This is a genomic window from uncultured Maribacter sp., assembly GCF_963977385.1.
GTDB lineage: Bacteria > Bacteroidota > Bacteroidia > Flavobacteriales > Flavobacteriaceae > Maribacter.
Genome location: NZ_CAXBOU010000014.1, coordinates 1 through 115,343 on the forward strand (window position 1 = coordinate 1; position 115,343 = coordinate 115,343).

Genomic DNA, 115,343 nt, shown 5'->3' on the forward strand with positions numbered 1-115,343 from the left:
TATAAAAATTCACCACGTAAAAATCTCTATATAAACAACAATGCAAATCTAAGGGGAGTAGCAAGAGGGTAACACGCTGCGCGATGTTTCGTTTTGATTTTTTTCTCCATCTGCAATGAGAATGGGGGTTTCGGGAGTATTGTCTCTTATGGGAATTTTGGTATTTGAGCCCGATTATCAGAAAAAACGCTTACAGCCCAATAAAAACGGCATAAAATTTCAGAAAAAATGGATGAAGAATTACAAAAAGAGCGATTTGAGAAGCTTGGCATAAAGACTTCGGTTGCAATAAGGTTTCGAGAATTCTGCAAGAAAATGTCAAGATCGCAGTCCATGACCTTAATGCTCATGTTGGACTTTTTTGAAGAAAATGGAATCTCGCCTTCCGAATCCATGGGACCGCGAATGGAAACCTTAGAAATGAGAATGTCCTTACTTATCAAGAAACGGATGAACGGAATGATCGCGATATTAAAGGATATTGAAAAATCCCAGACCAAGCCTACAGCTGCAATGTTGTATTCACTTTTCGAACAATCAGTCCCAGAAAAAAAGCCATTGCTTGTAGAGAAAAAGTATAGCACAGAGAAAAAGCAGGTGCAGTATCGTGAAAAAAAATAGTTATAACGAAATGCCCGAGAACTGATGGAGAAAGTAAATTACATCGCCCACCTAAATGCCGTCTTCGAAAGATTCAACAATGACGAGAGAATCAAACAAGGCCATATCACCTTATACCTAGCGTTCTTCCAGAAATGGAACCGTGAATTCTTCAAAAAGACACTGACCATTAATAGGCAGTTCATTATGGAAAAAGCAAAGTTCAGGTCAAAAACAACCTATCATAATTACTTGAGAGATTTGAACGATTGGGGCTATCTAAACTATTTTCCTTCCTTTCACCCGGCAAGAGGTTCAAAAGTGAACATGTCCATATTCGGGACAACCAGTGGTACAAGCTCTGGGACACCTGCGTATCAAAAAATGGCCAACAGCGTCCCGGAACCTGGCCATAATCTGATACCTTCTTATAAACATAAAACAAAAGAAAACTTAAATAAACTGGCAAGACCAAAAAATGGCCGGGCTGTTTTAATTTTTTTTAGAGAGAATAATTGGCAGGAAACGGAAGGTAGAAAATTCTATGCCTACTATGAATCAAAAAATTGGAAACTGCGAGGAGGTCTAAACATCAAAAACTGGAAAGCGCAGGCTAAAAAGTTTGTCGAGAAGGGTATTGAAAGTAAACAAGAATTGACCACGCCAATTTCTGGCTATCTATCAAACATGAGGAAGAACTATAATGAACCGCTTTGATGACTGAGTAAACCTGATGGGCTTTTGTGCTTATCTGTTAGAAGTAAATGGTAGTAGCTTTTATAAAAATACGGCAATCAATTTGATTATCGCCGTAAAAATTACGGCGTATATTTTGAATAACGGCAAATGTAATTTATATTTGCCGTATAATATTCGGCATTAAAGAATCAAAAATGTATTTACATCATAGCAAAGATTGGCCAAACTTTAAATGGGATACCGATACGCTACTTCCATACGTGAGCAAAGTACGTGATTTGCAGGGTAGACTATTAGGTAGGATGGAGAGTATGGGTTTCGAACTTAGAGAAGAAGCAGTACTTGAAACGTTAACGGAAGATGTTATTAGAACTAGTGAAATCGAAGGAGAGTTATTAAACCCTTTAGAAGTTAGGTCGTCAGTCGCTCGTAGACTTGGTATGGATATATCTGGATTACCAAATGCCAGTAGAGATGTAGAAGGAGTTGTCGAAATGATGCTAGATGCTACTCAAAAATATAAAGAAGATTTAAGCAAGGATAGATTGTGCGGATGGCATGCAGCTCTATTTCCAACTGGGAGAAGTGGCATGCATAAAATTACTGTTGGAGATTGGAGAGGTGATCAAGAAGGCCCTATGCAGATTGTTTCTGGCCCGATGGGAAGAGAAAAAGTTCATTATACTGCTCCAGATGCTTCAAGGCTTGAAGCCGAAATGAATAGATTTATTGACTGGTATAATACAGATACAAGCATGGAACCTGTTATTAAATCAGCCATAGCCCATTTGTGGTTCGTAATTATTCACCCTTTCGATGATGGAAACGGGAGGATTGCCAGAGCCATTGCCGATAATCAATTGGCAAGAGCAGATAGAACAAACCAAAGGTTTTATAGCATGTCGGCGCAACTCTTAAAATCTAAAAATGGATATTACGATATATTGGAGTCCACCCAAAAAGGAAGCATGGATGTAAGTCAATGGCTTGTATGGTATTTTGAACGTTTAACCGAAGCACTTGAAACAACGGAGAAAGCATTATCTAAAATACTGCTTAAGGCAAAATTCTGGGAATTGCATAAAACCACTCAGTTTAATGAGCGCCAAGTAGACATGATAAATAAACTTCAAGCTGATTTTATAGGGAAGTTACATTCGTCCAAATGGGCAAAGATGACTAAAGTACATAGGGATACAGCGCTTCGGGATATTCAAGATTTAGTGGAAAAAGGAGTTTTGTTAGAATCTGGCGAAGGCGGAAGGAGTACGAACTATATTTTGAATCTTTAGACGGCCTAAAAAAGGGAAAACCAAATTGGGATTTGGTAGTTCTATTTGAAACATACGAAGACTCTTTACAAAAAGCGGATTTTGTAAAGAGTTACGTTTTTTAATTTATGTTTTATTGAGTTCAACTGGAAACCTTAGATCATGGCCGAATAAGCGTAATGTAAAGAATTGTGAAAAATTGTAATTATTATCCTTCCTACCTTTCCGACATTTGGAGCTATTCTGATATACTTTTCTAGGCTGTTTTTATTCTAAAGAATCAATTACTATAATTAAAATTACATAATATAGAATTTTTTTAAATCAGAGAATTACTACATTTACTAGCATACCAAAAATTCACTTTATGATCATAAGCAGGCTGTATATTTCAAATTTTACGGGAATAAAAAAGGCTACCCTCTATTTTGAAGGACACACTTTAATGGTAGGTAAGAACAAAATAGGAAAATCTACCATATGCGAAGCCCTTGACCTAGTTGTTGGGTACCTTTGAAAATGTTCCAGACAGAACTTACCGGAAACATACTTCGGGTTTTTGAATAAATGCGATTAAGTTTTAGGTATCGTTTTAATTTTCACATTTTTCAATTCGATGAGTGAGAGTTCTTCCAATTCGCCCTTTTCAAAGGCATTCTCAATTTGATCAAAATTAACACCGTCCATTATTCTAGGTTGCAGGTTACGATAATCCTGTATACGCACTCCATTGATCGTACGCTGGTTAAAAGCCACACGAAACCGCATTCCCCCTTTGCCGGTAAAGTAATTGTAGGCTAGATAGTCCATACTGTAATCCTCGACATCGAACCAATAGAGGAACACATCTTCAAAATCTGTACCACCGCCTTCTTGTTGAAAAGTGACACGGATTTTATAATATTCTTTACTCTTTATTTTACTCTTTCCCATGTCTTTTAGTATGACCGCGGGGTCTTTGAGCCATAACGGAAGAAACGCAAAATACATCACTGAATTGACAGAATTGGTATAGGCATTTTTTCTTTTCTCGGTCAGGTTTACAACGGTATCAGCAACATGGCGGGAAAAGCCTTTGTTGGTGTAGACATCGCGGACTAGACTGCTATCCCTGTTCTTGCCTATTCTTGTGTAGGTAAAATGTCCTGTTTGCCGTTTGTACTCATAGGTGTGCTCACGGAAGGTAAAGGAGGCCTCGGCATTGCGCATTTTTTTCATTCCAGAAACCTCGATTGCCTTATCAACTATGTTCTCTTGTGCGATGGATAAGTTAAACGATAGTATAAATGCGCTTACTGGAATCGAAAAAAGGGATAGTTTGTGATTTATTTGTTTCATGTATTGCTTGATTAGTCCATTTGTTTTTAAGATGTTCATTTTATTCATTGTTTGCAGATGCTTTCTTAATTTACTTCATCAATAGCTTTGGTTTCTGTCTTTAAAAAGTCAGATGCCAAGAGCTGTATCTGTTCCCGTATTTTTTTTGCCTTATCTTCTTTCCCGGCACTGACATACTGAATATAGCGATGATAAAGCGACCCTACTTTTACAAATCGAATTTCATCCATTGGTAGGTTGGAAAGATAGGGGTCTTCTTCAGCCGGAAGATTGCTCCTCAATGCGGTCAACAAGGTATCCAACTCTTTGCCCGTAATATAGGATGCACGACCTGAATTCGCCTGCTGCGATAGAATAGGCGCCCTGAATTCAACAGACCTTCTGTCATCGGTATTCAGTTCAACTCCCGACAACCGATTTCGAATAGCCTCCAAATTACCAAGATAAAAGAGGCCGGCCATATGATTATTTTCCTGGTCAACTTGCTCACCAATCACATGAACGATATTCTGGCGTAGGATATTCTCGTCAAGCTGTGTGTCTTCTTCCTGACCAACGAGCAAGATACTGGCCCTGGTCGTCGAAAAGTCAGCCCGCCAGAGGGTCACTTGTGGATAAACGGCCGCAAATGTAGCGGCAATAGTATTAAAGTTCTCCGAAGTAAGCTGGTATAGCGGTAACCATTGTGCAAAGATCCCGCCAGGCGACAATCGTTTTTTGGCCTGTTCAAAATGTTCAAGGGTATAAAGGCTTCCCGTTCCTGCATGCCATGGGGTGAACAGGTCACCGACAATAACGTCAAATTGCTCATTGGTACCCAGAAGAAAATTTCTAGCATCGTCAGCTACTATGTTTGCCCGTTTATCTTTGAAAAGCCCGTTGGTCCAAGGCGAAAAATAACGTTTTGCCGCGGGAATTACATTGGACACCAGTTCTACGGCTATAACCTTTTCCACCTCATGGTTTAGTGCAGCGCCTGCCGTGACGCCGGTTCCCATGCCCAAAAATACTACCTTTTTTGGTGCTGGATGTATCATAAGCGGAACGTGAGCCTGCATTTGCTCGACCAAAAACGATTTCGAATCCCCGAGTACATAAAAATTATCCAGGCGCATTTCTATATTTTCTGGTAATTGTACTATAGAGACAACCCCGTCGCTTGATTGCCAATAATCCAATACTTTTTCACCATTTTCCAATTTTACAATGGGGGGATTTTCCAAAACCATTATTCCTAAAATTACTACAACAGGCCATAAAAGGAAGAAAATTTTCTTTTTTCTGTAAGAAGGAAAAGCTATTAAAAGAGCCAGGATTCCGTACAAAAGAGCAATGATTTTTATGCTGTTCCAGAGACCTGCTATATCAAGAAGAAAAAAACCTGCTAGTACTGGTCCCACAAAGCCACCTAAAGAATTGTAGAGTACCAATTTGCCGACAATGGATCCTGACGGCATATCGATTTTAGGGGCCGCTTTCAACAGAAAAGGAAATACAGCTCCTAAAATAATAGTTGGAGGCATTATGACCATAAGACTCAGTTTAAAGACGGACCATATATACGTAAACCAAGACGCGTTAATTGCAAGATACTCAAGTCCGTTTGTTGCACTATTGAAAACCGTTGGAGATAACCCAATCAAAACAGCGGCCGTGGACAGCAATAGAATCAGCAGGGTTTTTGAAGGTGCCCCTAGCCTTACAAGTATATGTGATAAAACGCCACCGAGCCCCAAGGCCAAAAGAAACACCACCAATATCGCAGCGAACGAATAGACTGAATTTTGTAAAACTTGAGCGAACATCTTAGTCCATAAAGTTTCTGCCGATAATGCCAATGCTCCGGAAAAAAAAGCGACTATGATAAATTGGTTTTGGCTTAGCTGAAATGCAAAATCAGTCGTTTTTTTACTATTTACAGGATATTTAGATGTTTCGTCAATAATGGGATAAGGAGATTTATACCAGCGATCTAGAACAAGGGCTAGAACGCCTACCAAGACTGCCAAGGCTATGGCAAAGCCGTAGGTTGCCCCAACCCCGTATTTAGAGAGCAAGTAAAACGCGGCAACAAAAGCTCCAAGGGCCGCCCCCAAGGTATTTACGGCATATAAAATAGTTCCACGCCTTGAAAGATTATTTCGATTTTTTCCTATGTACTGCGCTAAAACGGGAAAGGTACCTCCCATCAGAAATGACGGAAAAAAAAGTAGTGAAGTACCAAAAACAAACTTCATACCCAAAAGAATACTCTTGGTATCACCTGAAAAAGATACGATATCAGAATAATATTTTTCATAGAAATCGAGACCAGGAGCCAGCAAGAAGGCCGTTAGCGCAATACCTAGCTCCATAAGTCCATACATGCGAAGTGGCCGTTTAAAACGCGCTGAGGCGTTGCCAAAAAATCGTCCCCCAAGAGCCAATCCAAGAAAAAAAGCGGATAATGTTGCTGCTGTCGCATATGCGGCGTTTCCGAATACCAATCCTAACCGGTACATCCATACCACTTGAAACATCAAGCTGGCGGTACCGGACACAAAAAACAAGGCATAAAGAAAAATAAAGTTTCCCGAACGTTCAGAATTTGTAAAGGCGAACTTGTTTCTCATAAGAAATGGTCATGTATAATGTTGCATCTCACAAACTTAAAAAGAAAAGAGGCTTTTTAGCAGCCTCTTTTTCCTTATTTTGACATTTTTGACGTTTTCAATTTAGACATCCTACATAATTGGGGTTGTTCGATTCTGACTGTGGGACGAGAAATTTGAGGGTAGAACTATATTCGCCTCCCTTGAAATAAGGCCCCCAAGGAAACACACTAGAGGGCATCATACCATAAACATCTACAAGTCTTCTAAGGTCGCCTTGTCGATGACCGGTACTGAACAGCCAAAATGCACGTTCTGAAAAATGGGTCAACAATAGGTCCTCACCGCTAATTCCTGAGAGGTCCAAATCTGACAAACCTATTGCAGCCCTAAGTTCATTATGTATATCTTCCACCGTAGCGGCATCATTTGCATTGGCCGCCGCCTCGGCTTCTATCAATCTTGCTTCTATTCCTGATGCCAGAACTACGGGTACGCTAGATGAATTGTATTTCAGTTGGTTGTAATACAAAGTAATGTCATCCTGTCCAAATTCCGTCCCTCCGTCCCAAGGTGTCCGGGGATCCATAGCGGAGCGGTACATTAAACCATTGCCCCCTTTGCCATCGGCTATAGAAAATTGACGGCGAACAGTACTCATGATGTAAATTCCGTTCTCTTGTCTGAAGCTGTTATCGGATTGCTCAATATTATAAACAAAATCTGACGGAATAGCCGCAACTTCAGCCGCGGCCGCATCAATCTGACCTAGTCCCAAAAGGGAACGTGCCTTGCCAATTCTCGCCAAGTTGTCCAATTTATCGTTGCTGCCAGCGTTGGCGAGAGCTTGGTCGAACCAACTTACCGCTTCATTGAACATTTGTTCGGTAGTCAAAGGTTCGCCATAGATTAAATCACCACCGTCCGCCGGTGATTTGCTAAAGGAAACGCCCCCACAAAAGGTTTCTGCGAACATAATATAAGCATAACCAACGACACTTTGCATCTCACTTTCAATTTCTGGATTGCCCCCGAAATCAACAAGAAGATCTATAGTGGTTTCTGCGCCAGCCCTTGATCTATGAAGGTTACCATAAATTGTATTCATATCAGTATTGATATCCTGAAGGATACGGGTATCGGCTTCTCGTCTAGTAGGGAAGGTTCCCGAATACGTATACTCATCCGCCATAAGGCCGCTCATTACTATTAGGCCCGTAGTAGCACCGTGGCCTGCCGCAGAACCGCTCATGGCCACAGCAAGATCGCCCAAGGAACCCGCACGCAGGGTTTGTAAACCAGCCTCAGTATTAAGGGATCCCGGTGTAACAATATCAGGGTCCGTAACTTCTACCACCGAATCGCAAGATATGCTCAATGATGAAAGTATTATCAGAACAATTACATGAAACAGTAATTTGGAATAGTTGTTTTTTGTTTTTAATAGCTTTTTCATTTTCTTAGATATTTTTGTTAAAACGATAGATTCAGTCTTGCTTTCCAAGAACGGACGGGCGGTTGACTGAGAAATTCTTCAGTAGTAAAATTAGCTTGCCCTTCAGAACTAATTTCAGGATCAAGCCCAGAGTAGTCGGTCCATACGCCTAGATTCTGCCCAGAAAGTGTTAGGCTTATGCGATTAAAACCCAGTTTGCTTGAAAAAGTACTAGGTGCGTTATAGGTCAATGAGATTTCACGAAGCCTCCAAAACGAAGCATCCTCGATATAACCTGCATTTGTTCCCAAAAATTTAGATGCCACGGCTCTTGCCTGATCGGCTAGTGAGGCATCGGGGTCATTTAGTTCTCGGTTATTGCTGTTCCCGTTTCTCCATGCACCGGTGTTATTATAAAGCTTTTGACCACCCCTGTAGTTTAGGAGTCCCCTTAGCACAAATTGATTTTCGAAAAAACTTAGTGTGGGGGTAAAAGAAATGTCGGTAGTTGCAAATGGGGTGCCCAAATACCCTGTTTCTCCGACTTGAACCTCATCTTGCCCTATGAAACCATCGCCATTAGCATCGCTAAAAGTATAGGTTTCATCCCAATAGCCACCAAGCGGATAGCCTTCAACATGGCGTTGCTGACCAAAAATAATTGGTTGAATATCCTGACCCAGTTCTTTTAGTTCATTATCTATGAACGAACCTACAAAATCAATTCCAAAGAAAAATTTATCGGTTTCGATGATTCTAGTATTTAACGCTATCTCAATGCCTGAATTTTTAACAGATCCCAAATTTTCAAAACGTCCTTCACCCACACCAAGCGATAATGGCAATTGCCTGAAAATAAGGGCATCTTCGGTACGTTTATTAAAATAGGTCATTTCAAAACCAATCTTGTCAGATAATAGTTTCGCATCAAAGCCGAATTCGACTTCTGTGGATAGCTCTGGGCTTAAACCGGAATTGCCCACGCTTCCAATGGTAACCCCAGTTACGCTTTGCCCGTCTAGGGTAGCAGCGATAGGATTGAAAAACCTAAGGGCATCATTGGTACCTGGCTGTACACCAGAGGAACCCCATGCACCCCTAAGCCGTAACGAGCTTATTAGAGATTTGTCTGAGTTATTAAAGAATTCTTCTTCAGAAATCAGCCATGAAGCGCTAATTTTGGGGTAAACCACCGAATTGAACGAGGCGCCAAAAGAACTCCCACGATCTACCCGTACGGCACCCGTGACAAACAATTTATCATTAAAGCCGATCTGTTCCTCCAAAAAGACTCCAATGGTACGTGATTCGATGGTTTGTTCATTACTCTGTGTTACTGCGGCCCCTGCAATGGAGTTACTCCCTGCAACCAACTGCAGTCCAGTTGTGAACGTGCCTTGTGACAAATTCTGTAAATATTGGGCCCCCAATGAGGTGCGAGAATTTATACCTTCCCATAAATCCGTTTTGTAAGTGCCTACCATATCCAAGGTATATACAAAATCATTGAACCTATTAGAGAATCTTGCGCCTTCATCATAATTAAGAAAAGCGGGCGCTTCTCCGGTCGGGAAGAACTGGCTGTCCCATCGGGATGTAAAATCAAGCCCGCCAGAAGCCCTGAAGTTCAATTTTTCAGAGGGTTGCCATAGCAATTCAAGACCACTGGTAAAACGATTGATTCGTTGACGGGTATCAATCGTAAACAGTTCGTCGGGCGTAAACTCGCCCCAACCGTTGTTAACATCTATAGTAGATGTACCATTAAGACCCTGACTCATTAGAGCCAAGGCGAAATTATCGTTCAAGGGTAGTTCTAGATTACTGTTGGTGTAGCCCGTGGTTAAATTCACCTTTAAATCATCGGTAATTTTGACTCCGAAATTCCCTCGGAAATTTGTTCTTTTTATATTATTGACAGGCAACACCCCTTCGCCGTCGGTAATATTACCTGAAAGGAAATACGTAAGCACTTCTGAACCTCCGGATACGCTCAACCCACCGCCATAAGATTGTCCCGTTCTAAAAGGTGAGGTGCGTGGGTCGTTCAAGGGCTGAAAAGAATTGACCGTACTGGGGACAAAAGTACCTTCTGCCGCCTCAAAGTTAAAACCAGGATTGCCAGCTGCGTCAAGTGCTTGATAGTTTTTGGGATAGGTCGTTACGTTTTCAACCAACCCGCTCTCCAAAAATGCAGACCATCTTGGTTCTCCTTGTTTTCCCTTTTTAGTGGTAATACGAATTACACCGTTCGCCGCTATAGATCCGTATAATGTTGCCGCAGAAGGGCCCTTAATGATCTCGATAGACTCAATATCCTCGGGGTTGATATCGTTCAAACGTGAAGGGGACTGCCCACCGGTTTCAAAAGAAATGGAATTGGCCTCGTTATTGATCAAAATACCATCGACGTAAATTACGGGTTCGTTGGAAAGGGATGCACTGTTGGAACCCCTCACTCTAATACGGGAACCCATGCCTGTAGCACCTCCACTACTGGAAATTTGAACACCAGTAGCCTGGCCCTGAAGTAAATCTGAAACATTACTAATTGGGCGCTGTTTTACGTCATCAGCAACATTGAGATTGGTAATGGAATTTCCCATCTCTACTTTACGCCTTACACCGGTTGCGGTAACGACCACCTCGTTCAAATCCATCGAACTTGGCTTCATAGTAACGTTAATAACTTTCTCCTGTGTTAGGCTGACCTCACTTGAGGCAAAGCCGATGTATGAGAACACGAGTATATCGCCTTCTGAAGCTTCAATCTCATATTGCCCATCAAAACTGGAGGAAACCCCTTTGGAGGAGCCCTTTATTACCACACTTACCCCTCCCAAGGGAATATTGTCTTGATCGGTAACCGTCCCCGTTACAGTCATGGCTTGTTCCGGAATCTTTGAAGGATTCAACGAAGCCTGGCTTGTTCCGGAATTTAATTTTTTGCCGTTTTCAAGTAGAACGATAAGTTTTCTTCTAATTTCAAAGGATACATTGGTTTCCTTTAAAATAAGTTCCATAAGCTCGTTTATCTTGACTTTATCGACATTTACTGAAATCCGTTTACCAACGTCCAAACTGGAGTTCTTATACAGAATATTGAAATCCGTTGTTTTTTCTATTTCATCAAATACCGATGCTATGGTGGCTTCCTTCATATTCATAGAAATATTGGATTTCTGTGAATAGGTATTGCTTGCCTGAAGTTGAAACAGGGCAAGCAATAAAAACAATGCGGTAATTTTCATTTTCAGGTCTATTTTAATCGTAAAATACCTTTTACATAGTGTGTTTTTCATACTTTTGAGATGGTTTAAAAATTGGTGATTCAGTTTTTAAATTTGTTTAGAATCAAGGGATTGTTACAGCAATCCCTGATTCTTTTAGAGTTCATTTCATATACTTGACTTTTTAGGGTTTATCTTGATGCGTTTTTCATTTATGGTATAATCAAATCCTTTAATCCTTTGAAATGCTTTTAAAATTTCTTCTATGGTCTCTGTTTTAAACCTCCCTGTGTATCTTTCTTTGCTTAACTGAGTATCCTTTATCTCGATCTTTACATCATAATGCCTTTCAAGTTTTTTAGCGATATAATAAAAATCTTCGTTCTTAAAAAGTAGTACTCCATCTTTCCATGCAATGTAGCTACTGACATCCACATTCTCTTTGGATAGTTCTTTGTTGAAATATGAATATGAAACTAGCTGATTCGGTTTCAGCAATAAAGCACTTGGGTTGGAGGTGTTACTCTGACCAACCGACAGACTTCCTTCTACCAAGACCACTTTCATATGTTCGTCGTCTTGGTAACTTGAAATATTAAACTCGGTACCCAAGACTTTTGCATCTATATTTTGGGTGCTGACCGTAAATGGTCTTAATGAATCTGAAGTAACGGTAAAATAAGCCTCCCCTCTTAGAACAACGTTCCTTGGCCCTTGGTCGTAGAATGCCACTGGATACGTTAGTGAAGAGCCCGAATTAAGGTATACTTCGGTACCGTCGGAAAGTACCAACTGAAACTTTTTCCCATAAGGCACATCCATGGTGTTGTAAACCAACTGACGTGTCTCTTTTTGGTTTGACGCAGCTTTTTTATAGGTAATTTTAGTACCTTCCTGATTTACAACATAAGCACCTGAACGAACTACTATCCTTGAAGGTCCACCGTTCAATGTTTTCTTTGTCGAGCCGTCATCCAAAGTAATAGTTACCTCTTTTTCAATTGCAGCAACGCTGTTGCCGGTTTGTAGATAAGTATAAATACCAAGGGTTGCAAAGCCGATAAAAATTGCGGCATATCTCAATAGTAAATTCCTTTTTTTGGCTCTGCCTGCCGCTAGTCTAGCTTGGTCAAAGGCCGCTATCAGGTTATTCTTCAGGTGTTCTGGGCTTTGTCCATCTCCAGCCCCAGTTATTAAATGATGGAGTTCTACTTCTTCTTGAAAGCTAGATTTGTTTTTTTCGACCCATTTGGCCAAAGTAGCAATCTCATCCAGAGTAGCGGTACTATTCAAGAATTTATGTAAGATTATTTCTATTTTCTTATTTTTCATTACTGATTTTTAGGAAAGTCCCAATTCATACTAGTTAAACGACCGAACTTTACAATACCCTCGCTTTTTATTACCAAAAATTTATAATATTGATTTTTTTTTGTTAACATAGTTTATGAATTCAAATTACCGAGATAACAATGTAAAGGTTAAGGCGATCCAAAATGGGGATAGGAGAGCTTTCAAAACGGTCATCGGGTCCTATTACAATGAAATCTATTGGTATGCCAAAAGTTTATGCCGTGATGAAGTTTTGGCAAAAGATCTGGTACAGGAAGCATTTTTCAAATTATGGAAAAAAAGGGCTAAAATAAAGGAGGGAACCATCATAAAGGGATGGCTCTATAAGTCTGTCCGCAATAATTTTTTGGACCATATAAAAAAGTATAAAAAAGAAACCTATTTGTTCGAGACGACCTACGCCGAAACCTTGGGTCATATAATGGAAAGGGAATATGAAGAAGATGTAAAACGCAAGGTATTAATTGTTGAAAAAGAGATCGAACGGCTTCCCAATAAATGTAACCAAGTGTTTAGGTTGAGCAAAAAAGAAGGACTGACCAATATTGAAATCGCTGAACATTTGGGGATTTCCATCAAAACAGTCGAAGGACATCTTACAAAGGCCCTCAGAATGTTAAGGGAAAGGTTAAAGGAAAAAATTCAAGTTCTCTTTTTAATTCTTCATCGAATAAGGTAGCGTGAAAAGTCTCGCTATGTAAGTTTTGATCGGTAACGTTTGGTTTATATGACCATCAGGGCCTTACTTTTTTTTAAAACCCATAGGCGATAGAAAAATTAATCCCAAACGGATGCCCAGGTCTTAGGCCGGCCGGAACCCTTGATACGGCATAGGTAGTGTCAAACAAGTTAATGATGTTAGCAGAAAAGGTAAAATGATCATTATAGAAATAACGTCCAGACAGGTCAACAACAAAATTAGAATCAACTCTTAAATTCGTAGGAATGGTGGCAGTCCCTGCTTGTGTCCTAAATGCATCGATATAACGAGCACCTAAGTCGACAGCGAATTTTTTATGCATTAGTCCAAAATTTAAATTGAATTGATTCTTGGCAATATACGGCATCTCATCACCTGCTGTAACCTCCCCGAATATATCGTTATCACTTTCAAACGAGCTGAGAAACTCGGTATCGGTCAATGTGTAGGTAAATGTTACTGGTAAACGGAACTTTTGCGAAAGATTATTTAAAAGGTTATAGTTCAGCAATACTTCTATTCCGCTGACCCTGACCTCTCCAGCGTTAAATTGGTCCAAGCTACCTGTTCCTCCCGAGGCGGCAAGGTCGCTACCCAATAAGTTTTGATAATCGTTGTAGTAGCCTATCACTTCTCCCTGAATTCCATGATAATTAAAACGTGTGCCCAATTCATAATTTATACTTCTTTCCGCATCTTGTCCTTCGGTATTGCCAGGAGGGGAAAACCCCTTGTGTACCCCACCAAAAATAGAAAGCTTGTCGGTAAAGGTATAATTTGCCCCTATTCCAGGTATCCAAACATCTACTTGGTTCTCACGCTCGGAAAGGTCTGTACCCAATCTTGAGCCATCATTAGTACCGTAATTTATCCTGCCCAATACAATGTTCTCGTACCGAATACCTGGGGTCAATGTAAATCTACCTAAATTTAGTTTGTACAATGTATGTGCAGCAATTGCCTTTGCGTTGCTGATACGGTTTGCATCCGCCCCTTTGATGCCGACCGTTGTGCGTATTAGTTCATTGTTCTGAAAACCATACCTATCTACCCATTGATACCTGTCTTCCTCATCCTCATGGTACCGAATACCCAACTCCAGACTTTGTAACCAATCAGCACCCCAACGCATCCGGGCTATCGACTGTATTCCTTTGGAGGTGTACTTCCTGTTATTTGCTTTTATGCCGAACACATCTTCTGTACTATCCGTGTTTCCCAACAGGGCATTGTATTCCATAGCATAGGTGTCTGGATCTGAGAGTACATTGTTTATTCCGACCCGTTCACCAAGATTTACATCATCCAACTTGTACCAATTGCGCTTAAACTTGTTTACATATCCCGTGGTAGTAATGGCAAAGGCCGGGGAAAATTTAAGGAGGTGCGTTAATTGGTATTGTTGGTGCTCTGAATCCATTAAATCTTCCGAAGAGGCTCTATATCTGCGATAGGGATTTTTATTAAAATCCGTATCGGTCAACCCCAAATAGGTTTCATTGGCCGTCTCTTCAGAAAATTGGATTTTAAAATGAAGGGATTGATAGATTTTGGCACCTTCATCGGTATTTATTCGAAACTTTGCCAAATAGTCCGATTTATCAAAACCGGTATTTCCTCCTCCATCAATATTTTTAAAACCGTCCGAATTGTAGTTATAATACTCGCTTACGAATCCGAAGTTCTTAAAACTATCGCCTACCACGATTTGTGTATTTTTTGAATTGAAGTTACCGGCTGATAAGGTCGCTCTTCCCATAAATTGGTCTGGTATCTGCGTAGAAATCATATTGATAGCCCCACCTGTAGTATTTGGCCCATATTGCACCTGACTACTTCCCTTCAATATTTCCACGGCCTGCATTCTTCCGATTGTAGGGAAATAATATGCGGCAGGAGCACTATAAGGGGCTGGAGCGATAAGTACTCCATCTTCCATAAGATTGATTTTTGCACTACGTTCAGGAGACGTACCCCTCAAACTGATATTGGGCCGTAACCCAAAACCGTCTTCTTCGTAAATGTTGACACCAGGAACACTTCTCAATATTCTGCTAATATCGTTATAGCTGAATTTTTGAAGTTCTTTTTCTGATATATAATTTGCGGATCCCGTTCTGTTTTTAGCTTCAAATTTACTCCCGAGAATTGTATTTCCATTGACTATGACCTCGTTCAATACCTCAGTTTTCAGGGTTATTGAATCTTTGCTATCATTACTTTCTTGTGATATACCAAAATGGGTTCCTAGTAGTAGTATTACAATAGTTGGCAAGAATCTCCTCACGTTATGCTTATTTAGATTTAATAAAAATAAAATGTAAACCTACGAATGATTATATTTAAACCAAAATAATTAAGAAATATTTTTAATTGTTCCTGTTTTATTCTGACGCTCCTTTTTTAATTAATATGGCATTAGTCATATTACAGCTAATATCTTTGAAAATCAAAAACACAAAGTGATTCCAAAGGTTTTTATTACAATCGGTCTATTGACCATATTTAATCACCAACTCCATTCCTAAGTAGGATTGGATGATTATGTTTTGGAATATCAAACCATTTCTAGAGGAATGTTACAGCGAATAGTTGTAAAAATAAGCTTTATGTTTATCAGGAAAGAACTTGAGCAAAGTGATTCCCAAGTCAAAATACAATAGATTGATATCGCCTTCGAAGCATTTTTAAATAATGACATAGAGGAGCATGACCTACGTATGATTTGTCACATCATAAACAATACTTTTGTAGATGAATTGATTGATGTTATAGAAAATGATACTCCGGAAGTAAATCTAAAATATGTTGTTTCAAGCAGTCTATCTGAAAGTCATTTTGTTCCAAAAACAATGCATGGGAGTAGTGGACAATCTTTTTATGAATTTTCTAATTCAGGAAAAAACTCAAGAACGCATGGAAAAAATATGGCAAGATTTAATTTTATCAAAAATAACCGCATAAGAATTTTTGTGAGCCTATTTTATCAAAGTTTAAATAAAGGATAGCGAAAAAACGTCTTTTTTGTGAGGGTATTTAAAAGACATGCACTATCGATAGGTGCTAACAAAATTATAAATGTGTTTATGACCATAGAAACTAGCCAAAACAAAAAGTTTAAATTAAAATACGAGCTTAACCGTTGGCTATAGTTAAAAAATCAAAACAATTATAATAAAACTAGATATGAATAGAATTCTATTTTTTGCTTTTATACTACTTAGATCAAGTTGCTCAAATACGAAAAAAGAGACTTCAAATCCTACTGCTAATAAGTCAAAAATTTCTAAGAGTGTAATTTCAAATTCAGAAAAACCACAATCTAATATTGCAAATTCGAATTTCGAAATACTATTCAACAATACTAAAGTTTCAAAGTATACAATAGTAGATAAGGAATATGGAAATAGCAGTGCTATTGTGCAAAACACTTATGATTATACTGCTGCGCAATTGGAAAGAATGCCCAGGATGAAGAGATTAACTCTATACATTGTGATACCAACGAGTATTACAAAAGAAAATCTGTCAAACACCTTTTGCTCATTTGTATCGGAAAAATATACTGCTGACAATGAACTTGATGAAATAGTAATCTTTGCATTTGATAATAAAACTGACATTGGGAATAATCAGTATACTTTTGGAAAGTCCTATTGGGGTCCCATTGGAAAACCAGGCTCTTTAACTTCTGAAATTATTATAAACAACAATCGAAGTAATTACGCATTTGACATGATAATCAAAGACAAAGTTGGTAACATTCAAAAAAAAGACATGCCAACTCAAAGGGAATTAGAAATCTATACTGAATTGATGCATGAAAAATATATAGATTTACAAGAGGAGAAGTATCACCCACTAATAATGAAAAAATTTAAAATTAAAACCAAAAAAGAACTAGATGCTATTTGGTTGAAAGTTGCTGTATATAAAAATTAACTACAGTCAACAAGAGCTGAGTTAAATCAAAGTTCAAATAAAGGATGCTTTATTAATACAGACTCTTAACAGAACGCACCTTTGGTAAAGAGTTTTCCATGCGCTCTATGCAATTGCCTCCTGCTGGTGCTCATCTGTGACGAGTGACCCCCGCAACTATCAAAAGCCTTTATAGTTTATAAAAAACTTAGGTAACACTAAAATTCAATAACCTATTTTCAACGGACTGATTTTTTATTAAAATAATGAACAAGGAAAAGAAAAATTTCTACACCTATCCTACTTTTCATACATAAACCCCTTACTAACAACCTGATCAAAGTCGTATTTATACAAGTATCTTTATCAAAAATCATAAAATGAAAGATCAAAATTTCAAAAATCACGCAAATCTAGTAACAGGGTTTCACGGCGTGTTATTTGTCGCCTTAGTTGCATTATTAGCTGGATCGGTATATCATCTTTTTAGAACCACATCAGAAAACCTGTATTTAGCATCTTTAATGGTGCTAACTGCCATTATCTTGATTGTCATGGCTTGGTATATAAGAACATTCCCTTTAAAAGCACAAGACAGAGCTATTAGAGCTGAAGAAAATATGAGACATTATGCGATGACGGAAAAACTACTTCCTTCAGATTTAAGAATGTCGCAAATAATTGCCTTACGTTTTGCCAGCGATGATGAGTTTTTACCCTTGATGGAAAAAGCTTTGAAAGAAAAACTCTCTGCCAAAGAAATTAAATCGAGTATCAAAAGTTGGAAAGGAGATTATTATAGGGTTTAATTTAGGCGTTCGAACTAAAAATTTATAGGCTCAGACCCATGCTAGCACTCTCCCGATAGCTATCGAGAGTGACAGGTGACCCACAAAAGTAAGCCAGACACTAGGCAATGACAGATGTAGCAGTAGAGGTAAATTTTAGCCGTGTATCGTTTCTTCTTTTCCGTAGTTTTTAATCACTTCAGCTTCAAAGGCAACAAGTTCTTGCCAGCGTTTGTCTACATCTATACCAGCGCCGTATTTGCGGGCAAAGCCAATAAAAGTAGTGTAATGGCCTGCTTCACTAATCATTAAATCGTGGTAGAACTTAGAAAGTTCTGGGTCTTTAATTTTACTTGGAAAGTAGTTTAAAACGTTCGCAGCTTCGCGCTTCGATCATAGCGGAAAATAAGAGTCTGTCTACCATCGATTGCAGTCTGTTTCCCCCTTTATTCATGAACTTGTAGAGCTCGTTCACGTAGCTGTCTTTGCGCTCTCTGCCTAAGGTGTACCCACGCTTTTTAATAATTTCATGTACCATTTGAAAGTGCTCTAATTCTTCTTGGGGCAAAAAAAGCAAATCGGTAACTAAAGCGGGGTATTCAGAATTAAGTGTAATTATTGTAATCGCATTAGTAGCGGTCTTCTGTTCACACCACGCATGATCTGTTAGTATTTCTTCTAGATTCTTTTCAACAATATTCACCCAACGTGGGTCTGTTGCCAATTTTAAATGAAGCAAGGACGTTTTGTTTTTGTAAAAATAGTCATCAAAAGGTGAAGATATTTATAAATCGTAGCCCTTTAAAATTGACATATTTGATTAAGAATTCGACCTTTTAAATATACTGTAGCCAACTTTAACTATAAACTCTTAACAGTATACGTTTAGTGTAGAGAATATATGCTTTTAAATAATTTACCTCGAGTATATCATTTGAAATGGTCTTTTTTGTTTTCAATTAGCATCTGAGTCATCTTCTAAATGTTAAACTATGTTAAAAGGTGAGCATTGCGGTGAGTCCAAAAAACAACCCCTTGTAAGCCCTATAATACAGGGTGTTTTCAAGAAAAGTTCGAGTCCCGTCCAGACCGCAAAAAGCTCTCAAGAAATTGAGAGCTTTTTTCGTTTACAAATATTATTGATTGTTATCAATCTATGAATTACTCTAACTTTTTAATAAAACAAGCGGGCCAATTTCAGACCCGCTATGCTTAATTAAATATGATATATAAAAGGTGCTTTTCTATAGTATTGAACATCAATAATTTGATTAACAAGAAAATCTGCAATATCCAAAGCACTTATTTTATCTCCTATACAGTCTTCTAAACTGACTCCTGTTTCATATTTTAAATCAGAAAATTCAATTAACGGAACTCTAATTAAAGTCCAATCCAATTCACTTGCTGCTAGTATAGAATAAGATTTTTGTCTATCTGAATGAGTAATCGGAAAATTTGCTTTCATCCATTCAGTACCCATAGTAGTCTTAACGCTTTTCTTATCAAAAGGAGTGTCTACATTCAACCCTGCTAGCGAGATATATCGTTTAATTCCGAACACTGCCATAGCATTTAGAATATTACTTGTTGCATTACTAGCGACCAAAGGCTCATCTTTACGTTGGCCAACCGTACTAATTATAACTTGACAATCATTAACCAATAAATTAATAATGCCAGCGTCAACTGCATCTCCTTTTACTATTTGAATTAAAGGATTTTCTATTGTGAAGTCTTCAGGGTTTCTTAGAAGAAGTTTTAAACTATATCCCTGATTTAATAATTGGGTAACTAAAAACTTACCTGTTCTACCACCGCCGCCTAAAACGGCAATCTTTATATTTTTATTCATAATATTCTTTATAAAATTTTAAAATAGAGTTTTGTCTCGTTTTCTTGATTAAAAAAAACGAGGCAACAAAAGGCTTGACCTTTTGCTTAGCTGATATCTAATATTTTATAAAGAGATAATAATAATTACAAGATAGCTGTTTTATTGAAATTGACTTTCATGAAGCACATCTTTCATAAAAACGAAACAACAAAAGCTTTAATAACTGCCATTAAGATTTCTTGAACAGTTTTTTAAATCCCATAAAAACAATTAATGCTACAAAGCCCACTACTAAGCCGACACCGAACTCTACAAGCATACTTGGCACATTAGGCAGAAGATGGTGAAAAAAATCAATGTTATGAACAAAAATACCACCAGAGACCAGTAGCAAGGCAATTGTTCCGATAACCGAAAGCGCTTTAATAACCTTAGGTAACGCATTAACAAAAAAGTGCCCTACTTTATCTGAGATACTATCATCTTCTTTATTGAGGTTAATTAGTCTAAATCCGAATTCGTCCATTCGTACTATAAGCGCCACAATACCATAGACACCAACCGTTGCCAATAATGCTACGACAGACACTACCCCAATTTGAGTCACCAAAGGTTCTTTAATCACCGCACCCAAAGCAATAATAACTATTTCAATACTCAGAATAAAATCGGTTACTATGGCCGATTTCACCTTTGTCTTTTCCATTTCCAAAATTTCCTCTTTGCTAATTTCTTCCATTTCTGCAATAGCGTGCTCATGCTCATGAGGTACAAAAAATTCGTAAATTTTCTCTGCCCCCTCAAAAGCAAGATAGACTCCGCCCAATACCAATACCACAGTCACAGCCCAGGGTAAAAAGGCACTTAACAAAAAAGCTATAGGAAGAATTATTAATTTATTGAGTAGAGAACCTTTTGTAATAGCCCACAAAACAGGGATTTCTCGCTTAGAAACAAATCCAGAAGCTTTCTCTGCATTCACTGCTAAATCATCGCCAAGTATACCAGCAGTTTTTTTAGTTGCAATTTTACTCATTGCCGCTACATCATCTAATAGTGCTGCTACATCATCTAAAATCGCAAAAAATCCTGAAGCCATCGTTTTAAATTTTACTCAAAAATAATTTAACAAAATCATATATCGGAATTCTATCCGCACAAATGGTAACTCAAGACGAATTTATATAAGTTAGCAGCTTTTGTTGAATCGATAAATATGAAAAACTTAATATAAATTACAAAGTATGAAATCATATTATATGTTATGAATTATGCTTATTTATGTACCTTAATCATTTTATTAAAACAACCACCACCATTCATGAAAAATTTCATTTACCTGATAGGAATTACTACAATTCTACTCTTAGGATGTAACTCTAAAACGGAAGAAATTCTACAAACCAGACCTAATATTGTTTTCATTATGTCTGATGATCATGCTTATCAGGCAATTTCTGCTTATGACAATAGTTTGATCGAAACTCCTAATATTGATCGTATAGCAAAAATGGGAATGTTATTTACCAATGCAAGCGTTACCAATTCAATTTGTGCACCTTCAAGGGCCGTGATTTTGACTGGAAAACATTCACACATTAATGGTAAAATCGATAATCATTTCCCTTTTGACACAACTAATGTTACTTTTCCTCAAATTCTTCAGAAAGCAGGCTATCAAACAGCAATGTTTGGAAAGTTACATTTTGGAAACAATCCTAAGGGATTCGACCAATTTAAAATATTACCAGGACAAGGCGCCTATTACAATCCTGATTTTATAACTAAAAACGAGGGTGAAATCAACGTAAAAGGCTATGTAACAGATATCATTACCGATATGACCTTAGACTGGTTAAAAACCGAGCGTAAACCAGAAGATCCTTTTTTATTAATGTATTTGCATAAAGCACCACACCGATCTTGGTTAATGGCCGAGCGCCATATGGAAGAATTCACCAATAAGACTTTTCCGGAACCGGCAACACTGTTCGATACTTATGAGGGTCGGCCTGCTGCGGCAGAGGCCGAAATGAGTATTTTAAATCATTTAAGCTGGACGAGTGATGACAAAATATACCCTGAAACTATAAATGCCATGAACGCTCAAGAATTAACAATTGACGAAGGAAGGTTCGAAAATTCTGTGGGTAGAATGAATACGGGACAATTGGCAAATTTCAGGGCCCAGTACGATAAAATAAATGCCGACTTTAAAAACAATTATCTCGCTTTGAACGAAGAGGATAAAATGAGGTGGCGCTACCAACGCTATATGCAAGATTATTTGGGCACCATTAAATCTGTTGATGAAAATGTAGGTAGGGTATTAGATTATTTAGAAGAGAATAAACTAATGGAGAATACCATAATAGTTTATACTTCTGACCAAGGGTTCTATTTAGGTGAACACGGTTGGTTTGATAAACGTTTGGTATATGACGAATCTTTTAAAACCCCACTACTTGTTGCATGGCCAGACAAAGTAAAGCCCGGTACAACATCAGATGAAATGGTACAGAACCTTGACTTTGCTCAAACGTTTTTAGATGTAGCCGGCGTAGATCAACCATCAGATATGCAGGGCGAAAGTCTTGTTCCTATTCTAACTGGCAAAATGGAAGATTGGAATAGAGAAGCAGTATATTATCATTATTACGAATATCCTGCAGAGCACATGGTCAATCGGCATTATGCTATTATCACCAAAGAATACAAATTGATTCATTATTATTTCGATTTAGATTATTGGGAATTGATAGACCGATTAAAAGATCCGAAAGAATTAACTAATGAATATGATAACCCAGCTTATGCTTCGATTAAAGAGAAACTGCATAAAGAGTTAGAAGAGGTTAGAAAAAAATATGGGGATAGTGATGAACTTAACCAGAAGTACATAAATACCTTTATGGATGATGTAGAGAAAAATGGCATTTTTGGAGTTAATAAAAAGAAATTAGAGGAAATTATTGAGAAGAGAAAAACGAACAAAAATTGATTTATCTTTTTCAAACCTACAACTCATTTTTTTTGTGATATATGGATATAATTAACTGGGGAATAATTGGCTGTGGCGATGTAGCCGAAGTAAAAAGCGGCCCTGCTTTTCAACAAGTAGAAAATTCGAATTTGATATCGGTCATGCGTCGAAATACCGAAAAAGCAAAGAGTTTTGCTGAGCGACATAATGTTCCTCAGTGGACAAATAATGCAGATGATATTTTAAATAATAATGAAATCAATGCTATTTATGTTGCAACACCACCATCGACCCATTTAGAATATGCCTTGAAGGCTATTAAATCGGGCAAGCATGTGTATCTTGAAAAACCAATGGCTTTAGATGTAACACAAGCCAAACAAATATGTGATGCGATAAAAAAAAGTAATAGTAAACTTACAGTTGCACATTACCGAAGAGAACTACCTGCCTTTTTAAAAGTAAAAGAGCTCTTAGGAGACCTAAAAATTGGAGAGGTTACGCATGTCGACATTCAAATACTTCAACCTAAAAAAACGAGTATTGTCGCAGATACAGAAGAGAGCTGGCGAGTGAATCCTGCCCTTTCTGGTGGCGGTTATTTTTATGATTTGGCACCACATCAAATAGATTTGATGATTCATTATTTTGGTCCCATACAACGTACTGCTGGCTTCTCTCATTCATCACATTCGGACAGTAAAGTTGAAGATGTTGTTAATGGCATTATATCCTTTAAAAATGGAATTCAGTTTCGTGGTCTTTGGAGTTTCACTACCTCTGACTTAAATGAAAAAGACCAATGTATCATTTATGGTACAGAAGGAAACATCGAATTTTCTTTTTTCGGTAACGAGGTTACGCTTACTAATTTAAATGGAAGCGAAACCTTTTCCTTCAATAACCCTAAACATGTTCAAGAACCTATGATAAAGGCTACCGTAGCTTATTTTCTAGGTAAAGAGGAAAACCCTTGCCCTGCAAAAGACGGTTTACTGGTCATGGATACTCTAGAGAAATTGAGTGGACGAACCAGTTAATTATCTTGTGATGACAACAATGCTAATTTTGCATAAAAATCCTCAAACAACAATCGATTATCCAACTGTTGGTAGACTCTAATATTTCGTCCTTCCAAATTGGTTTCATAAACGCCTGCATTATTCACTTTTGGTGCTTGTTTAACTACATAAGTACTTGATGAAGGATCTGGTTCAAATGAAGATTGAATAGCTGTTAATAATACCAAAGGATTATCACCATAAATATATACTTCCCCCATAGGTAAGTTCCATTTATCAAGCTTCACGAAAGCATCTTTCATTACACTGAACAGGTGATTTCCCAACGCACCTTTTCCTTTTACCCGTGTCAAAAGTTCCGCATCAGACATAATTGGTTGTCTATAAACGTTTCTCGGCACTTGCCATAACTTAATGTTCGATGAATTAAAAATAACCTGAGCTGCCTTAATATCAATACCCAAATTATATTCTAACGTGGTAAATCCAGGTGGTGGTAGGGCAATGTCGGTATATTCTGGCCCACCAATCCAAACTAGAGTAATCTTTTCTGCAATTTTAGGCTCGAGTAGATAAGCACTTGCGACATTAGTTAAACCACCACCGCAAACTACATAGAGGGGTAAATCGGTATCTGTTCGCAATGCTTCTTTAATAATTGCTTGAACGGCATCACTGTCTATTGGTGTCTTAACATCAGTCATGCTTTCACTTTTATCAGTGTAGACGTTTATGGAGTTTTCCAATTTTAAAATCTTAATGATTTTCATTGCCTGCTCCTTGGCATATTCCGAAGTTCCGGGACCCCCAAAACCCTGCTCATATAAATGTGAAGCAATAACTCCTCGTATTTCTATGGATGGAGACATTAAATGGTGTGCTAATTGAAAAAGTCCGTCTGGATCACCACCTAAATCATTATCGATAATCACTCGCATACGGGGTTTTACCAATGCGTTTAATTCTGACAAACCATCTTGTTGTGAAAAACTTAAGGTTGAAAAAGTCAAGAAAAAACAAAAGAATATCAATTTCATAAGATTCGAATTAACATCTAAATTTAAGTCTTTTTATAGATAATACGCTCTACTAACGAGCAGATTACCTATATAAAACAAAAGAAGAATACTTGCATTCAAAAAATAATTTCTGAAATATCTTTCGATATATGTTTTTCTAACACGCCATCTCAAGAATGTTTTTAATTAACAGATAGTCAAATAATTAAAATAATAAATGTATTATTGTTACATATTGAGACAATAGAAAATTTATCCAAATGAAAAATCTTCAAATTTTAATATTCACGCTGATTCTATCTAGCAACTTTTCTCCAGCACAAGAGACCAACTCTTTTCCTGTTCAAGTAAAAATTGAACACGGAACTATAGAAGGTAATTATGATACCCATAATGGTATTCAGCGCTATTTCGGAATTCCATTTGCTAAACCACCAGTAGGTGAACTTCGTTGGAAAGCTCCACAACCGCTAGATAATTGGGATGGAATAAAAGAAACCAAATCGTTTGGACCAAGACCCATGCAAACCATGGTTTTTGGTGATATGAACTCTAGGTCAAATGGAGTTAGTGAAGATTGCCTTTATCTAAATGTTTGGACACCAGCGAACATGGATACTAAAGATTTACCAGTACTTGTATACTTTTTCGGAGGTGGTAATGTTGCTGGTGATGCATCAGAACCACGATATGATGGAGAGAGTATGGCCAAAGAAGGTATCGTAGTGGTTACGACTAATTATCGCTTAAATATATTTGGTTTTTTAGCGCATCCAGAATTAAGTGCAGAGGCATCTTATAAAGCATCAGGAAATTATGGTTTATTAGACCAAAATGCAGCATTAAAGTGGGTGAATAAAAACATTGCTGCTTTTGGCGGCAACCCGAATAAGGTGACCATTGCCGGCGAATCGGCTGGGTCAATTGGCGCAAGTCAACAAATGGCTTCACCATTATCAAAAAATTTAATTGCTGGTGCAATAGGGGAAAGTGGCGCCGCAATAAATCCTACAATGTCTCCGGTGACTTTAAAAGAAGCTGAAAAGACCGGTTTAGAATTTGCAAAAAGTATAGGCCTCCCTACACTTTCAGAGTTACGCAAATTGAGTACAAGAGAAGTATATGAACTTTACAATAGATCTAAAAGATTTGGGTTCCCTGCTGTATTAGATGGTTATTTTTTACCTAAGACACTTCCTGAAATATTCGAGAGTAAAGAACAAGCCATGGTTCCTTTATTACTTGGTTGGAATTCGGCCGAGATTCCAGGAATGGCATTTACCCAAGGTCCATACACAGAAGAAAATTATGTAAACAAGGTAAAAGAAGCCTATCCTAAGGAATATGCCAAGGTTTTAGAATTGTATCCACATGGGTCAGAAAAAGAAATTGAATTGTCGGCTACCGCATTAGCTTCTGACCGATTCATATCATATAGTACTTGGAAATGGTTTAATCTTCATAGAAAAAACAGCGACCAACCTGTTTATCGCTATTTATACAGTAAATTAAGACCTGCACTTGTAAACAACAACCTTGCTTCAGGTTTAGCTGGTGGAACAGTAGAAAAAGGTTCGGACACACCACCAATGCCAAAAGCAGTTGGAGCACCACATGCTTGTGAAATTGAATATTGTATGGGAAATTTACACTTGGTAAAAGACTATGCTTGGACAGCAGATGATTTTAAGGTTTCTAAAGTCATGATGACCTATTTCGCTAATTTCATTAAAACTGGTAATCCGAATGGAGAAGGTTTACCAAATTGGGAAGCTGCAGAATCAAAAGACACCAAGCCTCCTGTTATGGTAATTGATACGGAAAGCAAATTAATAGAAGCTGAAAATGATGCACGTTACGAATTTTTAGATAAGACCTATAAAAACAAATAAGAATTATTCTAAAGTTATTGAGCTAATTTTTAGATTAAAAGTAACCACCAAAACCCGTAAATTGGTCTCATGAAAAAACTAATTCAATTTTTTGGTGCCTGGTATGGCGCAAAAAAAATAGGCGGTGGAAAATGTGGATGTATAGGAACCTTTTTTGTGTTTCTTATATTATTTTGGATTTTAGGATACGTGCTTGACGCTTTTTAAGCAAGCTGATTCCCTAATCTATTTTCTTCTTGGTCATTCGTTTTCTTTTGGTCAAAAACCTTGGCGCTGGTTTTCATATCGGCATACCTTGGGTCTTGAACAAAATCTTGCTTTTGTAGTTTGATAACTTCTATGCTTAAAAAGCCGAATTCGCTTACCACCTTACCATAGAATCGGTAAATACCTCTACCTCTAAACATAAATTTCGCAGCTACCGGCGGAAACAATACGGTGTCGAAAACCTGCCCCTGTTGGTCTATTAGGGTAGCAAAATACATCGCCTTATTCGTATGTGTTTTAGTGCGTTTTACAGTAACCAAATAGCCATAGATATCAATATTCTTATTCAAATATTTTTCAAAATCTTTACTACCCGCGCTATTCAATAATGGTTCTGACAAGAGCTCGAACGGACTACATAAACTAAACCCCAACAACTCTAGTTGCGTAAAAGCAACCTCTAAATTGGTACTGTATAATGAAGGAATTTCAAAATGTTGATGCCGTGGTGCAAACAGTTTGGGGTGGTCTATCTTTTTTGTTTTGTTCAAAAACAGATGTGCCTTCCATAACAACTCGTGTTTATTAGCACCAGTAAATCTGAAAGCATCGATACGAATTAAAATACTTACTTGTTCTATAGAAATTATTAACCGATCAAGGAAATCTTCTAGAGAAACAAAGCTTCCGTTAAGAAACCGCTCCTTTAGAATACGTTTCATAACACGTTCTTCTAATTCACGTAAATAGCCTAGTCCTAAATAAAGCTCCTTTACATAAAGACGGTTACCAGCAGTACTTTTGTTTACGCAAGGCGAATGAATTGTAGCGCCCAACATACGGGCTTCGTGCACATAAAATTCGGGTCTGTAAAATCCACCCCCATTATTGAGCACTGCTACCATATACTCTAACGGATAATAGGCACGCAAAAATAAACTCTGATAACTCTCTACTGCATATGAAGCGGAGTGGCCCTTGGCAAAAGCATAGCCGGCAAAACTTGCCACTTGGTCCCAAACCTCTTTTATAAGTTTTTCAGCGTATCCCTTTTTACGGCAATTATCCATAAACTTGTCCTGCACTTTTTGAAACTCTTCCCGAGAGCGAAATTTACCGCTCATTCCACGTCTCAACACATCGGCTTCACCCAAATCAAGATCTGCAAAGTGGTGTGCTACTTTAATCACATCTTCTTGGTATACCATTACTCCGTAAGTTTCTGGCATAATTTCTAACATTACCGGGTGCGCCAACTCCTCTGCCCTGCCCTTGTTCCTGTGCCGCAGAATATACTCTCGCATCATTCCGCTTTTAGAAACTCCGGGGCGGATGATAGAACTTGCCGCCACCAGACCCAAATAGGTATCTACTTCTAATTTCTTCAACAACATACGCATAGCGGGTGATTCCACATAAAAACAGCCCATACACTGCGCCATTTTCACCATATTATTGATTTTAGGGTCTTTTTTAAACGCCTTAATATCATGAATATCAAACTTGGCGAATTCCTCTGGGCGGTCATGCTCCAAAATATCTAATGTCTCCTTTATTTTAGACAATCCACGTTGTGCGAGAATATCGAATTTATAGAGTCCGACATCTTCCGCAATCACCATATCGAACTGCGTAGTAGGAAATCCTTTTGGAGGCATATTGGTCGCCGAAAACCAGTGAATAGGTTTCTCGGTAATTAAAATTCCGCCTGCATGTATGCTCAAGTAATTGGGCAAACCTTGTAGCAACTGTGTGTATTTTAGCACTAAAGCCGAGATAGTATCTAGACGACCCTCTTGAACGTTACCATCGCAAAGCAAATCAATTTCATCTTTTGGAAGACCGAACACTTTACCAAGCTCTCGTATAACGCCACGTGATTGAAAAGTAACATACGTACCTAACAATGCCACATTCTCAAATCGGTTAAAAATGTACTCCGTCATTATAGGCCGATCTCTATGTGAAAAATCAATATCGAAATCTGGTGGATTCACCCGGTATAGATTAATAAATCGCTCAAAATAAAGGTCGAGCTCCATAGGGTCCACATCAGTAATAAATAGCAAATACGCTACAATACTGTTGGCCCCACTACCACGCCCTACATAAAAAAAATTCTGTTTTCGGGCATAGGAGATTATATCCCAATTGATGAGAAAATAGGAGACAAAACCCATTTTTTTAATGAGTCCCAATTCCTTTTCTAAACGATCCAAAACGGGCTGATTTACTTCTGGGTATCGATGCGGCAAACCTTCTTGACACAGTTTTTCAAGAAATACCTCATCTTCTTCCTTTGTTTTTAAATAGGTTTGAAGATTCTGTGGTTTTCGCCCTTCAGAAAAATCAAAATGAATGGAGCAAGAATTCATCAACCGCTGTGTATTCTCTAGAATAAAACTATGTTCAGAAAAATGTGCCGCCAGATTAGGAATTGAATACATATGTTCATCTTCACTCGCCTGTTCTGTAACCGACAACATACTGAGCAAGGTATTATTATCAATGGCACGTAATAATCTGTGCGCATTAAAATCGCGTTTACTTCTAAATGTTACAGGTTGCAGCAATACTATTTTGTCTCGTTGCTCCAATAATTTTGAAAAACGAAGGCGCTTTAATTCGTTAACAGAAACTCCTATAAACTCATTCTCTGCAAAGCTTTTCTTTTCATTTTGAAGTACTTTTTCAAACGGATATATAACATATGCATGTTCAAACTTCGGAGCTATTTCTGGAATTTTTTTTCCCTGATGAATGTGTTCCGATAAAAAATTATTCAGCTCTAGAAAACCTTCGTTATTCTTGGCAATACCGACGAAACAAGGTTCTACTCCGTTTCTAAAATCAATGCCCAAAATGGGCCGTATATCATATTCCGAAGCCTTACGGACAAAATTTAAGCAGGCAGATGTATTGTTTATATCTGTCAATGCCAATTGCGTCACGTGATGCTCCTTTGCCAATTGCAAGAGCTCCAGTTCTGAGAAGGCACCGTAGCGAAGGCTGTAATATGTATGGCAGTTTAGATACAAAATTGTTGTTCGTTGTTGGTTAATGGTTGTTCGTTTTCACTTCGGCTATGCTCAGTGAACCGAAGCCGTCATTGCGAGGTGTTTTCAGCCAAAGCAATCTCCCCTAATAAGTACAAGGGATTACTATTCTAACCTCAATTCAGTAGATCGCTTCGTCGTACCTCTTCGGGAATACGGATACTTTGTGCTGGGCGCTAGGCGTTTTGCGCTTCAAAAACTAAAGCTTCCGGTGTGCGAGCACAACAGGCGGTAGTCCGTTAAAAGGATTATGCATTCGTCCAATCGTTTTGGCTCCCATGCCTGATGCTCTTAGCACACTTTTATCCCCATAGCGTTTACGAATTTCATCCATCGCATTATAAAGACTTAGAATTTCTTCGGTATCATCAAAAAGATTGATTTGATAGTTACCAGTAACCAAATGACTAAAACGTATACCTATCAGCCTTACCAATAACCTACGGTTATATAAATTCTTGAATAGGTCTAAAATCTTGGGAATCAAAATATGGTCGGCACTCGTATAGGGAATGCGCAGTTGTTTTGAATACGTATTAAAATCTGAATATCGAATTTTTACGGAAATACAGGCCGTCAACTTTTCTCCGCGTCGCAATTGGTAGGCCAAATTTTCTGTCATGGCAATGAGAATACCTCGCAGTCTATTGACATCAATTGTATCCTTATCAAACGTACGTTCGGTAGAAATTGATTTTCGCTCACAGAAGGGAATTACGGGTGTATTATCTATACCGTTAGCTCTTTTCCAAATAACACCTCCATTTGCTCCCAATACCCGCTGCATGACCTCCATAGGCATTTCTTGTACGGTACGTACTTGTCGTAACCCAAGGTTTCGTAAAGTTTGATAAGTCTTATCGCCCACCATGGGAATTTTTTTTATAGAAAGTGGCGCTAAAAAAGGTTTCTCCAAACCCTCATCTATTTTCAATTGATTGTTAGGTTTGGCTTCATTTGTTGCTACTTTAGAAACAACCTTGTTTGCCGATAGACCAAAGGAAATAGGGAGTCCGGTTTCTCTGATGATTTTCTTCCGCATTTCAGAAGCATATTGGTAGCAACCAAAAAAACGGTCCATACCAGAGAGGTCTGCATAAAACTCATCGATACTCGATTTTTCAAATACGGGAACATACTCTTTGATGATTTCGGTCACCACATCTGAATGTTTACTGTATTCCCCTGCATTACCACGAATTACGAAAGCTTCGGGGCATAGTTCACGGGCCATTTTCATGGGCATACCAGAATGCACTCCAAATCCGCGGGTTTCATAACTACATGCGGCTACCACACCACGGTCTCCCGTACCGCCTACCAGCAAAGGTTTATTTTGCAACTCACGGTTGTTGAGTCGTTCAACGGATACGTAAAATGTATCTAAATCTATATGAAGTATGGTCTTGCTCATAACTATCCCTCTAAAAAATCGGGATAGCTAAATTATGGATTATTTCCAATAATTAGGATTTATTCCTAATATTAACATTGTTATATTTTAATAGCGAAGTCGATTTTCTTGAGGTATATGCCAAACATCATTATTTAAATCTACCCCACCACCGAGCTCTTCTTGCACTACCCTATCAATAATAAAAATTCCTTTTTCGGCCATATGGTTAAAATTATCGATACCATTGTTTGTAAACCCGATTCTTGTGCGATGAATATTAAACTTATCAGCAAACTTTCTATCAAAAGCCTTTTCAACACCATCCTTGCCCAGCATAAAACCCAATAACCCACCCCATGTTGCTGTAGGATTATCAGAATCCCACCCACACAAGGTTCCAATTTTTATAGTTTCCTTTATATCTCCTTCACCATATAATAAGCTAACAATACTTGCTCCAAAATTGATACCTGCCGCAAAACAACCATTACAAGTCTCATCTTTAGTAGCCCATAAATACCCGTCTTCTTGACGAACTTGATATTTCTCATGCAAAGCATCTCTAGCTTCTTCCCATGTAACTCCAGATTCATATTCCTCTTTTACAAAATCGAACATTTTAGCTGAGTATGAATCATTGGGCAATTGTTCTCGGGCTTCTGCAGCCATCCAATTTAAATTCGCTTTAATAGATTTATCATCATCTGCCAAAGGGGCCAAAGCATACATAACTACATTAAAATTAGAAATCCACTCTGCGTTTTCTCTAGCAACGGTTTGTATAGGCAAATGAGCCATTTTCAGTGCTACATCTGAGCGCGTGGGAGCGAAAAAACCAAATATTTCAGTAGTTAGTTGAGCATCAATCATTTCATAATGCGGATTGTTTTCAGGCAATCCTGTTTCTGGCGGTAGCATACCTTCCTCCATTAAATCAAGCGCTTGCTGATTTGAAACCCATAAATAATTTTCTTCTTCTTTTTTAATATGTTTTAACCATCCAGTCCTAATCATGTCACCTGTTAAGATTGAAGTCTTATTCTTATAAAGTAACTCTTGATAGATGTACTCAATATCGGTATCATCATCTGCACCCCATATACTGTCTTCCTCAGCATATAAAAAATCAATTGTATTAGAATAATTATTTGAACCCCATAAATTGGGTTCATCGGTTTTACCCCAGTTATCACGAGTATAAAAACCTTCTCCTTTACCTTCACTATTGGGAATTCCAATTTTATCCATTTCAGTAATTAAGCCTGTCCAATTGGCAATACATTGGCCCAACCAAAAGCCGTATAATTTATTCTTGTATGCTGATCTCGAGATTGTAATATCAGTACTTTTTGATTGATAGGATTTATACTCCAACAAAGAATCTTGTACTATATCATGTGACATTTTTTCTGTAGAACCCATTTTATTCTTACAGGAAATTAAAGTGGCCATTATCAATAATCCTACAATGTAATGGGTAATTTTTCTTAAAAATCTATTTAAATATAATATCATAGTGGACGATTTCATATATAATAAAGCTAAGTAAATAATATAATCTGATTATAGTTTCTATTAATAAATACCTAGTAAATTGCATTCTACCAAAGCACTATAGGATGTTAAGGTTAAATACTATCTTTGAAACAAGACTTTATATATGCGTCAAAACCATTTTCTGATTTTATGGCTTTTAGTCCTGTTTACCGCAACTTCTTTTGGGCAAGATAATTCAGACAACGATATTTCTGTAATAAACCTTACCAAACCCGGTACAGGTACAAATTGGAATATTCCCGATAAAATATCTTTAGAATGGAACACCGTACATATTGACACGAGTAAAACTATTCGTTTTTTTCTGGTACGAAATGAAATGGTGGTGCAAGAATTAGGGACTTTTAAGAATGATGGCTTTGAAGAAGGTATTGAGCTTGCTAAGAATATTGGCTCAGGCAGTCGATATCAAGTCGTTGCCATAGAATTATTCCCAGACGATAAGTTTAAGATTGCCAAAAGGGTAACTCCTTTCTTTACCATTACCAATGCAGCATCTGATGAGCGAAAGAAAAAACAGCAATTAGCAAATACCAGTACTACCCCAAGTGAGAAGAAATTAAGAAATAAAAAAGTAATAGCTCCTAAAAATAATGAAGTAACTCAAACTGAAAACAAACCAGTTACAAGGGAGAGTTTTGAGGGAAGAAAAATATCATACACTAAAGAATTACAATTCGATTCTGAAAATATAATTATAAAGATTTGGGATCATGGCAGACAAGATGGAGATATTGTTTCTATATACCTCAATGGAGTATCAGTAGTTTCCAAATATTATTTAACGTATTGGAAAAAGGAGTTCAAAGTAAAACTAGACCCTAAAAAATCTAATGACCTATTTCTGTATGCGCACAACTTAGGAGACTCACCTCCAAATACAGTGTCAGTTGAAATTTCAGATGGTAAAAAATCTGAGAATATTGTTCTCAATTCAGACCTTCAAAGTTGTGAGGCCGTATTAATCAGTGTTAAGTAATACCTATTAAACAACGACATATTCAATTCATATACTTCCTCTATATTTATAATTCCCTTAGTAAAACTACACCCTAACCTAAATATTCAAAAAAGCAATTCTTATGCTTTTAAGTTAACAGATCATTAATAATATGTGTATTTTTTAATAAAAACGTAATAAAATAGTTTGATTATTACATAATTTACTTATTTTCATCACTTATTTTACAAAAGTTCGTGTACGTTAACGTAATTTTATATTTATCAATTAAAAAAATAATGTCATTCATTCTAAACAATAGCATATGAGAATTTAACCAGTAAAATTATTCAACTCCCTAAGTTTTACTTACCCCTAAATCTTCTAAAGATCTTAGGTGAAATAAAACTTAATACTTCAAAAAATCAAACAACTTAATTACACTGCACCAATGAAAAAAAAACCCTCTAAAAAATTTAGTTCAACGAAAAAAAATCTACTACTATTTGTAGTATTAGGAATTTTAATTGTCTCACCTATTTTAGGGAATTCCCTAAAAAAAATAAAATTGCCCGAAAGTTTTCAAGTAACCGTAACGGGCACCATTTTAGATGAGAATGAAATGCCTTTACCCGGTGCTAGTGTTGTAGTGAAAGGAACAACAACAGGTGCCGTTGCAGATTTTGATGGCAAATACAGCATTAATGCACCTTCTAATAGCACACTTGTATTCAGCTATGTTGGTTACGCTAAAAATGAAGTATCGGTTGATGGTAGAACCACCATTAATATAAAACTCAACCCAGATGCTTCCATGTTAGATGAAGTCGTTCTGGTAGGTTATGGTACACAAAAAAAGGGTGAAGTTACAGGTGCTATTGAAACCGTTACTGCAGAACAATTAAGCATTGTTCAGGTTTCAAGCACTATTGATGCCATCAAAGGGCAAATTGCCGGTGTGGATGTTCAATCTACAGGAGGTAGGCCAGGTCAAAACCCAACAGTAAGAATACGTGGTAGACGTTCAATTAGTGCGTCTAACGACCCTCTTTATGTAGTTGATGGTATTCCATTAATTGACGGACCTGCATCAATGGCAGATATTAATCCTGATGACATCGCATCAATGCAAGTATTAAAAGATGCTGCAGCAACTGCAGTATATGGATCAAGAGGTGCGAACGGTGTAATTTTAGTTTCGACAAATAGAGGTAGAGTTGGTAAGACCAAAATAACGTATAGTAGTCGGTATGGAATTACTTCTGCTACGCGTTTGGTTGATATGATGAATGGAGAGCAATTTGCAGATTTAAAACGAGAATCAAGACGTGACGGATGGAACGGAGCCATTCCCGCAGAAACTGATGTTTTCTTAGATCCAATTGAGCTTGAATCCCTTGAACAAGGGAGGTCGACAAATTGGTTAGATAAAGTAGTTGGTAATGGTTATCAGACCAATCATCAACTTGGTATAAGTGGTGGATCAGAAAACACCACCTTTAGTTCTTCTATAGGATATTTTAAAGAACAAGGTATTATTTCAAACCAAGATTTTGAGCGAATTTCAGGTCGATTAGCGGTAGATCACAAAATCAATGACATCTTTAAAGTAGGAGCGTCTTTTTTAGTATCTAAAACAGAGCAAAATTATGGCTCTAATGCCACTATGGGTGAAGCATTGGCAAATAACCCATTGGGTATACCATATGACGAGAATGGAAATTTAAAGTTCTTACCCACTAATGATGGTATCCGAACCAACCCCTTAAATGAATTGGTAGAAGGTGCATACATTGACGAACGCCAACAAACGAGAATATTCGCACCCATATATTTAGACATTAATATTGCACAGGGTCTAAAATGGACATCTACGTTTGGTCCTGATATTAGAATTGGTAGAAGAGGTACTTTCGCTGGTAGCTTAACAAATACGAATCGAGGCGGACCAGGTAGAGCGGGTATAGAAAATGTGACTGATTTCGGATATACCCTTGAGAACTTATTGACCTATAATAAAGCGTTAACCGATCGACAAAATATAAAAGTCACCTTACTTCAAAGTATCCAAAAATCTAGAATAGAGAAAAATGAAGGAAATGTAACCGGTATCCCCTATGAATCTCAATCTTTTTACAATTTAGGCTCTGCTACCCAAGGTGGTGTACTTACTTCTGGATTAACAGAATGGGCGTTAGCTTCCTTTATGGGTAGGGTAAATTATGATTTTGATGGCAAATATTTATTTCAAGCCTCATTAAGAGCAGATGGCTCTTCAAGATTAGCTCCAGGTAACCAATGGAAGTACTTCCCTGGTGTTTCTGCTGGTTGGAGAATAGATCAAGAAGAATTTTTAGCAGATACCAGTGTAAATGAATTAAAGTTAAGAGCTTCTTATGGTCAAGTTGGCAATACTTCAGTTAACCCGTACCAAACAGCTGGTAGACTAGGTAGCACAGTCTATGCGTTTGGTGAATCACCAGCACTTGGTTTCGGACTTAACGAAATACCAAATGATGATTTGACTTGGGAAGTGTCTAAAACCTTAGATATAGGTTTAGATTATGGTTTCTTGAATAATCGAGTGGTAGGTTCTTTTGATTTTTTCAGAACTAATACTGTTGACTTATTACTTGCAAGAAGTTTACCATCTACCTCAGGGTATGAAAGTGTTTTACAGAACGTTGGAGCGACTAGGACTACTGGATTCGAATTTACAATAAGTACAGGCATTGTTGATAATGATGGTGATGGTTTCAATTGGGATGTAGATTTGAATATTTCTACCTACAAAGAAGAAATTACAGAACTAGCACTCACAGATGCTGATGGGAATGCTTTAGATGACGTTGGTAACGGATGGTTTATCGGCCAGCCTATTCAAGTTTTCTATGATTATGAGAAAATTGGTATTTGGCAAGCTGACGAAGCTGCTGCTGCTTTGGCTGCTGATAATAAAGTACCAGGTGAAATTAAATTGAACGATCTTGATGGTGATGGGGTCATAACCCCTGAGGATCGTAAAATTTTAGGCGATGGTGTTCCTGATTTTTATGGTGGTCTAAATAGTAAGTTTTCCTATAAAGGAATAGACCTAGGTATTTTCTTTGTTTTCAGACAAGGGCAAACTATTCAGTCACAATTTAATGCTAGTAATAATTCACTATTCGGAAGGTATAATAACTTAAACGTTGACTATTGGACAATTGATAATCCAACAAACGCCAATCCAAGACCGAATGAGAATCAAGAGAGCCCAAGAAATGGATCAACACTTACATATTTTGACGGTAGTTTTGTAAAGCTTCGAAATATATCATTAGGATATAATCTTCCAGAATCAATAACAAGCAAGTTAGGAATGGAAAAATTACGATTTTCAATCTCTGGTCAGAATCTTATTTTCTGGGATGATTTTCCAACCTTCGACCCTGAAATTTCAGAAGAGGAAGATCTTAGCTTGGGTAGTAGTGTGGTTCCAAGTACAAAACAGTTTTCTTTATCATTAAACGCTACATTTTAAGCAAAAAAATAATTGTTAGTTTAAATCGAATAATTTAAATATCATGAACAAAAAAATTTATTTAATATTAGTTTTAGCACTGGCTTTTTTGACAAAGTCTTGTGATAAATTTATAGAAGAGGACTTGGTAACCGATGTATCTGCAGCCTCTTACTATACCACCGAAGCTGGCTTGGAAGATGGAGTACGAGCCACATACGCAACATTTAAGCCTTTTTACGGTCAAGAAATTTCAGCTGCCATGACAACTTTTGGCACCGATATCTGGACTAATGGCTCTGATGGGGGACATAAAGTATTCAATCTTTACGATGGTGGCCTCAATGGTGAGGAAAACTATATTACTGATTCTTGGGATAATTGGTATAAAGGTATTAATCAAGCGAATGGGGTTATCAACCGTTCTGCTGATGTAGATATGGATGAAGCTCAAAAGAACTTGCGAGTAGCCGAAGTACGTTTCCTAAGAGCCTTCTTCTATTTTAATGTGGTAACCACTTTTGGTGATGCACATTTGAGTCTTGAAGAAACCGAAGGTATTGAGATTGAAGCAAACAAAACATCTCAATCAGAAATTTATAGCCAAGCTATTATACCTGACTTGGAATTTGCCATTGCAAATTTACCTAATGAGCAATCTGACTATGGTAGAGCCACCAAACCAGCCGCAGAATTTTTGCTAGGAAAAGTATTGCTTACGCGTAGTTACAAAGGCTTTTCAGAAACGTCAGATGCATTAACAGCAGAAACCCTATTCAGCAAAGTAATCAATGATTATGGTTTTTCCTTATTGCCAAATTTTGCAGATTTATGGGATATTGAAAACCAAGAAAATAGTGAAATGGTTTTCGTGGTTCCAAATTCTAAATCACAGGTAGATAGCGATGTGGATCCATTGGGGCACCGTTGGCATTTATACTTCTTACACGAATATGACGTGCTTAGAGGTATGTCCAGAGACATTGCCAATGGTAGACCTTGGAAAAGACATCGCCCAACTGATTTTATGCTGACTTTATGGGACAGAGATACCGATAGCAGATACGAATCTTCATTTAAACATGTTTGGTTTGCTAATAAGAATGAGCCCGCTACTGATGCCGTTGGTGATGAACCAGCAAGAGCAGCTCTCGTCATAGGGGATACGGCAATTTATATACCAGGTCCAGAAAAAGATATTGACTGGTCACAAACAAGACAAGACAATGTACCTTATTTAGTATTTACTAATGATGAATATACAGAAAGAGTTTTTCCTTCTATGAACAAGTGGATTGATGCAACAAGACCTGATAGACAAAAAGCAAATGGACAGCGCGATTTTATTTTGATGCGTTTGGCTGATGCATGGTTATTAAGAGCAGAGGCAAAACTTAAACAAAATAATCCATCAGGGGCAGCAGACGATATAAATAGGATACGACTGAGAGCGGCTGTGCCTGGTCAAGAGGCAGCATCTCAAATTTCCGCATCAGATGTTGATTTAGATTTTCTACTAGACGAAAGAGCAAGAGAGTTAGTAGGTGAAGGTCACCGTTGGCCAGATCTAACGAGAACAGGAAAGCTAGTAGAACGTACCAGATTGTATAACCCAGAAGCCTCTCCAAATATTCAGGACTATCATGCGATACGACCTATACCACAAAATCAAATAGATAGAGCATTGGGCGGATACCCACAAAACCCCGGATATCCTCAATAAATAATTTTAATTGAGTTAGAGTTAGTTTTAGTTTTATCCTCCCATTATTTTACAATGGGAGGATTTTTTCATTAAAAGTTAAAGGGTAGCAAAGTGCTCTTTCACTATAATTTCAACAGGAATATCAAGATTAAGTTCAGAATCATCTTGCTTTGTTAGGGAGTTAAAAAGATTTTTAATGGCAACATAACCCTGATATTTAGGTTGTTGATTAATTAAGAAGTTTATTTGACCATTCTTCAAGTATTCCAAATTCTTACTATTCAAATCAAAGCCTAATAGAAAAGTATTACTGACTGCATAGGTTGAAAGAATTTTCGGAATCAAATGGGCTCTTGAGTTTGTAACAAAAATACCTTTTGGACTATCACCTTTAAACCAAGATTCCACTTCTTCAGTCACCTTTAAAACATCATTTAAAGGATGGTTGATGACTTTTATAGTGACGTTCTTTCCTATCGATTTAAAGAATGATCTAAACCCATCTTCTCGTTGTTTATTATTTACTTGAATACCTTTATCATTAAGCGTATTTACAATAAAATAAAATCCTTGATCCCCTACTAATCCGTATAATAGTCTACCTGCCACCATACCGGCCTTGTGAGAATTCTGACGAATGAAATTTGTAGAATATTGTAATTGTATTTCGGTATCCAAGAAAACAACTTGAATATTTCTTCTCTTGGTGATTTCTAATAATGTATTACTCTCCTTTTCAAAAAAAGGAACCGTAACAATGGCGTCATAATTTTTTAAAAAAATACGTTCATAATTTTTTTGAAATGAGGCGGATGAGGAACCCGAGAACTTATAGTAATCTGCTTTCACCCCAAATTCCTTTAACTCTTTCAGTGCTTTAGAAATTCCCTTCTTTGGCAAATCCCAATAGTTAGAATTAGAAGTAACTTCTGGTAGCAGAATGGCAAATTTAATTTTCTTTACAGAGGCAAGTTTTAATCTACTCGCCATTGTATTCCTTTGATAACCATTTTCAGATATAATCTTCAGAATCTTATTCTCTGTTTCCTTAGAAACGCCCCCCCGTTTATGTAAAACACGGTCAACTGTACCAATAGAGACATTGGCTAACTCGGCGATTTGTTTTATACCTATACTCAATTATTGAAGATTAAATTTTCAGTGATAAGGTACTATTCTAGATTAACCTTTAAAAATAATCAAGGAAAAAATCTATTTTACAATTCTGCTACAGAAATATTTTTGAATTGTACGGTCATTTCTTTACCAGGGTGTAATTGAATACCAATGGGTCCTGTTAAATTTGCGTTTTCAAGTTGGTAGTTCATCACGACTACTCCGTTTAACCAAACCTTATAGGTGTTACCGATAGCCCTTGCCCTTATGGTATTCCAATCGTTTAATTTCAATAATTCTTTAATCCCCTCTGCCTCAACAGGGTAACCCAAAGAAGGAACGTATGGAGAGCCTGTCATATCTCTTTTCAAAGAACCAGATTCGCCAATCTGTATCTGTACATTTTTACTATCATCACCACGCATATAAATACCTGTATCAACAATACCATCACCAAACTTAAAATCTAACTGAACTTCAAAATCCTTATACTTATGCTTAGTCCATAGAATTGAACCAACTTGGTCTGGATCGCTTTTAGCCCAAAGCACACCCTCATCTATAGACCACCACACATTGTTTTCAGGTATTTCCCATTCAGATAAATCATTTCCATCAAAAATTGTCTTCCACTCTACATCAATAGATTGACTAAAAGATGTTAGTGAACATACTAAGACAAAAAGCAGTATTAGAAAATTTTTCATGAAAATAATATTAAAACAAATTACTGTTGATTGAACTCTGCAAACGATTGGGCTATCACTTCTTTTTTAAGGATGGTGCCATTATGAATAAGAATGCGATATTTAAAAATGGTTGATTCACCTTCTTTCAATTTAAAATTTAAAGTCTCTTTTCCTTCAGAAAAAGCAGCTTGACCAAGAGTGTTGGCGGCAAATAGACCATAACCACGAGCATGCCAATAGGTAGGAAAGCCTACATTATTCTTATTATCAATAATAGTCACAGAAACCGGTTCTCCATTTATATCGCTTTCAAGCTTTACCCATTCGTTTCTTGTGCCCCACACATCATCTCCAGTTAATCCTCCACTGGCGAAATAATTACCGTGAACCCCTTCATTATTTAAAGCCTTAACCGCTGTCACATTCCCTTCTGCATCGGTAAATTCTGCAGGTTTATCAGACGGCATTTCCAATTCACGAGCGACCCTAATGCCTAACATACCTTCTTTGTTATCGTTAAACGAAACATCTTTTAATGCTTTAAGAGTAGTTGTTCTATCAATAATTCGAGTATTATTAACTTCTGAAAAGGCAAATTGAGTCGTTTCTTCTAACAAATCAACCTTAGTAGGAGATTGCCAAATAGCTTTGACTGTAATTGTACCTTTATCTTCATCTATACTTAATAAATCTTCATGGATAATACTACCATATTTTTGCTTTTCGGAATCTGGTATCGCATAGGAATTATTCCAAAAATCCAATCCATTCACATCTCCATAATTAAACCAAAGTCCGGCATGATGTGGATGATCTACACGTTCACCAGGCCTAGACTCAAAAGGGAACCCCCTAGTAACTGTTTTACCACTTTTTGTAACAATAGGGTATAAAATTGGTTTTGGAGTCTGACCATCATACACGTAATTGGTAAATAACTTGCCATTTATATTAACTGCAACTTTTTTATTGGCTTCATCATGACTAAAGGTAACTTCTGGGTTTTGATTACTATCTATCGAAGCAGGAGTATCACCCTCAGCAGTCTCTTTTTTCTCTTTACATGACATAATAAGAACTGTAACAATCAGAAAAAAACCATATTTTATTTTAAACATACCCTATCATTTTTAATATTGAAAAACTTCTCCACCTGCCAAAACATTTTGTGTCTTCTCATCAAATGTTGCTTTTAAACCTGTTCTTAAGGCCGCAGTTGTCATAATATTTGCGATAGAATGGTTGTAACCTGCTTCTATAGGACCATTAGTCGTTTTACGACTACGAACGCACTCCATCCAATTTAACATATGCATTGAGGTCATGTCATCTGCACCCGTATTTGCTGAAGTTACTACCTTAGGGGCATTATCACTTAAATTAAAGCCTTCTAACTTATTTGGTTTCATACCCATGCCACTAGCATGCCTTTCATCTAACCCACCATTATCACTTACCTTGTTAGTATCAAGATTCAACTCACCACCGTTGGAATAATATATTTCTTTAGTACCTCCTGCAGAATTGGTGAATCTAGATGAATAGGTTACTTGAAAACCAGAACTTAGATCATCAGATGGGCCATAATCAAAAACGGCTGACATAGTATCAAAATTTCTACGTCCATCTTTCCATAGATAGATACCTCCATTTGCAGCAACACTTCTTGGGTGGTTCAATCCAGAAAACCAATGTACAGTATCAATTTGATGCGACATCCATTGTCCTGGTATACCAGAAGAATATGGCCAGAATAATCTATATTCTAAATATTTTCTTGGATCCCAAGCTGCTTCCGGTCTATTCATTTGATACCGTTTCCAATCCGTATCAGATTCTCGGATTTCACTTGTAAGTTTTGGCAAACGCCATCTACCCGGTTGGTTTACATTCCAGGTCATTTCTACCATTACAATATCACCGAATTTACCAGATTTTATATAATCGTTAGCCGCGTGGTAATTGTTCCCACTTCTTCTTTGTGAGCCTATTTGAAAAACAATACCAGATTCCTTAACTGCTTTCATACCAATTCGTGCATCTGCCATTGTTTCGGCAAATGGTTTTTCACAATACACATCTTTTTTAGCATTGGCAGCCTGTACTGTATGTAGAGCATGCTGAAAATCTGCAGTAGAAATAATAGCAGCATCAATCTTGTTATCAGCGTACATTTCCTCATTGTTACGCCACTGTTTTATTTTATTACCCGTCATTTCTTTGATAAAAGCAGAGCCCTCATCTCTACGTCTGTTCCATATATCTGAAACACCTACAATCTCAAAATTCTGTGCTTTACTATGACCATTGAAAGCTGGTATCAATGCGCCTTTAACTCGATTTGAAAAACCTACAACACCAACCCTAACCCTATCGTTTGACCCTATTATTTTTCTATAACTACTAGCACTCATTGCATTAGCGCCTAAAAAGATTCCTCCTGTGGCCAGAGACGTTTTCTTAATAAAATTTCGTCTTTTATTTTCCATAATTTATGTTTTAAAATTCCCTTATCTTAATATTCTTAAATGATACCTCATCTCCATGATCCTGTAAAAGGATTAAACCCTGTGGTAAACGACCAAAATTTTCCCAATCTTCATATTTACTTTTCTCTACCAAAGCCTTAAACATTTGACTAAACCTATCAAATTCAACCACTTTTACTTGATTTAGCCAATGCTCCACGTGACCTCCCTTTACTACAATGCGGGCATTGTTCCAATCACCAACCCCCTTAAAGTTCTTACCGCGTGAACTACTGGTGTTTTCCGCTCTAATTAAATCATACAAAGACCCTACGGTTCTGTTACCATTTTTACCCTTTTTAGCGTCAGGATGTTTTTCATCGTCCAAGACCTGAAATTCTAATCCAATGGCAGAACCTTTACCTTTATTAAGTTCAGAATCCACAAAATACTTGACTCCACTATTGGCGCCTTCTGTAATTTTAAAATCTATGCTAAGTTCAAAATCACTAAATGAATCTGTTGTTACAATATCTCCTCCATTATTAGACTCTTCACCTCCAGAAGATAATACGGTAAGCACTCCATCTTTCATTTCCCATCCTTTGGAAGGAAAAGCATCCAGCTTTGCACCACGCCAACCTTCAGTACTTTTTCCATCCCAAAGAAAACGCCATCCTGTCCTTAGTTCATTAGTAGTTAATTGATTATCCAAATAACTAATTTCAGGCACATCAACATCCACAGGTTTCATCGATTTTTTCAAGTCTACCGTCTGGATATTAATATTTTTCCATCGTACGGTTTTACCTTCTAAACTTTTATCTCCTATACCATGTACTTGAAAGGCTATAAATCCTTCCGCAGTAGTATCATCAATCAAATTGGCACACTGTACATTATTAACCCAAGTTCGAATAACTGACCCTATAGCTTCTATACGATAATGATTCCACTGACCAGGTACGAAAGCATTTTGGCCCTTAGTATTTCTAGTTAAAGGGTAAAGCCAACCGTTTCTTGCTTCATCATATATTCCGCCAGACCACTTTCTTGAACTAGTTTCAATTTCACATTGATAGCCATGAACTCTACCTTTCATAATAGAAGGCGAACTAATACTTCTAAATTGTACTCCAGAATTTAGTCCGTTCTCAACAAAGACATCAAACTCAAGAATAAAGTCACCATACTTTTTCTTGGTTGCCATAAAACTATTAGGTGTATTTAATTTTGAAGTACCTATTAATTCATTATTCCTTATTTCATATTTCGCATTTCCATTTAATTGTTCAAAATTTTTCAAATCCTTTCCATTAAACAAAACTTCCCAATTATCTTGAGCAGAAATAGTTGTGGTTAAGCCAAAGACAACAAAAACTAATAATATTCTACACTTTCTCATTTAAAATTAATTCCAATTAGATTTATTAATATGATAATTATTTAACATTCTTTTGAAGTATCACTTTTTCGTTAACGTTAACGAATATAAATATTATTTCAATAACTCAGTCAAATTATTTATTAAACAGACACAAAAGGGAGCAAATTTAACATCATATCAAATGAAAAATTTTGAAATGTTTCAACATATCCATAGATTATTTCAATTAATAATTATCGTACATATTAGAAGATATTGAAAATTGATTACTATAGAATGTAGGAGCTATTCAGGTTTCCAATCCATCAAAGAGTATATCAAAGGAGGCGATTTTTCGACCGAAAATACAGCCTTCCTCTACAGGCAGAAATGTATAAAACTTAGGATGTTTTAAGAATTTAATTTATCTATAAAATAAAGGCTTTGGCATACGCGCTAGAAGTTTTGAAAAAGAATAAAACATCATTGATGTCCAATTAAAATCTACCAAGAAAATAGACTTCTTAAAAGAATTACTATGCCTATTCTAGTTATTGCCATCATCCATATTTTTACCAAGCTGTGTACCATAATTTGGCAGCAGATATGAAGTCTATAGAAAAACAGGTTTATAACAACTTGAAAACGGAGATAGCCTTCAATGTTATTAATCGCAAACTTATAGTAGAGCTTCGCAGCTACATGAAATATTCTCTGTTAACTTTTTTCCATGCCCTATCTATTCTACTCCTTACACAACAAAAACAATATTCATTAAAAACTGGTATATACTTAGACACTAGCGATCATTATGTACAAAAAACGGCTTGCATAATCACAAACCGTTTATTTTAAATTTTAACTAAGTCAAGTTATTTATTATTCGCCACCTCTTGCTGGATAATCATTCTTTTCAACATAATCAATAGCATTCAAAATATCATCCCAATTAGGTCTTGCAAATGGCATAGATTGAATAGCACTAGCGTATAGGGTATTGTCTGGGCGAATCAAAAATACAGCAGGTTCAGAAAACTGATCAGGTTCTTTGTCTGATATTTTTTTTGAAATATATAGTCCCCAGTCTCTTGCAGTTTCTATAGGTAAATTGTAACCTACTGGTAATTCGTCAATGTCCCAATCTTTGGCAGCCTGTTTTGCACGTTTCTCACTATCACTACTTATGGCAATTAAATGAACATCACGCTCGGTAAAATCTTTTAATTTCTTTGTTAAGTCCTCAAGGTATTTTTTACAAACCGGACAATGTAATCCTCTGTAAAAAACAAGCATAGTAAACACCTTGCTTTCCTGAGCATATAAACTCCATTTTGCACCGTTAACAAGTGGTAATTCTAAATCAGGTACTTCTGTCTTAGGTTTTATCATTATTATCTTTTTATTATTTTTAATATAGTAAAGGTAATAGTGATTTTTCACCTAAGTTGATGGTAATCAATTTGAAAATGATTCAAAAGAAAATTGAATTATTGTTATCTATGAGTATTACTTTACGAAAAGTATTAGACTAGAAAACTGCTTAAGCTTTTAAAAACTGAATTAAATAAGCTATTAAAATACTTACAAAAAGACCGACGTTAACTTTAGCAAAGTCCTTAACAATAATGCGATATGTTTTATTTAGTTTACCCTTTTTAAGCTTATAACTAATCGCTATTTCCCTACCTGCCAAAATACCAATAAATGCCCAAGTAGTGCTCATAGGTACCGTATTAAGTGTGGTGAAAAACAATAACAATAAACCATAACAGGCATCAATTATTGTCGCTGAGCGTATATGCTGTGTATTTGATTTTTGATTTACGATATTTTGTATTTTCCCTCCTTTTACATTGAATATATAGGCCATAATCACCAAAATCAATCCTAAGGATAAAATGAGCTCATGCATCATTAACTGTCTCGGCAAAAAGACAAAAATATTGGCAAAATCTTGTATTAACCATTGCGACCATAAAAATCCTGTTGAAAACCATTGGGCAACAAGCCAATAAGGTTTTTGCTTCTTTTTATCCATTAAACGTATAGAAGCAGGAGATTCAAACTTCTTGGTAATGAACAAATACAATACAAAGGCTGAAACGAAAGCTAAAGAGTATCCTAATACAGACTTTAAAATCATTTTTTCTATCAATTGACTTGAAGAAAAAACACTCAAAATCATAAATGTCGTGCTTGCAGGAATTCCAAAACGAGTTATCACCAATAAAGAAATAGGCGCAAGTAGGTACCACCATGGCATAGGATTAGGAAGTGGAATTCCAGACAATCTTCCATAAGATACATCACCACCGTATACATACCAACCGTATACCAATGTCACAGTCAATATTGAGCCCGAAAATGCCCAAAGTAACCACCATTTCACTCCAGAATTCGAAGCTATAAATGTCCCCAAAGTTTGAATAACGTCATTTGCAATAACAGCATAGGCCGCTACAAAAAAACCTAAGTAAAAAATATACTGATCCATAATAAGTTCAATTTACCACTTTATCAATGATTTCTTTACGGATAAAAAGTGCGCGAAAGTAAACCAAATAACAATACAGAAATGAAGATTAAAAAAAATGTTTTGATGTACCTTCTTTAACATGATTTATATAGAATGGTATGAAATTTATTGCTGATGTTTTTTCTAATTTATTTCAAATCGAATATTATTATTTTATTAGTAGTATACGTTATTCACAGTTAAATAAACTCCTATACGTTAAGGATATTTTGTTGCATAAGTGGCGATAAACCCAGCATAGAAGATATCATCGTGCATAAACCTCAGTCATTTACAATGATGAAAATAATTAATAATTTTAATTCGGATAATTTTGTCCTATTTAAAATTAACGCTATATTTGCTATAACCACAAATAAAAATAAATGTTTTCAAAAGCATGTGAATATGGCATTAGATCGGCCACCTATATAGCCTCCCAGTCATTAGAAGGCAGAAGGGTTAGTCTAAAAGAAATTGCAGAGAAAATAGATTCTCCAGTAGCTTTTACAGCAAAAATTTTACAGCTTTTGTCAAAAAATAATATAGTTGATTCGGTAAAAGGAGCATATGGTGGTTTCGAAATCAACAGAACTAAAATTGATACATTAAAACTAAGTGAAATTGTCAATGCCATTGATGGTAATAAAATATATGTTGGCTGTGGACTAGGATTGAAGGAATGTAATGCCGCAAAACCATGCCCAGTACACTACAAATTTGTAGCTATACGTAATGATTTACGAAAAATGCTCGAAAACACAAGTCTCTTCGAAATGACAACGGGACTCGAAATGGGATTAACCTATTTAAAGCGTTAAAAAAAATTAAATATAAATCGGACAAATTTATCCGATTAAACTAATGAATATCATGGAAAAAACTTTAGATAAAACAATAGGTGAAATGGTCGCCAAGGACTACCGTATCGCACAAGTATTTAAAAATCATAATATTGATTTCTGTTGTAAAGGTAATCGCAGTATAGAAGAAGTTGCTGAAAAGCATAATCTTGATACTAATAAATTACTTAAGGAAATTGATGAAGCACAAAGACAGGCTTCTACTGATAATACAGATTTTCAATCATGGCCTTTAGATTTACTCGCCGATTATATCGAAAAAAAGCATCATAGGTACGTAGAAAAACAGATTCCTATTTTAAAACAATATCTAAATAAACTTTGTAAGGTACATGGTGAACGTCATCCTGAACTATTTGAAATTGATGATCATTTCAACTTATCAGCTGGCGAATTAACAATGCACATGAAAAAAGAAGAATTACTTCTCTTTCCTTGGATACGTAAAATGGTCAAAGCAGAACAGCTTAACGGAACGCTTGATAGACCTCATTTTGGTTCTGTAAAGAATCCGATAGCCGCAATGATGCAAGAGCATGAGAACGAAGGTGATCGGTTTAGGTTGATACAAGAGTTGAGTAACGATTATAACCCACCTAAAGATGCTTGTAGCACCTACCGTGTAACCTTTTCATTGCTTAAAGAATTCGAGGAAGATCTGCACAGACATATCCATTTAGAAAATAATATACTTTTTCCGAAAGCCGAGCTATTGGAACATAAGTTCATTTCATAATTAAAAATATGGAGGTAAATAAGACCAATCCCATAAAACGGAGCAAAGCATTGCAAGGCGTAAGTCGAGAACACCATCATGGCTTATTACTCTGTTGGAAAATACGAACTGGATTCTCTAAAGGAATATCAGAAGAACGAATCAAAAAATATGTGGATTGGTTTTATACTACCCATTTAATACCACACTTTGAGCTAGAGGAAAATTTTATTTTTCCGATTTTAGGAAATAAGCATAGACTGGTCAAAAAAGCCATCACCCAGCATAAAAGACTACATCGCCTTTTTAAGGATAGCGATTCACCTTCTAAATCCTTGAGTTTAATCGAGGAAGAATTAGAACAGCATATTCGTTTTGAAGAGCGGGTACTTTTCAATGAAATTCAAAAGATTGCATCTGAAGAACAATTAAAAACCATTTTAAAATTACATAATGATGAAAAATTTAACGATAACATCCATGACACATTCTGGATCTGAAAAAGGAGTAAATCCCCTATTAAAAAGATACCAAAGTCTTCTAAATGAATTCAAAAAAGAACAGACCGGTTATGCCGCAATAGCAATTATAGCACAAAGCTGTTTAGGATCGGCCGCTGTAATGGTATTACTCATGAACGAAATGCCAATGGCAACTAAAATGGTCTTTATATTTCTCATTACCATTCTCTGTATGGGCTATAATGCTGCGGTATTGGCCCAATTGAAATCTAAAACCACTTTTAATATGTTATTAATAAGTTTAGTATTCAGTAGTGCTGTCTTAATTGCTAATTTGTTTTGAGGAATTTTCATGAATAAGAAGAATTGTAGTCTTATCTATTTCAATGAATTCGGAGAAGAATGTAGCGCTGAATTCAGCCCTTTCGAATATTATAACCTCATGGAACTTCTTTTCGATAAATATATTGAAATGTGGGGAGATTGTATGGGAAAGGCCTGGTGTGGCACTTGCCATATTCAGATAATTGAAGGTCATATTTCTGAAAAAATAGATATCGAGGAAAAAAATACGTTATCAAAACTAAGTAATGTGACCTGTGAAAGTCGTTTGGCATGCCAGATTCCCGTTACTTCTGCTTTAGATGGAATTATCTTCAGAATTTTAAAGGATGATGGAATTTAAATATCACCAACTAATTTCGTATGTTTTATTCCCCTAACAACTATATAAATTAAACTTAAGAGAATTGACGCACTAGCTATTGCTAACGCACCATAATAATTTTCCAAAAGGGTAAAACCATACCAACCAGCAACTCCTTTGTAAAAGATAAGACCCTCAGTAAGCACAAACCCAAAAAAATACAAATAGAATGCTTTTTTGTTCAGGTGTACTAGCTTAAAATAATCCAAGAAAATAAATAGACTCACTGTTACCACTCCCAAAAACGTCCAGTGTAAATACCCAATGGTAAAATCTAAATAGGTTACGGCTAGATCAGCGAAATATGGTATTGAGCTTAGCGCTTGTAATATCATTTTAATCACCCATAGCACGCCTATTATTTTCAATAGGTTCTGATGAAATGTTGAAAACAAGCTCTTGAAATTCAGCTTAATATCTACTAAAAATCTCCATAAAATATAAAACGCACACAACTGTAAAACTGCTCCTAATCCACCAAATATAAAGTAAACCACAGATGGATGTGAAAACAAAGTAGACAGAAAAAAAGAAAGGACAATACCAAGATTCAATCCCCAAAAAAACCTTTTAAAACTCCTTTGCGGCATAACAATCTGCTGCTTCTCAAGAATATATAGAAATACAGCTAAGAGTGCCATTATCATCCATCCGTTGTAAAGGAAATGGAGATAGAAATAAATGGCCAAGCGATACCAAATGGAGTCTCCACCAAGAGTATTCATTATGCCCCCTAATGCCCATGGACCTATACTTGAAATTACTAAATATATTATAGCAGCTTTCGCACACTTTAATGACTGTTTTTGATGGTATTCAACTGGAACATTTTTAAAAAAGAACCACGAAAACCAATAAGATGCAAACAAGAATAGAGTTGAAAAAACAATTGAAAATACCGCATACCCTTGAAACGGAAAAGTCAGCAACATACCAACTAGCGTCAGTTGCGTAAACCAAAATACCTTAGCGTATTTCTTGTGAACATTTGACTTACTTAAATAAAGTTTATATAGTAGCGTAGTAAGAGCCAAATATACCCACCCCAATAAAGCTACATGAGAATGGGAGTGAACAATATATTTATAGGTTATTGGAATATCAAAAACTCGAAAAAACCGCAGGACACACCCCAAAACAGCTGCCAAGACAAAGTACACCAAAGCTATATTGGTATGGTCCTTAAGATTTACCATTTGTCTTGCCATTCTTTTTGGCTTTAAATTAAAAATCTTTTTTCTTGGATATGTATACCAAACGCCAAATAGGAAGAACTGTCCATAAAACAAGCATAAACATAGACACAAAAAGACCTTGGTCCGTACCAAAAAACTTTTTGAATACCGCACCAGTGTACCCCAAAAGAGCAGAAATATCTAACTTTAAAAGAATTAAGGTTCGCGATAAATCTATTGGGTTGAACATGGTAGCACCAAGCGAAAAACCATCTAAAGGATACTCCTTAAAAATAATTAGAGACATAAGAAAAAGTCCGTCATAAATAACTGCCATAAACAACCAAAGTAAAACCGCATATCCAAAACCTTTAATCTTGTTTTCATTAGATAACGCAATATTAAAAGCCAATACGGTAAAAATCAAGGTTAAAAAAGCGCCTGTTACCAATAGTAGAGTAAAATCAAAAATAGCATCACTTTTAAAGAGCCCATAAAGCACGAATGGAATACCAAGACCCAAAACCAAACTTAAGGTCAGAGAACCCGCTACGCCAAAATATTGGCCTAAGAAAATAGAAGAACGTTTAACAGGCTGCGCCAATAAAAGTTCAGTAAATTCCTTGGAATTATAGAAATACATTATCCCGAATATAGTGCTGATTAAAGGCACCAGAATAATTATAACATTCATTAGGGTTATGATTGCCTTTGAAACATCATTGTTCAAGAATAACAGTACAAAACCTAACAAAAGATAAAACAGAAAGTACACGTAACTCCAACGGCTACGGATTAGGTCGTAAAAACTATATTTTAGTATCTTAAGCATGAGTTGGTGCTGTTGCTATGGCCGCAATGGCGTGTTCTAAATCGGTTTGTCCTGTCTTGGTTTTCAATTCTTCAATAGTGCCTTTAAAGTAAATATCACCTTCTAACAAGTAGACGATTACATCTGAAACTTCGGCTACGAATTGCATAATATGCGATGTAATTAACACCGTTTTTTTCATTTCTTTTTGTTCTCTTATGAGGTTTTTTAAATGAATCAAAGAAGCTGGGTCAAGACCCGTTGTAGGCTCATCTAAAATAAGCAACGGACTATCGAACATAAAAGCTAATACGATGTTTACCTTTTGTTTGGTACCTCCTGAAAGAGTTGAGAGTTTCTTATCTAAAAAAGGTTCTAGTTTAAAAAGTTCAATCAATCTTTCTTCGTTACTTGGGCTTTGCCTAAGGTCCTTTATCATCCGTATAAGCTCGTAAACTTTTAAGTTCCCAGGGAAATTAGCTATTTGAGGAAGGTAGTCTATCTCTTTTCGGTATTTCCAGTTTTTCTTAATAGGCTCTCCCATAACCGAAATACTTCCTTTATCTGGTACTACCATGCCCAACACACTTTTAATTAGGGTAGTTTTACCAGAGCCATTAGGACCCAAGATGGCAAATACACCAGCTTTCTCTATGGTTAGATCTAGGTCTGAAAGAACAATGTTCTTTCCAAATTTCTTCTGTAAACCTTTAATATGAATCATTTTACTTTTGTCATTAAGGGGTTGGCATCCAATAAATTATCTGGTGTAAACACTGGTGATACTTTTTCAGAAAAATCAATAATATCCATAAAAAGACTTCGAAGTAGAACTATAGACTCCGGTGTTTTGTTTACGATATAGGAAAACAATTTTACGGGGCGATACGGCACGTCACCTATCCCATTCTTATCTAAATCATAACCTGTGTAGTCGCTCCAGTAATTACCATCAAACACATTATCGTTCAACTTACCATCATATGATATATCAAAGCTGTTATATAAAAAATTATTGCCGGTAAAAGAATTGGCATAACAGGCGCCTAGTACTTTAATGCCCCATCCATTATTTATAAAGTTATTCCCTTTATACTCAATTCGGTTAGAACCTTCTATTTGTATGCCTATAGTATTTTCCTCAAAGGTATTATCCCATATTTTCGCATCATTAATTTCTTTCAACAACACACCAAAAGATGCCGTACCCCAATTTTTTCGAAAGGTATTACCCTTCATTACAATTCCCTTAGAAAACATAACCGCTACCCCTGCTCCATTATTTTCAAAAAGATTGTTCGTATAAACATCATCGTCTGAAAACATAAAGTGTAGACCGTATCTTAAATTACCAGTGCTTTTATTATTGTCTATGGTAATATTATCAGAGAATTCTAAGTAAATACCATCTCTTGCGCCTTGAACAATATTTTGACTTACCTCAACATGATGCGAATACCAAAGTTGAATTCCATTTCCGGAATTATACTCGTCTTTGGCATCTCCTATTATTTTATTGTGATAGACTTTTCCGTGATTAGATTTTTCCAGATAAATACCAAAAAACAATTTTTCCAGTACTACGTTCTGAATTAGAAAATTTTCACTTTTTACTACTCGAATTGCAGCATAATCTGTGGTATAACTAGTACCTACATTAATTATAAAAAAACCATCTACCGTTACACCATCGGATACAATACGTATAATTTCACCTTTCTCTTCCCCATCTATTATAGGATAACCTTCGCCAATCAATGTCAGAGGTTTATCTATGATAATATTATATTCCTTATAGGTCCCTTTTTTAACTAAAAGCGTATCAAAATCTACTGCAAGTTTAATACCCTCAGAAATTGATTTTACTTCGCAATTTTCACAGATAGTAATGGGCTTTGCCCATACGTGTGCGGTAACGAAAAGTAAAAAAATAAAATTTAATAAGCTTTGGTATCGCATCATCTAATTATGAAAAATTTAAAATCCTCTTTAGTTCTTATCCTAAAAACGCCTTATTAATAAAGAACTGATTAAGCTTTCCTAAAGAATCACATGTCCACATTCCCAATGATTTAAAAAGGATTTTCTTCTTTAAACTTTTCATTGATCTCTGCCCAAGTATATAGCTTTCCAGAATTATCTAACTGAGTCTTTTTTGCTTCGTCTTCATTAGAAAAGGCAGTTAGAAATGCACCCATAGGACTAGGTATTTTAGCACTTATTAAATAAGTTGCTGCTGTAGCATCAACAAAAACCCCAGGATTTGTATAATCGTTTACACGATACAAAGCAACTGTTTCGGGTTCTACATCGCGCAGGTAATTCAACATACATTCGGTTGCATCAAAGGAATAGCTTCTTCCTTTTTTGGTCATAAACTGTGCGGCATGCTGTTTATCTACAATAGTCATACTACAATAATTACATCCCTCAGATCCATATGCTATAGGTTTAGGATCGCTTTGACAGGCAGATAACGCAAGAAAAAATAATACAACGATAATGGTTACACTTTTCATAGTATACTTAATTTTTGTTGTTATTGAATTGTGTGAGAACTTTTACTTTTCCAGCCAACTAAAAAGGCCACTACTGTAAGCGTCATACCTACAAACATTAGCCATGCACCCTTTGCCGGCAATGAACTTACATTAAAATTCAATAGTTTTTTATACCCAAAAAGTGGTGGTTTATATGACATTGGAGTTCCATCTTCGTTAACCACCTTAATAATTGCATGAGGATCCAAGTTTGAACCATAGTCCGTTAACCATAGATTAAAATCATACATACCCATAATACCTAGGATAGACATTATTATAAACCAACCCAGAAAATACCGATAATCAACTTTTTGGAAGAATCCTAATATACCCAAAAGTATTCCTAAAATTACCATGCCAATAATTACTGAAGGAAATATATTAAATTCCCACATTTCATTAGCTTTAGGAATGGTCTTCATACCTATATAATGGTTAAGACCGTCAATATTCTGTAAATCAAATTCAGAAACGCCCTGTATACCGGTAATATGAATATTCATACCCAATGGGTCCGGATATTGAGGCGCACCCAGCATAATATTCCAAAGTGGAAACGCAAACAATCCCAATAAACATAGAGACCCAATTATCATTATTACACTTGCCTTTTTCATCTTATTGTATCTTAAAAACCATAACTATAAAACAACTTGATACTCAAATAAAAAAGCAGGTCGGTCTTGGTACGCGACCTGCTTTTTTGTTTGAATAATTTATTTACTTCCTCTTAACTTACTCACCCAAAGACCATGAAAGGTCAATGTTAGAATTAGCTGGAGAAACTCTGATATAACCTTGCATCTCTTGGTGCAAAGCTGAACAAAAATCTGTACAGTAAAATGGCCATACACCTTCTTGCTTAGGCTCCCAAACCGATGTTTTAGTTTGCCCTGGCATTATTAGTAAACCAGAATTCTTTTGTCCGATCATCATAAAGCCGTGTGGCACATCAAAATCTTGCTCATGGTTCGTGATATGGAAATACACTTTATCACCAACTTTAATACCTTCTATATTATCTGGAGTAAAGTGACTACGTATCATTGCCATATACACATGAACAACATTACCATCACGTACTACTCTCGCTTCTGAGACATTCTTTGTTACAAATGGATGCTCATTTTCTGCCAACTTATAAATCTTTTGCGATTTAGGTGCTAGTATCGAAGCAGGTATTGCTGCTGCGTAATGTGGTTCGCCATGTGTTGGAAAATCATAGATTAACTCCATTTTATCACCTGTAATATCATACAACTGTGCAGAGTGTTCTAACTCTGGACCTGTTGGTAGGTATCTATCTTTGGTTATCTTATTTAAGGATATTAAATATTTACCAAAAGGTTTTCTAGAGTTACCTCCAGGAATCATACAGTGACCAACAGAGTAAAAAGTCGGTTTTCTATCAATAACTTCCCATGTACCTACTTTCCATTTTACAACTTCAGAAGAAATAAAGAATGTAGTATACGCATTACCCTTACCATCAAACTCGGTATGTAATGGACCTAATCCTCCACTTTTGACCTGACCAGCCAATACATCCTCGAATTTTAGAATAGGAAGACCATAAGCTTCACCATCATATTTTTTACCTTCAATTGCAGCAATCATTTTATCAAACGAGAAAACCGTAAGATCCGCAGAAAGCTTTCCGTTACCAATAATATAATCCCCTGTTGGATTTACGTCTACCCCGTGTGGAGATTTTGGTGTTGGCATAAAGAATACAGCACCAGGTACTTTTGTAGGATCCACAGTAAGAACTTCTTTTTTCATGGTTGAAGTAGCACTATGTGTCTCATCGCTATACACATTATGTGTATAATTTGCAGGTACCATTGTACCTCCTCCATTTTCTACATACTCTTCAATTTTTTTCCAGTTTACAGCTGCAATAAAATCTTTATCGTTTTGAGAAGCGTTAACCTCTAGCAGTGAATTAGCTTCTTCTGTGTTATAAGTAGTAAAGAAAAACCATCCATGAGATTTACCTCTACCAGGATGCGATAAATCATAATTAAAACCAGGCATGATCAATTGGAATTTTATATCCATTCTACCAGTTTCAGGTTCTACGCTTATAAAAGACAAGGCTCCTTTAAAGTTTCCTTTGTAGTCTTTTATAGGCATGTCTCTTTGTGGAATTGGAACTGAAAAACGAGTTCCTGCCACTACGTATTCTGAATTCTCTGTGATATACGAAGAACTGTGATTACCTGCACTATTTGGAACTTCTATAATCTCAGCAGTTTCAAATGTTTTTAGGTCAATTCTTGCTATACGTGGCGTATTGTTCCCATTTATGAATAGCCATCTACCATCTAATTCTCCATTAGTCTGAGAAATATCCGGGTGGTGAGAATCATCATTTGGGATAAAGCCGAAAGAAGTCTCTAACATAGGTTTTGTTTCTTCCGAATACCCATAACCATTAGTCGGGAATTGAGAAAAAACAGGAATCTCTTTGAACATACGTCCAGAAGGAAGGCCATAAACGGTTACGTTACCACTATATCCACCAGACATAAAGGCATAAAATTCATCGTGCTCACCAGGAGCTACATAAACTTTCTCCGCGTTATTTGAAGCAAGTGCCCCATTCGAGGAAGCTTTGCCGTTTTGATTGCCGCAACCTGAAAGAAACAGGATCGGCCCTAGAATTGCTGCTAGGTAAAATGAATACTTTTTCATGGGTATTTGTATTTTGGTTATTTATTTAAGTCCGTAAAGACTTTATTATCAATTAATCTAATGTTCTAAAAAATTCAAGTACACTACGAGCCTGATCTTCGGTCAACCCTTGGTTAGCCATCGGAGCACCGTTAAACTCTGCCATAAGTTCTTTCGCTAAAGGATCTTCTTTAACCATAACCTCTGGGTTAAGAATCATGTTCATGACCCATTCAGGACTACGTCTTTTTAAAATACCCGTTGGTGCAGGACCAATGAATTTTTTATCTACTCTGTGGCACGCCATACACATTTGTGTGTATACTTCTTCTCCTTTTTTAGCCAACGCTTTATCAATATCAGGAGATAAGGATAGTGACTTTACAGGACCTATTCCTTTGTTTTCAAGATCCACACGTTGAGAGGCTGACACTTCACTAGTAGCGGCAACAGCTTCAACCGGTTTTTCTGTAGCTTTTGTTCGGTCTACACTAAACCCTTCTTTTTTCTTTTCTTCTTTACCACCGCAACCTATTACTAGGGCAGCTAGCATAATACTACATAATAAAGTATTGATTTTCATATGATTCGATTTTTATTAGGATACAAAAATAGTTTCTGACCATTATCTTTAACATGATATAAATCATATTTAAGATAAAAACATCTTTTTTACTTTACACACTGGTTTAAAACTCAAAAAAGATGCTTTCTAACTCATCAAAATATGCAATTAAGGCAGTGCTTTTTTTGGCCATAAATTCTAGTCAGGATAAAAGAATCATGGTTAAGGATATTTATAGCGACATTAATGTTTCTGAAACTTATTTGGCCAAGTTGTTGCAAGAACTTTCTAGACATAATATTATATCTTCTAGTAGAGGCCCAAAAGGCGGGTTTTTCTTAACGGATAGAGAACTTCATCAATCTCTAATAGAAATTGTTAGGGTAATTGATGGAGAGAAACATATTCATTCATGTGTTTTGGGAATAAGCCAATGCGATGCTAAGGATCCTTGCATGCTACATGATTTGTTAGGACCTAGTAAGACCAACTTCATGAAAATTTTGGCAACTACTACTATTTATGATGTAGTGCACAACTTAAAAACAGTGGATGTATTTTTTCCTAGCTAAAATCAATTTCAGTATCATTTTTTCAGCTTTAAGTCGTTCCCAAAAGGAGTTCGATACATTAATAATAAGACAGTAAAAAATCAAAGACTAAACTTTCAGACACATCTATAATCATTCAGATAATAAGCTTGAAGGAAATCTTAATTAAATGAATAGAATATATACAATGAAATCAATAAACACCATTTTGCCAATATTATTATTGTTTTTTATTCCCTTTGTTAATGCACAACTTACTGTTGATGCAGAACTACGACCTCGTTTTGAATATCGTCATGGCTTTAAAACCCTTTATCCGGATGGGGCAAATCCTGCAGCTTTTGTTTCACAACGTACACGTTTAAACTCAGGGTATGATACCGAAAAATTAAACTTTTATCTAAGTCTACAAGATGTTCGGGTCTGGGGAGATGTACCACAGTTGAACACCTCTGATAACAGTGGGCTTAGTATTCATGAGGCTTGGGGGAAAATTCTTTTTAACAAAAACCTATCACTTAAATTAGGGCGTCAAGAGATTACCTATGACGATCATCGTATTTTCGGAAATGTTGGGTGGGCTCAACAAGCACGTAGCCACGATGCTGCGCTTATAAAGTACACAGATGAAAAATTCAAATTCGATTTAGGTTTTGCATTTAATCAAGATGCCGAAAACGTAACTGGGACTACCTTAAGAACCTTCGGAACTTATAAAAGCATACAATATGTTTGGTTGCATAAAGATTGGGAAAGCTTACAAGCTAGTTTTCTAATTTTAAACAATGGAATGCAATATATTGACGAGGTCAATACGGACAACGATGAAACCCGATATTCCCAGACGCTCGGCGGTCATTTGAAGTATTCTTATGGAAAAATAGACTTTATCTCAAATCTCTATTACCAATTGGGGAAAGATATTGTCAATAATGATATCAATGCATATTTATTGGCATTGGAAGCTAGTTACGAATCTTCATCGACTCTGAAATTCACCCTTGGCACAGAATTACTAAGTGGTAACGATGGCGGTGCACCAAATAATGGTAACAATGATGCCTTTACCCCTTTTTATGGTACCAATCATAAATTCAATGGTCTAATGGATTATTTCTATGTTGGTAATCATAATCAAAATGTTGGACTATGGGATGTTTACTGCAAGGCAATTCTGGCCGTTGACAAGCAATCTAATGTAACAATGGCATTGCACAATTTTAGCTCCCCATCTGATATTGCGCCAAATGTTTCTAATCAATTGGGAATAGAAGCAGATATCTCATATGTATATAATATAGACAAGAATATTTCTCTATCAGGTGGGTATTCCCATCTTTTTGCGGCAGAAGGAATGGAAGTTGTTAAAAATAATTTTGATGGAAATACTAATAATTGGCTCTGGGTTATGGTAACAATTAAACCAATTCTATACAATAAATAATCGCCATATAACTACGATAAAATATGATAAATGTCATATTACTGCGAATTAAATACATCTACTTTTAATACAATTTTAAAATAACTAAAACCATACACATGAGAACAAATCAATTAAGTATCCTTGGATATACAAGGTTATTTTTCACCCTAGGAATTTTCATAACACTTGCATCATGCAAGAACGATAAAGACAAGGAAAAGGAATATTCAAATAGCATGGAAATTCCTGCAACGGTTGAAATGAAGGCCATATTAACCTCACCACCAAATGTACCCCCACCAACCGGAAAGCGAAAGGCTAAAAAGCTGATTGTAGACATGGAAATCCTTGAACAGGAGGGAGAAATGACTAATGGTGTAAAATATGTGTATTGGACATTTGGAGGAACGGTACCGGGCAGTTTCATCCGCACAAAAGTTGGAGATGAGGTAGAATTTCATCTAAAAAACCATCCTGATAATAAGCTACCTCACAACATTGACCTTCATGCAGTTACTGGTCCTGGTGGTGGCGCTGAGTCTTCTTTTGTAGCTCCAGGTCATGAAAAGGTGTTTTCTTTCAAAGTACTGAACCCTGGTCTCTATGTATATCATTGTGCTACAGCTCCTGTGGGCATGCATATTGCAAACGGAATGTACGGTCTAATTTTGGTAGAACCTGAAGAAGGCTTGCCAGCTGTAGATAAAGAATATTACATCATGCAAGGCGATTTTTATACCAAGGGCAGCAATGGCGATCGTGGGTTACAACCTTTCGATATGCAAAAAGCAGTTGATGAAAAGGCCGACTATGTGGTGTTCAATGGCAAAGTAGGTGCGCTGACAGGAGATAATGCCATAACGGCCAATGTTGGTGAAACTGTACGACTTTTTGTAGGTAATGGTGGTCCAAACCTTGTATCTTCTTTTCATGTGATTGGAGAAATATTCGACAAAGTGCATGTTGAAGGTGGTAGTAACATCAATGAAAATGTACAGACTACATTGATTCCGGCTGGTGGCGCCACTATCGTTGAGTTCAAAGTAGAAGTGCCAGGGACTTTCATTCTAGTAGATCACTCTATTTTCAGGGCGTTCAATAAGGGTGCTTTAGGCATGCTTAAAGTTCAGGGAGATGAGAACGAAGCTGTTTATTCGGGTGAATTACGAGATGATATTTACCTGCCAGAAGGCGGTGGTATACAAAAAATGCCTTCAACTAATGAAATACCCGAATCAGAAATTCCTGCAAAATCAATGGCAGAGAAAATGGAGTTTGGAAAACAAACATATATGCAGACCTGCTTTGCGTGCCATCAAGCGGAAGGGCAAGGGATAGCCAATGCGTTTCCACCCTTGGCAAAATCCGATTACTTAAACGCAGATGTTAACAGGGCGATAGATATTATTTTACATGGTAAAACAGGTGAAATCACTGTTAACGGTCAAAAATATAATAGTGTCATGACCGCACAAACGTTGTCAGATGATGAAGTAGCAAATGTGTTGACATACGTGTATAACAGTTGGGGTAATTCTAAAAAAGAAGTTACACCAACTATGGTGAAAGCAGTTCGAAGCAGTAATTAATCAAATAGAAATATGAGTTCTTTCGTTAAAAGTGTTGTTATACTCTTTACTGTTATGGCTATTCAGTCAACTCAGTCACAAGAAGCTATGGTACAAATTAAAGGAGGAACTTATATTCCTTTGTATGGGGTAGATTCAACCGCCGTTACCATAGCTGATTTTTCAATGGATGTTTACCCAGTTACGAATGCCGAATATTTGGATTTTGTAACAAAATTTCCATCATGGCAAAAGGATAAGGTAATACCGTTATTCGCAGATGGCAATTATTTAATCGATTGGGAAAACAATCTTTCATACGGTAAAACCCTTGCCGCAGAGGCTCCTGTAACAACTGTATCTTGGTTCGCAGCAAAGAATTATTGTGAATGTCAAGGAAAAAGATTGCCTACTATAGATGAATGGGAATATGCAGCAATGGCCGACGAAACCACAGCAGATGCTAGAAAAAAAGAATCTTACAACCAAAGTATATTAGATTGGTATGAGGCCCCCAAGTCTTTAGAGAAAAATATTGGCTCTACATTTAAAAATTATTGGGGTGTTTATGATTTGCACGGGTTGGTCTGGGAATGGACTATGGACTTCAACTCAGTATTGATATCGGGAGAATCAAGAAAAGATGTAGACAAGGACAGTAATCTTTTCTGTGGTAGTGCTGCAGTTGGGGCTTCCGATTTAATGAATTATGCTGCGTTCATGCGTTATGCCTTTCGTGGAAGTATGAAGGCTAATTACGCAGTAAAAAATCTAGGATTCCGTTGTGCGATGGACATTCCTCAAATATAAAAATAAATGAAAAATTCAAAAACGATACTTATTCTCTTTATGGTTATAGGTACTCTTATATCTTGCAATACAAAGAAAAAGAAGGATTTGGCTACAACTTCGTATCAATGCCCTATGAAGTGTGAAGGGGACAAAACTTATGACGCTCCAGGAGTTTGTTCGGTATGTAAAATGCAACTTCAGGTCTACGAACCAAGTATTAAAAACTTGAACGAAATCTCAGACATGTCTATATATAACCTACCATCCGTATGGACAAACCAAGATAATCAAGAGGTTGCTTTGAAAAGTTTACAAGGAAATGTTGTGGTTATGGTCATGATCTACACTTCTTGCCAGGCAGCCTGCCCTAGGTTGGCCGCAGACATGAGGGCTATTGAAAAACAGATTCCGGAAGCAGAGAAAGAAAATTTAAAAATGGTACTCGTCAGTATAGATCCTGAAACTGATACGCCAGAACGGTTAAAGAAATTTGCCGTAGAAAATGAAATGGATTCTAATCCATGGATTTTTCTTAGAGGCTCAGAGGCTGATACCAGGGAATTTGCTGCAGTATTGGCTGTAAACTACAAGAAAATTTCTCCCATGGACTTCTCGCATTCTAATATTATCAGCGTTTTTGACAAACGTGGAGAACTTGTTTATCAAAAAGAAGGCCTTGGCGTAGACCACAAAAAAACCGTAAATAAGATTTTGGACCTCGCACGGTGAATATAATAGTGTTTTCTTGAAATAACTTTTGAATATCTAGATTACATAAAACTTAGAGAAACTCATAGATAGAATAGAAATGAAAAAACCGTAATAATCTAACATTTAGATTATTACGGTTTTACTTTGTACTCGAGGCGGGAGTGCAAATATTTCCTATTAGCGCCTTATATATAAGCCTTTGAAAGGAATATAATTGGAGTGCACCCGAATCTGCAACCTTTAACATTTTTTTATATTTTATCATGGTAAAACATAGTAAAATGCTCCAAACATAATTTTCTATTATGTATTTCTGACAGCAAACTATAAAGGCTCATCATACCTATCTACCTTAGGTGATCTTAAATGGTCCATGAAGCCAGAAATTGGACTTCTCCATTCCTGTTTTAGAATATAGCCCAGCTTCACATAACTTTTGGCCGCGGCTTTCCAATCCTTGATTTTCAACCCCCTTTCCAATTTCCAGTTTTTCGATTCATAATGTATATAAAATTTCTTTCCTTCGATATCCGGCCAGTTGTTTTTCCTGAAATAATTCAAAACTTCATTTTCATTGGAGGGGGTCGCCAGTTTATAAAAGTTTTTTTTTGTTTTCTGTTTTAAGGAAGGTACCATTCCACGGCCCGGTTCCGGAACGCGGCCGTCCATTTTTTGGACCGTACCGACACCACTACTCGTGCTGGAGCTTGTACCGAAATTGGTCATCCTTATCCTGGAACCCACCGATGGATGATAGGAGGGAAAGTATTCCAGATAGCCCCATCCGTTCAAATCTTTGAGATAATTATGGTAGGTCGTCTTAGACCTTATTTTGGCGTTCTCCATAATCAATTGCCTGTTCACCATAATCGTCCTTTTAAAGAACTTACGGTTCCATTTCTGAAAGAAGGCCAGGTAAAGTGTAATATGTCCCTGTTTGATCCTGTAATCATTGTTAAAGCGATCGAAAGCTGCATTTAGATGTGCGATGTAGTTTACTTTTTCCATTTTCTGTTATTTCGGGTTATGTGAAAGTCAAGTATTGACATATTAAAAACCTCATTCGTTGGATTTCTTCCAATGTTCCAGTTCCTCTTCTAGGGTCCTGTTGTTCTGTTTCTTCTCCACGAACCGGGGTGTGTCCTCTTTTTTCTCATTGACGGTAAAAAGCGCTTCGAGCATTCCTACCGTTGGCTTGGTCTGTGTTTTCTCCATATCCTTCATAATGGCTATAACCGCATTGATTCTTTTTAGCAGGCGCTTTTCCATTTGCACCAAGTGGTTGGGAATCTCATCTTTGGGCAGTACCTTGTGCCTTTCGAAAAAATCGAGCATATCGGACATTCCAAGTGATTGTGAAGTACCTGTTACACGGCAAAACCTTCGAAAGCGCTTGACAACGCTCCGTTTCATCTTCAGGGTCAGAAAGGGCTCGTTCTTGAATTCGTTATCCATTTTTTACTAAATTTTAAACTGGTTTTCAGGCCATTAAGCCCTTTTTTACTAAAAAGCAAAGATTTAGAGCGACTGTATAAATCGTAATCTTCTAAAAATGAATGGATTGAACAATGTAACCGTGCGCCAGCAGGTTACCCTCTTGCTACTCCATTCCTTCATTTCATTTTCAGAACCGTCGTACTTCTTAGCTTAAAGGCAAAAGCGTTTTTTACTGTTTCTATCCATAAACTTCGATTAAGGATTTAGTTCAATATAATTTTCAAAACTTCTGCTGATGAAAAGAAAAAGAAAGGTTTTTCGACTCCAACATTTCAATGTAGTGCAATATCGAAGCCATATTCAATGGTATCGATTGGTGTCAATTAGTTGCCAAAATGGCATTTGTCCATCTACTTATTATATCCCGAGCGTTTTTCTTTTCTTTTTGAAACAGTAGAAAGCCCTCCTATTACTATTTCTCTTTTTATAAAAGCCGATGTTTAAGTTGGTATTGAGATGTTCCAATTACTTCCCATAGAGCCTTCGCTGTTATCTTTTCTGGAACCACTTCTAAAATTTCGATTGAATAAGGACTTATAAAAGTGAGTAGGCGAACGGTTATGCAGTCCGTCTCAGTCTAAATTTTAAACCTTTGTAGAGAAAAGTTGATAGTCGGTTACGGTTTCAGCGAACTTGATTTCGGATGTTTATTTCATAATGGAAATTTTCTTTCCGGCGTAGTGAAGAGAATACATGCTAGGGTAAGTCTACATCAAGAATTGGGTTTAAGAACTAATGTAAGGAAGCTCTTTTCCTGCGATGCAACTTATTGAGCGAAATGTAAAGGAAAGTGCTGAGTGGACCTTAAAAATCATTCTAACACAGATTACAATAAAATTCCATCACAATGTATTGGACTATTTTATTTACACCCTTTTTAAAATTTTTTACAATAATTCACTACATTGTTTCTGAAATATCATCTATGATTACTTTTCCCTTATTCGCTGGCCTAGCAGCCTCAATTCTACATGTAGTCTCAGGCCCTGACCATCTGGCGGCTGTAACTCCGTTAGCAATTGAAACTAGACGTAAAGTCTGGAAAATTGGACTGTTCTGGGGTTTTGGACATTTGACAGGAATGCTTTTAATAGGATTACTTTTTCTACTGTTCAAAGAATATATTCCAATAGAAAAGATATCGGAACATAGCGAACAGCTGGTTGGAGTTGTATTAATTGCTGTTGGTCTCTGGGCTTTATTTAGTATGTTTTACAAAAGCAAGAGACATAAGCATCCACATGTCCATGGCGGGGAAGAACCATATATTCATGTTCATGAACACAATCATGATACTAATAAATTTGAACATTCTCATAACCATGATAAGAAACCGAAACAAAATCTGTGGTCATCTTTTGGAATCGGGGTTCTACATGGACTTGCAGGAATAGCGCATTTTATTTTGCTCCTACCGGTATTGGGGTTTGAAAACCAATTGGATAGTATTCAATACATAGTTGGCTTTGGATTAGGAACTTTGTTGGCTATGACGATTTACACCTTTTTACTGGGAATAATCACTAGTTATTCTAAAGGTCAAAAGAGTAAATTTCTTTTCAAAACAATTCGCCTATCAGGGGGTATTTTTGCAATCGCAATTGGTGCGTATTGGCTTTATCTTAGCCTTTAAAACTTCAAATCAGTAATAACAACTCTATGATTTCCAGTGTCAGCAATAATCAGTTTATCATTTTGCGTACAGATTGAAAAAGGCCAATACAATGAGCTTGAAGTGCCATGCATGGTTTCTTTGTTTTCGCTACCTGTATTAAAATCCCGCTTGCCGATTACCGCTGTTGCTTCTACATTGTTTTTTATCGGTACTTCTTCGAACCATAAGATTCGGCTATTGCCCGTATCATTAACTAAGAGACCATCTTTATAGAAACAGGCGTCGTATGTCCAATTTAGTGATCTCGGAGTAGGAAACAAACTAAATTGATTTTGACCACTTGCGTCGAAATCTGTTTGACCCACAATTACATCTGCTTGTTTTGAAAAAGCTTCGTCTGCATTATTCCATATAAGGTTACGGTAGAATTGCGTATCAGCAACAATCATCTGTTTCTTCGTATTTACTTTAATCGAATAAGGCCAAATGGGTTCATTATTTTCATAATCGCGAGTATCGAAATTAGACTTTCCTATTACTTTATCCGCGGCGGTGAAATTAGTGTTTGGAATATCTTCATAGAATAGAATTCTACGATTACCCGTATCTGCTATCCACAAGCTTTTTCCATCTGAAAAAACACCGTAGGGCCAGTTTAAAGTTTTTGCCGAAGGGTTATTTCCGATACCTGCCACGTTGGGTTGGTTTAAATAGAAATCAGGCTGACCTATCACTATATCAGCTGGTTGTCCATTTTTTGTCGGTAATGAATGCCAAACAAGTACGCGATGATTCCATGCGTCACCAATAATCAAAATTTTACCATTGCTCCATATTCCCGAAGGATAAAGCAATGTTTTTGCAGTAACTACTCCCCCAGAATTTCTCCCGGTTTCTAATACATCCGATTGACCCAAAACTACATCGGGTTCTTGAAATTCAACTGTTGGCAAGTCATTCCAAATAAAAACACGGTTACGACCTGTATCAGATACAAATAGGTGATTATTTGCTACAAAAACTCCTCTTGGAGCCAAAAATGGCATTTCTTTAGACCCTTTAAAAACATAAGAATTGTCAACGTGTTCACCGAGGGTTTCAAAATTCATACTAACAGATTCTTGGTAGTTGCTCTCCAGGTAACATACTGATGACTCGTTTACCGCCAATAGCACTTTCCATGATGACTTGTCTAGGGTGTTCAGCAACTACGCTTCCAATAATTCTAGCGTTTTTCCCATTTTCATCCTGTTGCAAAACAGCTAAAATTGTATCGGCTTCTGACTCGGAAACAAAGGCAATGAATAGTCCTTCATTAGCTACATATAAGGGGTCTAGACCTAATAATTCACAGGCACTTGCAACTTGCTCATCCATAGGGACATCTCTTTGAACTAAATCAATTCCTATTTCCGACGATTGGGCGATTTCTTTTAGAACGGTTGCGACTCCGCCACGCGTGGGGTCTGTCAATAAATGAATGTTCTCCCCAAATTGTTCTATCAAGTCAATGATTGTATGATTCAAATTGGCGGTGTCGCTCTCAATTTCAGAATCAAATTCTAAACCTTCCCGAACAGACATAATAGCCATTCCATGGGAGGCGACATTACCACTGATAATTATTTTATCTCCAACTGTAATGTTCTTTGCACTAATGTTAGACTTTGGATGTATCGGGCCAACTCCTGATGTGTTCACAAAAATTTTATCTCCTTTTCCCTTCTCAACAACTTTAGTATCGCCAGTTACTACTTGCACCCCAGCTTTTTCACAAGCGAATTTAATAGCAACCAGAATATCCCAAAATTCTTTCACGGGAAGTCCTTCTTCAATAATAAAACTTAACGAAAGATATTTAGGTGTGGCACCGCACATAGCCAAATCATTGACCGTTCCGTTTACAGCGAGCTCTCCAATATTTCCTCCTGGAAAAAAAATAGGAGAAACTAAAAAACTATCCGTTGAAAAAGCAGTTTTACCTTGCAGATCTATAAAAGCACCATCATGACGTTCATCCAGAATATCATTGCTTAACAGATCGAAAACACCACTATCCAGAAGTTTGTTTGTTAAAACCCCGCCACTTCCATGACCTAGGGTAATGACATCAAAGTCAAGTTTGGGCATGGGGCATTGCAGCTGCATGCGTATTTTATTGTTTTCCGACATTTAATATGATTATGCTTCCACTAATCCAGAAAAATGATAGTACGCGGCACAAGCTCCCTCACTGCTAACCATGGGTGCTCCAAGTGGATTTGTAGGCTTACACTTCTTTCCAAATTGGGAGCATTCGAAAGGTTTTTTTATTCCCTTCATAATCTGTCCTGAAATACAATCTGGATTTTCAGGAGCCTCGTCAATGGTAACATTATATTTTTTAGCAGCATCAAATTCAGCGTACTTTTCTCTGACGGCATATCCGCTTTCAGGAATTTCACCGATTCCGCGCCACATCTGATTACGCACTTCAAACACTTCATTAATTACTTTTTGTGCCTCAAGATTACCATCTTCACGAACGATACGTGCATACTGATTTTCAACTGAGGATTTGCTTTGTTCTAATTGACGGATGACCATCAAAATACCTTGTAAAACATCCAAGGGTTCGAAACCGGTTACTACAATCGGCACTTTGTATTTGGCCGATATCAGATGGTACTCCGCGTTCCCCATAATCGTACAGACATGACCTGCCGCTAAGAAGCCGTCAATTTTACTTTCTTCATCATCAATAACAGCTTTAATAGCTGGCGGAACCAATACATGAGATGCTAAAATGGAATAATTTTTGACACCTCTAAGATGTGCATGAACAACGGATAAAGCATTGGCAGGAGCCGTAGTTTCAAAGCCAACAGCAAAGAAAACCACCTCTCTGTCAGGATTATCTTCTGCAATTTTCACCGCTTCTAAAGGGGAATATAAAATGCGCACATCAGCACCTTCAGCTTTAACCTCTAAAAGACTTTTTTGAGAGCCTGGTACGCGAAGCATATCCCCGAAAGAACAAAGAATGACTTCTTTCTCGAAGGCTAAATACACCGCTTTATCAATAAGGTTTAAAGGAGTCACACAAACGGGGCAACCAGGACCATGAATCATGGTAATCGAATCTGGCAACATGTCTATGATACCGTTTTTCACTAGACTATGCGTCTGTCCACCGCAAACTTCCATAATGGACCAAGGTCTGGAAACGGTATTTTTGATTTCCTCTAAATATTTTTTGGCTAGTTCTGGATCGCGATACTCGGACATGTATTTCATAGCTGCTGGTTTTAGTTCGTTTTTGGCAAATATTCATCTACATCGGTTAGGTCTCCCAGCTCGCCTATTTCTTCAAGATATTTAAAAGTTTTCTGTGCTTCCTCTTCATCAACTTTGCTAATAGCTACGCCAACATGAACTAATACATAATCATCAATATTGGCATCTGGCAACATCTCTAAACTAGCTTCTTTCATAATACCGCCGAACAATACTTTGGCCATACGTACCCTGCCATCATATTGCATATCAATGCTTTTTATCTTTCCTGGAATTGCTAAACACATAGTCTAAATTTTTATATACTGATAATAACACAGCTGACCGAACGAAATATTCTCATCGTTACTAGACAATATACGATTAAATTTTAATTTTATCCCTTGCTTTTGCGATAGTTGCGACAGTTTTGTGACTAAAAGGGAATTTTGAAAAACGCCGCCGCTGCAAGCAATTGTTTCATAGTCATTTTGCTTGGCAATTTTCAAAATAACCAAAGCAAGGGTATGGATAAAACTATTGGCGTTTCTAAATTTAGAAATTCCTTCTTCTTTTGCCTTTTGGATATTAGCAATGAGAGTTTTTGATGGAATTCTCTCAAATGCTAAGTCTTCTAAAAAATCGATATAATCATTACCGTCATAATTCCTGGCTTGATTTTCTAAAAGCATTGCCGCTTCTCCTTCGTAAGAAGTCTTATCAATGATATCCAATAGGGATGCGACAGCATCAAACAATCTACCAACTGAGGAAGTTTTTAAGCTGTTAATTTCTAACATCCTGTTATAAACTTTCCATTCGGTTTCGGAGAATTTAGACTTGGCAAGCTCTCTTTTTGAACATGGAAGTATACTGAGCAATGCCAAACGTGGTTCTATCGCCATTCTATCAGCAGCAATCCAATCTACATACTCAAAGTGCGAAAGGCGTTTCATTTTATGTTTTTCATAATTGAAAAATTCCCCTCCCCAAATGGCCTGATCGTCACCGAAACCTGTTCCATCCCAAACAACGCCTAATATTTTTTCCTTGGATTTAAATAAATCATGTTCACCCAATACACTAGCGAAATGTGCTTTGTGATGCTGAATGGAAACTAGTTTTGTATTGCTTTTTTTGGAAAACGCTTTACCCAAAATACTACTTTGATATTGCGGATGTGAATCAATCAAAATAACTTCTGGTTGGCTTTCAAAAAGTTCCTTGTATTTAACAATACTTTCTTGATAGCGCACTAGAACATCATAATTATCTAAGTTTCCAAAATAGGGACTCACGTAGGTATGTGCATTTGGCACGTAGCTGAACGTGCTTTTTAGATGAGCCCCCATTGCCAAAACTTTTACAGGATTAGATTGTGTTCCTTTTAAATAGTTTGGGGCAAGTCCTCGAGAACGGCGAAGTATAATTTGTTGCTCACCAGCGAAACGAACAACCGAATCATCCTGTGGAAAAGCAACTTCTAAATCGTGATGTAAAAAATACTCGGTTACTCCCGAAAGCTGTTGAATTGCATCTTCTTTTGTAGATATAATCGGCGAACCATGAATGTTGCCACTTGTTGCGATGATGGGTATTTTCAGCTCATCCATCAAAAGTACTAGTAGTGCTGAAGATGGTAACATAACACCAAACTGATTTAAATTAGGAGCGATACTTTCTTGCTCTAAATCTGTTATGCTCTCCTTCGGATTCAAAATAATGATGGGCGATACCGAAGAAGTAAGTGCTTTTTCTTCCGACAAACTAAGCTTAAAGTCGTTCTTTACTCTTTCGATAGAAGGATAGAGCATCGCAAAAGGCTTAGTCGGTCGTTTTTTCTTTGCTCTCAAACGTTCAATGGTTAATTTATTATTAGCGTCGCAGCAAAGTAGATAGCCATTTGTGTTTTTTATTGCTACAATGTCACCATCTAATATAAATTTTGAAACTTTTTTGATGATTTCTGAATCAGCATCAACTATTGTTTTTCCATCAGATGTGGTAACTTTCAACTTGATACCACAGTCAGCACAACTATTAGTCTGCGAATGAAATCGCCGGTCATTGGGATTGGTATATTCTGTTTGACATGCAATGCACATATCAAAAGCAGAAACTGTCGTGTTGGCGCGTTCAAATGGAAACTTTTTTGTCACCGCATAGCGAGGTCCACAGTTGGTACAAGTAGTAAAGGCATAACCGTATCGCCTATTGTTTGTATCTCTTATTTCTATTTTGCATGATTCACAAATCGTAAAATCTGGCGTAAGTGGAATGTTGATTTTATGATTTGATTCCGAATGAACTATTCTGAAGTCATCAAATTCTCGAAAAGCGATTTCTGAAATAGAATATGATTGAATACTAGAAACTTCAGGAGCACTCTTAAGAATAGTAGTTAGGAAGTCCCTTGCTTTTTCTTCAACCGAGTTTAAATGGATTAAAACACCATCCTCATTATTACAAACTGAACCGTTACATTGAAATTGATCGGCTAGGCCATAAATAAAAGGACGGAAACCCACCCCTTGTACCTGACCTGAAATAATAATTTGAAAGGTTTGTTGCATTTAGGCATTATCCTTCTTCTGTTTGATTTTTGCTAGCAGCCACTCGCACCATTCATCAATACCTTCCTCTGAAAGAGCGGAGATTTGAAGTACTTCCAGCTCATGATTTACCTCTCTAGCATCTTTAGTTACAGCTTCTACTGAAAATGGTACATAAGGCAATAAATCCGCTTTGGAAACCAACATCATATCGCTGGTCAAGAACATTTTTGGGTACTTTTTTGGTTTGTCATCCCCCTCGGTAGTGGCCATTAACGTTACACGATAATCTTCGCCCAAATCAAAAGATGAGGGGCAGACCAAGTTTCCTACATTTTCTATAAAAAGTAAATCGATGCTCTCTAAATCAAATTGGTCAAGTACTTGATGCACCATTTGAGCTTCTAAATGACAAATACCGCCTGTAACTATTTGAAGCGCCTGAATACCCGTTTCGCGAATACGGTCGGCGTCACGTTCGGTTTCTAAATCACCTACCATAACTGCCATGGTAATTTTATCTTTTAATTTTTGAGCAGTTTTTTGCATCAAAGTGGTTTTACCACTTCCTGCGGAAGATGTAATATTTATTAGAAGGGTTCCTTTATTTGCCATCTCCTTCTTAATTATATCCGCTACAAAATCATTGGCTTTGAGCAAATTGATATTGGTGTTTTCGCATTGCACCGTTCCTCGTGCTGCTTTTGTTGATTTTTCTACCATTTTCTTTTTTATTTGGGAAACCACATGTGGTTTTACTTTTAATAATCACCCGACCAGCAAGGTCAGTCTTCGAATTCCACTTTGTGAATCAGCATTTCTTCGCCCTGAATCACATTCTTGCTGGGCTTTCCACATTGATTACAAATGAATCGATATTTCTCTACGTCGGTAATATAGTCACAAAATTCACAATGTATTTTCAGACTAGTTGATTCTATATGCATTTCGACATGATGGTAACCGGGATTTGTTATATGATAAGCACTATAAGCATTGTGTAAAAGTCGTGGTTCGATATTTGAAAGTATACCAACTTTCAAATGAATAGCTTTTAACCTATTCAATTTTTCGGTTTCAAACTCTTGTTCAAGCGTTCGCATAATGCTATTTACTATAGATGTTTCATGCATTAAATTAAACTTTTAACTTTTTCTAGTTCTTTTAAATGGTCGTTCGCCTGTGAAATCAAATTAGCATCGCTAACCAATACCAAAACTTCTTCGGCTTTTGACTTCATATCTTCATATTTTTCAAGTTCTCCCAAACTATCTTCATTGTGAGTGAGCCAGCCCAATTCCAATTGGTTGAGAAGTGTCAATGCACGTTCAAAAGGATAAGCGTTTGCCGTTCGTACATCAAGGGCTTCGTTAAAAAGCAGAGCTGCTTTTTTTAAATTATTATGGATTTTAGCTGGTGGAAAATCCATCAAAGCTGTTGCATAGTTATGACTGGCCATAGCGTTTTCATACGGGTACTTGTCTTTAGTATAAAACGCCAAAACCTCTTTAAATGAAGACGCGCAAAAGGCGGTCCACATTGCCTTTTCCTCTGAACTAACAGGGATTTCTGAATATATCAAAGCCAGATTGTGATGAACATCAGCGAATTTCTGCGGATGTGTATCCCGCTTAAAAACTTTTAATACATCTTGAAAAGCATTTATAGCTGCTTTGTAATATTGTGGACTTCCATTTTTTGACCATGTATATAAGAGAATACCTTTTTTGAATCCCGCTTCCCCTAAAAATTCTGGAATATCCGCTTGTTTAAAATATTGAATCGCCTTATTGATCAGTTCTTTTGATGCAATATAATCTTTCTTGAAATTGGCGATTTCCGCTGCATCAACTAACAACATACCTGCTTGTACTTTTAGATTTTTTGACTCGTAATAAGCAATTGCTGATAATTGCACATCGTGAACTTCATCTAACTTTTTCTTACTATAAGGCACCTCTAATTCTGCCATTAGAATTCCGGCTAAATGCGTGCTCATTGCATTTTTAGCGTCATTAGAGATGGCAATCGAAAGTTGTGCTTCTACTAGTCGTTTTGCTTCCTTCAATTCCCCATAGTCTAGAAGTAAGTTTAGAAAATGTTTTGCCGTAAATACTCTGATTTCATCATTTTCAGCTTTGGAAAGTGCTTCGGAAAATTCCTTTTTAAGTTCTTCGTTGCTTTTAGGACCTTCGACTATCCCATAGTAGTTCACTACGGCATTATTGTGTAGTGATGTACGATAACAGAAATCAACCATGGAGGACGAAATCTCGTATCCAAACTGTAAATGGGTAGCAATCAAAAGATGCTGATATAAAAGAGATTCTTCTGAAACAAACTCAAATGATTTCTGTTGATTTCCTAATTTATAAAAAACCAAAGCGAGTAAGTTTTCTTTAGTAAATGGGGTAGTTGGAAACACATAAGGTGGTTCCAAATCATACCAATCCAAAGGAACTATAATCTCATCAGAATTTATCACTAAGGTTTTAAAATCAGTTATGGTATTTGAATCCTGAGTAACAGTAACCAATTCATCTAATCTATCAATAGACGCAATAGTATTTAGAATTTTTTGGTTAGTGTCAGTTGTTGTTAATATTGTAAGCATCTTTATCTACTTTTTGTGAACCTCTAGGGTCTTTTGCCGCCGTTTGCTGCATACTTCTTCCATAAATTTCAGCTAGTCGCTCAGAACGGTAATCACCAATAGTTTTAATCAAAACCTGATTCGGGTCTTTTGTATTGATAAAAATAAGTGAAACTTCCCAACGACCTTTTACAGGGGTAACTTTGTATTGTACCTCTGAATCCAAAAGCCAGTTGTTTTTTTGCTTCGTCATGAAATATTCACCTTTATCAAGCTGGTTTTCTCAATGATTTCGTAGCCTAATGGCCTATCTGTCGTATCCAAATCGTTGTCTATCAAAATCTCCCGTATCGCAAGTGTTTTATCGCCTTTCAAATTACGGGATTTTAAAAGAAACTGCGTTGGTTTGTAAAGTTTAACAAACCATTGACTGGAAACAGGTGTAATCAAAATGTTACCTTGTTCTTTAACATAGGTCACATAAGCATAATGGATTTCACCAAAAATTGGTTCAACCAATTCATGGTCCAAATAAATATGTGAATTCTTTAAGTTAATTTTCGTAATCACATCGGAATCGATAAATTTAGGTCTTCTAAAATATGCTGAACTACTTTGTCTCCGGCTTCTTTTACAACATCACTTAAATCAACTTCTAGTTTAGTATTTTCAATTGCCACTAAATATACCTGAATATCTTCAGGATACTCATCTTGTAATATTTTTTTGGTGTATGATAAAGCCTGATCCCATTTCATTCCATGGAGAAAAACCAAGGGGTCATCTTCAGGTGCTTTCATAACTTCTTCCGCTGGCACCTTGAATAAAGTGCCAACAGGCTCATTACTGTTTAAAACTGCATCTGCCAAAATGATTTTATTATGACCTTTTAATCCGAATAACACTTCAAAGGCTGCTGTACCCATATCGAAAATATTAATATTTTCAGATTCAGGAAGTTTTTCTCGTAGTTGTTCAATCACATAAATACCTACAGCATCATCGCTTCTGACCGGATTTCCAAACCCCATTATTGCCGTCTTCATATCTTTTTAATTTCAGTTAAATTAAAAAACTTTCCTGAGGTTACCCCTCAGGAAAGTCCTTATAAAACTATATGACAAAGGTTATAGTTTAAATCGTGATAGCTCTACGCCACTTTTAGCATCGTGGGCATGCACCGTGCAAACCAAGCAAGAATCGAAGGAACGAGCTACAATACCTACTTCTACTGGATCTAGTGGGTCTTCGATGTCTATACCAATTAGCGCTTCTTCAATTGGACCAGGATTATCATTACCATCTTGCGGACCAACATTCCATGTTGTCGGTGCCATCACTTGATAATTTTTGATTACACCGTCCTTAATCTCTATCCAGTGCGCTAAAGCACCACGGGCGGCTTCGGTAGCTCCAAAACCTTTTCCATCTTTCTCAACAGGCTTGATGTAGAACTCACCATCCAAATCAATTTCAGATAACCATTGTTCTACAAACTTATAGATTCTTGGAGCTTCATGAACTCTTGCCAATACCCTAGTGAATACACTAGGACCTAGTTTTTTCATAATATCACCAAACAAAGGATCTTGAATCTGGTGGTCTTTGTTCGCAGGATTAGAGTTCATTATTACACGCGCCAATGGTCCAGCTTCTGCTGCCTGCCCATCATAACGAGGTGATTTTGACCAACTATATTGATTATCAAAATCGCTATCATGTAAGGTTTGCGACTTCATTGGAGTTGGTAACGGCTCATCCCAAGGGTGAAGACCATCTTCTTGATCTTTATACCATGAATGCTTTACATGCTCGCTTACCTTCATATGATCAAACTCATGATAGTTTTCTCCATCAAAGAATCCACTTGATTGAATCAAAGCATCGTTCCTACCTTCTATAGTGGGATTGTTATATCTGTCTTTGTGTAAATATGTTCCTGTAGCCAGGAATTTACCAACGCCTTGACCAAATTTATCCAATCCGAATTCAATACCAGCTCTTATCAATAAACCTAAATCACTATTTTTTTGAGATTCATTTTCATCAACCCAAGCCAACATATCATCCCAAGACTTAATTTCCATGTATCGCTCAATAGAACAACCCAACCAAATCGGCTCAAGCCAATCATTTTTAAATTGTGCCAAAATTGCATGTGCCCGAGTAATATCTTTTAATGTAGGTGCACACATAACACCGCCTGGCACCATATAACTGGAGTGCGGCCATTGACCACCAAACAAAGCGTAAATCTGTACTGGTAATCCACTCGCTGTTAATCCTTTTTGAAATGTTTCACCAACATAAGCAGACCATCGTTTTACAACTTCTTCATAAAGAGGTTGATCTGCATATTTTTTATTTGCTAAATCCGTAGCAAAAATGGCATAGTACCATCTTGGGATACTTTGTAAGGTTTCCGAAGCTTGGCCAATAGCTCTTAACAAAAGTGCATTTGGGCTTAGTTTTGTTCCCCATGCCGTATCCAGCGCAGATGACGCACAATACAAGTGTGAACCTCCACAGATTCCACAAATTCTAGGTGTGACAATGAGTCCCGATTGCGGGTCTTTGCCCTCCATAATTTTCTCAAAACCTCTAAACATGGCCGCCTGAGTATGAGCTCGAGTTACTTTACCGTTTTCGATATAGACCTTTACATCTAAATCGCCCTCAACACGGCCAACAGGAGATATATTTAATTCTGTAACTGACATTTGTTTTTCTTTTAAGATTCTATTTATTTGGAAGTTTCCATTATTTTTTTGTTTGTTGGCATAACTTTTTGAAAACCTGCCTCTAAATAGTATGCTAGTTTTGTTCTTCCCTCTGGAACTTCTTTTGGAAAAACCCCTAAGTGCTTCATAGTTTTCAAAACACTACCTTTCATCAAATCATTATGAGGAAACCCTGGTTCGGTACATCCTAAACAAGGATGGTTTGAACGGGTTTTACTTGATTGTCTATTCCATAAAATATTATTGCAACTCGCACGCGTCATTGGACCTCTACAACCCACTTCATAGAATAAACATCCGCCGCGGCGACCGAACCCCCCGTCAACTTTTTGTGCAAAATTGGTAACGTTAGTACAACCATCTTGAACGAAGTCTGTAAAAAACGTTTTTGGTCTTTGATAATCATCTATTAAAACATCACCTATTCTACCAACAGAAATTGCCACTAATATCTGAGTAATCCAATCCGGATGCGCAGGGCAACCTGGTATATTTATAACTGGCAAACCGCCTTTGGACACATAGTCGGCTCCAAGGAAGCCCCCTTTGTTCTTTTTAAGGAATTGCATTCCAGTAGATTCACTAGGGTTTGGTGCCACAGCAGGTATACCTCCCCAAGTTGCACAATCACCAATAGCAACAACATAGCCAGCAACTTCAGAAAGTTCTTTAATCCAGTCCTTCATAGGTCGATCAGCAAATAAATTCATGGTACCTGTATTATCAGGACCTTGAATAATCGACCCTTCAAATACAAGAATATCCATCTGTACCTTTCCCGCAAGGATATCCTTTAATAGGTCTTGAACTTGGTCCCCAATCTGTAAACCTGTTGTTGGGTGCCATAGTATGTTTAATCCGAAGTCGGTGATAAGTTCCACCACAGTTGGTTCTTCGGCGTTCAAGAAGGACATTGTGTTTCCACTGCATGCCCCTCCTTGTAACCAGAGTACGTTTGCCATAATTTGAGAAATATTTAATATATAGTTAAGTAAGATATGAATATGCTCATTATTTAGCAAAACAATTATGGCATAACCATCTATTTGGAATATTTCTAAATAAATTTGTTTTTGAAAAACTAAAAATCCGAATATAAAATCGCATACTAAGTAATATTCTTTGCGAATAATTTGCTTTCATTTTCAAATCGCAATCGAAGCTTTTTCATATCCTCGGAGAGTTTAATATCTAATATTTTTGCATAATGTTGAGTCGTTTTCAATGACTTGTGTCCTAACATCTTACTAACAGATTCAATAGGTACACCATTAGATAAAGTTATAGTAGTTGCAAACGTATGTCTAGCCATATGAAAGGTTAATTTCTTCGTTATACCACTAAGATCAGCAATCTCTTTAAGGTACCCGTTTGTTTTCTGATTACTATAAACAGGTAGTAGCTTATTTTCATAATTTATCATACTAGCATATTTGGATATAATTTGCTCGGCAACGGGTAAAATTGGAATACTACTTAATGTTTTTGTCTTCGTCCTGTTTACTTTTATCCATCGTCCACCATCCATGCCTATTACAATATCGTCTTCTTTGAGTTTTGCAACATCAACATAGGCAAGACCTGTGTAACAGCTAAAAATAAAAACATCCCTAACCTGCGACAACCTAGGAATTGAAAAGTCAGCTTCAATGAGTTTATCAATTTCATCTTTTCTTAAAAACTCCTTATCAATGGTCTTCGCCCGCAGTTTGAAATTATAAAACGGATCCTTATCCAACCATCCATTTGCACAAGCCACCCTTATGATTTTTTTAAAATAAGCAACATACTTTAAAGCTGAATTATGCGAGAGATTTTGTTTGGTCTTTAAGAAGTAAATGAACCCATTGATATATTGGACATCTATACCCTTTAAAGGGTAATCATCTAACTTGTAATTAGATTTAATGTATTTGGCAAGATGCTTTTTGGTAGTTTTATACCTTTGTAAGGTCCTAAAAGAAAACTCTTTTCCTACCAACCTTTCCATTGTAAGATTGTGTTCTTCAAACATTTCTAGAATGAGTTTTCGACTTTTATTGACACCAATATATTCATCTCTTATACCTTTTGCCGTTACAATCTCGATATCTTGGTTTAAAAGATTCTGATAAATCTCATAAATCCTATTTTTGATTATATCCAGCTGTCGATTAGCCTGTCTCGCTTCTATGCTATATCCAATAACCCGGTTTGCTTTAGCATTCCATTTTGATATAGGTATTTTCCGCAAAGTGCTGACTTCTGCTCTTTTACCATTGACAGTTATTCGTAGATAAATGGTGGCCATAGATAGGTCACCAGTAGCCTTTTTCCTGAGATAAAATAAAACGGACAACGAATTCTGCATTAATTTTCGATTTAAAATACTTAAATATAGAAAATAATTCACAAAAGTCAACGCTGTAAGCTACTGTAAATAAGAGAATTAAAATCAATTCGGGCGCAGTAACTACTATCTTTCTAGTGCGCCCGAATTAGACACCTGCCAGATGGTTTTAAATGGTCCTAAATGATATCGTTAAAAAGAAAAAACCCTGTAAAACATATAGTTTACAGGGTTTTGGTGTAATGTAATCTGTTAATCGTACTCGAGGCGGGAATCGAACCCGCACTCCGAAGAACTGGATTTTGAATCCAGCGATTTTAATATCAAAATCAAGTAAACATACTTATAATCAATTGATTAATAATGTTTTAATATTTATTTATTTCATTTAATAACATCCTAAATCAATATTTGTTGTACCTATGTTGTACCAAAAATGATTATCTTTATAATCCGAATTATAGGGTTATGGCATCGAACGCAAAAATTGTAGTAAGAAAAAAAGTAAATAAAGAAGGGTTATACCCATTGGCAATACGTATTACTAAAAATCGTAAATCCACATATCATTACATTGGTCACTACGTTGATTTGAAAGATTGGGATGAAAATAAATCAAGAGTAAAAAAGTCTAATACAAATTCTATTAGGCTAAATAATTTATTAGCTACAAAACTATTAGAAGTCAACAAAGCACTTGTGGATTTGCAATCTGAAAAAAAGGACTATTCAGCGAATCAGATTAAAGAGTCTCTATATTCCGCATCTAAATCAAGTGCCTTTTATGAAATTGCAAATGATTTTCTTTTTGAACTTGAAGCAAATAATAAACTTGCCCAACTGTCCGCAGATAGAGTCCGTGTAAATCACGTCATAAACTTTAGTAAGTCTAAGCAATTAACCTTTCCTGAAATTGACGAGCAGTTTTTGAGAAAATTTCAAATCTATTTGAAAAAAGAATTTAACCTTTCAGAAAGGTCAATAGTAAATAATCTTGTGGTCATTAGAACTATCTATAACAGGGCTATAAGAATGAACTTAGTAGATAGAAAACTCTATCCTTTTGGTTCTGACAAGATTAGAATTAAATTTCCTGAAACTGAAAAAATAGGGCTTAACCAACAAGATATAATAGCGTTCGAAACTGTAAAAAACTTAACAACTTGTGAAACGCATGCTCGCAATGTTTGGCTATTCAGCTTTTATTTTGCTGGTATTAGAGCTGCAGATGTTCTCAAAATAAAATGGTCTAATATTTATGACGAAAGATTAAACTACAGAATGAATAAAAACTCAAAATTGCTTTCTCTGAAAATTCCTGAGAAAGCCTTATCCATATTACGCTGCTATAAGAATGATAAACGAAATGACGAAGATTTTGTCTTTCCGGAGTTGAAAAAGGCTGATCTTAAAGATGCCAAAGATGTTTATGCTAAGACCAAAACGGCTACAAAAAAATTGAACAAATACCTAGTTGAAGTTGCCAAGAAAGCAAAAGTTAAAAAGAAAGTAACAATGCATATTGCACGTCATAGTTTTGGAAATCTATCCGAAGACAAAATCCCAATTAAAATACTTCAAAAATTATATAGGCATAGCGACCTCAAAACAACCATAAACTATCAAGCGAACTTCATCCACAAAGATGCGGATGATGCTTTAGATAGTGTTGTTAACTTTTAATCTATTTTACACTCTGCTAAAAGCACCCTTTTAGATGTGAGCTATATTTGAATTGGATTCGCTAATTTTTGATTGAAGCATTTAACCAACATTTTATACAGTTCTGGATGTTTTTTTTTGAGCAAGTCTGGACACTCAAAGAAATATTCTGAAGCTACTGCAAAAAATTCAGCCTGATTTGTACCTCCGTATTTTCTGATATCAGAATGATTGTCATTTATCGCTTCCATTTCTTTATGGATTAAATTCAGCCAAGGTATTGCATATTGATGTTCTAATAATCGCTCTGGAACGCCATCTGTACTGTCATCCAGCTTATCAATGAGATGCACGAATTCGTGTATGCCAGTATTGCTTTTATCGGTTGTGTTTTTAAAACCGTGATACAATGCTTTTTAGATAAAATCATTTGTTTCTCAAAACGTCCATTTCCAACTATTCCACCAATATTGCGCGAGTTATCCTTACTGCTAAATTGCATATCTTCATTAAAATTATCTGGATATAATAGAATGCTACTTAAATTAGTGTAATGCCATTCTTTAAAGCCAAAAACAGGAATTACCGCACTTGCTGAAATTAAAATTTTGTCTAATTCTTCTAATTCAAACTGCACACCATCTATATAAACTTCACTTAAAAATTGCATCATTCGTTGCTAAAAAACAAGTTGCTTGTCTTCTGAAAGATTCTGGTAATAGAGAACATGCTCCATTAATAATTTGTTCCAATGTTCTGGAAAAGGCTTTACGTTTTGTCGTTTCGCTTTTCGATAAAAATCAATAGCAAACAGCAGAATCCCAACAAAAATTAAAATATAAACCATATTAAAACGCGAGAATTAATCTACAGGTTCCGCTTTAAAGCCTACTTTTTGTAATGTAGCCTTTACATCTTCTTCTGAAGCACCATCGCTTTCAATGGTTAAAATTTTATCAGGATTAGCGGTATCCACTTTCCAACTTTCTACACCTTCTTGCTTGTTTAAAAATGGGGTAACTTTTGAAACGCATCCACCACAATTGATATTTGTTTTAAATTTTAAAGTTTTCATTGTATTTGAATTTATGATTAATATTAAAGTTTTACTTGTTTAAGCCTTAAGCTATTTAGAACTACAGATACGCTACTGAAAGCCATTGCCATTCCTGCAATCATTGGGTCCAATAAAAATCCATTTACGGGATACAAAACGCCTGCTGCAATTGGAATACCTATGAGATTATAAATGAATGCCCAAAAAAGATTCTGACGTATGCCCAAAACAGTTCTCTTTGACAGTTCCAATGCTTTTGGGATGGATTGTAAATCTGACGTTATCAATGTCATTTTTGCAACGTCCATTGCTATATCCGAACCTTTACCCATAGCGATACTTACATTGGCTTGTGCCAAAGCGTGAGAATCGTTGATGCCATCGCCTACCATAGCTACTATCTTCCCTTCTGCTTGTAATTTTTCAACAAAAGCCGCTTTCTCTGAAGGCATGACTTCTCCTTGGTAATTTGTTATTCCTACTTGTTTTGCGACAGCTGATGCGGTTTTATTATTATCTCCAGTAAGCATATAGACCTCGATCCCTCGTTCTTGAAGCGTTGCTATGGCCTTTTTTGAAGTTTCCTTAATTTTGTCTGCAATGGCGAGTATAGCCAGCACTTCTTTTTCATTACCAAAAAATATGACAGTTTTTGCCTGTTCTTCGAGACTTTCTGCTGTCTGTATTAAGGAAGGGTCGATTTGAATGTTTTTCTCAATCATTAATTTATGGTTTCCCACATAGTATTGTGAACCATTTTCTGCTTGCGCTTTAACACCCATTCCTGTAATACTTTCAAAAGAAGTCATTTCAGCTTTTTCAATATTTTCATCTTTAAAGTGGTTGACTACTGCTTCCGCCAAAGGATGTTCTGATTGTGCTTCTATTGCCAAAAGAATTTGCTTGTATTGATTTTTATTTTCAAGGTTATTCTTCCAAAGTATATCAGTTACTAACGGTTTTCCTTCTGTAATTGTGCCTGTTTTATCAAGAATGACAGCGTTCACTTTATGACCAAGTTCTAAACTTTCTGCATCTTTAATTAGGATGTTATTTTCTGCCCCCTTACCAATACCCACCATAATTGCAGTAGGTGTTGCTAATCCAAGCGCACAAGGACAAGCAATAACTAATACAGCTACAGAAGTTAATAAGGCTTGCGAAAATGCATTATCACCACCAATTAACATCCAAACGATGAATGTAACGATAGATATACCTAATACAACAGGAACAAATATTCCGGCAATTTTGTCGACCAGTTTTTGCACCGGTGCTTTGCTTCCTTGGGCTTCCTGAACCATTTTAATGATTTGTGATAGCAAGGTTTCGCCTCCTACTTTTTCAGCAGTAAACTGAAAACTTCCTTTTTGGTTTACCGTACCTGCAAATACTTTTTCATCCTTAGATTTTTCTACGGGAACAGGTTCTCCCGTAATCATACTTTCATCTACATATGAGCTTCCTTTGAAAACTTCTCCATCTACAGGAATCTTTTCTCCCGGACGAACTAAAATAATTTGACCTACTTGAACAGCCGAAATAGGAATTTCTTTTTCTTCACCATTCTCTATAATCTTGAGGGTTTTGGGCTGTAGCCCCATCAATTTTTTAATGGCAGAAGAGGTATTTGACTTTGCCTTTTCTTCCAATAGTTTCCCCAATGAAATAAAGGTTATAATTACCGTTGCCGCCTCATAATAAACGTGAGGCTCGATACCTTGACTTAACCAGAAATCAGGAAAAAAAGTATTGAATACACTAAAGAGAAAAGCGATTCCGGTACTCAAGGCTACTAGCGTATCCATATTCGCCTTCCCGTGTTTGGCTTGTTTGAAAGCATTGATGAAAAAGTTACGACCGAACCAAAAAAGAACAGGAAAAGTTAATACCAAGGATATCCACTTACCTGATTCCCACTGCATATAGAACATTCCCAAGACAAAAATTGGAAGCGTAAGTATTGCCGACCAGATGGTACGGTTTTTTATATCCTGATAGTGCTTTTGTTGAAGTTCTTGTTGTACTTCTGAAGGGTTTTCTGCATCAATGATAATATCATAACCCACTTCGCGAAGTGCATTTTGAAGTTGATTAGGACTCAACTTTTTGTCGTATTCCACAAGAACAGTACTACTAGCAAAGTTTACGCTTGCATCAATTACGCCGTCTGTATGTTTTAACACAGATTCAACGCTTGATGCACACGATGCGCAGGTCATTCCAGTAACTGGGAATGATTCTTTTATTCCTTGCTTATGGTTTTTCTCTTTTGTTTCAAATATGTTAATTGTCTCCATAATCCTATACTTCTTTGTACACCACAAATTTCAGGATTAAAGGACTTTAATGTGTTACAGAATAAGCTGAATGATTTGTAGAATTTACTGATTATACATTCTAAATCTCATCTAAAGATTTACGATTCTTATCTATGACTTTCTTGAATTGGGTAGGTGTCATTCCTGTAACTTTTTTAAATTGATTGCTTAAATAGGCGACACTACTATAGTTCAAGGTATGAGATATTTCACTTAAGGTTAACTCATCGTAAACTATGAATTCCTTAATGCGTTCAATTTTCTGGTTTATGATGTACTGCTCGAACGTAATACTTTCAACCGATGAGAATAGGGAACTTAAGTATTTATAATCAAGATGCAGATTTTTAGCTATATAGTCTGCCCATTTAATATCCAATTCGTCTGACGAGTGATGGATTTTATCCACCACCAAAGTTTTCATCTGTTCTATAAGTTGACTTCTACGATCGTTGATTAAGCTAAAGCCAGAATCTTGAAGTGCTTTAGAAAAAGTGTTTTTAGTTTCCTCACTTAAAGGCGTTGTTAATTCAACCTCTCCTAATTTAATTGAGCCATATGAAATAGCTAGTACTTGTAAAATGTTAGATACTGCTGAGATACATCTTGGGCAGACCATATTTTTTATATGGATGGTATTGGACATATTTTATAATTAAAATATTATAATCAAATATTGATGCCTTTAAATGCAAAGTAAAAGACCAACAGTACGGCTAAAAAAAACAACAATACAATAGCAAGTATCCCTACCGTTTTATCTTTCTTACTAATAGGATATTTGAAAGTTTTTTTTCTTCTTTCATTCTTTCTCCTTATTCTACGATTATCGCTCATATTCTTTCATCACGCCAATTTTAATATATCTTCAATATTCTTTTATACTATCTACGTTTAGGTCGCAATTCGTTTTAGTCCAATGGTCCAAAAAAATTGGATTTAGAATTATATTAACTTATACAACAATTATTTCATGATTCTATTTTCTGCAGATGTATTACTTGTAAATTAATTTAGTTTAATCATGGGCTTATTATAACATGTAATAGTAGACCGTAAGATTAATAATGCTATGAAGTATTATCCTTTATTGTTGAAATAATATTTAATAAATAAATATTTATTTTCCATGTTTACCTCTATTAAATATAAGTAATTTTTTGATTTTTGTAAAAAACTTTCTGGTTTTAAATTCTAGTAGTAGCATTTCTTAAAAACGGTTATATTAAGATGAAAACTGCATGAAATCAATTTTTATCCTTTTGTATACGATTAATCATTCGTTTCATGTCTGCTATTTCTTTCTTTTGTGCTTTGATAATATCCTCAGCTAATTTTTTAACTTCTGGATCCTCAATAGCTGCACGTTCACTTGTTAAAATTGCAATGGAGTGATGTGGAATCATTGCCTTCATCCATAGTACATCGCCAATTATAGGTGCTTGTGTCCGGACCAATCCCAAGGCAGTTATAAACAGAATAATACTCCCGGCAACTATACCAATATTCTTATTTTTATTTTTATACATATTACGCATAGCAACGAACATTATTATCGCCATTGCTGAAATACCTAGACAACTCATATAGAAACGTGAAAGACTGAAATAAACATGATCGATTGCATAGGAATTTAAATACATAGTAATGTACATTGCTACGAAAGATGCCGCAAGCATTAAAACAAATTTTGTATAATTACCTTTTTTCATAACTTCGTGGTTGTGTTCTTTTGAATTCATATTTTATTTATAATTATTTTTAATTATTTTCCTTTCTTTATTTTTCTAAGAGTAGGCGAACTTGTAAACCAAAGTAAAAATCCACTGAGTACTGTTATTAATCCTAAAAGTGAAAAAGCTCTTAGAACTATTGTATTAAAATTGTCTCGCCCTTGATAATCCATCGTGTGCGTCATCCAGAGAAAGTCAAACCAGCGCCAATCGCGATGACGTACTGTTTGAAAAGCTCCATTCTCAATTGCTACATAAGCCTTAAGGTTTTCATTATTTTTGTATGAAATCTCATAAGCGGGTAAAGGTCTTCCTCGATACTCGTGATGATTCCCTACAGTTTCAATCCTTTGTATTTGGTCAAATTCTAAATCAGCCAACATATAACGCTCCGCTATATTAATTGCTTCTTCTTCGGTAACACCATCCTTTTTTGTACCTGAAATAGCATTAAAAAGGTGTTCTTTATTTATCCAAAAATAAGGTTCGTTATCAATTTCTAATAACTCTAAAAATTTAATATTTTGCTCATTTTCTAACTCAGATGTACTAATCAAGTTTTTAAATGAAGCTTGTTCAGGAACGTCTTTTTTGAAATAATCACCATGTATCTCATCTATATCTGTCCAACTAAAATACATCCCGCTAATCGTCCACATCAGGAACTGAATACCTATGAAAAGACCTAAATACCGATGTGCTTTTCTGATTTTTAATGCTGTCTTTCTTTTTACCATTTCAATTTACTTCAAATGGAAATTCAACAACCACCTTCTCCCATCTCAAACTCATTGTACCTGATGCATCGGAAGTCCTTACTATCTTATATTCTAAATGTTCCTGAACTTCCTCGGAAATTTTGGGGGTTACTTTAAATTGCAGTACATCATCCTTCTCGTTATATTCATCTTTACCGTGTTGATTCCAATTGGTATTAAAAATGATTGTCCATTCTTCCTCATTTGGAATTACAAAAAATCCGTATTTGCCAGCTTTCAACTCTTTCCCATTAATGGTTAAATCTTTATTGGTTTCTAACCAAGTTGCATTATGCGCGCCAGCTTGCCACACCTGATTGTAAGCCAACAATCCACCAAATATTATTCTATCTCGAACTCCAGGTGATGAATAGTCGATATGAATATGAGCATCATCTATCATTGCCATAGTTGAAGTATGTGGACTTAATGTTTTCTTTGACGGCTTCGATATAGTTTCAGTTTGTGATTGCTCTGGAATTTTTTTGGTTTCTTTTTTATCTTGCTTACAAGACGTAAAAAAAGTTGTACATAACAATAGGGTAAAAAGAATACGTAGTTTCATATGATTTTATTTTTTATTTCTTGAAGAAGAATGAGTTTTAATAATTTTCCATTTTTCATCTATTTGCTTTAGAATAGAAGTTGCTACTCCTTTCTTAGCAATAGTTCTACTTTCGCCTTTACCATCGGGCTTTAATACTATGGTATAAACATACGTTTCTGTTGTAAAGGCATAAATGCCATCCACCTGAACATCAATTTCGTAATCTGAAAAAGTGAAGCTTTTAAAGTGACCCAATTCTGGCCCGAGATGATGTTCTATATAATGCGCATAAGTACCTTCTACACCTCCTGATTCAAATACTTTAGAATCATCGATAAACAACTCAAATGTTCCCTCTGTCGTTAAGTTTTGTAAAGCATCCTTGTATGATTTCATCACGGCGATAACGTCTTTCTTATCTGCTGTATCCTTACTATTCTGTGCAATGGTAAAATTGCATGATGCAATGAGAACAGTTACTAGTGTAATTAATTTAAGTAGTTTCATAATTATATTTTTAATTAGGGTTATTTATCCACGTGTATTCTATTAATATTGGCAATACCAAAAACCAAAACAAAAAAGCTCAAAAGGACTTCTAGCATTACTATTATTTTTCCTGATACAGAAACGGGTACGATATCTCCAAAGCCAACTGAAGAAAAGGTTATTAAACTGAAATATAAAAACTCAAAAAATTGTCTAATAAATGATGAATTTCCAGTCAACGATGTTTTAAAACTATCAACATTTGTTGCATATATCGCATGATAATCAAATGAGAAGGATAACATAATTAATAGAATTAAAACTCCAAAAAGTGTTAGCACATGGCTAAGCTTATGACTTTCACCAATTATTTTAGTCAGCTGGATGAAGGTTAGACGTACAATAAAAAAAGCTTTTATAAATGCTAATCCCCCTATAATATATGATATGGTAGGATGAGCAACATTAAGGGACGTCAATAAGACATAGCTCAGCGAGATAACTACAACTAAAATTGTCGTGAATAAAAGCTTCTTAAATAGCTGTTTATAAAAGCTATTTAACTCTGATGTATCGCTTATTTTTTGCATTATTGAATAATTATTTTTTGCCAAATATCTGCATTAGCAAAGCTCCTAAGACTATTATTGCAATTACGGCATAGAGCAAATAATTTAACCACTTTCTTAATCCAGTCTTTTTTGTTTTTTTATCACAACCGCTATTACAACAATCTTTCATTGTAAATTATTTATTTTATTGTGCCTGTCTAGGGAAGAGGATTGAACACTAACCATTAACTAACCAATCTCCCTTTCCCTAACAGGACTTTTTCCTTATTAATAATCTGGGCGGATACCAAATACGTTTCGCAAACAATCTAAAAACACATTCCTGTCCGACCCATATTTTACTTTTCCAAATTAGTCACTGGTATAAACCTTTTACTGCTGAGGAAAATCATGTATGGTAACAACGCAAATTGCAAGAGTGGAGAAATCCCTATTTCTATTAATGGAATCAAGGGCATTGCCTCTGCATAGCTCCAATCACCGTGTGCTAAATGCCAAATTTCTCCGAGAATCGCCCCAACACTTCCCACTAAGATCAAGGGCACTATTATTTCAAAATCCCAATTCATTACCCAATTTACATTTCTATAGACCAATGCAAATCCAAAAAATAGGATAAGTACCATCAACATATCGGCTATGGATGCCAAGGCGCAAAATGAAATATGCTGCCAATCGTATTCAAAACCTTCATATAGCGGACCTTGTAAAACCTCCCAAATAAAATTCACCGAAAATGCTATCACGGCGACTCTAATTATATAGTTCCTATAAATTTTTTTATCCCGTACCTGTTTGGCAAAATGGAAGTACAGCAGAACGACCACGGTCAACGCAATCGTGGGTATAATAAAAATGCCAAGGCTCAATGCTTCCATATCAAGATTTACTTTTCAATAGTTTCTATCACTTTTCCACATGTTGGCATTTTACTTCCATAGTAAGGATTTTTGACATCGCTACTCTCACTCAACCAATTGCTACCACCATCATACATAGGACAAAATTGTTGGTACAATGTATTTTTTGTTCCCGTAATGGCCACCATATCTGTAATATCCTTACTCAACATTTTAAAGTGCTCACGTTGATGTTCTATTGGACTTTTGGCAATATGTTCTGCATGTTCAGTAGCATCTGCTATGATATCTGCCAGTTCTTTTTGCTCATCTGCTGTATAATTTGACTTGTCAATGGCTTTTAGTGAAGCTGCCAATTTAGCACTTGTTTGAGCTGCCTTTTTGGTATCATCTGCAACTAGGGCTTCTTTTAGAACGAAATAGTCAGATAAAATTGCTTCAGCCTTTGCATCTTGCATTTTGTCCATATTCATTTTCATGCCGTCCATATTCATTTTGCTATGATCCATGTTCATTTTTTCTTTTTCCTGTGCGTTAGTAAAAGAAAGGGTTAACAATAGCATTGCTGCTATACTCATTTTTAGATTTTTCATTTTTCTAGTATTTAATTGTTGTTTATTATTTATTTTTAAGTTCCGTTAAAAATTTGATGATGTCCTGTTTTTCAGTTTCCGAAAAAACCGCATCACTGTGGATAAGGGTATAAGAGGCTAGAGGCATTTCGTCATTTTCTATCTGACTAATAATTGACTTCAATTTACTTGCCTTTCTTCTACTGCTCAACGAATCCCATTCGTTAAAGTTGAGTTCAGCCCTTCCTTCTTTAACATGGTTTTCCAATAACCAAGCCACAGGTTGCACTTTGTTATACCAAGGATAAGCTGTATTGTTGCTATGACAGTCATAGCAAGAAACTTGCAACTTGTTCTTGATCTGTTCTGGTACATCATTTACCAGCATGAAATCTGTTCTTGGTATCGTGTCGCTTTGGTTACGGGAAGTAGGAAAGAACTGTATTCCTACTAACGTTACCAGCAAAAACAAGCCTATGATTTTAACAATTTTCATTTAATTAATTTGCTTTTTTATATTCCCACAGGTTAGCATTTTGCTGCCATAGTAAGGGTTAAGAACCTCTTTGCTTCTACTTAACCAAGTACTACCACCATCGTACATTGGGCAAAATTGCTCATATAAGGCACTTGCAGTTCCTGTAATGGCTACCATATCAGTCACATCCTTACTTAAGGTTTTAAAGTGCTCTCGCTGGTGCGCTATATCATTTTCTGAAATATGCTCTGATTGCTCAACAGCATCTTCAATAATATCCTTTAAATCTACCTTTTGGGCATCTGTATAATTTGAAACATCAAGATTTCCTAAACTTTTAGCAAGAGTTGCACCAAGATCTTTTGCCTTAGCATTATCATCTGCAACCAATGCATCTTTAAGGCTGAAATAGTCGTTTAAAATAGCTTGTGATGCGCCATTTCCATTCATTGCCATTTCTTTTTTCTCTCCATCGTGATGCCCGTCGCTGTTATCGTGGTTCATTTCAGAATGGTCTTCTTTTGCGCTTTTCTCATCTTGTTTATTGTCTTTGCACGAGGTCACTGTAAAGATTACAAGTGCTATTGCTATAATCCCGACTGATAATTTTGATTTTTTCATTTTAGTGAACTTTAATTATTAATTTATAATTTTACGTTTTTAGGTCCTATTTGATTCAATATGTCAGAGAGTGTTTGTTTGATGTTCTTAGCGATGTCTGTTATTTCTTTTTTTTCAGAAATTGCCCAAGTTTTTTCAGTATCCTCAATCGAAACTTCAACCAAAGCCTCTCCTTCAATCTCTTTGATACTTATTTTACAGGGAATTAAAGTTGTCATCTGTACATCGTAGGATAGTAAATCGGCTGCTGTTTTCTTATTGCAGACCAATAAAATCTTATAGCTGGACAGATTTTTGATATGCTTATTGAGATATTTTTCAATATCCATTTCAGCGATAATATCAAAGTCTGCCTTTTTAAGACTATCCCTTAATTGTGTAAGTGCTTCATCGAAAGTGAGCGAACCGTATCGTTTTACAAAGCAATAAGGCGTATTTCTACTCTCCATATAATTTTGATGTGGTGTTTCTTTTGTTGTTTCTTCATTTGATTCCATCATAATATCAATTCAATTGGTTAATTACGCGCTTTAGTTTATCTGATATTTGATTGGCTATCTCTATAAGTTTTTCATTTTCTACAGCTTGCATTGAAGCTATAGGGTTTACTGCTGCTACTTCAACAGTACTATCATTTTTCTGCTGAACAATAACATTACAGGGCAACATTGTCCCTATTTTATCTTCCGCCTCTAAGGCTTGATGAGCAAAAGGCGGATTACAGGCCCCCAAAATCTGATACCGCTTAAAATCCACATCAAGTTTCTTTTTAAGGGTTTCGTTCACATTGATTTCGGTCAGTATACCGAAACCTTCTTTTTTAAGTTCATCGGTTACTTTGTCTATGACATCATCAAAATTTTCATTAAGACTTGTATTAAAATAATATTCCATAAATTTTTAATTTTAAGAGTTCAACGTTCGTTTTTATTCTTTATATACTTCTTTAGATAGCTCTTCTTTGGTGAAACGTTCGCCCAGAATATCCAAAAGGCTTCTATTTTCTTTTTATCATATTGCCAGACTAGAATAGTTAAACCAATTACCCACCAATACATCATCATTTCAATTTTAAGAGTTATTTGTTTTTTTTAAAAACCATTTCTCCCCGGTGAAAACAAGTATCGTCAGTATTACTGCAACAATCACTACTAATGGGTCACTGGAGATTTTAATCCATAAGAATGCACCTAGGACAACTAGGTCTAGGATAATAGCAGTGATAACTATGGCTGCTTTTGCCTCTATTTCTTTTCTTAGGTTTCTTAGAATGCCCCAGTGAATGCCGATATCCATAACTAGATAAAGAATGGCGCCTAATGACGCGATTCTTGTCAAATCAAATAAAACGGTCAATGTGATTGCCGATACCACGGTATAGACTAGCATATGTTTTTGTATGCCCCCCGGCATTCCAAAATGGTAATGGGGAATTAATTCCATATCTGTCAACATAGCAGTCATTCTTGAAACTGCAAAAACGCTAGCAATAACCCCTGAAATCGTAGATACAATAGCAATACCTACGGTAAACCAAAGACCGTATTTACCAAATGCAGGTTTGGAAGCTTCAGCTAGCGAATAGTCCTTTGCCTGGATGATTTCTTCTATTGAAAGATTAGAGGAAACTGCAAAAGCGACCAAAAGGTAGATAAGGGTGCAAATGGCCAATGAAATAATAATAGCTCTCCCTACATTTTTATTTGGGTTTACAATTTCTCCACCGCTATTGGTTATGGTAGTAAAACCTTTATAGGCTAAAATGGACAAAGCCAAAGCTCCTAAATAACTGGAAATCGAATTTTCGGATAAACTGCTTGAGGGAACTACCTCAGAAAAAGAGAATCCCGCAGCCCACAAACCGCCAATCGCAAAAATGGAAATACCCCCGATTTTTAAAATGGCCATCACCAAAGATGACTTACCAATGATGTTGTTTCCCGAAATATTGATTAAGAAAGCGGTAATCAATAACACTACTCCTAAAATTGGAACCCAGACACTATTTTCGCCTACATCGAACAATTGCAGCGTATACGAGCCAAAAGTACGTGCAACCAAACTTTCGTTAATGACCATAGAAAAAGCCATCAGTAATGCTCCAGAAGCCGTGAGTGCTCCCTTACCATAAATCTTTTTTAGGTAGGTGGCAATTCCGCCAGCGGATGGATAAGCATTGGATAATTTAACGTATGAATACGCACTAAAACCTGATATGATAGCCCCAACTAAAAATGCAATCGGAAACCATTGGCCAGATAGTTCGGCTACCTGACCCAAAAGGGCAAATATACCCGCGCCTATCATTACTCCTGTACCTAAGGATACAGCTCCGGTTAAACTCAGGCTATTTTTTTTATACTCTTTCATTTACATTAAATTCTGTCCAACGAAAATTAAATCATCCTAGTCTCGATTTTATTGGTGTTTGCAATTACTTTATTTATTCTTCTAATTTTTACTGCTCAACGTCCGTTTTTGTTCTTTATAATCTTCTTTGGATATTTCGCCCTTGGCGAACCGGTTGTCCAGGATATCAATAGGATTATCTCTCTTCAATGTATTTTGTTTATTTCTTCCATTGTAGAGAAATACACCCAAGACGAGCACAACAGGTATCAATATCCACCACCACATCATCATAATTCTATCGTTTTTAATAGTTAACTAATTGTTTTAATTGGCAATTACCCTAATCTTTACTTCAGGAATGCATTATCCCTCATTTTTCATTTTGCCCTTCATCTTCTTCATCATTTCGGGGTTTTTTTCCATCATTTTCTGCATCATTCCTTCCATCATTTCAGGATTCTCATTCATCATTTGCATCATTCTTTCTTTCATTTCCTCTTTCATCATTTTGTTGTTATGAATTTCATCCATCAGCATTTTACGCCCCTTCCCGCTCTCCATCATTTTATCGAGCATTTTGGATTGCATCTTTTGCATCATTTCTGGATTTTCTTCCATCATCTTTTGCATATGCAACTTCATTTTTTCTTTCATTTCAGGATTTTTCTCCATCATCATTTTCATATCCCCAGATTCCATTTTTTCCATATGTGCCTTCATCAACATCTTTTTTGCTTCTTCACTTTTTTGTGCTTCACTGATGAACTTGGTAAACTGAATAGGGTTCGAGATGATTTCTTGATAAATGGCATCTCTATTTTCTTCGACCTGTAAGGTCTCGTTGGCATTGAAAGTTGATTTGCAACTTACCATTGTTCCTACTAATCCAATTACCATTAAAATTTTTACTGTTGTTTTCATGATTTTTATTTTTAGATTATTATTTCAAACTGATTTTTTATTTTTTCAAAATTGATTTGTGTCATTCAATTTTAAAATTCCTCATCATCCCCATATCCTCGTGTTCCAGATTGTGGCAATGGTAGAGAAACAAGCCCTTAAAATTCTCGAAGCGCATTACTAAATCCATGTACATTCCTGGTAATAAATACACGCTATCTTGCCATCCCTCATCTACAAACCCATCTTTTACTACATCCCATAAGTTCTGGTCAACGTTATCGATATTTCTGTTTACGATATTAAATTGCAATTGATGAATATGTATAGGGTGGGGCATTTGCATCATGTTACCCATACTACCTCCATTGCCCATCATACCACCATTGCCGTGCATTCCCATCATACCGCCTCCGTCATTTTGACCAGTAGCGGTAATGTTTCCTCCATTGTTGATTCTCCAGATCTCTGTGGTGTTGAGTTTCACGATTTCGTCATCGGCGACTTCCATCCCGTTATAGGTTCTACCGTTTATGGTCCACTCCATCATATCCTCCATTCCAAAATTGAAGGTTCTTGGTGCATTCTTATTTATGGCATCGGCAAGGTTCAAATGGGACGCTCCTGGTAGGCTTTCAGGCAGGCTTGATTCATTTTTCTTTGAAACACCGACCTTGATGTTGAGTATATCAAACTGACTGTCATAAGGCAACGCATTAGTATTAGTATTTCCCATCATACCACCACCCATCATACCACCACCCATCATTCCACCATCCATCATTCCGCCTCCCATCATCTTATCCAATGGAATGGGCATGTGAACTAGCTTTATCTCTTCGTTCTCGGTTTTATTGGTCAGGTCGAGCCACACATCGACCCGTTGCGCCGGACCTAATAGCAGATACGGTAACATTTTAGGCCTTTCCAGAAGTCCGCCATCTACGCCAAAAACCGTCAACGGTTCTCCAGTATTCCAAGCTAATTTATAGGCACGTGAATTGGAACCATTAAGTAATCGCAAACGATATTTCCCGTCTTTATTAAGAGATAATGTCTTGTCGATTTTACCGTTGATAAGGATTTGATTCCCCAGAAAACCACGCATTCTATCCATTTTTCCATTGGGCAGGTACACCAACTGACCATTTTCATCAAATGTCCTGTCCTGAATAACGACAGGAATATCATAATCTCCAGTAGGTAGCTGTAACGCTTTTTCTTCCTCATCTTCAACGATAAACAACCCTGCTAGCCCTTTGTATACTTGTTCACCCGTAGTACGATGTGGATGCGGATGAAACCAATACGTACCCGCCTTATTCAGTACCTCAAATTCATAGAAATACGTCTCGCCATTACCAATTACATATTCCGGATGGCCATCATTCTCGTGCGAAACATGTAGCCCGTGCCAGTGAATTATGGATTTCTCAGGGATTTCATTTTCAAATCGTATCCGAACTTTGTCTCCTTTCTTAACTCGTATAATAGGTCCGAGAGAACGACCCTCTAATTCTTGTAAGGTACCTTTGGCACCCTTATTAAGGAATGCCTTGTAAGAATAAGTATCCGAAGTGCCGCTTGATACTATTTGGGTGTTAGATCGCACTGCCTTTAATTGAATATCCACGTCGGCATTGAAATCTTTTGATATATTTTTTCCGGCACTTATGCTCTTTTTCGAAGCATCCGATTTACAGGAAACGGCTAATGGCAATAAATAAAGTCCTCCAGTAGCAAGACCTATCGTGCCTACAAAATTTCTTCTAGTATATTTATTTTCGCCTTTCATTTCTATATTTCTATATTTCTATTTTATTAAAATCTTACTGAAAGTCCACCACCAGCTCCAAAGCGATTGTCGTAACTCGTCATAAGTGAAAAGTTTCTTGACAGCATATATTCGGCACCTGTACTCCAAACTGTTTCTGAGGTGAAGTCTTTATTCATTGGTAGGTCATCTACAAAACCTAAATCTATTTGATATTCATAATAACCGAATACAGACAGTTTAGGGAATATCATTATACTTCGTCCTACACCAATTCTTGGTCTTAATTTATTATCAACGCGTACATCTAAATTGAATAAGTAAGGTGTTAAATAACGAACACCGACAACTGCTGTTGTACTAAATTTCTCTAAGCTATCACGTATTTCATTCTCAATATTAACACCACCGAAAACCCTTAGATAATCGTGCAAATAGCGTTCATAAGTTATTTCACCTTCCAGATTCTGGTTCCACCCATATTCAAAAGATGCGTTAAATTGATTTCTAATATTAGAGGTCATTAAATTAAAACCAGTAGTGTGCGACGCAGCATCTACCAATCCCCAAGAGTACCATTTGTTAGTTTCTTCAATAATTTTAGAAGCTGGAAATTCATCCATTCTTGGATCTCTTGGTGTATCATAAGACACTACTCTTGCCATACCACCCATCATATGATATAAAATATGGCAATGGAAAAACCAGTCTCCAGCCTCATCACCATTATTCCCATAAAATTCTATGGTCATTTTTTGCATTGGTGGTACATTTACCGTGTGCTTTAATGGCGAGTATTCACCATTTTCATTAAGTACTCTAAAGAAGTGACCGTGCAAGTGCATTGGGTGGTGCATCATCGTCAGGTTATTGAATGTAATGCGCGTTACTTCCTTATTATTTATTTTGATATTATCCGCCTCTGACAATGGTACACCATTCATACTCCAGATATAACGATTCATATTTCCTGTAAGATTTAATAATATTTCTTTTACAGGAACATTTTTATTATAGTTTGTTTTTTCAGGCGACTTCAAATAATCATAATTATACTCGGAAAACATATCCATTCCTTCCATCTTCATTCCTGGCATAGTATTCTCTTTTTTCATATTCATACCTACCATATTAGAATAATCCACCTTGCCCATTGCCATACTATCTTTTGGTTTCTTCATATCCATTCCAGACATTTTTGAATGATTCATCTTCATACCTGCCATATTAGAATGATCCATTGACATAGAGTCTTTAGACATCTGCATATTCATTCCAGACATTGTTTTGTCTTTCTTCATATCCATTCCTGCCATATTAGAATGGTCCATCTTACCCATTGCTGTAGTATCTTTTAACTTATTCATATCCATTCCATACATTTTGGAATGATCCATTTTCATCTCTCCATCCATTTGCATTCCTTCCATTTTACCCATCTGCATCCCGTATTCCTCTTTCATCTCAAAACGCTCATCCTTACCTGGCTGAAATTTTAAGGCGTGTGCACCCATTTTCATATCCATTTTAGCCATTTTTTGCATCATCGCTATTTTATCTGGTCGAGTAATATCCATTGCAGGTAAAATTGTACCATTACCTATAAAAACAGATGCTGTACCAGAACCATCTTGTGCAGTAATTTTAAATTCCATTTTACCCTCCCGTGGTACCGTGACAATAAAGTCATACGTTTCAGCTACTCCAATAAATGTTTTATTCCTTTCTACTGGAACAACGTCTAATCCATCTGAAGAAACCAATACAGGTGTTTCACCACCAAACGTCATCCAAAATGATGTTGAGGCTGCACCATCGATGATTCGCAATCTTATTTTCTCACCTGCTTTAAATTCTGGGTACTCAATGGTTTCTTCTCCATTAATCAAGAAGGCAGGATAATACACATCTGCTATATCTGCACCTTCCATACGCTGCCTCCAAAAATCTAATTGTGCTCCAAAAGCTCCACGTGCAATTACTTGATTTAAAGGTGTAGCCGTACCTTTTTTAATACCATACCATTCGTTGCCCCGTTTTAAATTACGCAGTACATTCATTGGCTTTTCATTCGTCCAGTCTGATAACACCAACACCAATTCTTTGTCATAATCCAACACCTTTTCTTTAGGCTGAATAACAATGGAACCATAAACACCACTTTGCTCTTGTAACATTGTGTGCGAATGGTACCAATACGTTCCAGATTGTTTGATAGGGAATTCGTATTTCTGGGTATGCCCTGGTTCTATGGGTGGTGTATTTAAATAAGGAACACCATCGTAAAAATTTGGCAGTAAAAGTCCGTGCCAATGCACAGAGGTTTCTACACTCATTTCATTTTTTACATAAATAACGGCATATTCACCTTCGGTAAACTCTAAGGTAGGACCTGGAATAGTTCCGTTAACAGTCATACCCATAACGTCTTTACCCGCTTTTTTTACAGTAGCTTCACGTAAGGTTATAGTATGTTCTCGTACTGCAAGGTTGTTTATATTTCCTTCTTCTGACTGACCATAAGTCATTGGTATAGCCAGAAGGATCATAATTAAATAATTCAAATTTTTCATTGTTCTTTTTGTTTATCTGAAACTGTATTTTCTATTAAAATACTAGTGTTTATCGTATTTTATTATCTTGTTTCATTATTCTTTTAACCGATAAAAGCAAGCTCGATGAAATTCATATCCACTAAAATTATTGTTAACTATTTTATTTCTTTAGTAACCTCGCCACAAGTCAACATTGCTTGTCCATAGTATGGGTTCTTTACTTCTTTTGAATTGCTTAACCAATCAGCCCCATTATTGTTGTCAGCCATTGGACAATGAAGCACGTAGAGCACTCCGTTATTCGGTTTGAAAGCATTTGATATTCCGATCATGGTATTGGATAATGGAATAAAGGCTTTCCTGATTTCTTCCAATGTTTTAAAGTGTTGTACATGTTGAAGAGTACTCTTTAAATCGGTGACAAAGCCCATCCATACGCTGTGCGATTCCCCCGTGAACAGGGACATGTTTATGGCATCTACAGTTTTTAAAATAGTTGCCCCCGCTTTTTGTGCCCCTTCCATATTATCCTTGGTCAAAGCATCTTTCATCTTTAAATATTCGGTAAAAAGAGGTTTCAGGGCATCTTTTGTCTTTTGGCTAACGGATACCTCTTTGGTAACCGTTTTTTTGGAGGCTTCATTTGAGGTAGGCATTGCTCCACCTCCATGGTTATGACCGGTCATTGCCGGGCCACCTTCAGGATTCATCATGCTGGGCTTTCCTGCCAATTGTGCGGCGGCATCGATGCTGAAGGTTCCGTTAGTCGCTATTTCCTCCCCTTCTTCCAGTCCTCCGTTCACTACGAAACTTTCGCCCAAAGCCGGACCTAACGTAACATCGCGCATCATAAAATTCACACCTTTCTCCGAAATATTCTTTATATAGACCACAGAGCGTTTCCCCGTCCACATGACCGCAGTTTTAGGCACTACGATAGCATCTGCTTTTATGGGTAATTTTGCTTCCGCTGTACCCGAAACGAACATTTCGGGCTTCAGTTGTAAATCCCGATTATTCACTTCGACTCTTGCTTTTGCAACCCTGGTCATAGGATCGATCACCGGGTCCAAATACGAAATCTTTCCCTTAAAGGTTTCTCCTGGTACAGATTGTACTGTAAAATTTACCTCATCGCCTTTTTTTATCCAGGCCATGTCAGATTCATAAACATCAAACAATATCCAAACAGTACTTAGGTTGGCAATCTTGTAAATTGGCATGCCTTTATTGACATAGTCCCCAAGATTGACCATCTTTTCTGTCACATAGCCAGATATATCGGCCAGTATGTGAAGTTCATCTTGAACTGTACCCGATTTTAGAATTTGTGCTATCTGGTTATCTGAAAGCTTCCAGTTTTTAAGTTTTTCCTTTGCTGAATTAAAAAGCATTGGTTGAGTATCGATTATTTTTCGAGCCTCGAAAAGTTCTTCCTGGGCATTGACCAGATCTGGAGAATAAATAGAAGCGATTACTTGCCCCTTATTGACGTATTCGCCGGTAAAATTAACCATCAATTTTTCGATGCGCCCAGGAATATGGGAAGATTGTGAATAGATTAATCGTTCATCTGCCTGAACTTTGCCGTTCAACCGCAACGACTTTACCGCTTTTGTCTTGCCCACTAATTCGGTTCCTACATTCGCAATCTGCATTGCTGTCCTAGACATGCTGATTGCCATGGGATCCAATTCAGCGTTGTTATTGTTTTCCAAAGGAATCAATTCCATGCCGCAGATAGGGCAGTCACCTGGTTCGTTCTGTCTGATCTGTGGGTGCATGGAACAGGTCCAAATGGTCTCATTGACGATTTCACCGTCGTGTTGGTGTTGGTCCACTGTCCTATTTTCCGAACCTCCGAAAAACAGCCATCCAAGCAATAACCCTATGATCAAGGTAATTGCGGCTATACCTATTATTTTTTTAGTTTCTGTTTTCATAGTACTATTTTTTTGCTGTGATGTAATTCATTTTTGCTTGCGCAATACGATATTGCGAAAGAGCGGTTATTTTAAGTCTATCGTATTTAAGCAGTTGCTGCTGCATCCGAAGTACCTCCTCGAAATCCTTTCCCGAGTTTCCATAAGATGTGAACAAGAGATTGAGAACTTGTTCAGATTCCGATATCTGCTGGTCAAAAAGTGAAATTAAATCGGTCTGTTGTCGAATATCGAACAGTGCCATTTCGTAATTCGAATTCAGAGAATTTGTGGTTTCCGTTTTTTGAAGCGAATAACTTTCTTGCATCAACTGAGCCTCTTTGACTGCTGCTTTGTACTTTCCCCTAAAGATGGGAAGGCTTACGGTGACCATGGGCATTAGTACATCCTTGCCGTTGTCGGGCAAAGCCATATCGGTACGCTCACCCACCATTACATAATCCAACCCGAGCCCGAACCTTGGAAGACCTTGTTTTATTGCAGCATATTCAGATGCCTCGCTTGCCTTTATTTTTAATTCAAGTGAATTCAAAAGTGGATGGTCCACAACTAGGGAATCCTTCGCATTATCCAAGGATAAAGGATCTATTTCAATGTTATCGGCTATAATAACTGGTTCTATCTCGTCACGGTTCAATAGTTTGTTGAACGATGCCAACAGGGGCATCTCTTTTTTGTTCAGAATTCCCAAATTTGTAACGGCCTCCTTTAGCATGATATCTACCCGTAAAACATCTACTAGCGTACCATTACCATTTTTGAACTTTGAGTTGGAAATGGCCTTATAGGATTCAAGTATGGCAATGTTACCTTCCTCGATCTTCATCCACTCCCTCAATTCATACAAAGGAAAATAAGCTGTCGATATTTCGAAATACAGTTTGTTCTTAGCATCTAAAAAAGATTGGTATCTTGCCTCTGCCATAAGTGTGGCCGCATTACCTTGGGCTTTCAGCGTACCAAACCATGGGAACATTTGGGTCAATGAAAACCGTGCATTTTGTGGCCCGACCCTTGTTTCTACCGGAGAAATAAAATACCCGAAAGAAATGGATGGATCTGGCAAGGTGCTGACCTGTGGCACCTTTTCCAATGCCGCTTCAAACTCCTTATATTGGGAAAGTAGGCCCGGATTGTTGTCCGAAGCGATTTTGAAATAATCTTCCAATGTCTGTGCCTGCAATCCTAAACAGGAAAATAATAGTAACAGTGCGATTATGTTCTTCATTTTATTCTAATTTTTTTGTTTTTATTATTGATGACGGTTTCCCTCCAAAACGACTGAAGAACTGGCACCACGAACATGGTCATGATCTGTATCGTCATTCCTCCAAAGGTGGGGATTGCCATGGGAATCATTACATCAGCGCCTTTACCGGTCGATGTCAATACCGGGAGCAGGGCTATAATGGCCACCGCTGCGGTCATCATTGCCGGACGGACCCTTTTTTTACCGGCCTCCAAAACAGCTGCCCTTACTCCTTCTATAGTATCTGGCTTTTTTTCCTCGAAAACTTGATGTATATAAGTCCCCATAATGACCCCGTCATCTGTCGCAATACCGAAGAGGGCTATAAATCCTACCCAAACGGCAACACTCAAATTGATGGTGTGCATTTGAAAAAGATCTCGCATATTCACACCCGATATTGCAAAATTCAGGAACCAGTCCTGCCCATAGAGCCACAGCATAATAAATCCGCCCGCAAAAGCGACGAATACCCCCGAGAAGTGGATTGACGAGGCAATAACGGTCTTGAATTGGAAGAACAACAGCAAGAATATGACCACCAAACTAATCGGTATTACTATAGACAATCTTTTGACCGCCCTTATCTGGTTTTCATAGCTACCAGAAAATTTATAGCTAATTCCCGCAGGGACAATTAATTCCCCTGCATCGATTTTTTGTTGAATGGCCTCTTGCGCATCGTTTACCACATCGACCTCCGCAAAACCATCCCTTTTATCAAAAAGAACATAGCCAACCAAAAATGTGTTTTCGCTCTTGATGGCCTGTGGCCCTCTTACATATTCAAAATCGACTACTTGTGAAAGGGGAATTTGGGCCCCAACGGGTGTAGGAATCAATATCTTGCTTAAAGATTCGGGATCATCCCTTAGTTCCCTAGGATAGCGCACTCTAATTGGGAACCGCTCCCTCCCTTCGACCGTTGATGATATTTTCATTCCTCCAATGGCGGTCTCAATGCTCTGTTGTACATCCTCAACATTAAGACCATAACGTGATATTTCATCCCTATTGATATTGAGGTGCAGATACGGTTTCCCGACAATCCGATCGGCAAATACCGCTTCGGCCTTTACGGAGGCGACTTCTTTTAATATAACTTCCAACTGCATACCAAAATCTTCTATGGTTTTCAAATCTGGGCCGTATACTTTGATTCCCATTGGGGCACGCATTCCTGTCTGGAGCATTACCAAACGTGTTTCTATAGGCTGCAATTTTGGTGCTGAAGTGACCCCAGGTATTTTGGTCACACTGACGATTTCTTCCCAAATATCATCCGCCGATTTGATGTGGGGCCTCCAATTTCGATAAAATTCTCCATTTTCGTCCGCAATCAAGTCTTCTTCGGTAATACCCCTTTCCAATGCCTCTTCATTGGTAAGGGTATCCTTTTGAACGGTAATAAACCGATCTTTACGGTCCACTTTAAAATGGACCCTATGACCTGCTTCGTTTAGGATAAATTCGGGTTTGTAGTTGATAATGGTCTCGAACATGGAAATAGGTGCAGGATCGAGTGCCGATTCCACACGTCCCAATTTTCCGACAGCCATATCCACTTCTGGTATTCCATCAAGAAGCATATCCAATTGACCTATCACATTTCGGTTGTATTCAACCCCTGAATGTGGCATTGAGGTTGGCATTAATAAATAGCTGCCTTCATTCAAAGAAGGCATGAATTCAGAGCCTATTCCAGGAAATCTATTGGAGGAAGCCTGCCAACCTGAAGTTTGCCTGACGTTTTTCCATCCTACGGATTCAAAGCCTTTAGCTACAATTCCAAAAGTACTGTCGAACCCTAGCCATATCAATACTCCAAAAAATAAGGTTACGAAGGGAATCAACATAAACTTCCCTTTGTTCACTAAGCACCATTTGAGCACAGGTTCATAAAAATGCACTATCGCCATTAAGGCTGCCAAAATGATTCCTATCAAAAATAACACGAAGAAGTAGTTGATAATAATGCCATTTTGAGGACCCAATGGCATCCATTCCTCCGTAAGGAAAAAGGACGCTATAAAAATGGTAAGCCCTAAATTTATGTAATTGGGATATGCTTTATATTTTTCGGGCCACCTGGGCTCCAAAAGATTGTTTATTCCAATTAAAGTGAGGGCCAGTGGTAATATCATCCAGGCATAGACAGCGAATAGAATTCCAGCCACAATCAAAAGGATACCCCAAAATCTGCGGACCCGTTTTTTGTTGTAGTCGATGCCAAAGATGAAATGTGCAAGAGCGGGTAGTACAACAAGACCCAGTACAAAGGCACTTAACAATGCAAAAGTTTTGGTAAATGCCAATGGCCTAAAAAGCTTTCCTTCGGCAGATTCCATTGCAAAAACAGGCACAAAACTGACCACAGTGGTTGCCAATGCCGTAGTGATCGCAGATGCAACTTCGACGGTCGCCACATAGATTACGTGCATGAGTTCCTTGCCCTTTACGCCATGGTTTTCGGGCATTTCTAGATGGCGAATAATATTTTCTATGAAGATGATCCCGACATCGACCATGACCCCAATAGCAATAGCAATTCCAGAAAGTGCCACTACATTGGCATCAACGCCGGCATACCGCATAACAATGAAGGTCATTAAAACGCCAACGGGCAAAAGCCCTGAAATGATGATGGAGGCCCTTAGATTCAGTACTAAAATCAATACTACAATAATACTAATAAGGATTTCATGGGATAGTGCATTTTCCAAGGTACCTATGGTCTCATGGATCAACTGGGTCCGGTCATAAAATGGAACAATGGTCAATTGGCTCTCTATCCCGTTCGCCAAAGTCTTTTTGGGGAGCCCAGGAGCAATTTCCTTTATTTTTTCTTTTAAATTGTTGATGACCGCCAAGGGGTTGGAACCGTAACGGGCCACAACAACACCACCTACTACCTCCGCTCCTCCTTTATCGAGAACTCCCCTTCGGGTTGCGGGACCTAAACTTACCACTCCGATGTCCTTGATGCGAACCGGAACATTGTCCTGAACAGCAACAACCGCCTTTTCGATATCCTCAGTCTTTTTAACGTAGCCTAGTCCCCTAACCAAATATTCAGCCTGATTAATTTCTATGGTCTTTGCACCAACATCTTTATTTGATTTCTGTACGGCCTGCATCACTTTGTGTAAAGGGATATTGTAAGCCTTTAAGGCATCAGGATTTACATCTATTTGATATTCCTGAACAAATCCTCCAATGGATGCTACCTCGGAAACTCCATCAACGGCATTAAGTCCATATTTTACATAAAAGTCCTGAACAGTACGTATTTCGTGTAAGTCCCAACCTCCCGTAGGGTTATCGTCCTTGTCCCTACCTTCCAATGTATACCAATAGACCTGTCCTAATGCAGTGGCATCGGGTCCCAAGGTTGGTGTCACAGCCTCCGGTAAGAGTCCGGCTGGGAGTGAATTTAGCTTTTCCAAAATACGGGAACGCGACCAATAAAATTCCACGTCATCGTTGAATATGATGTAGATACTGGAAAATCCGAATATCGAAGAACTTCGGATTGTCTTTACTCCAGGTATACCTAATAAATAAGTAGTCATGGGGTAGGATATTTGATCTTCTATATCCTGTGGAGAACGTCCAGGCCACTGGGTAAATACGATTTGCTGATTTTCTCCAATATCGGGTATGGCATCTACAGGAACCGGGTCTTTAGGCAAGAATCCGGTATCCCAATTAAAAGGTGAGGTCGCAATACCCCAAGTTACTATGGTTATTAGTATAAGAACGGTAACTAACTTGTTCTCTAAAAAATATTTAATGATATTATTAAGCATATTATGATATGTTAGATTGGAATTAAAAGATATGTTCCAAAGGCAATAAACGCCTATAGCCATACTAAATTAATAGTATGGAAATACATCATAAGAATGCTCTAAATAAGGAAAGTCTGGTCCAGAATATTAATATCCTTGACCAAGAAAGGTGGTGGGTAATGGTTAAAAGGAACTGTATTTCCATTCTGTTCCAAAAAGAGGTTAAGATAACTATAAGCGAATGGAAAAACGTACTGTAGTTGTTCGAAAGTTAATTTATCAATCGTAAGTTTCAGGTCATGCTGACCAGTATTTGAAAGCATTTCATCCTCGCAACAACCTTTTTTTTCCAGACTATATTCAAATGAATCAGAAACTTTTTGAATTTCCATTCCACAGGTTTCCGCTTTACCTAAGAAAGAAAAATCGACAAGATCACCACCACAATAGTGTTGCGCAACCGTAAAAGTAAAGGTCGAGAACAGCACAATAAGTGCCATTAAAAAGGATGCTATTTTGAAAAAATGTTTTTTCATTAGATATGCAAAGTTACAAAAATTTTAACCCTAAAATTTTGTTTAACAAAAAATTTGGATTTAAAAAATGCTCTTTTTCATTTGAACAAACATAAAAAATATTTTTTGGAGGCGATATGATAAATATCATGTTATTGTTTAAGTCTTTGAATTAAATTTGTATTAGTCTATCCAGCAAATAATAGCTAACTATTTGTTTTTAAAATATTTAGCCATTTAAAATTAGCTTCTGAATAATCTAAAGTCTAAACAAAATAGACTACTTTAATAAGATAATGAAACGCTTTTTAACCAAAATATTGTCCATTACTTTAGCCATCGCAGTGCTTTTTGCAACTTCGTCTTTCACGGTGGACATGCATTTTTGCTGCAACAAGTTGGTAGATGCTGCGGTATTTAGCAAAGCGAAACCTTGTAAGGACAAAAAGCAGGATATTGAAACAGCATCGAAAAAATGTTCCGTTGGGCAAATGGATTGTTGTAGCAATTCTTCATTTGTAAAAAAGGCCAATGACAACCTTAAAAAGTCCCAATTCGATTTGGAAGCGAACCAGATTGTTTTCTTACAAACTTTTTTCTTTACCTATATAAATCTTTTTGAAGGACTTGAGCTTAAGGAAATTCCTTTTGAAAATTACGACCCTCCTTTTATAAAGAAAGACATACTTCTACTAAATGAAACTTTCTTGATTTGATTTTTAATTAAACAGGTTATTATTACTATAATCTGGACTTCCTATTAGCTAACAGCTCATTGTTGGCTACCTAACGTCGTACCCACTTTTCAACGACAACCATTTCCGATCAGTATTTATCAGAGAAATTAAACCTCTGACTGGCTTTATCTATAAAGAATATCAACATTTTTAGACATGGAATCCATTAAAATATATTGGATCAAAAATATGGTTTGCAGACGATGTCTGAAGGTCATAAAGCAAGAGCTAGAACAAATTGACGTCGAGGTAATTTCCCTAGAATTGGGAAAGTTGACGGTACGTTCGATTAAAAATATTGACAAAGAAATCGATGACAAGGTTATACGCGTACTCCACTTAAATGGATTTGAAATCGCTAAAAACGAAGAAGAAATGTTGGTTGAGGAAGTCAAGATAATACTCATAGAGATCATAAAGGAGTTGCCCATCCACATGAAGAAAAAGACATCAGAATATTTGGCATCTATGTTACATCGCGATTATAAGATTTTGAGCAAACTATTTTCTAAAAATGAAAATACTACCATCGAAAAGTACTTTATAAAACTAAAAATAGAGAAGGTAAAAGAGCTGATACAACTGCAACAATACAGCTTCTCGGATATAGCCTATTTGCTTGACTATAGTAGTGTAAACCACTTATCAAGACAGTTTAAAAACATAACTGGAACAAGCATGACGGATTATAAAAATGCAGAGGATTGGGAGCGTAGTTTCTATGACGAAATTATATAAATAAGAAAGAAAATTATACAGATATAGGCTTCCGATTAAAAATAAATTTGTTAACACCTAAATATCAATAAAATGAAAAACAAAGGAATTTTACAACGTATGACCATAGCAATGGCTATTGGTTTTTTATTCATGGGGTTCAAAACCCAGGCCCAGGAAAAATGGGTAGCACCGGCTAGTGCCGATAAGATTATCAACCCTATAAAGAGTGATGCAAACGCAGCAGCAAACGGAAAAAAAATCTATAAAATGCTTTGTGTCGTCTGCCATGGAGCTAAGGGCAAAGGCGATGGTGTAGGTGGTGCAGGATTAACACCCAAACCAACCAATTTGACCAGTGCAGAATTCCAAGCCCAGACTGATGGGGCCATTTTCTGGAAAATACAAACAGGCAGGTCTCCTATGGCCTCCTATGAAACCTCAATTCCGGAAAAGAAACGCTGGGAAATTATTAACTATATAAGAACACTTAAATAATGAAAAAGCTAATAGTATTATTACTAGTCATTGGATTTGTTCATGTCACAAATGGGCAAACATACAATAACTTTGAGACCGATAGTATAGCGGCATCTCAACCTTATAAACCAAGTAAAACCCAGTTTATGATTCGGGGATATGGGCATACTGGGCTTAACTTTATGAGTAACGGAGATGAAAAAGAGTCCTCCTTTGTAGGCTCTGCTTTCGCTCCCATATTCTTATTCAAGCACTCGGACAAACTTATGTTCGAAGCAGAATTAGAGTTTGTTCTAGAAAATAACGAACTCGAAGTAGGATTGGAATATGCAGACGTTATGTATGTTCTCAACAAGAACATGACCGTTAGGGCAGGAAAGTTTTTGCTGCCTTTCGGAACGTTTATGGAAAGACTTCATCCCGCATGGATCAATAGGCTTCCGACCAGACCTTTAGGCTTTGGCCATGACGGGATCGCTCCATCATCCGGTATCGGTGTTGAATTACGAGGTGCATTCGACCTTGGAGGGCCAACCTTAAATTATTCGGCGTATTCCACCAATGGACCTCGGTTAAAGGACGGAAGTATCGAGCCAGAGGAAGCAGGAATGCTCTCGTTTCAAAATTATGAAGATAATAATACAAGTAAAGCCTTTGGGGGCCGATTGGGGTTATTGCCATTTTCAGATTCTTCCACCGAATTAGGAATTTCGGCCTATTCAACAAACGGTGCAGGGGCTAAAGATTCGGCATATGAGGACATTGGTGCTTTTTTATATGCCATCGATTTTGCTTTTGTAAAACAAGTGCCCGCAATAAGTGGGTTCGTGGATATAAAAGCCCAATACAATAGTTCCAATGTTGATACGGCAACGTTTATCGAGATGCATGAGGATGGTGATGAGGAGGAATACAGTTTTGACAATCAGAGTAATTCATTTTATGGTCAATTAAGCTATCGGCCTACCATGGCGGAAAGTGACTTTATGAAAAAACTGGAGTTTGTTGGACGATATTCAAATTTCAATGCTCCGGAAGGTGCAGAATGGGAAGAAAAATCTATACAATATGCCTTTGGATTGAATTACTGGCTAACCTGGAGGTCCCTAATAAAAATCAGTTATCAGACAACTGAAACCGAAGGGGGACATGGTGGAGAAGGCACGACAACTACAAACGGGTTTTTCCTCCATTGGGCAATTGGATTTTAAGAAAATATAAAAAATAGAAAACATGAAGACAACATATAAATATTTAGTAATAGCGATGGTTTTCCTGACCACTGGAATAACAGTAGTAGCTTGTTCTTCCACCAATAAAACAGTTACTGATGAAACTTCCACGGCAGTAGTAGACGAGGAATTCAGAATGGAAAAATCAGGTGCCCAGTTATGGGGAGAAGCCTGTAATCGATGCCATTTAGCGCCTTCACCTGCAGATTATAACGACACGGATTGGGAAACCATCAGTTTGCACATGCGCGTAAGGGCCAATCTTACAGAAAATGATGTCACGAAAATTGAGGAATTTTTGAAATCTGCAAATTAAATAGGCAGTATACATCTCCCATAAAGCTTTTTAACCATAGCGATATGGGAGATGATATGCACTTTAAGGTCAATGAAAAGGTATGGTTGAAAGTTGTAGCCGTTTCCAGTTCTATATATCCATAAAATAATGTGCTAATTGCAATTATCATTAGTGAGATGTTAAATAAAAAATGGAACGAAATAAGACAAAAAAACAGCACTTATATTAAATAATTATTAATTAAAAATCAAAAATTATGAGGACAACAACTATTATTTTATTTACAATTGGCTTGATAAGTCTATCCAGTTGTAACCAGAAAACAGATCCTAACGCAATGCTCGAAAATTCACAAACGAGAACGGAACTTTTTGATGCAATTACCAGTAATCACAGCTACATGACTGAATTTATGGATAACATGCAGGGCAACGACCATGCTTTGCAGATGATGCAAGACAACCAAATGATGATGGGTACTATGATGAAAGGCCAGGGTATGCAGATGATGATGAAAGATAGCATGATGAAGAAAAACATGATGCAATCCATGATGAAAGACGGAAAGATGATGGGTAATATGATGCAAATGATGCATGAAAAGGGAATGATGAGCGAAGATTGTATGGAATCTTGTAAGAATATGATGGCCGAGGAAGGATTGGACATCATTGAACAAGGTGAAATGGAGTTGAGCAAGAGCCAAAGTCATGGTGATCATCATTAAGGTATATAACATTTAAAAAAAGAAATCATGAAAGGTCATTGGATATGGATGGTTATAGGCTGTGGACTGCCACTATTATTAATCTTTTTAGCACCCTCATTTGGAATAGGAAGTGGTTCATCCCTCTTTATTTTCATCCTTTTTATGTTTGGAATTCACCTTTTTATGCCCCACGGGTCACACAGAAACGGTGGGCATAATCACGCTGACCGAAATAATAAGGGTCACGATTATAATCAAAAAGAACAAACGGAGAAAGCTAAAGCAAAACACGAAGGACATCAACATCACTAAAAATTAAACTAAATGAAACACAAATATCAAATTAACGGAATCAGTTGTGGAGGATGTGTAGCACACGTCAAAAAAACCTTGGAGGCACATCCCAGCATTGAAAAAGCCGAGATATTGTTAGCACCAAAAGGAGCTACTACTATCACTATGAAAGAAGCTATTTCAGTTGCCGAACTACAAAAGCAACTCGATGAGCTCAATGGCTATATAATCACAGAAACAAATTAATAACCACTAAAAAAACAAATATTATGCATTTTTACGACGGACATTTTGGAGGCATGCACCTAATATGGTGGATTATATGGGTCATTTTAATTACTTGGATTTTCTTTATCCCAGCCGATATACCATATCAAAAAACAAAAAAAGAAAGCCCACTGGAGATTTTGAAAAATCGCTTTGCAAAAGGTGAAATATCTAAGGAAGAATTTGAAGAATCAAAAAAGATTTTGAAATCAGATAACTAATTAAAAACTAAAATTATGAATCGATTAAACGTAAAAAAACTCGGTTTTGCCTTTGGGCTTACTGGAGCACTCATTTATTTAGGTTGCATGATAGTCATGGTAACAACCGGAAAAGAAGGCAGTATCGCCTTTTTTAACAGCCTCTTACACGGTCTGGACACTACTAATATTATACGAATGGACGTATCCTTATTGGAAGCACTCTTTGGTATTATTCAAACATTTATTCTATGGTGGCTCATTGGTGCTTGTATTGGAGGATTTTATAATGCCCAAATTAAAGTGAAAAAATAATAGCTTTTTTAAATATGCAATATGTCTGGTTTATATGGTCGCTTATTATTTTAGCTCTTTGGGCAATTATCTATTTGTCCAAAAAAGAGGTTAGAAAAGAAATGCTCAAAATGAGCTTGATTACTATGCCATTTGGTTTAACAGAACCGTTATTTGTGCCAGAATATTGGTTCCCACCGTCGCTTTTTGATTTGGCAGAAAAAACAGGCTTCGATATAGAAAGTTTGATTTTCTCTTTCGCAATAGGCGGAATTGGCACTGTTCTATACAACCTTATTTTTAAAAGAGGACTTGCCGAAATACCACCAAGCGAAAGAAGTCATATAAGGCATCGCCTGCATATTTATATTCTTTTTATACCAGTTATTATATTTATACTTCTGGCGCAATTTACGTCGCTCAATCATATTTATTGCGGCATCATCGCCCTGTTTATCGGCGGAATTGCCACGCTTTACTGTCGCCCAGATTTGAAAGGAAAAATATGGGTTGGTGGAATCCTGTTTACAGTACTTTACTTCATTTATTTCGGAAGCATCCTTCCGTTCTATCCCCAATTTGTGGAGTTGTACTGGAATCTTGACAACCTGACCCATATTCTTGTCTTGGGTATTCCTATTGAAGAATTATTATTCCCCTTCACGTTTGGGATGCACTGGTCTGGATTATACGAACACGTCTATTGGAGAAAACTCATTCAAACTGAAATAATTATTCCACTTAAAGATTAACACTATGAAACAAATACAATCGAATCAAAAAAACAATGCTATCCAAGTTATAGCAATTAACAACCTAATTGGAAAAATACACCAATTGTCCATTAGCGTATTAATTCTTTTACTGCTTTCACTATTACTTCTATCATGTTCCAACAAGAAAAAAGAAGTTGCCGAAAGCGCATCGCAGGCAAACGTAGAAGCGTCAATAAAGATAAATGAAGCGATGTCTTCTGCCCAAAGCTATGAAATCGTTCCCAGCGAAAAAGTGTGTATGGTAAATAATCGATTTATGGGTGTGCCACAAATACCTATTGAAGCCAACGGAACTACTTATTACGGTTGTTGTGAAAATTGTGTTGAAAAGTTACAAAAAAATCTGGATGATGTCCGCTTCGGAAGTAATCCACTTAACGATTCAAAAGTTGATAAAGCTTCAGCAATTATTGTACAGGATAAAAGCAGCGGAAGTGTTTTCTACTTCGCCTCTCAAGAAGATGCTCAATCATTTATAAATAAGAATAAAGGATAGGAAATCTTTATTCATAAAAATTCAAGTTATGAAAATAGTGTTAGCCATAGACGGCTCAGATTGCAGTACAGCTGCTGTTAAAGGACTTTCAAAAATGCCTTTACCTAATGATAGCGAAGTTAATATTATAAATATTTACGAAAATCGTGCATTGCCAACATCAGGGTTACATTCAACAAAAGCAACACTTTATAAATACCCTGATGACGCTATAAAAAATGCACAAAAAATAGGAGATAAAATCATTTCCGAAGCCATCCAGGTTTTAAAAGAAAAAGATAGCTCCCTAACTATAACAACAAGTGTTATTAATGGTCTTCCTAAAAAAGAAATTTTAGAAAAAGCGGAATCCTTTAATGCTGATTTAATTGTAGTCGGTTCACAAGGTCAAGGGGCATTTTCACGTTTTCTATTAGGTTCAGTATCGCAATATTTAGCAACACACGCCAAATGTTCAGTAATGATTGTAAAAGACAAGGATGCAAAGTAACCTATCGCAAATACAAATGATTTAAAAATTAAATATGACTATTAACCACTCAAATAACACAAAAGAGTCTGCCTGCAAAGTAACAGATGAAATCTGCCTACAAGATACTAAATTACCTCGTGTAGTTGTCATTGGTGGTGGTTTCGCTGGTTTAGCGTTAGTAGAAAAATTGAAAAACAAAGAAGTTCAAGTTGTATTATTTGATAAAAATAACTTTCATCAATTTCAACCCTTATTTTATCAAGTGGCAACAAGTGCTTTGGAGCCTGATAGTATTGTATTTCCTTTCAGAAAACAAATTAGTGGTTATAAAAATGTTCTGTTTCGGCTGGCTGAAGTAGAAGAAATTCAACCTTCTTTAAACACTGTTATAACCAATAAGGGAAGTGTGCATTTCGATTATCTCGTATTAGCCACAGGAACAACTACCAATTTCTTCGGAATGGATAACGTCGAGTCCCATAGTCTTGGGATGAAAGACATTCGCGATTCTCTAAATATTCGTCATATGATGCTTCAAAATTTGGAGGAGGCAGCCATAACCTGTGATGACAACGAACGTGATGCCTTAACCAATTTCGTAATCGTTGGCGGTGGACCCGCTGGTGTAGAAATGGCTGGTGCGTTGGCTGAATTTTGTAAATACATTCTTCCAAAGGATTATCCAGAATACCCTTCTTCTATAATGAACATTTATTTAGTAGAAGCGAATGATAAGCTATTAAGCACAATGTCTGACAATGCATCCACGAAAACACTAAAATATTTGAAGGACTTGGATGTAAAGGTACTATTCAATGAATCGGTAAGCGATTATGACGGCTCAATAGTCACAACCAAACGTGGAAAAACCATTTTAGCTAAAAATCTAATCTGGACGGCGGGTGTTAAAGGACAGTTCCCAAAAGGCATTGATGAAAAACACGTGGTTAGAGGTAATCGTCTTAAAACCAATTCTTATTTAAAAGTAGAAGGCTACGAAAATATTTTTGCCATAGGTGATATCGCTGCACTTATTTCCAGTGATACACCAAAAGGGCATCCACAAGTAGCTCAAACAGCTATTCAGCAGGGCAAATACTTGGGTGATTCACTTTTAGATATAATAAAAGATAAACCTTTAAAACCTTTCGAATATAAAGACAAGGGGTCATTGGCAACAGTGGGAAAACGTAAGGCAGTAGCTGATTTGGGAAAATTCAAATTCGCAGGCTATTTTGCCTGGTTACTGTGGTCTATAGTGCACTTGATGTCCATAAGCGGGTTTAGAAACAGATTGATGGTTGGTTTTAATTGGACGGTAAGCTATTTCACTTATGAAAAAAGTAATCGTGTCATAATTAGAAATTTTAAACCAATAACCAAAAGTCTATCAAACGAAGAAATATCATAACAATGGAAAACACCACAAAAAAAAACAATAAGCTGTCCTTAATAGGTTCTATATCTCTTGGCACAGGCGTAATGATTGGTGCTGGCATATTTGTACTTATGGGGCAAATAGCAGAATTAGTGGGAGATTTATTCCCGATTGCATTTATTGCGGGTGCCATTGTGGTAGGTTTCAGTTCATATTCTTATGTAAAGTTCTCAAATGCCTTTCCATCTTCTGGAGGTGTGGTCAAATTTTTTAATAAAGCCTACGGACCAGGAACTACAACTGGTGTCTTTTCTCTGTTAATGTATGTTTCAATGGTCGTTTCAGAAAGTTTAGTGGCAGGTACTTTTGGGGCTTACACGCTTCGGTTGTTCCCAGAAAGTTATGCTGGTTACGCATCTATACTTGGGATTTTACTTTTGGTAACTGCCTATATATTAAATATTTTAGGCAATAAAGTTATTGGAGCAACGGCTACTTTTACAGCAATTATTAAGGTTGCAGGTATTGCATTGCTAGCCATTGCGGGTCTAGTAATTTCTGGGATTGCAGATATTACTGGGAATTATATTCCCAATAATTCCGAAACTATGCCACAAGGTCTTGCCTTTGTAGCCGCATTAGCATTATCAATCCTTGCCTATAAAGGATTCACAACAATTACAAATCAAGGTGGTGATATCAAAGACCCTCATAAAAACATCGGTCGGTCTATTGTGTATTCAATCCTTATCTGCACGGTCATATATGTAGCATTGGCACTATCTGTTGCAGGAGGTTTAAGCATCCCTGAAATAATCAAAGCAAAAGATTATGCCTTGGCAGCAGCGGCAGAACCTGTTTTTGGAGAATGGGGTTTATGGATTACCATAGCCATAGCAATTG

The 115,343-nt window shown here is 36.7% G+C and carries 106 protein-coding genes, 1 tRNA gene and 2 pseudogenes (1 of these 109 running past the window's edge); 40 read left to right on the plus strand and 69 right to left on the minus strand.

Annotated elements, in window-relative coordinates; genetic code table 11:
* Nucleotides 1-228: 228 nt before the first annotated feature.
* The 3 genes from AAC084_RS14330 to AAC084_RS14340 all read left to right on the plus strand — a co-directional run bounded on the left by AAC084_RS14330 (nt 229) and on the right by AAC084_RS14340 (nt 2,591).
* Entirely contained in the window at nt 229-621 is a 393-nt protein-coding gene (locus tag AAC084_RS14330; protein WP_291794625.1) for a BfmA/BtgA family mobilization protein, read from the plus strand.
* A gap of 24 nt (nt 622-645) precedes the next feature.
* Complete coding sequence (locus tag AAC084_RS14335; RefSeq protein WP_291794623.1) at nt 646-1,317, plus strand: hypothetical protein; 672 nt, start codon at nt 646-648, stop codon at nt 1,315-1,317.
* Between the two features lie 176 nt (nt 1,318-1,493).
* Nucleotides 1,494-2,591, plus strand: a complete 1,098-nt coding sequence (locus AAC084_RS14340; RefSeq protein ID WP_339840905.1) for a Fic family protein — start codon at nt 1,494-1,496, stop codon at nt 2,589-2,591.
* A gap of 552 nt (nt 2,592-3,143) precedes the next feature.
* On the opposite strand, the gene AAC084_RS14345 is transcribed toward AAC084_RS14340, so the two are convergent.
* The 5 genes from AAC084_RS14345 to AAC084_RS14365 all read right to left on the minus strand — a co-directional run bounded on the left by AAC084_RS14345 (nt 3,144) and on the right by AAC084_RS14365 (nt 12,496).
* Complete coding sequence (locus tag AAC084_RS14345; RefSeq protein WP_291794619.1) at nt 3,144-3,947, minus strand: DUF6503 family protein; 804 nt, start codon at nt 3,945-3,947, stop codon at nt 3,144-3,146.
* Between the two features lie 26 nt (nt 3,948-3,973).
* The gene (locus AAC084_RS14350) at nt 3,974-6,520 is read right to left on the minus strand and encodes a fused MFS/spermidine synthase (protein ID WP_291794617.1); all 2,547 of its coding nucleotides are present in this window, start codon (nt 6,518-6,520) and stop codon (nt 3,974-3,976) included.
* 97 nt (nt 6,521-6,617) lie between these two features.
* On the minus strand, nt 6,618-7,877 hold the full coding sequence (locus AAC084_RS14355; RefSeq protein ID WP_339840906.1) for a hypothetical protein: 1,260 nt from the start codon (nt 7,875-7,877) through the stop codon (nt 6,618-6,620).
* Nucleotides 7,878-7,972: 95 nt separating this feature from the next.
* A complete protein-coding gene (locus AAC084_RS14360; RefSeq protein WP_339726673.1) occupies nt 7,973-11,236 on the minus strand; it encodes a SusC/RagA family TonB-linked outer membrane protein in 3,264 nt (1,087 codons plus the stop codon).
* A gap of 96 nt (nt 11,237-11,332) precedes the next feature.
* A complete protein-coding gene (locus tag AAC084_RS14365) occupies nt 11,333-12,496 on the minus strand; it encodes a FecR domain-containing protein (RefSeq protein ID WP_291794611.1) in 1,164 nt (387 codons plus the stop codon).
* A 115-nt stretch (nt 12,497-12,611) separates the two neighbouring features.
* Here AAC084_RS14365 and AAC084_RS14370 point away from each other — a divergent pair, with 115 nt between their 5' ends.
* A complete protein-coding gene (locus AAC084_RS14370) occupies nt 12,612-13,196 on the plus strand; it encodes an RNA polymerase sigma-70 factor (protein WP_291794609.1) in 585 nt (194 codons plus the stop codon).
* 73 nt (nt 13,197-13,269) lie between these two features.
* Here the strand turns inward: AAC084_RS14370 and AAC084_RS14375 are convergent, their stop codons facing one another.
* Nucleotides 13,270-15,504, minus strand: a complete 2,235-nt coding sequence (locus AAC084_RS14375) for a TonB-dependent receptor (protein ID WP_291794607.1) — start codon at nt 15,502-15,504, stop codon at nt 13,270-13,272.
* A gap of 433 nt (nt 15,505-15,937) precedes the next feature.
* On the opposite strand from AAC084_RS14375, the gene AAC084_RS14380 reads away from it, so the two are divergent.
* The 3 genes from AAC084_RS14380 to AAC084_RS14390 all read left to right on the plus strand — a co-directional run bounded on the left by AAC084_RS14380 (nt 15,938) and on the right by AAC084_RS14390 (nt 17,947).
* Nucleotides 15,938-16,225: a hypothetical protein gene (locus AAC084_RS14380; protein ID WP_291794605.1), complete on the plus strand. Its 288-nt coding sequence runs from the start codon at nt 15,938-15,940 to the stop codon at nt 16,223-16,225.
* 178 nt (nt 16,226-16,403) lie between these two features.
* A complete protein-coding gene (locus tag AAC084_RS14385; RefSeq protein ID WP_291794604.1) occupies nt 16,404-17,159 on the plus strand; it encodes a hypothetical protein in 756 nt (251 codons plus the stop codon).
* A gap of 359 nt (nt 17,160-17,518) precedes the next feature.
* Complete coding sequence (locus AAC084_RS14390; protein ID WP_339726676.1) at nt 17,519-17,947, plus strand: DUF6526 family protein; 429 nt, start codon at nt 17,519-17,521, stop codon at nt 17,945-17,947.
* A 135-nt stretch (nt 17,948-18,082) separates the two neighbouring features.
* Here the strand turns inward: AAC084_RS14390 and AAC084_RS14395 are convergent.
* From AAC084_RS14395 to AAC084_RS14405, 3 genes and pseudogenes are all read right to left on the minus strand, one after another.
* Nucleotides 18,083-18,665: pseudogene (locus AAC084_RS14395) on the minus strand (tRNA-(ms[2]io[6]A)-hydroxylase).
* Between the two features lie 477 nt (nt 18,666-19,142).
* On the minus strand, nt 19,143-19,781 hold the full coding sequence (locus AAC084_RS14400) for an NAD(P)H-binding protein (RefSeq protein ID WP_339840907.1): 639 nt from the start codon (nt 19,779-19,781) through the stop codon (nt 19,143-19,145).
* A 211-nt stretch (nt 19,782-19,992) separates the two neighbouring features.
* A complete protein-coding gene (locus tag AAC084_RS14405) occupies nt 19,993-20,862 on the minus strand; it encodes a DUF808 domain-containing protein (RefSeq protein WP_339840908.1) in 870 nt (289 codons plus the stop codon).
* 222 nt (nt 20,863-21,084) lie between these two features.
* On the opposite strand from AAC084_RS14405, the gene AAC084_RS14410 reads away from it, so the two are divergent.
* Nucleotides 21,085-22,764, plus strand: coding sequence for a sulfatase (locus AAC084_RS14410; RefSeq protein ID WP_339840909.1), 1,680 nt, complete (start codon nt 21,085-21,087; stop codon nt 22,762-22,764).
* 41 nt (nt 22,765-22,805) lie between these two features.
* The gene (locus tag AAC084_RS14415) at nt 22,806-23,786 is read left to right on the plus strand and encodes a Gfo/Idh/MocA family oxidoreductase (RefSeq protein ID WP_339840910.1); all 981 of its coding nucleotides are present in this window, start codon (nt 22,806-22,808) and stop codon (nt 23,784-23,786) included.
* Here the strand turns inward: AAC084_RS14415 and AAC084_RS14420 are convergent.
* The gene (locus AAC084_RS14420; protein ID WP_339840912.1) at nt 23,783-24,805 is read right to left on the minus strand and encodes a nucleoside hydrolase; all 1,023 of its coding nucleotides are present in this window, start codon (nt 24,803-24,805) and stop codon (nt 23,783-23,785) included. The two genes, AAC084_RS14415 and AAC084_RS14420, sit on opposite strands and share 4 nt — an antisense overlap.
* A 242-nt stretch (nt 24,806-25,047) precedes the next feature.
* Between AAC084_RS14420 and AAC084_RS14425 the strand changes: the two genes are divergently transcribed.
* A complete protein-coding gene (locus AAC084_RS14425) occupies nt 25,048-26,679 on the plus strand; it encodes a carboxylesterase family protein (RefSeq protein WP_339840913.1) in 1,632 nt (543 codons plus the stop codon).
* A 203-nt stretch (nt 26,680-26,882) separates the two neighbouring features.
* Here AAC084_RS14425 and dnaE read toward each other — a convergent pair whose 3' ends face one another.
* The 3 genes from dnaE to AAC084_RS14440 form a co-directional block, all read right to left on the minus strand.
* On the minus strand, nt 26,883-29,924 hold the full coding sequence (gene dnaE, locus AAC084_RS14430) for a DNA polymerase III subunit alpha (protein WP_339840914.1): 3,042 nt from the start codon (nt 29,922-29,924) through the stop codon (nt 26,883-26,885).
* 217 nt (nt 29,925-30,141) lie between these two features.
* Nucleotides 30,142-31,356: a DNA polymerase IV gene (dinB, locus tag AAC084_RS14435; RefSeq protein ID WP_339840915.1), complete on the minus strand. Its 1,215-nt coding sequence runs from the start codon at nt 31,354-31,356 to the stop codon at nt 30,142-30,144.
* Nucleotides 31,357-31,443: 87 nt separating this feature from the next.
* A complete protein-coding gene (locus tag AAC084_RS14440) occupies nt 31,444-32,853 on the minus strand; it encodes an ADP-ribosylglycohydrolase family protein (protein ID WP_339840916.1) in 1,410 nt (469 codons plus the stop codon).
* Nucleotides 32,854-32,998: 145 nt separating this feature from the next.
* Between AAC084_RS14440 and AAC084_RS14445 the strand changes: the two genes are divergently transcribed.
* The 3 genes from AAC084_RS14445 to AAC084_RS14455 all read left to right on the plus strand — a co-directional run bounded on the left by AAC084_RS14445 (nt 32,999) and on the right by AAC084_RS14455 (nt 39,060).
* Nucleotides 32,999-33,874: a hypothetical protein gene (locus AAC084_RS14445; RefSeq protein WP_339840917.1), complete on the plus strand. Its 876-nt coding sequence runs from the start codon at nt 32,999-33,001 to the stop codon at nt 33,872-33,874.
* 412 nt (nt 33,875-34,286) lie between these two features.
* Complete coding sequence (locus tag AAC084_RS14450) at nt 34,287-37,358, plus strand: TonB-dependent receptor (RefSeq protein WP_339840918.1); 3,072 nt, start codon at nt 34,287-34,289, stop codon at nt 37,356-37,358.
* 43 nt (nt 37,359-37,401) lie between these two features.
* The gene (locus tag AAC084_RS14455; protein WP_339840920.1) at nt 37,402-39,060 is read left to right on the plus strand and encodes a RagB/SusD family nutrient uptake outer membrane protein; all 1,659 of its coding nucleotides are present in this window, start codon (nt 37,402-37,404) and stop codon (nt 39,058-39,060) included.
* A 78-nt stretch (nt 39,061-39,138) separates the two neighbouring features.
* Here AAC084_RS14455 and AAC084_RS14460 read toward each other — a convergent pair whose 3' ends face one another.
* The 7 genes from AAC084_RS14460 to AAC084_RS14490 form a co-directional block, all read right to left on the minus strand.
* Complete coding sequence (locus AAC084_RS14460; protein WP_339840921.1) at nt 39,139-40,182, minus strand: substrate-binding domain-containing protein; 1,044 nt, start codon at nt 40,180-40,182, stop codon at nt 39,139-39,141.
* 77 nt (nt 40,183-40,259) lie between these two features.
* Nucleotides 40,260-40,865, minus strand: coding sequence for a DUF1080 domain-containing protein (locus tag AAC084_RS14465; RefSeq protein ID WP_339840922.1), 606 nt, complete (start codon nt 40,863-40,865; stop codon nt 40,260-40,262).
* A gap of 20 nt (nt 40,866-40,885) precedes the next feature.
* The gene (locus AAC084_RS14470; protein ID WP_339840923.1) at nt 40,886-41,965 is read right to left on the minus strand and encodes a PmoA family protein; all 1,080 of its coding nucleotides are present in this window, start codon (nt 41,963-41,965) and stop codon (nt 40,886-40,888) included.
* Nucleotides 41,966-41,977: 12 nt separating this feature from the next.
* Nucleotides 41,978-43,336: a Gfo/Idh/MocA family oxidoreductase gene (locus tag AAC084_RS14475; RefSeq protein ID WP_339840924.1), complete on the minus strand. Its 1,359-nt coding sequence runs from the start codon at nt 43,334-43,336 to the stop codon at nt 41,978-41,980.
* A gap of 10 nt (nt 43,337-43,346) precedes the next feature.
* On the minus strand, nt 43,347-44,720 hold the full coding sequence (locus tag AAC084_RS14480) for a DUF1080 domain-containing protein (protein WP_339840925.1): 1,374 nt from the start codon (nt 44,718-44,720) through the stop codon (nt 43,347-43,349).
* Nucleotides 44,721-45,560: 840 nt separating this feature from the next.
* Entirely contained in the window at nt 45,561-46,070 is a 510-nt protein-coding gene (locus tag AAC084_RS14485; protein WP_339840926.1) for a peroxiredoxin-like family protein, read from the minus strand.
* A gap of 151 nt (nt 46,071-46,221) precedes the next feature.
* Complete coding sequence (locus AAC084_RS14490) at nt 46,222-47,175, minus strand: hypothetical protein (protein WP_339840927.1); 954 nt, start codon at nt 47,173-47,175, stop codon at nt 46,222-46,224.
* 407 nt (nt 47,176-47,582) lie between these two features.
* Between AAC084_RS14490 and AAC084_RS14495 the strand changes: the two genes are divergently transcribed.
* From AAC084_RS14495 to AAC084_RS14515, 5 genes are read left to right on the plus strand one after another with little or no spacing between them, the layout of a single operon-like run.
* Nucleotides 47,583-48,017, plus strand: a complete 435-nt coding sequence (locus AAC084_RS14495; protein WP_339840928.1) for an Rrf2 family transcriptional regulator — start codon at nt 47,583-47,585, stop codon at nt 48,015-48,017.
* 52 nt (nt 48,018-48,069) lie between these two features.
* Nucleotides 48,070-48,795: an iron-sulfur cluster repair di-iron protein gene (gene ric, locus AAC084_RS14500; RefSeq protein ID WP_339840929.1), complete on the plus strand. Its 726-nt coding sequence runs from the start codon at nt 48,070-48,072 to the stop codon at nt 48,793-48,795.
* An 8-nt stretch (nt 48,796-48,803) separates the two neighbouring features.
* The gene (locus AAC084_RS14505) at nt 48,804-49,274 is read left to right on the plus strand and encodes a hemerythrin domain-containing protein (RefSeq protein ID WP_339840930.1); all 471 of its coding nucleotides are present in this window, start codon (nt 48,804-48,806) and stop codon (nt 49,272-49,274) included.
* On the plus strand, nt 49,255-49,578 hold the full coding sequence (locus AAC084_RS14510) for a hypothetical protein (RefSeq protein WP_339840931.1): 324 nt from the start codon (nt 49,255-49,257) through the stop codon (nt 49,576-49,578). Before AAC084_RS14505 ends, AAC084_RS14510 begins: the two co-directional genes overlap by 20 nt.
* A gap of 9 nt (nt 49,579-49,587) precedes the next feature.
* Nucleotides 49,588-49,920 carry a 2Fe-2S iron-sulfur cluster-binding protein gene (locus tag AAC084_RS14515; RefSeq protein ID WP_339840932.1) on the plus strand — a complete coding sequence of 111 codons (333 nt, stop codon included), beginning with the start codon at nt 49,588-49,590 and terminating at the stop codon, nt 49,918-49,920.
* Here AAC084_RS14515 and AAC084_RS14520 read toward each other — a convergent pair.
* From AAC084_RS14520 to AAC084_RS14555, 8 genes are all read right to left on the minus strand, one after another.
* The gene (locus AAC084_RS14520; protein ID WP_339840933.1) at nt 49,917-51,149 is read right to left on the minus strand and encodes a hypothetical protein; all 1,233 of its coding nucleotides are present in this window, start codon (nt 51,147-51,149) and stop codon (nt 49,917-49,919) included. The genes AAC084_RS14515 and AAC084_RS14520 overlap by 4 nt on opposite strands.
* A gap of 16 nt (nt 51,150-51,165) precedes the next feature.
* Entirely contained in the window at nt 51,166-51,948 is a 783-nt protein-coding gene (locus tag AAC084_RS14525) for an ABC transporter permease (RefSeq protein WP_339840935.1), read from the minus strand.
* Nucleotides 51,941-52,651, minus strand: a complete 711-nt coding sequence (locus tag AAC084_RS14530) for an ABC transporter ATP-binding protein (protein ID WP_339840936.1) — start codon at nt 52,649-52,651, stop codon at nt 51,941-51,943. The genes AAC084_RS14525 and AAC084_RS14530 overlap by 8 nt, the downstream gene beginning before the upstream one ends.
* Entirely contained in the window at nt 52,648-53,886 is a 1,239-nt protein-coding gene (locus AAC084_RS14535) for a nitrous oxide reductase family maturation protein NosD (protein WP_339841015.1), read from the minus strand. Before AAC084_RS14535 ends, AAC084_RS14530 begins: the two co-directional genes overlap by 4 nt.
* A gap of 113 nt (nt 53,887-53,999) precedes the next feature.
* On the minus strand, nt 54,000-54,446 hold the full coding sequence (locus AAC084_RS14540; protein ID WP_339840938.1) for a nitrous oxide reductase accessory protein NosL: 447 nt from the start codon (nt 54,444-54,446) through the stop codon (nt 54,000-54,002).
* A gap of 20 nt (nt 54,447-54,466) precedes the next feature.
* Nucleotides 54,467-55,087: a hypothetical protein gene (locus AAC084_RS14545; protein ID WP_339840939.1), complete on the minus strand. Its 621-nt coding sequence runs from the start codon at nt 55,085-55,087 to the stop codon at nt 54,467-54,469.
* Between the two features lie 118 nt (nt 55,088-55,205).
* Complete coding sequence (gene nosZ, locus AAC084_RS14550; protein ID WP_339840940.1) at nt 55,206-57,167, minus strand: Sec-dependent nitrous-oxide reductase; 1,962 nt, start codon at nt 57,165-57,167, stop codon at nt 55,206-55,208.
* Nucleotides 57,168-57,219: 52 nt separating this feature from the next.
* Nucleotides 57,220-57,729: a c-type cytochrome gene (locus AAC084_RS14555; RefSeq protein ID WP_339840942.1), complete on the minus strand. Its 510-nt coding sequence runs from the start codon at nt 57,727-57,729 to the stop codon at nt 57,220-57,222.
* Nucleotides 57,730-57,851: 122 nt separating this feature from the next.
* Here AAC084_RS14555 and AAC084_RS14560 point away from each other — a divergent pair, with 122 nt between their 5' ends.
* The 5 genes from AAC084_RS14560 to AAC084_RS14580 all read left to right on the plus strand — a co-directional run bounded on the left by AAC084_RS14560 (nt 57,852) and on the right by AAC084_RS14580 (nt 62,777).
* Nucleotides 57,852-58,283 (plus strand): Rrf2 family transcriptional regulator, encoded by a 432-nt coding sequence (locus tag AAC084_RS14560; protein ID WP_339840943.1) that lies wholly within the window; start codon nt 57,852-57,854, stop codon nt 58,281-58,283.
* Between the two features lie 166 nt (nt 58,284-58,449).
* Nucleotides 58,450-59,706, plus strand: a complete 1,257-nt coding sequence (locus tag AAC084_RS14565) for an alginate export family protein (protein WP_339840944.1) — start codon at nt 58,450-58,452, stop codon at nt 59,704-59,706.
* A gap of 98 nt (nt 59,707-59,804) precedes the next feature.
* Nucleotides 59,805-61,277, plus strand: a complete 1,473-nt coding sequence (gene nirK, locus AAC084_RS14570) for a copper-containing nitrite reductase (protein WP_339840945.1) — start codon at nt 59,805-59,807, stop codon at nt 61,275-61,277.
* Between the two features lie 12 nt (nt 61,278-61,289).
* A complete protein-coding gene (locus tag AAC084_RS14575; protein ID WP_339840946.1) occupies nt 61,290-62,066 on the plus strand; it encodes a formylglycine-generating enzyme family protein in 777 nt (258 codons plus the stop codon).
* Nucleotides 62,067-62,072: 6 nt separating this feature from the next.
* The gene (locus AAC084_RS14580; protein ID WP_339840947.1) at nt 62,073-62,777 is read left to right on the plus strand and encodes an SCO family protein; all 705 of its coding nucleotides are present in this window, start codon (nt 62,073-62,075) and stop codon (nt 62,775-62,777) included.
* Between the two features lie 306 nt (nt 62,778-63,083).
* Here AAC084_RS14580 and AAC084_RS14585 read toward each other — a convergent pair whose 3' ends face one another.
* On the minus strand, nt 63,084-63,767 hold the full coding sequence (locus tag AAC084_RS14585; protein WP_210708463.1) for a hypothetical protein: 684 nt from the start codon (nt 63,765-63,767) through the stop codon (nt 63,084-63,086).
* Nucleotides 63,768-63,818: 51 nt separating this feature from the next.
* A complete protein-coding gene (locus AAC084_RS14590) occupies nt 63,819-64,214 on the minus strand; it encodes a BfmA/BtgA family mobilization protein (RefSeq protein ID WP_339729936.1) in 396 nt (131 codons plus the stop codon).
* A 967-nt stretch (nt 64,215-65,181) separates the two neighbouring features.
* On the opposite strand from AAC084_RS14590, the gene AAC084_RS14595 reads away from it, so the two are divergent.
* On the plus strand, nt 65,182-65,889 hold the full coding sequence (locus tag AAC084_RS14595) for a sulfite exporter TauE/SafE family protein (protein ID WP_339840948.1): 708 nt from the start codon (nt 65,182-65,184) through the stop codon (nt 65,887-65,889).
* Here AAC084_RS14595 and AAC084_RS14600 read toward each other — a convergent pair.
* From AAC084_RS14600 to AAC084_RS14670, 15 genes are all read right to left on the minus strand, one after another.
* Complete coding sequence (locus AAC084_RS14600; protein ID WP_210708466.1) at nt 65,886-66,980, minus strand: hypothetical protein; 1,095 nt, start codon at nt 66,978-66,980, stop codon at nt 65,886-65,888. The genes AAC084_RS14595 and AAC084_RS14600 overlap by 4 nt on opposite strands.
* Nucleotide 66,981: 1 nt before the next feature.
* Nucleotides 66,982-68,001, minus strand: a complete 1,020-nt coding sequence (hypE, locus tag AAC084_RS14605) for a hydrogenase expression/formation protein HypE (protein ID WP_210708548.1) — start codon at nt 67,999-68,001, stop codon at nt 66,982-66,984.
* Nucleotides 68,002-68,052: 51 nt separating this feature from the next.
* Nucleotides 68,053-69,147, minus strand: a complete 1,095-nt coding sequence (gene hypD, locus AAC084_RS14610; protein ID WP_339729938.1) for a hydrogenase formation protein HypD — start codon at nt 69,145-69,147, stop codon at nt 68,053-68,055.
* An 11-nt stretch (nt 69,148-69,158) separates the two neighbouring features.
* On the minus strand, nt 69,159-69,434 hold the full coding sequence (locus tag AAC084_RS14615) for a HypC/HybG/HupF family hydrogenase formation chaperone (RefSeq protein WP_210708468.1): 276 nt from the start codon (nt 69,432-69,434) through the stop codon (nt 69,159-69,161).
* 3 nt (nt 69,435-69,437) lie between these two features.
* On the minus strand, nt 69,438-71,699 hold the full coding sequence (gene hypF / locus AAC084_RS14620; RefSeq protein ID WP_210708469.1) for a carbamoyltransferase HypF: 2,262 nt from the start codon (nt 71,697-71,699) through the stop codon (nt 69,438-69,440).
* Nucleotides 71,700-72,401 (minus strand): hydrogenase nickel incorporation protein HypB, encoded by a 702-nt coding sequence (gene hypB, locus AAC084_RS14625; RefSeq protein ID WP_210708470.1) that lies wholly within the window; start codon nt 72,399-72,401, stop codon nt 71,700-71,702.
* A 62-nt stretch (nt 72,402-72,463) separates the two neighbouring features.
* Complete coding sequence (locus tag AAC084_RS14630; protein ID WP_210708471.1) at nt 72,464-72,811, minus strand: hydrogenase maturation nickel metallochaperone HypA; 348 nt, start codon at nt 72,809-72,811, stop codon at nt 72,464-72,466.
* On the minus strand, nt 72,811-74,292 hold the full coding sequence (locus AAC084_RS14635; protein ID WP_339729942.1) for a hypothetical protein: 1,482 nt from the start codon (nt 74,290-74,292) through the stop codon (nt 72,811-72,813). Before AAC084_RS14635 ends, AAC084_RS14630 begins: the two co-directional genes overlap by 1 nt.
* A complete protein-coding gene (locus AAC084_RS14640) occupies nt 74,267-74,524 on the minus strand; it encodes a hypothetical protein (RefSeq protein ID WP_210708473.1) in 258 nt (85 codons plus the stop codon). The genes AAC084_RS14635 and AAC084_RS14640 overlap by 26 nt, the downstream gene beginning before the upstream one ends.
* Nucleotides 74,521-74,841, minus strand: a complete 321-nt coding sequence (locus tag AAC084_RS14645) for a hypothetical protein (RefSeq protein WP_339729944.1) — start codon at nt 74,839-74,841, stop codon at nt 74,521-74,523. The genes AAC084_RS14640 and AAC084_RS14645 overlap by 4 nt, the downstream gene beginning before the upstream one ends.
* On the minus strand, nt 74,838-75,317 hold the full coding sequence (locus AAC084_RS14650; protein WP_210708475.1) for a hydrogenase maturation protease: 480 nt from the start codon (nt 75,315-75,317) through the stop codon (nt 74,838-74,840). The genes AAC084_RS14645 and AAC084_RS14650 overlap by 4 nt, the downstream gene beginning before the upstream one ends.
* Before the next feature lie 81 nt (nt 75,318-75,398).
* The gene (locus AAC084_RS14655) at nt 75,399-76,991 is read right to left on the minus strand and encodes a nickel-dependent hydrogenase large subunit (protein WP_210708476.1); all 1,593 of its coding nucleotides are present in this window, start codon (nt 76,989-76,991) and stop codon (nt 75,399-75,401) included.
* A gap of 23 nt (nt 76,992-77,014) precedes the next feature.
* On the minus strand, nt 77,015-77,974 hold the full coding sequence (locus AAC084_RS14660) for a hypothetical protein (RefSeq protein ID WP_210708477.1): 960 nt from the start codon (nt 77,972-77,974) through the stop codon (nt 77,015-77,017).
* Nucleotides 77,975-78,120: 146 nt separating this feature from the next.
* Entirely contained in the window at nt 78,121-79,362 is a 1,242-nt protein-coding gene (locus AAC084_RS14665) for a site-specific integrase (RefSeq protein WP_210708478.1), read from the minus strand.
* A 237-nt stretch (nt 79,363-79,599) separates the two neighbouring features.
* Nucleotides 79,600-79,677, minus strand: a tRNA-Leu gene (locus tag AAC084_RS14670).
* A 132-nt stretch (nt 79,678-79,809) separates the two neighbouring features.
* Between AAC084_RS14670 and AAC084_RS14675 the strand changes: the two genes are divergently transcribed.
* Nucleotides 79,810-81,024, plus strand: coding sequence for a site-specific integrase (locus AAC084_RS14675; protein WP_339840949.1), 1,215 nt, complete (start codon nt 79,810-79,812; stop codon nt 81,022-81,024).
* Between the two features lie 41 nt (nt 81,025-81,065).
* Here the strand turns inward: AAC084_RS14675 and AAC084_RS14680 are convergent.
* From AAC084_RS14680 to AAC084_RS14795, 24 genes and pseudogenes are all read right to left on the minus strand, one after another.
* A pseudogene (locus AAC084_RS14680) lies at nt 81,066-81,850 on the minus strand (M90 family metallopeptidase).
* A 15-nt stretch (nt 81,851-81,865) separates the two neighbouring features.
* The gene (locus AAC084_RS14685; RefSeq protein ID WP_339840950.1) at nt 81,866-82,078 is read right to left on the minus strand and encodes a heavy-metal-associated domain-containing protein; all 213 of its coding nucleotides are present in this window, start codon (nt 82,076-82,078) and stop codon (nt 81,866-81,868) included.
* 23 nt (nt 82,079-82,101) lie between these two features.
* Nucleotides 82,102-84,360, minus strand: coding sequence for a heavy metal translocating P-type ATPase (locus AAC084_RS14690; RefSeq protein ID WP_339840951.1), 2,259 nt, complete (start codon nt 84,358-84,360; stop codon nt 82,102-82,104).
* 100 nt (nt 84,361-84,460) lie between these two features.
* Nucleotides 84,461-85,027, minus strand: a complete 567-nt coding sequence (locus AAC084_RS14695; protein WP_339840952.1) for an AraC family transcriptional regulator — start codon at nt 85,025-85,027, stop codon at nt 84,461-84,463.
* A 601-nt stretch (nt 85,028-85,628) separates the two neighbouring features.
* Entirely contained in the window at nt 85,629-86,123 is a 495-nt protein-coding gene (locus AAC084_RS14700; protein ID WP_339840953.1) for a DUF305 domain-containing protein, read from the minus strand.
* 23 nt (nt 86,124-86,146) lie between these two features.
* Nucleotides 86,147-86,851: a PepSY domain-containing protein gene (locus AAC084_RS14705; RefSeq protein ID WP_339840954.1), complete on the minus strand. Its 705-nt coding sequence runs from the start codon at nt 86,849-86,851 to the stop codon at nt 86,147-86,149.
* A gap of 1 nt (nt 86,852) precedes the next feature.
* On the minus strand, nt 86,853-87,437 hold the full coding sequence (locus AAC084_RS14710; protein ID WP_339840955.1) for a DUF2911 domain-containing protein: 585 nt from the start codon (nt 87,435-87,437) through the stop codon (nt 86,853-86,855).
* Nucleotides 87,438-87,443: 6 nt separating this feature from the next.
* On the minus strand, nt 87,444-87,926 hold the full coding sequence (locus tag AAC084_RS14715; protein WP_339840956.1) for a nuclear transport factor 2 family protein: 483 nt from the start codon (nt 87,924-87,926) through the stop codon (nt 87,444-87,446).
* A 20-nt stretch (nt 87,927-87,946) separates the two neighbouring features.
* Nucleotides 87,947-88,498: a potassium channel family protein gene (locus AAC084_RS14720; RefSeq protein WP_339840957.1), complete on the minus strand. Its 552-nt coding sequence runs from the start codon at nt 88,496-88,498 to the stop codon at nt 87,947-87,949.
* Nucleotides 88,499-88,818: 320 nt separating this feature from the next.
* Nucleotides 88,819-89,226, minus strand: a complete 408-nt coding sequence (locus AAC084_RS14725; protein WP_339840958.1) for a hypothetical protein — start codon at nt 89,224-89,226, stop codon at nt 88,819-88,821.
* Between the two features lie 140 nt (nt 89,227-89,366).
* The gene (locus tag AAC084_RS14730) at nt 89,367-89,933 is read right to left on the minus strand and encodes a DUF3347 domain-containing protein (RefSeq protein ID WP_339840959.1); all 567 of its coding nucleotides are present in this window, start codon (nt 89,931-89,933) and stop codon (nt 89,367-89,369) included.
* Nucleotides 89,934-89,958: 25 nt separating this feature from the next.
* The gene (locus AAC084_RS14735) at nt 89,959-90,408 is read right to left on the minus strand and encodes a heme-binding domain-containing protein (RefSeq protein WP_339840960.1); all 450 of its coding nucleotides are present in this window, start codon (nt 90,406-90,408) and stop codon (nt 89,959-89,961) included.
* The gene (locus tag AAC084_RS14740; RefSeq protein ID WP_339840961.1) at nt 90,409-91,011 is read right to left on the minus strand and encodes a DUF3347 domain-containing protein; all 603 of its coding nucleotides are present in this window, start codon (nt 91,009-91,011) and stop codon (nt 90,409-90,411) included. It lies immediately after the preceding gene.
* Nucleotides 91,012-91,034: 23 nt separating this feature from the next.
* Nucleotides 91,035-91,511: a DUF302 domain-containing protein gene (locus AAC084_RS14745; RefSeq protein ID WP_339840962.1), complete on the minus strand. Its 477-nt coding sequence runs from the start codon at nt 91,509-91,511 to the stop codon at nt 91,035-91,037.
* A 4-nt stretch (nt 91,512-91,515) separates the two neighbouring features.
* Nucleotides 91,516-91,905, minus strand: a complete 390-nt coding sequence (locus tag AAC084_RS14750) for a DUF302 domain-containing protein (protein ID WP_339840963.1) — start codon at nt 91,903-91,905, stop codon at nt 91,516-91,518.
* A 177-nt stretch (nt 91,906-92,082) separates the two neighbouring features.
* Nucleotides 92,083-93,381 (minus strand): APC family permease, encoded by a 1,299-nt coding sequence (locus AAC084_RS14755; protein WP_339840964.1) that lies wholly within the window; start codon nt 93,379-93,381, stop codon nt 92,083-92,085.
* 81 nt (nt 93,382-93,462) lie between these two features.
* Nucleotides 93,463-93,654, minus strand: coding sequence for an SHOCT domain-containing protein (locus AAC084_RS14760; protein ID WP_339840965.1), 192 nt, complete (start codon nt 93,652-93,654; stop codon nt 93,463-93,465).
* A 72-nt stretch (nt 93,655-93,726) separates the two neighbouring features.
* Nucleotides 93,727-94,284, minus strand: coding sequence for a hypothetical protein (locus tag AAC084_RS14765; protein WP_339840966.1), 558 nt, complete (start codon nt 94,282-94,284; stop codon nt 93,727-93,729).
* A gap of 61 nt (nt 94,285-94,345) precedes the next feature.
* Entirely contained in the window at nt 94,346-96,058 is a 1,713-nt protein-coding gene (locus AAC084_RS14770; protein WP_339840967.1) for a multicopper oxidase family protein, read from the minus strand.
* 26 nt (nt 96,059-96,084) lie between these two features.
* The gene (locus AAC084_RS14775) at nt 96,085-98,610 is read right to left on the minus strand and encodes a multicopper oxidase domain-containing protein (protein WP_339840968.1); all 2,526 of its coding nucleotides are present in this window, start codon (nt 98,608-98,610) and stop codon (nt 96,085-96,087) included.
* A 137-nt stretch (nt 98,611-98,747) separates the two neighbouring features.
* Nucleotides 98,748-100,535: an efflux RND transporter periplasmic adaptor subunit gene (locus AAC084_RS14780; RefSeq protein ID WP_339840969.1), complete on the minus strand. Its 1,788-nt coding sequence runs from the start codon at nt 100,533-100,535 to the stop codon at nt 98,748-98,750.
* Nucleotides 100,536-100,539: 4 nt separating this feature from the next.
* The gene (locus AAC084_RS14785) at nt 100,540-101,763 is read right to left on the minus strand and encodes a TolC family protein (protein ID WP_339840970.1); all 1,224 of its coding nucleotides are present in this window, start codon (nt 101,761-101,763) and stop codon (nt 100,540-100,542) included.
* Complete coding sequence (locus AAC084_RS14790; RefSeq protein WP_339840971.1) at nt 101,760-105,593, minus strand: efflux RND transporter permease subunit; 3,834 nt, start codon at nt 105,591-105,593, stop codon at nt 101,760-101,762. Before AAC084_RS14790 ends, AAC084_RS14785 begins: the two co-directional genes overlap by 4 nt.
* 101 nt (nt 105,594-105,694) lie before the next feature.
* The gene (locus AAC084_RS14795; RefSeq protein WP_339840972.1) at nt 105,695-106,111 is read right to left on the minus strand and encodes a hypothetical protein; all 417 of its coding nucleotides are present in this window, start codon (nt 106,109-106,111) and stop codon (nt 105,695-105,697) included.
* Nucleotides 106,112-106,386: 275 nt separating this feature from the next.
* On the opposite strand from AAC084_RS14795, the gene AAC084_RS14800 reads away from it, so the two are divergent.
* The 15 genes from AAC084_RS14800 to AAC084_RS14870 all read left to right on the plus strand — a co-directional run.
* Complete coding sequence (locus AAC084_RS14800) at nt 106,387-106,806, plus strand: hypothetical protein (RefSeq protein WP_339840973.1); 420 nt, start codon at nt 106,387-106,389, stop codon at nt 106,804-106,806.
* A gap of 177 nt (nt 106,807-106,983) precedes the next feature.
* Entirely contained in the window at nt 106,984-107,565 is a 582-nt protein-coding gene (locus AAC084_RS14805) for an AraC family transcriptional regulator (protein ID WP_339667288.1), read from the plus strand.
* 72 nt (nt 107,566-107,637) lie between these two features.
* Entirely contained in the window at nt 107,638-108,042 is a 405-nt protein-coding gene (locus tag AAC084_RS14810) for a cytochrome c (protein WP_339840974.1), read from the plus strand.
* Nucleotides 108,042-109,235, plus strand: a complete 1,194-nt coding sequence (locus AAC084_RS14815; RefSeq protein ID WP_339840975.1) for a hypothetical protein — start codon at nt 108,042-108,044, stop codon at nt 109,233-109,235. The genes AAC084_RS14810 and AAC084_RS14815 overlap by 1 nt, the downstream gene beginning before the upstream one ends.
* 22 nt (nt 109,236-109,257) lie before the next feature.
* Nucleotides 109,258-109,572 (plus strand): hypothetical protein, encoded by a 315-nt coding sequence (locus AAC084_RS14820; RefSeq protein ID WP_339840976.1) that lies wholly within the window; start codon nt 109,258-109,260, stop codon nt 109,570-109,572.
* A 238-nt stretch (nt 109,573-109,810) separates the two neighbouring features.
* Nucleotides 109,811-110,281, plus strand: a complete 471-nt coding sequence (locus tag AAC084_RS14825; RefSeq protein WP_339840977.1) for a hypothetical protein — start codon at nt 109,811-109,813, stop codon at nt 110,279-110,281.
* A gap of 27 nt (nt 110,282-110,308) precedes the next feature.
* Complete coding sequence (locus AAC084_RS14830) at nt 110,309-110,575, plus strand: hypothetical protein (protein WP_339724797.1); 267 nt, start codon at nt 110,309-110,311, stop codon at nt 110,573-110,575.
* 12 nt (nt 110,576-110,587) lie between these two features.
* Nucleotides 110,588-110,803, plus strand: coding sequence for a cation transporter (locus tag AAC084_RS14835; protein WP_339840978.1), 216 nt, complete (start codon nt 110,588-110,590; stop codon nt 110,801-110,803).
* Nucleotides 110,804-110,826: 23 nt separating this feature from the next.
* Nucleotides 110,827-111,045: an SHOCT domain-containing protein gene (locus AAC084_RS14840; protein WP_339840979.1), complete on the plus strand. Its 219-nt coding sequence runs from the start codon at nt 110,827-110,829 to the stop codon at nt 111,043-111,045.
* A gap of 15 nt (nt 111,046-111,060) precedes the next feature.
* Nucleotides 111,061-111,339 carry a DUF5676 family membrane protein gene (locus AAC084_RS14845; protein ID WP_339840980.1) on the plus strand — a complete coding sequence of 93 codons (279 nt, stop codon included), beginning with the start codon at nt 111,061-111,063 and terminating at the stop codon, nt 111,337-111,339.
* A gap of 14 nt (nt 111,340-111,353) precedes the next feature.
* Complete coding sequence (locus tag AAC084_RS14850; RefSeq protein ID WP_339840981.1) at nt 111,354-112,070, plus strand: lycopene cyclase domain-containing protein; 717 nt, start codon at nt 111,354-111,356, stop codon at nt 112,068-112,070.
* A gap of 4 nt (nt 112,071-112,074) precedes the next feature.
* Nucleotides 112,075-112,590: a hypothetical protein gene (locus AAC084_RS14855; RefSeq protein WP_339840982.1), complete on the plus strand. Its 516-nt coding sequence runs from the start codon at nt 112,075-112,077 to the stop codon at nt 112,588-112,590.
* Between the two features lie 28 nt (nt 112,591-112,618).
* Nucleotides 112,619-113,080, plus strand: coding sequence for a universal stress protein (locus AAC084_RS14860; protein WP_291790380.1), 462 nt, complete (start codon nt 112,619-112,621; stop codon nt 113,078-113,080).
* A gap of 34 nt (nt 113,081-113,114) precedes the next feature.
* A complete protein-coding gene (locus AAC084_RS14865) occupies nt 113,115-114,473 on the plus strand; it encodes an NAD(P)/FAD-dependent oxidoreductase (protein ID WP_339840983.1) in 1,359 nt (452 codons plus the stop codon).
* Nucleotides 114,474-114,475: 2 nt separating this feature from the next.
* Nucleotides 114,476-115,343: the 5' portion of an APC family permease gene (locus AAC084_RS14870; protein ID WP_339840984.1), read on the plus strand. 482 nt of this gene lie beyond the right edge of the window; the window shows 868 of its 1,350 coding nt (coding positions 1-868); the start codon lies at nt 114,476-114,478; its stop codon lies beyond the right edge, outside the window.

What these genes read in the sequence shown, in the direction of transcription:
- AAC084_RS14445 (WP_339840917.1), top strand. Translation starts at nt 32,999, where the DNA reads ATGCGTCAAAACCATTTTCTGATTTTATGGCTTTTAGTCCTGTTTACC.
- AAC084_RS14525 (WP_339840935.1), bottom strand. Translation starts at nt 51,948, where the DNA reads ATGCTTAAGATACTAAAATATAGTTTTTACGACCTAATCCGTAGCCGT.
- AAC084_RS14600 (WP_210708466.1), bottom strand. Translation starts at nt 66,980, where the DNA reads ATGAATTTTGAAACCCTCGGTGAACACGTTGACAATTCTTATGTTTTT.
- AAC084_RS14750 (WP_339840963.1), bottom strand. Translation starts at nt 91,905, where the DNA reads ATGGAATATTATTTTAATACAAGTCTTAATGAAAATTTTGATGATGTC.
- AAC084_RS14535 (WP_339841015.1), bottom strand. Translation starts at nt 53,886, where the DNA reads ATGCGATACCAAAGCTTATTAAATTTTATTTTTTTACTTTTCGTTACC.
- AAC084_RS14330 (WP_291794625.1), top strand. Translation starts at nt 229, where the DNA reads ATGGATGAAGAATTACAAAAAGAGCGATTTGAGAAGCTTGGCATAAAG.
- hypD (WP_339729938.1), bottom strand. Translation starts at nt 69,147, where the DNA reads ATGAAATACATGTCCGAGTATCGCGATCCAGAACTAGCCAAAAAATAT.
- AAC084_RS14585 (WP_210708463.1), bottom strand. Translation starts at nt 63,767, where the DNA reads ATGGAAAAAGTAAACTACATCGCACATCTAAATGCAGCTTTCGATCGC.
- AAC084_RS14415 (WP_339840910.1), top strand. Translation starts at nt 22,806, where the DNA reads ATGGATATAATTAACTGGGGAATAATTGGCTGTGGCGATGTAGCCGAA.
- AAC084_RS14410 (WP_339840909.1), top strand. Translation starts at nt 21,085, where the DNA reads ATGAAAAATTTCATTTACCTGATAGGAATTACTACAATTCTACTCTTA.
- AAC084_RS14495 (WP_339840928.1), top strand. Translation starts at nt 47,583, where the DNA reads ATGTTTTCAAAAGCATGTGAATATGGCATTAGATCGGCCACCTATATA.
- AAC084_RS14820 (WP_339840976.1), top strand. Translation starts at nt 109,258, where the DNA reads ATGAAGACAACATATAAATATTTAGTAATAGCGATGGTTTTCCTGACC.
- AAC084_RS14715 (WP_339840956.1), bottom strand. Translation starts at nt 87,926, where the DNA reads ATGAAACTACTTAAATTAATTACACTAGTAACTGTTCTCATTGCATCA.
- AAC084_RS14515 (WP_339840932.1), top strand. Translation starts at nt 49,588, where the DNA reads ATGAATAAGAAGAATTGTAGTCTTATCTATTTCAATGAATTCGGAGAA.
- AAC084_RS14505 (WP_339840930.1), top strand. Translation starts at nt 48,804, where the DNA reads ATGGAGGTAAATAAGACCAATCCCATAAAACGGAGCAAAGCATTGCAA.
- AAC084_RS14380 (WP_291794605.1), top strand. Translation starts at nt 15,938, where the DNA reads ATGATTTGTCACATCATAAACAATACTTTTGTAGATGAATTGATTGAT.
- AAC084_RS14580 (WP_339840947.1), top strand. Translation starts at nt 62,073, where the DNA reads ATGAAAAATTCAAAAACGATACTTATTCTCTTTATGGTTATAGGTACT.
- AAC084_RS14685 (WP_339840950.1), bottom strand. Translation starts at nt 82,078, where the DNA reads ATGAAAACTTTAAAATTTAAAACAAATATCAATTGTGGTGGATGCGTT.
- AAC084_RS14805 (WP_339667288.1), top strand. Translation starts at nt 106,984, where the DNA reads ATGGAATCCATTAAAATATATTGGATCAAAAATATGGTTTGCAGACGA.
- AAC084_RS14365 (WP_291794611.1), bottom strand. Translation starts at nt 12,496, where the DNA reads ATGAAAAATAAGAAAATAGAAATAATCTTACATAAATTCTTGAATAGT.
- AAC084_RS14780 (WP_339840969.1), bottom strand. Translation starts at nt 100,535, where the DNA reads ATGAAAACAGAAACTAAAAAAATAATAGGTATAGCCGCAATTACCTTG.
- AAC084_RS14490 (WP_339840927.1), bottom strand. Translation starts at nt 47,175, where the DNA reads ATGGATCAGTATATTTTTTACTTAGGTTTTTTTGTAGCGGCCTATGCT.
- AAC084_RS14340 (WP_339840905.1), top strand. Translation starts at nt 1,494, where the DNA reads ATGTATTTACATCATAGCAAAGATTGGCCAAACTTTAAATGGGATACC.
- AAC084_RS14635 (WP_339729942.1), bottom strand. Translation starts at nt 74,292, where the DNA reads ATGCTTACAATATTAACAACAACTGACACTAACCAAAAAATTCTAAAT.
- AAC084_RS14510 (WP_339840931.1), top strand. Translation starts at nt 49,255, where the DNA reads ATGACACATTCTGGATCTGAAAAAGGAGTAAATCCCCTATTAAAAAGA.
- AAC084_RS14845 (WP_339840980.1), top strand. Translation starts at nt 111,061, where the DNA reads ATGAATCGATTAAACGTAAAAAAACTCGGTTTTGCCTTTGGGCTTACT.
- AAC084_RS14560 (WP_339840943.1), top strand. Translation starts at nt 57,852, where the DNA reads ATGCTTTCTAACTCATCAAAATATGCAATTAAGGCAGTGCTTTTTTTG.
- AAC084_RS14755 (WP_339840964.1), bottom strand. Translation starts at nt 93,381, where the DNA reads ATGAAAGAGTATAAAAAAAATAGCCTGAGTTTAACCGGAGCTGTATCC.
- AAC084_RS14710 (WP_339840955.1), bottom strand. Translation starts at nt 87,437, where the DNA reads ATGAAACTACGTATTCTTTTTACCCTATTGTTATGTACAACTTTTTTT.
- AAC084_RS14865 (WP_339840983.1), top strand. Translation starts at nt 113,115, where the DNA reads ATGACTATTAACCACTCAAATAACACAAAAGAGTCTGCCTGCAAAGTA.
- AAC084_RS14450 (WP_339840918.1), top strand. Translation starts at nt 34,287, where the DNA reads ATGAAAAAAAAACCCTCTAAAAAATTTAGTTCAACGAAAAAAAATCTA.
- AAC084_RS14530 (WP_339840936.1), bottom strand. Translation starts at nt 52,651, where the DNA reads ATGATTCATATTAAAGGTTTACAGAAGAAATTTGGAAAGAACATTGTT.
- hypF (WP_210708469.1), bottom strand. Translation starts at nt 71,699, where the DNA reads ATGCAACAAACCTTTCAAATTATTATTTCAGGTCAGGTACAAGGGGTG.
- AAC084_RS14520 (WP_339840933.1), bottom strand. Translation starts at nt 51,149, where the DNA reads ATGGCAAGACAAATGGTAAATCTTAAGGACCATACCAATATAGCTTTG.
- AAC084_RS14545 (WP_339840939.1), bottom strand. Translation starts at nt 55,087, where the DNA reads ATGAAAAAGGCAAGTGTAATAATGATAATTGGGTCTCTATGTTTATTG.
- AAC084_RS14455 (WP_339840920.1), top strand. Translation starts at nt 37,402, where the DNA reads ATGAACAAAAAAATTTATTTAATATTAGTTTTAGCACTGGCTTTTTTG.
- AAC084_RS14420 (WP_339840912.1), bottom strand. Translation starts at nt 24,805, where the DNA reads ATGAAATTGATATTCTTTTGTTTTTTCTTGACTTTTTCAACCTTAAGT.
- AAC084_RS14345 (WP_291794619.1), bottom strand. Translation starts at nt 3,947, where the DNA reads ATGAACATCTTAAAAACAAATGGACTAATCAAGCAATACATGAAACAA.
- AAC084_RS14860 (WP_291790380.1), top strand. Translation starts at nt 112,619, where the DNA reads ATGAAAATAGTGTTAGCCATAGACGGCTCAGATTGCAGTACAGCTGCT.
- AAC084_RS14350 (WP_291794617.1), bottom strand. Translation starts at nt 6,520, where the DNA reads ATGAGAAACAAGTTCGCCTTTACAAATTCTGAACGTTCGGGAAACTTT.
- AAC084_RS14480 (WP_339840925.1), bottom strand. Translation starts at nt 44,720, where the DNA reads ATGAGAAAGTGTAGAATATTATTAGTTTTTGTTGTCTTTGGCTTAACC.
- AAC084_RS14630 (WP_210708471.1), bottom strand. Translation starts at nt 72,811, where the DNA reads ATGCATGAAACATCTATAGTAAATAGCATTATGCGAACGCTTGAACAA.
- AAC084_RS14475 (WP_339840924.1), bottom strand. Translation starts at nt 43,336, where the DNA reads ATGGAAAATAAAAGACGAAATTTTATTAAGAAAACGTCTCTGGCCACA.
- AAC084_RS14405 (WP_339840908.1), bottom strand. Translation starts at nt 20,862, where the DNA reads ATGGCTTCAGGATTTTTTGCGATTTTAGATGATGTAGCAGCACTATTA.
- AAC084_RS14540 (WP_339840938.1), bottom strand. Translation starts at nt 54,446, where the DNA reads ATGAAAAGTGTAACCATTATCGTTGTATTATTTTTTCTTGCGTTATCT.
- AAC084_RS14595 (WP_339840948.1), top strand. Translation starts at nt 65,182, where the DNA reads ATGATTACTTTTCCCTTATTCGCTGGCCTAGCAGCCTCAATTCTACAT.
- ric (WP_339840929.1), top strand. Translation starts at nt 48,070, where the DNA reads ATGGAAAAAACTTTAGATAAAACAATAGGTGAAATGGTCGCCAAGGAC.
- nirK (WP_339840945.1), top strand. Translation starts at nt 59,805, where the DNA reads ATGAGAACAAATCAATTAAGTATCCTTGGATATACAAGGTTATTTTTC.
- hypE (WP_210708548.1), bottom strand. Translation starts at nt 68,001, where the DNA reads ATGCCCAAACTTGACTTTGATGTCATTACCCTAGGTCATGGAAGTGGC.
- AAC084_RS14785 (WP_339840970.1), bottom strand. Translation starts at nt 101,763, where the DNA reads ATGAAGAACATAATCGCACTGTTACTATTATTTTCCTGTTTAGGATTG.
- AAC084_RS14825 (WP_339840977.1), top strand. Translation starts at nt 109,811, where the DNA reads ATGAGGACAACAACTATTATTTTATTTACAATTGGCTTGATAAGTCTA.
- hypB (WP_210708470.1), bottom strand. Translation starts at nt 72,401, where the DNA reads ATGGTAGAAAAATCAACAAAAGCAGCACGAGGAACGGTGCAATGCGAA.
- AAC084_RS14370 (WP_291794609.1), top strand. Translation starts at nt 12,612, where the DNA reads ATGAATTCAAATTACCGAGATAACAATGTAAAGGTTAAGGCGATCCAA.
- nosZ (WP_339840940.1), bottom strand. Translation starts at nt 57,167, where the DNA reads ATGAAAAAGTATTCATTTTACCTAGCAGCAATTCTAGGGCCGATCCTG.
- AAC084_RS14740 (WP_339840961.1), bottom strand. Translation starts at nt 91,011, where the DNA reads ATGAAAAAATCAAAATTATCAGTCGGGATTATAGCAATAGCACTTGTA.
- AAC084_RS14760 (WP_339840965.1), bottom strand. Translation starts at nt 93,654, where the DNA reads ATGATGATGTGGTGGTGGATATTGATACCTGTTGTGCTCGTCTTGGGT.
- AAC084_RS14800 (WP_339840973.1), top strand. Translation starts at nt 106,387, where the DNA reads ATGAAACGCTTTTTAACCAAAATATTGTCCATTACTTTAGCCATCGCA.
- AAC084_RS14790 (WP_339840971.1), bottom strand. Translation starts at nt 105,593, where the DNA reads ATGCTTAATAATATCATTAAATATTTTTTAGAGAACAAGTTAGTTACC.
- AAC084_RS14705 (WP_339840954.1), bottom strand. Translation starts at nt 86,851, where the DNA reads ATGGTAAAAAGAAAGACAGCATTAAAAATCAGAAAAGCACATCGGTAT.
- AAC084_RS14810 (WP_339840974.1), top strand. Translation starts at nt 107,638, where the DNA reads ATGAAAAACAAAGGAATTTTACAACGTATGACCATAGCAATGGCTATT.
- AAC084_RS14765 (WP_339840966.1), bottom strand. Translation starts at nt 94,284, where the DNA reads ATGAAAACAACAGTAAAAATTTTAATGGTAATTGGATTAGTAGGAACA.
- AAC084_RS14650 (WP_210708475.1), bottom strand. Translation starts at nt 75,317, where the DNA reads ATGAAGACGGCAATAATGGGGTTTGGAAATCCGGTCAGAAGCGATGAT.
- AAC084_RS14730 (WP_339840959.1), bottom strand. Translation starts at nt 89,933, where the DNA reads ATGAAAAATCTAAAAATGAGTATAGCAGCAATGCTATTGTTAACCCTT.
- AAC084_RS14840 (WP_339840979.1), top strand. Translation starts at nt 110,827, where the DNA reads ATGCATTTTTACGACGGACATTTTGGAGGCATGCACCTAATATGGTGG.
- AAC084_RS14690 (WP_339840951.1), bottom strand. Translation starts at nt 84,360, where the DNA reads ATGGAGACAATTAACATATTTGAAACAAAAGAGAAAAACCATAAGCAA.
- AAC084_RS14830 (WP_339724797.1), top strand. Translation starts at nt 110,309, where the DNA reads ATGAAAGGTCATTGGATATGGATGGTTATAGGCTGTGGACTGCCACTA.
- AAC084_RS14385 (WP_291794604.1), top strand. Translation starts at nt 16,404, where the DNA reads ATGAATAGAATTCTATTTTTTGCTTTTATACTACTTAGATCAAGTTGC.
- AAC084_RS14485 (WP_339840926.1), bottom strand. Translation starts at nt 46,070, where the DNA reads ATGATAAAACCTAAGACAGAAGTACCTGATTTAGAATTACCACTTGTT.
- AAC084_RS14695 (WP_339840952.1), bottom strand. Translation starts at nt 85,027, where the DNA reads ATGTCCAATACCATCCATATAAAAAATATGGTCTGCCCAAGATGTATC.
- AAC084_RS14440 (WP_339840916.1), bottom strand. Translation starts at nt 32,853, where the DNA reads ATGATATTATATTTAAATAGATTTTTAAGAAAAATTACCCATTACATT.
- dinB (WP_339840915.1), bottom strand. Translation starts at nt 31,356, where the DNA reads ATGAGCAAGACCATACTTCATATAGATTTAGATACATTTTACGTATCC.
- AAC084_RS14555 (WP_339840942.1), bottom strand. Translation starts at nt 57,729, where the DNA reads ATGAAAATCAATACTTTATTATGTAGTATTATGCTAGCTGCCCTAGTA.
- AAC084_RS14400 (WP_339840907.1), bottom strand. Translation starts at nt 19,781, where the DNA reads ATGAATAAAAATATAAAGATTGCCGTTTTAGGCGGCGGTGGTAGAACA.
- AAC084_RS14470 (WP_339840923.1), bottom strand. Translation starts at nt 41,965, where the DNA reads ATGTTTAAAATAAAATATGGTTTTTTTCTGATTGTTACAGTTCTTATT.
- AAC084_RS14565 (WP_339840944.1), top strand. Translation starts at nt 58,450, where the DNA reads ATGAAATCAATAAACACCATTTTGCCAATATTATTATTGTTTTTTATT.
- AAC084_RS14640 (WP_210708473.1), bottom strand. Translation starts at nt 74,524, where the DNA reads ATGACGAAGCAAAAAAACAACTGGCTTTTGGATTCAGAGGTACAATAC.
- AAC084_RS14745 (WP_339840962.1), bottom strand. Translation starts at nt 91,511, where the DNA reads ATGATGGAATCAAATGAAGAAACAACAAAAGAAACACCACATCAAAAT.
- AAC084_RS14835 (WP_339840978.1), top strand. Translation starts at nt 110,588, where the DNA reads ATGAAACACAAATATCAAATTAACGGAATCAGTTGTGGAGGATGTGTA.
- AAC084_RS14465 (WP_339840922.1), bottom strand. Translation starts at nt 40,865, where the DNA reads ATGAAAAATTTTCTAATACTGCTTTTTGTCTTAGTATGTTCACTAACA.
- AAC084_RS14855 (WP_339840982.1), top strand. Translation starts at nt 112,075, where the DNA reads ATGAAACAAATACAATCGAATCAAAAAAACAATGCTATCCAAGTTATA.
- AAC084_RS14665 (WP_210708478.1), bottom strand. Translation starts at nt 79,362, where the DNA reads ATGCAGAATTCGTTGTCCGTTTTATTTTATCTCAGGAAAAAGGCTACT.
- AAC084_RS14615 (WP_210708468.1), bottom strand. Translation starts at nt 69,434, where the DNA reads ATGTGTTTAGCAATTCCAGGAAAGATAAAAAGCATTGATATGCAATAT.
- AAC084_RS14335 (WP_291794623.1), top strand. Translation starts at nt 646, where the DNA reads ATGGAGAAAGTAAATTACATCGCCCACCTAAATGCCGTCTTCGAAAGA.
- AAC084_RS14775 (WP_339840968.1), bottom strand. Translation starts at nt 98,610, where the DNA reads ATGAAAAATTTGAATTATTTAATTATGATCCTTCTGGCTATACCAATG.
- AAC084_RS14675 (WP_339840949.1), top strand. Translation starts at nt 79,810, where the DNA reads ATGGCATCGAACGCAAAAATTGTAGTAAGAAAAAAAGTAAATAAAGAA.
- AAC084_RS14700 (WP_339840953.1), bottom strand. Translation starts at nt 86,123, where the DNA reads ATGAATTCAAAAGAACACAACCACGAAGTTATGAAAAAAGGTAATTAT.
- AAC084_RS14815 (WP_339840975.1), top strand. Translation starts at nt 108,042, where the DNA reads ATGAAAAAGCTAATAGTATTATTACTAGTCATTGGATTTGTTCATGTC.
- AAC084_RS14390 (WP_339726676.1), top strand. Translation starts at nt 17,519, where the DNA reads ATGAAAGATCAAAATTTCAAAAATCACGCAAATCTAGTAACAGGGTTT.
- AAC084_RS14850 (WP_339840981.1), top strand. Translation starts at nt 111,354, where the DNA reads ATGCAATATGTCTGGTTTATATGGTCGCTTATTATTTTAGCTCTTTGG.
- AAC084_RS14425 (WP_339840913.1), top strand. Translation starts at nt 25,048, where the DNA reads ATGAAAAATCTTCAAATTTTAATATTCACGCTGATTCTATCTAGCAAC.
- AAC084_RS14575 (WP_339840946.1), top strand. Translation starts at nt 61,290, where the DNA reads ATGAGTTCTTTCGTTAAAAGTGTTGTTATACTCTTTACTGTTATGGCT.
- AAC084_RS14655 (WP_210708476.1), bottom strand. Translation starts at nt 76,991, where the DNA reads ATGTCAGTTACAGAATTAAATATATCTCCTGTTGGCCGTGTTGAGGGC.
- AAC084_RS14590 (WP_339729936.1), bottom strand. Translation starts at nt 64,214, where the DNA reads ATGGATAACGAATTCAAGAACGAGCCCTTTCTGACCCTGAAGATGAAA.
- AAC084_RS14770 (WP_339840967.1), bottom strand. Translation starts at nt 96,058, where the DNA reads ATGAAAGGCGAAAATAAATATACTAGAAGAAATTTTGTAGGCACGATA.
- AAC084_RS14360 (WP_339726673.1), bottom strand. Translation starts at nt 11,236, where the DNA reads ATGAAAAACACACTATGTAAAAGGTATTTTACGATTAAAATAGACCTG.
- AAC084_RS14735 (WP_339840960.1), bottom strand. Translation starts at nt 90,408, where the DNA reads ATGAAAATTGTTAAAATCATAGGCTTGTTTTTGCTGGTAACGTTAGTA.
- AAC084_RS14795 (WP_339840972.1), bottom strand. Translation starts at nt 106,111, where the DNA reads ATGAAAAAACATTTTTTCAAAATAGCATCCTTTTTAATGGCACTTATT.
- AAC084_RS14720 (WP_339840957.1), bottom strand. Translation starts at nt 88,498, where the DNA reads ATGCAAAAAATAAGCGATACATCAGAGTTAAATAGCTTTTATAAACAG.
- AAC084_RS14660 (WP_210708477.1), bottom strand. Translation starts at nt 77,974, where the DNA reads ATGGCAAACGTACTCTGGTTACAAGGAGGGGCATGCAGTGGAAACACA.